This is a genomic window from Paraburkholderia sp. SEWSISQ10-3 4 (genome assembly GCF_030464785.1).
Lineage (GTDB): Bacteria > Pseudomonadota > Gammaproteobacteria > Burkholderiales > Burkholderiaceae > Paraburkholderia > Paraburkholderia aspalathi.
Map to the genome: position 1 here is coordinate 57672 of NZ_JALPRI010000016.1, position 104503 is coordinate 162174.

At 61.2% G+C, this 104503-nt stretch carries 90 protein-coding genes and 1 rRNA gene (1 of these 91 running past the window's edge); 32 read left to right on the forward strand and 59 right to left on the reverse strand.

Annotation, left to right across the window (positions count from 1 at the left end; translation table 11 throughout):
• From M0D68_RS25365 to M0D68_RS25395, 7 genes are all read right to left on the reverse strand, one after another.
• On the reverse strand, positions 1 to 830 hold the 5' portion of the coding sequence (locus M0D68_RS25365) for a TonB-dependent receptor (protein WP_266225692.1). The gene continues 1672 nt to the left of window position 1, outside the view; the window shows 830 of its 2502 coding nt (coding positions 1-830); it begins with the start codon at positions 828 to 830; its stop codon lies off the left edge, out of view.
• A 116-nt stretch (positions 831 to 946) separates the two neighbouring features.
• Positions 947 to 1951 (reverse strand): FecR domain-containing protein, encoded by a 1005-nt coding sequence (locus M0D68_RS25370; protein WP_266225695.1) that lies wholly within the window; start codon positions 1949 to 1951, stop codon positions 947 to 949.
• 11 nt (positions 1952 to 1962) lie between these two features.
• Entirely contained in the window at positions 1963 to 2475 is a 513-nt protein-coding gene (locus tag M0D68_RS25375; RefSeq protein ID WP_200620336.1) for a sigma-70 family RNA polymerase sigma factor, read from the reverse strand.
• Positions 2476 to 2581: 106 nt separating this feature from the next.
• The gene (locus M0D68_RS25380) at positions 2582 to 2752 is read right to left on the reverse strand and encodes a hypothetical protein (RefSeq protein WP_167378525.1); all 171 of its coding nucleotides are present in this window, start codon (positions 2750 to 2752) and stop codon (positions 2582 to 2584) included.
• A gap of 217 nt (positions 2753 to 2969) precedes the next feature.
• A complete protein-coding gene (gene chrA, locus M0D68_RS25385; protein WP_211703417.1) occupies positions 2970 to 4187 on the reverse strand; it encodes a chromate efflux transporter in 1218 nt (405 codons plus the stop codon).
• A gap of 19 nt (positions 4188 to 4206) precedes the next feature.
• Positions 4207 to 4665 carry a DUF2501 domain-containing protein gene (locus M0D68_RS25390; protein ID WP_200567597.1) on the reverse strand — a complete coding sequence of 153 codons (459 nt, stop codon included), beginning with the start codon at positions 4663 to 4665 and terminating at the stop codon, positions 4207 to 4209.
• A gap of 286 nt (positions 4666 to 4951) precedes the next feature.
• Positions 4952 to 5230 carry a hypothetical protein gene (locus M0D68_RS25395; RefSeq protein WP_236074789.1) on the reverse strand — a complete coding sequence of 93 codons (279 nt, stop codon included), beginning with the start codon at positions 5228 to 5230 and terminating at the stop codon, positions 4952 to 4954.
• A gap of 785 nt (positions 5231 to 6015) precedes the next feature.
• Here M0D68_RS25395 and M0D68_RS25400 point away from each other — a divergent pair.
• The 3 genes from M0D68_RS25400 to M0D68_RS25410 all read left to right on the forward strand — a co-directional run bounded on the left by M0D68_RS25400 (position 6016) and on the right by M0D68_RS25410 (position 9695).
• Entirely contained in the window at positions 6016 to 8214 is a 2199-nt protein-coding gene (locus M0D68_RS25400) for a LamG-like jellyroll fold domain-containing protein (RefSeq protein ID WP_266225765.1), read from the forward strand.
• A gap of 208 nt (positions 8215 to 8422) precedes the next feature.
• The gene (locus tag M0D68_RS25405; RefSeq protein WP_266225699.1) at positions 8423 to 8716 is read left to right on the forward strand and encodes a hypothetical protein; all 294 of its coding nucleotides are present in this window, start codon (positions 8423 to 8425) and stop codon (positions 8714 to 8716) included.
• A gap of 325 nt (positions 8717 to 9041) precedes the next feature.
• Positions 9042 to 9695 (forward strand): ureidoglycolate lyase, encoded by a 654-nt coding sequence (locus tag M0D68_RS25410; RefSeq protein ID WP_266225700.1) that lies wholly within the window; start codon positions 9042 to 9044, stop codon positions 9693 to 9695.
• Between the two features lie 85 nt (positions 9696 to 9780).
• Here the strand turns inward: M0D68_RS25410 and M0D68_RS25415 are convergent, their stop codons facing one another.
• The gene (locus M0D68_RS25415; RefSeq protein ID WP_266225701.1) at positions 9781 to 10629 is read right to left on the reverse strand and encodes a LysR substrate-binding domain-containing protein; all 849 of its coding nucleotides are present in this window, start codon (positions 10627 to 10629) and stop codon (positions 9781 to 9783) included.
• 103 nt (positions 10630 to 10732) lie between these two features.
• Between M0D68_RS25415 and M0D68_RS25420 the strand changes: the two genes are divergently transcribed.
• Positions 10733 to 11380 (forward strand): LysE family translocator, encoded by a 648-nt coding sequence (locus tag M0D68_RS25420; protein WP_200620493.1) that lies wholly within the window; start codon positions 10733 to 10735, stop codon positions 11378 to 11380.
• A 21-nt stretch (positions 11381 to 11401) separates the two neighbouring features.
• On the opposite strand, the gene M0D68_RS25425 is transcribed toward M0D68_RS25420, so the two are convergent.
• Positions 11402 to 12256: a helix-turn-helix transcriptional regulator gene (locus M0D68_RS25425; RefSeq protein ID WP_211703421.1), complete on the reverse strand. Its 855-nt coding sequence runs from the start codon at positions 12254 to 12256 to the stop codon at positions 11402 to 11404.
• A 248-nt stretch (positions 12257 to 12504) separates the two neighbouring features.
• On the opposite strand from M0D68_RS25425, the gene M0D68_RS25430 reads away from it, so the two are divergent.
• Entirely contained in the window at positions 12505 to 12885 is a 381-nt protein-coding gene (locus M0D68_RS25430) for a hypothetical protein (RefSeq protein WP_233468880.1), read from the forward strand.
• A 94-nt stretch (positions 12886 to 12979) separates the two neighbouring features.
• On the opposite strand, the gene M0D68_RS25435 is transcribed toward M0D68_RS25430, so the two are convergent.
• Positions 12980 to 14221 (reverse strand): NADH:flavin oxidoreductase/NADH oxidase family protein, encoded by a 1242-nt coding sequence (locus tag M0D68_RS25435; protein WP_266225705.1) that lies wholly within the window; start codon positions 14219 to 14221, stop codon positions 12980 to 12982.
• A 211-nt stretch (positions 14222 to 14432) separates the two neighbouring features.
• Here M0D68_RS25435 and M0D68_RS25440 point away from each other — a divergent pair, with 211 nt between their 5' ends.
• Entirely contained in the window at positions 14433 to 15038 is a 606-nt protein-coding gene (locus M0D68_RS25440) for a TetR/AcrR family transcriptional regulator (protein ID WP_266225706.1), read from the forward strand.
• Here M0D68_RS25440 and M0D68_RS25445 read toward each other — a convergent pair.
• On the reverse strand, positions 15035 to 15685 hold the full coding sequence (locus tag M0D68_RS25445) for a protein-L-isoaspartate(D-aspartate) O-methyltransferase (RefSeq protein WP_093644412.1): 651 nt from the start codon (positions 15683 to 15685) through the stop codon (positions 15035 to 15037). The two genes, M0D68_RS25440 and M0D68_RS25445, sit on opposite strands and share 4 nt — an antisense overlap.
• Positions 15686 to 15928: 243 nt before the next feature.
• Between M0D68_RS25445 and fusA the strand changes: the two genes are divergently transcribed.
• Entirely contained in the window at positions 15929 to 17980 is a 2052-nt protein-coding gene (gene fusA, locus M0D68_RS25450) for an elongation factor G (RefSeq protein ID WP_266225708.1), read from the forward strand.
• 63 nt (positions 17981 to 18043) lie between these two features.
• Here fusA and M0D68_RS25455 read toward each other — a convergent pair whose 3' ends face one another.
• The 3 genes from M0D68_RS25455 to betC form a co-directional block, all read right to left on the reverse strand.
• Positions 18044 to 19192, reverse strand: a complete 1149-nt coding sequence (locus tag M0D68_RS25455; RefSeq protein WP_093644417.1) for a porin — start codon at positions 19190 to 19192, stop codon at positions 18044 to 18046.
• A 325-nt stretch (positions 19193 to 19517) separates the two neighbouring features.
• Positions 19518 to 20471 carry a choline ABC transporter substrate-binding protein gene (locus M0D68_RS25460; RefSeq protein ID WP_266225710.1) on the reverse strand — a complete coding sequence of 318 codons (954 nt, stop codon included), beginning with the start codon at positions 20469 to 20471 and terminating at the stop codon, positions 19518 to 19520.
• Between the two features lie 40 nt (positions 20472 to 20511).
• A complete protein-coding gene (gene betC, locus M0D68_RS25465) occupies positions 20512 to 22053 on the reverse strand; it encodes a choline-sulfatase (protein WP_266225712.1) in 1542 nt (513 codons plus the stop codon).
• A 152-nt stretch (positions 22054 to 22205) separates the two neighbouring features.
• Between betC and M0D68_RS25470 the strand changes: the two genes are divergently transcribed.
• Positions 22206 to 23120 (forward strand): LysR family transcriptional regulator, encoded by a 915-nt coding sequence (locus M0D68_RS25470; protein ID WP_266225714.1) that lies wholly within the window; start codon positions 22206 to 22208, stop codon positions 23118 to 23120.
• Positions 23121 to 23286: 166 nt separating this feature from the next.
• Positions 23287 to 24162 carry a formyltetrahydrofolate deformylase gene (gene purU / locus M0D68_RS25475; protein ID WP_256458061.1) on the forward strand — a complete coding sequence of 292 codons (876 nt, stop codon included), beginning with the start codon at positions 23287 to 23289 and terminating at the stop codon, positions 24160 to 24162.
• Positions 24163 to 24247: 85 nt separating this feature from the next.
• Here purU and M0D68_RS25480 read toward each other — a convergent pair whose 3' ends face one another.
• From M0D68_RS25480 to M0D68_RS25525, 10 genes are all read right to left on the reverse strand, one after another.
• Entirely contained in the window at positions 24248 to 25105 is an 858-nt protein-coding gene (locus M0D68_RS25480) for a glycine betaine ABC transporter substrate-binding protein (RefSeq protein ID WP_093644425.1), read from the reverse strand.
• Positions 25106 to 25241: 136 nt separating this feature from the next.
• Positions 25242 to 26510: a hybrid-cluster NAD(P)-dependent oxidoreductase gene (locus M0D68_RS25485; protein ID WP_266225716.1), complete on the reverse strand. Its 1269-nt coding sequence runs from the start codon at positions 26508 to 26510 to the stop codon at positions 25242 to 25244.
• A 33-nt stretch (positions 26511 to 26543) separates the two neighbouring features.
• Positions 26544 to 27854, reverse strand: a complete 1311-nt coding sequence (locus tag M0D68_RS25490) for an SRPBCC family protein (RefSeq protein ID WP_054038716.1) — start codon at positions 27852 to 27854, stop codon at positions 26544 to 26546.
• Between the two features lie 73 nt (positions 27855 to 27927).
• Positions 27928 to 28719 carry an electron transfer flavoprotein subunit beta/FixA family protein gene (locus M0D68_RS25495; RefSeq protein ID WP_266225719.1) on the reverse strand — a complete coding sequence of 264 codons (792 nt, stop codon included), beginning with the start codon at positions 28717 to 28719 and terminating at the stop codon, positions 27928 to 27930.
• A complete protein-coding gene (locus M0D68_RS25500; protein ID WP_266225721.1) occupies positions 28716 to 29894 on the reverse strand; it encodes an electron transfer flavoprotein subunit alpha/FixB family protein in 1179 nt (392 codons plus the stop codon). The genes M0D68_RS25495 and M0D68_RS25500 overlap by 4 nt, the downstream gene beginning before the upstream one ends.
• Before the next feature lie 4 nt (positions 29895 to 29898).
• Positions 29899 to 31812 carry a (Fe-S)-binding protein gene (locus M0D68_RS25505; protein ID WP_266225723.1) on the reverse strand — a complete coding sequence of 638 codons (1914 nt, stop codon included), beginning with the start codon at positions 31810 to 31812 and terminating at the stop codon, positions 29899 to 29901.
• Positions 31813 to 31814: 2 nt separating this feature from the next.
• A complete protein-coding gene (locus M0D68_RS25510) occupies positions 31815 to 33878 on the reverse strand; it encodes an NADH:flavin oxidoreductase (protein ID WP_200652633.1) in 2064 nt (687 codons plus the stop codon).
• 37 nt (positions 33879 to 33915) lie between these two features.
• A complete protein-coding gene (locus M0D68_RS25515) occupies positions 33916 to 34452 on the reverse strand; it encodes a DUF5943 domain-containing protein (RefSeq protein ID WP_093644438.1) in 537 nt (178 codons plus the stop codon).
• Positions 34453 to 34496: 44 nt separating this feature from the next.
• Complete coding sequence (locus M0D68_RS25520) at positions 34497 to 35468, reverse strand: dipeptidase (RefSeq protein WP_007177107.1); 972 nt, start codon at positions 35466 to 35468, stop codon at positions 34497 to 34499.
• 18 nt (positions 35469 to 35486) lie between these two features.
• Positions 35487 to 36761, reverse strand: a complete 1275-nt coding sequence (locus M0D68_RS25525) for a serine hydroxymethyltransferase (RefSeq protein WP_200620507.1) — start codon at positions 36759 to 36761, stop codon at positions 35487 to 35489.
• 432 nt (positions 36762 to 37193) lie between these two features.
• Here M0D68_RS25525 and M0D68_RS25530 point away from each other — a divergent pair, with 432 nt between their 5' ends.
• Complete coding sequence (locus M0D68_RS25530) at positions 37194 to 38189, forward strand: GlxA family transcriptional regulator (RefSeq protein ID WP_093644444.1); 996 nt, start codon at positions 37194 to 37196, stop codon at positions 38187 to 38189.
• A 53-nt stretch (positions 38190 to 38242) separates the two neighbouring features.
• Here M0D68_RS25530 and fdhA read toward each other — a convergent pair whose 3' ends face one another.
• Complete coding sequence (gene fdhA, locus M0D68_RS25535; RefSeq protein WP_093644447.1) at positions 38243 to 39442, reverse strand: formaldehyde dehydrogenase, glutathione-independent; 1200 nt, start codon at positions 39440 to 39442, stop codon at positions 38243 to 38245.
• Between the two features lie 252 nt (positions 39443 to 39694).
• On the opposite strand from fdhA, the gene betI reads away from it, so the two are divergent.
• Genes betI through betA form a run of 3 tightly spaced genes read left to right on the forward strand, consistent with a single transcriptional unit; the run spans position 39695 to position 43552 of the window.
• On the forward strand, positions 39695 to 40282 hold the full coding sequence (gene betI, locus M0D68_RS25540; protein ID WP_093644449.1) for a transcriptional regulator BetI: 588 nt from the start codon (positions 39695 to 39697) through the stop codon (positions 40280 to 40282).
• Positions 40283 to 40315: 33 nt separating this feature from the next.
• Complete coding sequence (gene betB, locus M0D68_RS25545) at positions 40316 to 41785, forward strand: betaine-aldehyde dehydrogenase (protein WP_200620509.1); 1470 nt, start codon at positions 40316 to 40318, stop codon at positions 41783 to 41785.
• 12 nt (positions 41786 to 41797) lie between these two features.
• A complete protein-coding gene (betA, locus tag M0D68_RS25550) occupies positions 41798 to 43552 on the forward strand; it encodes a choline dehydrogenase (RefSeq protein WP_266225725.1) in 1755 nt (584 codons plus the stop codon).
• A 174-nt stretch (positions 43553 to 43726) separates the two neighbouring features.
• On the opposite strand, the gene M0D68_RS25555 is transcribed toward betA, so the two are convergent.
• From M0D68_RS25555 to M0D68_RS25585, 7 genes are all read right to left on the reverse strand, one after another.
• Positions 43727 to 45145, reverse strand: coding sequence for an MFS transporter (locus tag M0D68_RS25555; protein ID WP_211706348.1), 1419 nt, complete (start codon positions 45143 to 45145; stop codon positions 43727 to 43729).
• A gap of 122 nt (positions 45146 to 45267) precedes the next feature.
• Positions 45268 to 45531, reverse strand: a complete 264-nt coding sequence (locus tag M0D68_RS25560; RefSeq protein WP_093644457.1) for a hypothetical protein — start codon at positions 45529 to 45531, stop codon at positions 45268 to 45270.
• 63 nt (positions 45532 to 45594) lie between these two features.
• Positions 45595 to 46251, reverse strand: a complete 657-nt coding sequence (locus M0D68_RS25565) for a sarcosine oxidase subunit gamma (RefSeq protein ID WP_093644458.1) — start codon at positions 46249 to 46251, stop codon at positions 45595 to 45597.
• Positions 46241 to 49243, reverse strand: a complete 3003-nt coding sequence (locus M0D68_RS25570) for a sarcosine oxidase subunit alpha family protein (protein WP_266225726.1) — start codon at positions 49241 to 49243, stop codon at positions 46241 to 46243. Before M0D68_RS25570 ends, M0D68_RS25565 begins: the two co-directional genes overlap by 11 nt.
• Entirely contained in the window at positions 49240 to 49566 is a 327-nt protein-coding gene (locus tag M0D68_RS25575; RefSeq protein ID WP_054038700.1) for a sarcosine oxidase subunit delta, read from the reverse strand. Before M0D68_RS25575 ends, M0D68_RS25570 begins: the two co-directional genes overlap by 4 nt.
• Before the next feature lie 19 nt (positions 49567 to 49585).
• Entirely contained in the window at positions 49586 to 50830 is a 1245-nt protein-coding gene (locus tag M0D68_RS25580; RefSeq protein WP_054038698.1) for a sarcosine oxidase subunit beta family protein, read from the reverse strand.
• A 46-nt stretch (positions 50831 to 50876) separates the two neighbouring features.
• On the reverse strand, positions 50877 to 52271 hold the full coding sequence (locus M0D68_RS25585) for an L-serine ammonia-lyase (protein ID WP_093644463.1): 1395 nt from the start codon (positions 52269 to 52271) through the stop codon (positions 50877 to 50879).
• Positions 52272 to 52523: 252 nt separating this feature from the next.
• Between M0D68_RS25585 and M0D68_RS25590 the strand changes: the two genes are divergently transcribed.
• Positions 52524 to 53606 (forward strand): GlxA family transcriptional regulator, encoded by a 1083-nt coding sequence (locus M0D68_RS25590; protein WP_093644465.1) that lies wholly within the window; start codon positions 52524 to 52526, stop codon positions 53604 to 53606.
• A gap of 91 nt (positions 53607 to 53697) precedes the next feature.
• Here the strand turns inward: M0D68_RS25590 and M0D68_RS25595 are convergent, their stop codons facing one another.
• The 4 genes from M0D68_RS25595 to M0D68_RS25610 all read right to left on the reverse strand — a co-directional run bounded on the left by M0D68_RS25595 (position 53698) and on the right by M0D68_RS25610 (position 57824).
• Complete coding sequence (locus M0D68_RS25595) at positions 53698 to 54633, reverse strand: choline ABC transporter substrate-binding protein (RefSeq protein WP_200620515.1); 936 nt, start codon at positions 54631 to 54633, stop codon at positions 53698 to 53700.
• A 108-nt stretch (positions 54634 to 54741) separates the two neighbouring features.
• Complete coding sequence (locus tag M0D68_RS25600) at positions 54742 to 55743, reverse strand: GlxA family transcriptional regulator (protein WP_054038684.1); 1002 nt, start codon at positions 55741 to 55743, stop codon at positions 54742 to 54744.
• A gap of 7 nt (positions 55744 to 55750) precedes the next feature.
• Positions 55751 to 56653 carry a choline ABC transporter permease subunit gene (gene choW, locus M0D68_RS25605; protein ID WP_093644471.1) on the reverse strand — a complete coding sequence of 301 codons (903 nt, stop codon included), beginning with the start codon at positions 56651 to 56653 and terminating at the stop codon, positions 55751 to 55753.
• Positions 56646 to 57824, reverse strand: coding sequence for a glycine betaine/L-proline ABC transporter ATP-binding protein (locus tag M0D68_RS25610; protein WP_093644473.1), 1179 nt, complete (start codon positions 57822 to 57824; stop codon positions 56646 to 56648). The genes choW and M0D68_RS25610 overlap by 8 nt, the downstream gene beginning before the upstream one ends.
• 552 nt (positions 57825 to 58376) lie before the next feature.
• Here M0D68_RS25610 and M0D68_RS25615 point away from each other — a divergent pair.
• Together M0D68_RS25615 and M0D68_RS25620 are read left to right on the forward strand one after the other, a co-directional pair.
• Positions 58377 to 58697 carry a hypothetical protein gene (locus M0D68_RS25615; protein WP_093644475.1) on the forward strand — a complete coding sequence of 107 codons (321 nt, stop codon included), beginning with the start codon at positions 58377 to 58379 and terminating at the stop codon, positions 58695 to 58697.
• A gap of 120 nt (positions 58698 to 58817) precedes the next feature.
• Positions 58818 to 59099, forward strand: coding sequence for a hypothetical protein (locus M0D68_RS25620; protein ID WP_266225729.1), 282 nt, complete (start codon positions 58818 to 58820; stop codon positions 59097 to 59099).
• Between the two features lie 122 nt (positions 59100 to 59221).
• Here M0D68_RS25620 and M0D68_RS25625 read toward each other — a convergent pair whose 3' ends face one another.
• Together M0D68_RS25625 and M0D68_RS25630 are read right to left on the reverse strand one after the other, a co-directional pair.
• Positions 59222 to 60517 (reverse strand): MFS transporter, encoded by a 1296-nt coding sequence (locus M0D68_RS25625; protein WP_266225730.1) that lies wholly within the window; start codon positions 60515 to 60517, stop codon positions 59222 to 59224.
• 98 nt (positions 60518 to 60615) lie between these two features.
• Entirely contained in the window at positions 60616 to 61710 is a 1095-nt protein-coding gene (locus M0D68_RS25630) for a tartrate dehydrogenase (protein WP_266225732.1), read from the reverse strand.
• Between the two features lie 137 nt (positions 61711 to 61847).
• Between M0D68_RS25630 and M0D68_RS25635 the strand changes: the two genes are divergently transcribed.
• From M0D68_RS25635 to M0D68_RS25665, 7 genes are all read left to right on the forward strand, one after another.
• Positions 61848 to 62759 (forward strand): LysR family transcriptional regulator, encoded by a 912-nt coding sequence (locus M0D68_RS25635; RefSeq protein WP_093644483.1) that lies wholly within the window; start codon positions 61848 to 61850, stop codon positions 62757 to 62759.
• 475 nt (positions 62760 to 63234) lie between these two features.
• Positions 63235 to 64326, forward strand: a complete 1092-nt coding sequence (locus tag M0D68_RS25640) for a porin (protein WP_266225733.1) — start codon at positions 63235 to 63237, stop codon at positions 64324 to 64326.
• 360 nt (positions 64327 to 64686) lie between these two features.
• On the forward strand, positions 64687 to 65556 hold the full coding sequence (locus M0D68_RS25645) for a branched-chain amino acid ABC transporter permease (RefSeq protein WP_093644487.1): 870 nt from the start codon (positions 64687 to 64689) through the stop codon (positions 65554 to 65556).
• Positions 65557 to 65564: 8 nt separating this feature from the next.
• Positions 65565 to 66575: a branched-chain amino acid ABC transporter permease gene (locus tag M0D68_RS25650; protein WP_266225734.1), complete on the forward strand. Its 1011-nt coding sequence runs from the start codon at positions 65565 to 65567 to the stop codon at positions 66573 to 66575.
• Positions 66568 to 67332, forward strand: a complete 765-nt coding sequence (locus tag M0D68_RS25655; RefSeq protein ID WP_093644572.1) for an ABC transporter ATP-binding protein — start codon at positions 66568 to 66570, stop codon at positions 67330 to 67332. The genes M0D68_RS25650 and M0D68_RS25655 overlap by 8 nt, the downstream gene beginning before the upstream one ends.
• On the forward strand, positions 67319 to 68026 hold the full coding sequence (locus M0D68_RS25660) for an ABC transporter ATP-binding protein (RefSeq protein ID WP_093644489.1): 708 nt from the start codon (positions 67319 to 67321) through the stop codon (positions 68024 to 68026). The genes M0D68_RS25655 and M0D68_RS25660 overlap by 14 nt, the downstream gene beginning before the upstream one ends.
• Before the next feature lie 86 nt (positions 68027 to 68112).
• Positions 68113 to 69297 (forward strand): ABC transporter substrate-binding protein, encoded by a 1185-nt coding sequence (locus M0D68_RS25665; RefSeq protein WP_256458048.1) that lies wholly within the window; start codon positions 68113 to 68115, stop codon positions 69295 to 69297.
• 74 nt (positions 69298 to 69371) lie between these two features.
• Here the strand turns inward: M0D68_RS25665 and M0D68_RS25670 are convergent, their stop codons facing one another.
• From M0D68_RS25670 to M0D68_RS25690, 5 genes are all read right to left on the reverse strand, one after another.
• The gene (locus M0D68_RS25670) at positions 69372 to 70277 is read right to left on the reverse strand and encodes an SDR family oxidoreductase (protein WP_266225735.1); all 906 of its coding nucleotides are present in this window, start codon (positions 70275 to 70277) and stop codon (positions 69372 to 69374) included.
• A gap of 73 nt (positions 70278 to 70350) precedes the next feature.
• On the reverse strand, positions 70351 to 71907 hold the full coding sequence (locus M0D68_RS25675; protein WP_266225736.1) for a class I adenylate-forming enzyme family protein: 1557 nt from the start codon (positions 71905 to 71907) through the stop codon (positions 70351 to 70353).
• Positions 71904 to 73622: a long-chain fatty acid--CoA ligase gene (locus tag M0D68_RS25680; RefSeq protein WP_266225738.1), complete on the reverse strand. Its 1719-nt coding sequence runs from the start codon at positions 73620 to 73622 to the stop codon at positions 71904 to 71906. Before M0D68_RS25680 ends, M0D68_RS25675 begins: the two co-directional genes overlap by 4 nt.
• A gap of 113 nt (positions 73623 to 73735) precedes the next feature.
• On the reverse strand, positions 73736 to 74971 hold the full coding sequence (locus tag M0D68_RS25685; RefSeq protein ID WP_266225739.1) for an acyl-CoA dehydrogenase family protein: 1236 nt from the start codon (positions 74969 to 74971) through the stop codon (positions 73736 to 73738).
• A 120-nt stretch (positions 74972 to 75091) separates the two neighbouring features.
• Entirely contained in the window at positions 75092 to 75865 is a 774-nt protein-coding gene (locus tag M0D68_RS25690; protein ID WP_200621103.1) for an SDR family oxidoreductase, read from the reverse strand.
• A gap of 265 nt (positions 75866 to 76130) precedes the next feature.
• Here M0D68_RS25690 and M0D68_RS25695 point away from each other — a divergent pair, with 265 nt between their 5' ends.
• Positions 76131 to 77936 carry an acyl-CoA dehydrogenase gene (locus M0D68_RS25695; RefSeq protein ID WP_266225741.1) on the forward strand — a complete coding sequence of 602 codons (1806 nt, stop codon included), beginning with the start codon at positions 76131 to 76133 and terminating at the stop codon, positions 77934 to 77936.
• Between the two features lie 75 nt (positions 77937 to 78011).
• On the opposite strand, the gene M0D68_RS25700 is transcribed toward M0D68_RS25695, so the two are convergent.
• Positions 78012 to 78905, reverse strand: coding sequence for an IclR family transcriptional regulator (locus M0D68_RS25700; RefSeq protein ID WP_093644501.1), 894 nt, complete (start codon positions 78903 to 78905; stop codon positions 78012 to 78014).
• 103 nt (positions 78906 to 79008) lie between these two features.
• A complete protein-coding gene (locus M0D68_RS25705; RefSeq protein WP_211703448.1) occupies positions 79009 to 80301 on the reverse strand; it encodes an MFS transporter in 1293 nt (430 codons plus the stop codon).
• A gap of 203 nt (positions 80302 to 80504) precedes the next feature.
• Here M0D68_RS25705 and M0D68_RS25710 point away from each other — a divergent pair, with 203 nt between their 5' ends.
• Positions 80505 to 80873 carry a BON domain-containing protein gene (locus M0D68_RS25710; RefSeq protein ID WP_093644505.1) on the forward strand — a complete coding sequence of 123 codons (369 nt, stop codon included), beginning with the start codon at positions 80505 to 80507 and terminating at the stop codon, positions 80871 to 80873.
• Positions 80874 to 80975: 102 nt separating this feature from the next.
• Here the strand turns inward: M0D68_RS25710 and M0D68_RS25715 are convergent, their stop codons facing one another.
• The 6 genes from M0D68_RS25715 to M0D68_RS25740 all read right to left on the reverse strand — a co-directional run bounded on the left by M0D68_RS25715 (position 80976) and on the right by M0D68_RS25740 (position 85622).
• Positions 80976 to 82124, reverse strand: coding sequence for a DUF1501 domain-containing protein (locus M0D68_RS25715; protein WP_266225742.1), 1149 nt, complete (start codon positions 82122 to 82124; stop codon positions 80976 to 80978).
• A 5-nt stretch (positions 82125 to 82129) separates the two neighbouring features.
• The gene (locus M0D68_RS25720) at positions 82130 to 83674 is read right to left on the reverse strand and encodes a DUF1800 family protein (protein ID WP_266225744.1); all 1545 of its coding nucleotides are present in this window, start codon (positions 83672 to 83674) and stop codon (positions 82130 to 82132) included.
• Positions 83675 to 83747: 73 nt separating this feature from the next.
• Positions 83748 to 84281 carry a periplasmic heavy metal sensor gene (locus M0D68_RS25725; RefSeq protein WP_093644509.1) on the reverse strand — a complete coding sequence of 178 codons (534 nt, stop codon included), beginning with the start codon at positions 84279 to 84281 and terminating at the stop codon, positions 83748 to 83750.
• A complete protein-coding gene (locus tag M0D68_RS25730) occupies positions 84278 to 84697 on the reverse strand; it encodes a hypothetical protein (protein ID WP_266225747.1) in 420 nt (139 codons plus the stop codon). Before M0D68_RS25730 ends, M0D68_RS25725 begins: the two co-directional genes overlap by 4 nt.
• Positions 84694 to 85254, reverse strand: a complete 561-nt coding sequence (locus tag M0D68_RS25735) for an RNA polymerase sigma factor (RefSeq protein ID WP_266225748.1) — start codon at positions 85252 to 85254, stop codon at positions 84694 to 84696. The genes M0D68_RS25730 and M0D68_RS25735 overlap by 4 nt, the downstream gene beginning before the upstream one ends.
• Before the next feature lie 47 nt (positions 85255 to 85301).
• On the reverse strand, positions 85302 to 85622 hold the full coding sequence (locus M0D68_RS25740; protein ID WP_266225749.1) for a YXWGXW repeat-containing protein: 321 nt from the start codon (positions 85620 to 85622) through the stop codon (positions 85302 to 85304).
• Between the two features lie 380 nt (positions 85623 to 86002).
• On the opposite strand from M0D68_RS25740, the gene M0D68_RS25745 reads away from it, so the two are divergent.
• The 3 genes from M0D68_RS25745 (at position 86003) to M0D68_RS25755 (ending at position 90233) form a co-directional block, all read left to right on the forward strand.
• Positions 86003 to 87793 carry a phospholipase C gene (locus M0D68_RS25745; protein ID WP_266225750.1) on the forward strand — a complete coding sequence of 597 codons (1791 nt, stop codon included), beginning with the start codon at positions 86003 to 86005 and terminating at the stop codon, positions 87791 to 87793.
• A 200-nt stretch (positions 87794 to 87993) separates the two neighbouring features.
• The gene (locus tag M0D68_RS25750) at positions 87994 to 89445 is read left to right on the forward strand and encodes a cytochrome-c peroxidase (protein WP_266225752.1); all 1452 of its coding nucleotides are present in this window, start codon (positions 87994 to 87996) and stop codon (positions 89443 to 89445) included.
• A gap of 83 nt (positions 89446 to 89528) precedes the next feature.
• Positions 89529 to 90233: an HAD family phosphatase gene (locus tag M0D68_RS25755; protein ID WP_266225767.1), complete on the forward strand. Its 705-nt coding sequence runs from the start codon at positions 89529 to 89531 to the stop codon at positions 90231 to 90233.
• Positions 90234 to 90256: 23 nt separating this feature from the next.
• On the opposite strand, the gene M0D68_RS25760 is transcribed toward M0D68_RS25755, so the two are convergent.
• Positions 90257 to 90649, reverse strand: a complete 393-nt coding sequence (locus tag M0D68_RS25760; RefSeq protein ID WP_093644519.1) for a carboxymuconolactone decarboxylase family protein — start codon at positions 90647 to 90649, stop codon at positions 90257 to 90259.
• A 275-nt stretch (positions 90650 to 90924) separates the two neighbouring features.
• Here M0D68_RS25760 and M0D68_RS25765 point away from each other — a divergent pair, with 275 nt between their 5' ends.
• Positions 90925 to 91173, forward strand: coding sequence for a hypothetical protein (locus M0D68_RS25765; protein WP_200621114.1), 249 nt, complete (start codon positions 90925 to 90927; stop codon positions 91171 to 91173).
• An 85-nt stretch (positions 91174 to 91258) separates the two neighbouring features.
• Here the strand turns inward: M0D68_RS25765 and cysS are convergent, their stop codons facing one another.
• From cysS to M0D68_RS25795, 6 genes are all read right to left on the reverse strand, one after another.
• Positions 91259 to 92644 carry a cysteine--tRNA ligase gene (gene cysS, locus M0D68_RS25770; protein ID WP_266225754.1) on the reverse strand — a complete coding sequence of 462 codons (1386 nt, stop codon included), beginning with the start codon at positions 92642 to 92644 and terminating at the stop codon, positions 91259 to 91261.
• Positions 92645 to 92998: 354 nt separating this feature from the next.
• The gene (cyoD, locus tag M0D68_RS25775; RefSeq protein ID WP_093644557.1) at positions 92999 to 93355 is read right to left on the reverse strand and encodes a cytochrome o ubiquinol oxidase subunit IV; all 357 of its coding nucleotides are present in this window, start codon (positions 93353 to 93355) and stop codon (positions 92999 to 93001) included.
• Positions 93356 to 93961: a cytochrome o ubiquinol oxidase subunit III gene (gene cyoC, locus M0D68_RS25780; RefSeq protein ID WP_266225756.1), complete on the reverse strand. Its 606-nt coding sequence runs from the start codon at positions 93959 to 93961 to the stop codon at positions 93356 to 93358. It lies immediately after the preceding gene.
• Positions 93961 to 95949, reverse strand: a complete 1989-nt coding sequence (gene cyoB, locus M0D68_RS25785; RefSeq protein ID WP_266225758.1) for a cytochrome o ubiquinol oxidase subunit I — start codon at positions 95947 to 95949, stop codon at positions 93961 to 93963. Before cyoB ends, cyoC begins: the two co-directional genes overlap by 1 nt.
• 3 nt (positions 95950 to 95952) lie before the next feature.
• The gene (cyoA, locus tag M0D68_RS25790; RefSeq protein WP_266225760.1) at positions 95953 to 96852 is read right to left on the reverse strand and encodes a ubiquinol oxidase subunit II; all 900 of its coding nucleotides are present in this window, start codon (positions 96850 to 96852) and stop codon (positions 95953 to 95955) included.
• A gap of 374 nt (positions 96853 to 97226) precedes the next feature.
• Positions 97227 to 98780 (reverse strand): NADH-quinone oxidoreductase subunit M, encoded by a 1554-nt coding sequence (locus M0D68_RS25795; RefSeq protein ID WP_200622114.1) that lies wholly within the window; start codon positions 98778 to 98780, stop codon positions 97227 to 97229.
• A 686-nt stretch (positions 98781 to 99466) separates the two neighbouring features.
• Here M0D68_RS25795 and M0D68_RS25800 point away from each other — a divergent pair.
• From M0D68_RS25800 to M0D68_RS25810, 3 genes are all read left to right on the forward strand, one after another.
• Positions 99467 to 100216, forward strand: coding sequence for an ABC transporter ATP-binding protein (locus M0D68_RS25800; RefSeq protein WP_200622115.1), 750 nt, complete (start codon positions 99467 to 99469; stop codon positions 100214 to 100216).
• Positions 100206 to 102776 (forward strand): FtsX-like permease family protein, encoded by a 2571-nt coding sequence (locus tag M0D68_RS25805; protein WP_266225768.1) that lies wholly within the window; start codon positions 100206 to 100208, stop codon positions 102774 to 102776. Before M0D68_RS25800 ends, M0D68_RS25805 begins: the two co-directional genes overlap by 11 nt.
• 215 nt (positions 102777 to 102991) lie before the next feature.
• Complete coding sequence (locus M0D68_RS25810) at positions 102992 to 104077, forward strand: carotenoid 1,2-hydratase (RefSeq protein WP_266225762.1); 1086 nt, start codon at positions 102992 to 102994, stop codon at positions 104075 to 104077.
• Positions 104078 to 104159: 82 nt separating this feature from the next.
• On the opposite strand, the gene rrf is transcribed toward M0D68_RS25810, so the two are convergent.
• A 5S ribosomal RNA gene (gene rrf / locus M0D68_RS25815) occupies positions 104160 to 104272 on the reverse strand.
• Positions 104273 to 104503 lie beyond the last annotated feature (231 nt).

Here is a 104503-nt window from a genome sequence, read left to right on the forward strand (position 1 = left end):
CCGCCCGGATCCATGATTCCGTACAGCAGCGAAGTCGGACCTTTGAGCACTTCGACACTGTCAGCGGCTGCGTTCAGCGCGCGCCCCTGCACAAGCGGCATGCCATTGTGCATGATCGAACCGTCGCGATTGCCGCCAAAACCGCGCTTGAGCAAGGTGTCCTGCGTGCCGGCCAGCGTATTGCCTTGCACGATGCCGCTCACGTTCGCGAGCGCGTCGTCCAGATTGCGCGGACGTTGGTCGTGCAATACCTGAGCCGGCACGATGTTGACGGCTTGGGCCGTGTCGAGTACCGGTGTATCCGAACGCGTCACCACTGCGTCGGCAGGTGGCCGGTAGCTGCCGGCTTTCACCGTCGACGAACTGACGGTCACGGCGGGGAGGGTGGTGCCGTTCCCGTTGCCAATGTCCGCTGAAGGCTCAGTACGCTGCTCGAGCGTATAGCTGCCATTGGACTGTTGCACCGCGCCGAGCCCCGTGCCGCGCAGGATTCGACCGAAGCCTTGCTGTATGTCGTAATCGCCGCGCAGACCTTCGCTCATGCGGCCGTCCGTCAGCACCGCGGGAAACGACAGCAGCAGTCCGCTCTCACGTCCGAAGCGATTGAGCGCCGCTTCGAGCGGGCCAGCCGGAATGTCGTAGCTCTTGCGCGGCGACGCTGCCGAAGCGGATGGCGCATCGGCGGCCAGCGCGACATTGAACGGCAGGCCCGCCGAGATCAGCGCAGCCGTTGCAATATGCCGCGCGAAGTGTGCCGGCTGTCGAGCGCGCAAAGCGCCGCGGCTGCTACGGCTGCCATTGCCGGCGCCGGTCTTTCGATGCTGTGCCATGTTCAAAGCTCGCAGGAAAGTAGACGATGTGTTGCTCTCATCTCCCTTGTCACGCGAGATTCGAAAACAGCTCACAACAAACGAAAAAATTTCAGCGCCGGTAGCGCAAGCCGGTTTTAAGAGCGAGCCGCGCGCACGGTGCCCCAATAGCGCGTGATGAATACGACCTCAACCGGCAAGGTTCTCGTCAGGGTGTCGAGCACGAGGTCGGGATCGGCGAGTGGGAAGGTGCCCGAAAGCCGTAAACCGGCCACGGAGGGATCGCAGCTCAGATGCCCCGCTCGGTAGCGGTCGAGCTCGTTCACGAAGTCGCCGAGCCGCATGCCGCTCGCGACAATCAGGCCATCCGTCCATGCTGCATCGTTCTCGCTGATCGGCTCGACCGCGCTGATGTCATCACGTGTAAAGCGGGCGCGTTGGCCTGCATGGACGATCGGCGCGAGACTGGGAGCATCGCATGGATTGATCCGCACGGCGCCTTCGAACACATCGAGGCGGCAGAGCGCGCTCTGTTGTCTGACGGCGAAGCGCGTGCCCAAAGGCTGCAAACTGCCTTGCGCCGTCTCGACGATGAACGGCCGGCGCTCACTCTCGTTGTGACCGGTCGCGATCATGATTTCACCTTTGATCAGGCGCACGCGGCGCTCGGCATTGCTGAAACGGATATCGATGGCGCTGTCGGTGTTCAGGGTCAGGCGGGTGCCGTCGGCAAGCGTCATGGTGCGGCGTTCACCGAGGGCGGTGCGCGCATCCGCGCTCCATGCGCGCCACGGCACGTGTTCCCCGGCAATCCATGTCGCGCCGCCGGCGAACAGCAGGCTTGCGAGGACTTTGACACTCGCACGGCGCTTCGCCGAGCCAGGACGCGTCAGCGCAGCGCGTGCGGCCGCCGCGCTACCTGCGTCGGTGTTGCCCGCGCTCGTTTCAGCAAGGCCACGGAAGCGGCTGCTGACGCTGCAGATGTGTTGCCATGCACGCTCATGATCGGGATGCTCCGCGCGCCATCGGGTCAGCGCGAGTTGCTGCGCGCGCGTGGTGTCGCCGGATTGCAGTTCCATCCACCACTCCACGGCGCGCAGGGCGATGTGCTGTGGAATATCGGGTCGCGCGCTCGCGTTCATCCGTCGATCCGTTAGGCCGCGCTGAGCGCAAAGAAACACTGCGCGCCGGCGCGCACCAGATGGCGTTTCACGGTCGAGACGGACAGCTTCAGTTGTGCGGCGATTTCGGCATGGCTCAAGCCGTCGAGCTGGGCGAGGAGGAACGCACGCTTGACGGCGAGCGGCAGTCGCTCCAGCAGACTGTCGATTTCACACAGCGCTTCGAGAAGCAACGCACGCTCTTCAGGGGAGGGCGCAAAACTTTCGGGGACGAGCGCCAATGCTTCCAGATAAGCGCGCTCGATCTGCTCGCGACGCCAGTAGTTGGCTATCACGCGTTGCGCGACGGTCGTCAGGAACGCACGCGGTTCTTCCAGGGCGAGCGGTTCATCGCGGGCGAGCAGACGCACGAACGTGTCGTGCGCAAGGTCGGCCGCGCGATGCGCGCAGCCGAGCTTCTTACGCAGCCACGCGTGGAGCCAGCCGTGATGATTGCTGTAGAGCGCCTGCATCTCGTGATGCAGGGCCGATTCGATTGCCGCCATGGCCTACCGGACGCGCCGGATCGATGGATGCGGCGCCCTTGTAAATGAGAACGATTCGCATCATAGCATGACAAAATGTAAGGGTGGAATGAGAACGTGCCTGGCGCTATGACCGGTCGCGGTTACGGGTTCGCGTGGCGCCGGTGATCACCGCGAGGCCGAGCATAACGACCGCGACGATCGCGATCGTATGTTGTGCAACATGCAGCGCCATCAGTCCCCACGCCACGCCGCCTATCAGAATGATCCAACCTACGAGATAAATGAGCAGGGTCATCGTTGTTCTCCTTTTCGTTCGACGGACGGGACCAGCTTGCCTGCTATGGAAAACGTTACCGGTCGCCCCGATTGGGCCGTTGAAGTCGCTTGCCCGAACCGGCCTGCAGCAGGGCGAATCCGGCACATGCGATCAACGGGTCTATCGAGCAGCAGATTTCGCGCCTGACGTCGAATGCCCGCGCCGATTCACGCGGGGACCGATCGTGGAAGGGAATTCAGACGACCCACCACGCGAGCAGCGCCGTGAGCAGCACCACGGCCCATGAAGGCAGGCGCCACCAGCCGAGCAAAGCGAGCGCCACGATGACGAGGGCGAAATCACGCCCGCTGTGCACCGCGCTGGTCCAGACGGGATCGTAGAGCGCGGCGAGCAGAATGCCGACCACGGCAGCGTTGATGCCGGCCATCGCCCGGCGCATCGACGCGAATGCCCGCAGTTCGCCCCATAGCGGCAACGCGGCGCCGACCAGCAGAAAGGAAGGCAGAAAAATTGCAATGGTGGCGATCAGCGCACCGGCTATACCCGCCGGGTTACCGGTGCTGGCGGCGCCTAGAAACGCCGCGAAAGTAAATAGCGGACCCGGTATCGCCTGGGCTGCGCCGTAGCCGGCCATGAAAGAATTGGTCGAGAGCCAACCGCGCGGCACGACGACCGCTTCCAGCAAAGGCAGCACGACATGGCCGCCGCCGAACACCAGTGAGCCGACCCGGTAGAACGCCGCGAACAGGTCGAGTGGATACGCATGCAGCAAGGCGGCCGCAGCAGGCAAGCCGAACAGCAACAGCCCGAAGACAGCGAGGCAAAGAAGGGCGCCGGCCTTCGTGCCGGGCATGCCGAGCGGCGCGCGCGGCACCTCGGTCGATGATTTCAGAAGCAGGGCGCCGGCGATGCCCGCCACGACGATCGATGCGATCTGGCCATAAGTTGCGCCGAGCACGATCACCGCGATGGCCGACGCAGCCGCGATCGTGACGCGGGCGCGGTCGGGGCACAGCGTGCGTCCCATCGACCAGACTGCCTGCGCAACGACGGCGACCGCAGCGAGTTTGAGGCCGCGCAGCAGATGAAGCCCGTTTGCCTCTGCCAGATGGGTGAAACCGTAGGCAAACGCGACCATCAACAGCACCGACGGCAGCGTGAAGCCGAGCCAGGCCGCCAACGCGCCCGCGATGCCGCCACGAAAGCGGCCGATCGCGATACCGACCTGACTGCTGCCGGGGCCCGGCAGAAACTGGCACAGCGCGACCAGATCGCTAAACGTGTGTTCGTCGAGCCAACGGCGGCGTTTAACGAACTCGTCGCGGAAGTAGCCGAGATGGGCGGCAGGGCCACCGAACGAGGTCAGGCCGAGCCGCAGGAAAATGCAGAAGATGCTCCATGGCGAACTATGTGCGGGCAGCTCGAGGGGCGTATCGGATTCCGTGTTCTGCATCAACATGTTCCACACCCGCTCACAGCAAGGATTTCCCCTGGGCGAGAATCTTGTCGCAGACCTGTTTCGTGACCTGTTCTTTCAGGCCGCCACCGCTCAGGTCCAGTTGCTTGCCGTCGCCGCTGCTCAAGATGCCCTTGGCACCATTGGTATAGCCGCTGTCCGTCGAGGCCGAACTGGAGCCGCCCGGCAGTTTGCTCATCAGCGAGTCCTTGACCGAAGACGCGCTGCCGCCGCTGAGATAGTTGTTCTTGATGCAGAACTCGAGCACACCCGCGACGTTGCTGGTGCTGCCTGAAGTTAATGACTGGCCTGACAAGGCACTGCCCATGCCGCCGAGGCTCCCGAGGCCGCCGGACGATCCACCACCCGAGCCCTGATTGAGCAGGTTACCGAGCTGCGCCTGAGCGGCCGGGACAGGTAGCAATGCTGCGATCAGCATTCCCGTAGCTGCGATGCGATAGGTGCGTGATTTCATACTCGAACTCCTTCTGCTGGCTGGAAGTCCTCTCTACTATAGTGCCTTTCAGACGCACGGCAGACGGGGTTGTCACGTTAAATGTTGTCATGCGTGGTGGATTACCTGCGACAGTCTCTAGAGACTGTCATCTTGATCGTATAGACCGTACGCCGTATATCTGAGCGCTGTTAGAGGGAAGGGGCTTATCGAACACGTTGCAAGGCGGAGTGAGTTTCCGCGATATTTGGCGTGCGACTGCGTTGGCATTCACCGCTGCACAGGTCAGGTTAGTCGCTGAGCCATCCTAAGCGACCGTATGAGACAGACTCAGAATGACAGTCAATGCGCCCGATTTGTCATAGTCGAAGAGTCGTGACTTCACTTTCAGCACGCCATCGAATCCCAGGTCGTCGACCTTCATTGTTACGTTATCGCCGACAAGAGGAAGTTGATGTGCTGCCCGTGTACCGGTAGTACGGTATGTGCCAAAGCCACCCGTGTACTCGTACACATAAGTCACTTTCTCATCCATGTGCGCCCCGCCCGTGTGAATCATGTGGTCAATCTGATAGAAGTCTTGCACAACTGCGTCCGATTTCGCCTGGCCTCATTTGGACTGAACAGGATGTGAAAAAAGGGGGAGTTGAATCGTTGGTCGACGTTTGATGGGCGTTGCGTGCGCAGTGAGCGGAACGGCGTTGCTTCATGCGGAAGCTATTGACACTCCTCAGCCCGCTGCCGACGGTCAGACCTGACAACAGTCGCGGCATGCATTGCCATATATGGCAATGCGCACACTATATGAGATTTCTATTCTTTGCCGTAAGCAAATCCTGATTTATATATAGGGATTTCCTTATTTTTTATTGAATATTTTTTGAAGGTGTATCTCTCACAATAAATTACCTTAATCTATAGAAGCAATCTGCATTTCCCCCTTCAGACTGAATTAAATCGGCCGTATACCTTGATGATGCAGGGACCATCAGTAGACCTGGCGCCGTGGTCGATACCAATTTCTTTCCGCATTTTTAGTCATCATTGATCGAAATTAATCAAGCTGCGACGGCGTATGTTTTACGAGGCGAGTGGAATCTTCAATATCACTCATTGAACTGCATCATGAAAAAAAGCCGCAATGATGTTATCCGCATCTGAACGCGGACGGCACATATCGCGGCCGCAAAAGCAAACGTTTGCCAACAACGGACGGCACCCAGAATGGCTCCATAAAAAACCATCGGGACCGTCTCATTCGGAGAGAAGAAGAGCATGACGAGGTCGAAATCGAGCAAGGTCGATACACAACGAGCACACGTAAATTCAGACGCTCCTGAAGCACGGTTTGGACATGCCAACACCGTGGCGATGCAGGAGCAAATCACCGAGGGCATTTCGCGTCGCACATTTCTGTACAGCCTGGGCGCGTTGGCTCTGTCCGCCTGCGGCGGCGACGGTGGAGGAACATCGTCGGCTCAGGGGTCCCAGTCATCGCTGTCGGCGGCCGCATCACGAGCTGCGGTGCTGAGCAGTTCGTCGTCCGGCGCGTTTGTGCATCCAGGTCTGCTGCATACCCAGGCCGACTTCGATCGGATGAGCCAGAAGGTCGCGGCGCAGGCGTCTCCGTGGATCGATAGCTGGAACATCCTGATCTCGAACAGTCATGCAAGCCTGTCGTGGACAGCGCGCCCACAGGCAGTCGTCTATCGGGGTAGCGACGGGGTGCATTCGCAGAACTACTCCTTGCTGTTCAATGACGTCGCGGCGGCGTACGCATGCGCATTGCGCTGGAAAGTCTCTGGCAACACCGCTTATGCCGACAAGGCAGTGCAGATCATGAACGCCTGGTCGTCGGCGTTGACCGGGATCGGCGGCAATACCGACGCCGATCTCGCGGCCGGTATCTACGGCTATGAATTCGCCAATGCCGGTGAAATCATGCGCACCTATTCAGGTTGGGCAGCCGCGGACTTCGCGAGCTTCCAGAGCATGATGCGCAACGTCTTCTATCCGATCAACCACGATTTCATCAATCGGCACAACAACACCGAGGTGACTCACTACTGGGCCAACTGGGATCTGTGCAACGTGGCATCGATCATGGCTATTGGTGTGCTATGCGACGACCAGTCGCTATTCGATGAAGCTGTCACGTACTTCAAAAGCGGCGCGGGCAACGGCGCGATTTTGCAGGCCGTCTACTACGTCCACCCGGGCTACCTGGGTCAATGGCAAGAGTCGGGACGTGACCAGGGACACGCCACGCTCGGCATCGCGCTGGCGGGAGCGATCTGCGAAATGGCCTGGAATCAGGGCGTCGATCTCTACGGTTACGACAACAACCGCTTCCTCATGGGGGCGGAGTACGTTGCGAAAAGCAATCTGATCGAGTCGGGTACAACTTTCTACACTGTGCCTTTTGCCCGCTACACCAATGTAGACAAGGTGAACCAGACGGCGTTTTCGACTTCGGCTCAAGGGACGGTGCGGCCTTGCTGGGCACTGGTCTACAACCACTACGTCAATCGCAAGGGATTGGCCGCGCCTTACACGCAGAAGTTCGCGACACTGGTCCAGCCCGAAGGTGGCGGAGGCAACTATGGACCGAACAGCGGTGGCTACGACCAACTGGGCTACGGGACGCTGACCTGCACGCTGGATGCGATCGCAAGCGGTGTAGCGCCAAGCGCGCTCGTCGCGATTGCAAGCGGAGGGGAGGTCGTTCTGTCGTGGTGGGGCACGGCGTACGCGACGAGCTATAACGTCAAGCGCAGCACCACGTCTGGCGGACCCTACACGTCCATTGCGAGTGGCGTTACCGATCTGCTCAGCTATACGGACAGCGGTCTCTCAGCCGGCACCTATTACTACGTCGTGACCGCGGTGACACCGGCCGGCGAATCGGCCGCGTCTAACGAGGCCGTTGCGGTCACGGCGGTGCAACTGCAGACCTACCTGGCATTCGACGAAAGCAGCGGCACCAGTGCTGCGGATTCTAGCGGGAACGGACATACCGGCACGCTGGTCGGCGGTGCGAGCAGGGCGGTTGGCAAGAAGGGCAATGCCGTATCACTCGACGGCAGCACGGGTTATGTCAGCCTGCCGAACGACATCGTGGCCGACGTGTCGGACTTTACGATCGCGGCGTGGGTGTACTGGAACGCAGTAAAGAACTGGGAGCGTGTATTTGATTTCGGTTCCGGCACGGGCCGCTACATGATGCTGACTCCGCGCGCCAATAACGGACTCGCGCGCTTTGCCATCACGCTTAATGGTGGCTCGGGCGAGCAGGACATTTACGGCAATGTGGCCCTGCCTACCGGGCAGTGGGCGCACGTCGCGGTGACGTTATCGGGCAACGTCGGAACGCTGTATCTGAACGGTGCGGCGATTGGCTCCAACACGGCAATGTCGTTTGCGCCGTTCCGTGTAGAAAGCACGAGCCAGAACTGGCTTGGGCGATCGCAATTTTCAGCCGATCCGTATTTCAATGGATTGATCGACGAGTTTCGCATCTACCGCAACGCGCTTAGTGCGGAGCAGATTGCGGCGTTGATTTCGGTGTAGTGATGGGCTGGCGGATGCTGACGTGCTGTGGGCGCGCTGGCATCCGCGCGGCTGGGCTTCAGCCCCAGCGCGGTCGTGCAAGACCGCCGCAAATCCATAAAGGTTGAACATAGGTCGATGTTGGAATTTGCAAGCTGCGCGATCTAATATGATCAATACGCATCGGCTCCAGCCAATGTCCCACGCAGCCGCACCCGGAGATCCCATCATGCTGATTGCGAAGGTCGTAATCGGAGTAGTCGCCCTCGTCGGCGTGACCACAGCCTACGCGGACGGGTTCGTCGTCACGAGATCCCTTTCGAATGGACGTGAAATGCGCCTCGTCCAACACACTGATGAATGTAATGGCGGCCCCGGCGCATTCATTTACAGGAGCGGTAAGCAGATCGATCAGACCTGCAATGTCCAACTGACTGCGGCAGGAGCGACCGTGAGGCTGCCACCTTTTGAGCCACGCATGTTCTTCCCGCGCGATACGCTGTACCAGGACTCGAAACTATGAGCGCCCGCCGGTCTCTGCAATAAACCGTTGGACGGGCGTGCATCACCGGTGCAGGCGTTGATTATTCCCGCGTTCTGCCGCCAGTACGATCGCATGGTCTGGTTCCGGGCTGGCTGTGATGCCGCAGCATGCGCCACAGCCGCCAGCCCGGAGCCGGGAACCGGACATTTCTAATGAGCCAGAACCAGACATTTACATAAAGCTGCTACAGCTTAATTGTTGATAATTTATCTTATGTCAAATTACGAATATTCGACGACACCGTCAAGCAAGCCTGGTCCGAGTATCCACCATCAGCACCTTCTGACTCATGTAAACTCCCCGCATGCCCCCAGAAATCGACTACCTCAACCCAGCCCTTCCTTCCGGCCTCCGCCGCGTGCCGATGCCCGTGGTCGACGCAACTCCAGAAACCCTCACCGGATTTGGCAAGCTTGTAGCGAACCCAAGCGAGTGCTCGATCGAGATTGTGCAGTGGCCGGCGTTGGGGACAAGATCCATAGACCCCGGAACCGGTAATGAAGCCGGCACAACCGAAGGCACATTCGTGAGCGAATGGCGCGGGGACATTCTCTACGGTCGAAACGAAGCCGTAGGTGGCCACTACATCCTTGCGTACGCAAAAGAGCCGGAAGCAGCCCGCGACGACCACGCCAACGCACCAGAATGCATGTTGCTCTGGCACGCGAACTACCACCCAGACGGCGGACAGCTGTTCTTCCCACTCGACCATCGCCCCTTCTACGTTCCATTGGCATTGCCCGGTGACGACATCGCGCCGGAGAAGTTCGTATGCTTTCGCTTCACTGGACAGCAGGGTCTCTACATCCATCCAAACATCTGGCATGAAGGTGTGTTCACGCTCAGAGGGACACAGCGGTTCTTCGACAAGCAAGGCGCCGTCCACGCCCGCGTCTCTGTCGACTTTGCTCGCGAGTTTAGTTGCCTTCTCGAGGCGCCGATTGCCAGCGACGCCTAACCGTTTGGTCAAGACACCGACCTACAGCGATAACGCCTAGACAATTCGGGCTTTTATGCGGCGATTCAGCCATCGAGCGACCGCTTCAAACTCTCAAATCAGCCAGAATCTGTTCAGCGAGAAAGTCGCAGGGCGGTCGCCCGGACCGCGCACTGCGCGCCAAAACGACTTCGAGGTCATTCAGCGGCGGCAGCCCGTCGTTCTGCGATAGCTGAACGAGGTGCGCCGGTACGCTGCATCTTGCAAGAGGCGCTATCGCGAGCCCTGCTTCGACCATGCTGATAAGGCCCAATAAACTCGGGCTTTCGTAGGACATCCGGTATTTGATATTTTCCCGCTGGAGCGCGCTGATGGCATAGGCACGCGCAGTACTGCCATGTGCGAAAACGGCAATCGAAAGCGGGCGCTCTTTCCACACTTTTCTTGCGGGCGACCCGACCCACACCATTGGCTCGAATCGAATGAATTCGCCTGCGACGCCCCTTGTTTTCGTGAAGCAAGCCAGGTCAAGCGTGTTGTCTTTAAGCAATGGAACAAGCTCACTGCTTGGCAAACCGATCACCCGAATTTCTACACGCGGATGAGCAATCGCGAATTTTGCCAGAACCTGCGGCAGCAACGATGAAGCGTAGTCATCCGGAACACCGATGGTTACGCGTCCCTTCATCTCCGGGCGAACTACCGACGCCCATGCTTCCTCGCGCATCGCAAGCATTCGACGGCCATAGTCCAGGAGCGTCCGGCCCTCGGCTGTGATTGCTACGTTGCGGGTGCTTCGCACGAAGAGCGGTTTTCCCAGCGCTTCTTCAAGCGTCTTGATCTGCATGCTCACTGCCGACGGCGATCGACGCACGGACTCCGCACCTCGTACAAACGATCCTGTATCAGCGACCGCCACCAACATTTCAAGCGCATCCAGATCGAGCTTTTTCATTTTAGTCAGAAAATCTGATGAATATGTTCAGTTTAATCCGTTTTACTGGAGTATGCATCGAGGCGATACTGCGACCGATGACCACTTGGCGGAGCCCGGGAAAATGCACGGTACGGTTTCGATTTACGGATTTTTGGCGGTCGGCGGAATGCTTGCTGTGACGCCGGGGCCGAACATGATCTACGTGATGTCGCGCTCGATTGCGCAAGGACGCACGGCCGGCCTTATCTCGCTTGCGGGCGTTATGCTCGGATACCTCTTCTATATGTTTGGGGCAGCGTTCGGCATCACCGCCTTTTTCCTGAGCGTGCCTTATGCGGGCAGCGTTCTGGGCGCAGGGGGCGCTGCGTATCTGTTCTATCTGGCGTGGCAGGCTGTGAAGCCTGGTGGCCGCTCTCCCCTCGAGGTCCGTGAGTTGCCCCGCGAACACCCTCGCCGGCTTTTCGCGATGGGCGCAACAACCAGTCTGTTGAATCCCAAGCTCGCGATGATCTTTCTGTCACTGCTACCGCAATTCATCAACTACCAGGACGGCAGCGTTCTCAGGCAATCGCTCGTGCTCGGTTCGTCGTTGATTGTTGCGTTCGCGTCCGTCAACGGTTTCGTGGCGATCTGCTCCGGCAGTATGGCGAAGTTCCTCTCCAGTCGCCCGGGACTTCTGCAGGTTCAGCGCTGGACCATGGGAATTGTTCTGGTTGCCCTCGGCGCGCATATGACCATCGATGCATTGAAGCTGACAGGCATCAACTGATGCAACCGCTACGCCCTGCCGTCACCGCCCTTCCCCAGGAACATATTGAACGCTGCGTCTGTATTGGCTGGGTGTCACGCCTTGCTGACGAACAAAGAAGCGCGTGAAATTTCCCGGCGAGTCAAAGCCCAGATCGAGCGCGATATCCTGAAGCGCCATTTCCTGCTGCGAAACACTCTCGATCGACAGGTCCATCCGCAGCATGCTGCTGAAAGTCGCGGGCGTCATGCCTGTCTGCTTGTGGAATAGGTGGAAGAAATGCGGACGCGATAGCCCTACCTTTTGCGCAAGATCGTCGAAGTCGGGTGTAAGGCCCCTCGCCTGTTTCATTGCTTCGATCGCGTGACGAATCCTGATGTCATACGCGATACCGCCAACGAGTCCGGCTGCTGAAAGTACGTTCCCTTGGGGCGATCTGCCGACCAGTTCGCCTGTCATGTCGGCGATCAGCCCCTGGACCGCTTCAAGCGACCTCCCCTCACGGTCGGTCAGAATATCGAGCAGGTCAGAATGAAGGCGGCTGAGATTCCCCTGCAACAGTACGGAAGAACTCGGAAAGAACCGGGGATGAATACTGTACGCGAAACGCCGGTCGACATCCCTCAACCAATCCGGCTCCAGATAAAGTGCGAGCAGCACCGTCGACTGTGATTGTGGGCGATGCTCATAAAAATGCGGCTCCCACGCATTCACGAGCAGCACGTTCTTGTCTGACAAAACGTACTCACGATTGCGGACCCCGAACTGAATGTCGGGACCGCCTTCCTTGAAGATGACGTGGGAAACCCGATGTGCATGGAGGACCATGCTCTTGTCCAGCAGCAGCAACGCCACTCGTCCGAACGGCCCGTGGATGATTCGTAAGGGTTCCGACATGTAATTACCTCCTGCCGTCCTGATGAATTCAAAGCGTTCGCAGTGTCTCGGCCGCACCGCGAAAAAAAGTCACCATACGCAATGATAAATCGGCCTCGTCTGTGACAAGTCTGCATACGGGCGGAGCCACTACAAGTGGGACATTCGCCTACTCTGCGTACAGGCCCTCTTGCACCGCAGCCATCGAAGTACGGCCTCACGGCCGATCAACACGTTTTGAAGTCCGAACGTGAATGGCGCTTGCTGCAATGCAGGATGCCTCTCGCTACATTCGCACACTCAAGGAGACGATCATGGCTGGTGTCGGCAGTGAAAAGGTATTTGAGAATGACAAAGTTATTGTGTGGAACTTCGTTCTCGCACCGGGCGAGGAAACGCCGGTACATACCCATACGCTTTCATACATGTGGTACGCGATCGAAGGCGCACCCTTGCATATCTTTGACGAGAACGGCGGAGACCTCGGCATCTTCGAAGTCCCGACGGGCGCGATTTACTCACTCAAATGCGAGAACGGGTATCTGGAAGTGCTGTCCGAAATCGGCAAGGGCGCCAAGGTTCCCGCGACGCACAAGGCACGCAACGAGGGTAGCAATCCATACCGCGAAGTGCTGGTCGAGTACAAATAGCCGCGCGCCTGACTGAGTCAGTCCTGGCACCTTGCCAGTATCCCCGAACGCCCCGTGGTGCGAGGCGGCGTTCGGGCGACCCCGCAACGATGGCTTAAGCGCGATGCTGCAGTAATGCGGTTATGTTGCGAGTCTCGATCTCAGTGAACTGCTCCACGGCATCGGCACCGTCCAGTGACAGATCCGGGTCGAGTCCGTCCGCCAGACGCTCGAGTTGCATGTTATTCCATGGCAGAAGATGAAACGGATGGAGCGCAGCTTCGGGACTAGGCGCACGATCAACTTCACCAGCGAGAATGCGCTTCGGAATCTCAGGATCGGCAATGATCGGACGGCCGAGCCCGATGACATCCAGTTCACCGCGCTCCAGCGATTCGATCATGGCTGTCGTCGTGCGAAATCCACCGACCACCATTACGGGCATCTTCGCTGCGGCACGAACGGAGGCGGCAAAATCCACGAAAAAGGCTTCGCGCTTGACGGTACTTTCGCGCGGTGCATCTTCTCCCTCGTCCATTAGCGTGAGGCCGGCAATCTTCGGCTGCTCGAGCGAACCACCCGATAGTTCGAGCAGATCGAGCGAAGAATCGTTGAGCGTCTTCACGAGTTCAACGCACTCGGCATTGGTGAACCCGCCCTTCTGAAAATCAGAAGAATTGAGCTTCAGCGCGACCGGGAAGTCCGGACCAACGGCCGAGCGAACCGCAGCCACCACCTCGAGCACGAAACGGGAACGGTTTTCAAGCGGACCTCCCCAACGGTCCGTGCGCTTGTTGGCGAGCGGGCTAAGGAACTGCGAAATCAGGTAACCGTGCGCCCCATGCAACGAGACACCGGTGAAACCGGCCTCGCGCACTTTCCTGGCCGCGAAGGCGAATTGCCCAATGGCCTGCTGAATCTGCTCTTCCGTCATTTCGCGCGGCGTGGCGAACGAAAAGCCGGCGCCCCTCATCACGTCGATGTCCACTGAAGAAGGCGCAAGGGGTGACGTGTTGATCGCGTCTTGCACCTGCCGTCCGGTATGACTGAGTTGAGCCCAGAAATGCGCGCCTTCCGACGTTCCCGCAGCGGCGAGCCGTGCGAGTTGCTCCTGTCCACTGTCGTCGTCGATCACGATATTGCCCGGGCGCTCGAGATGCCACCGGTCCACCTGGATATTGCCGGAGAGAAGCAGCCCGGCACCAGAACGCGCCCAGCGCCGGTACAACGCTTCGAGGCGCGGCGTCGAATGATTATTAGCGTCGGCCATGCCTTCGCTCATGGCTGCCTTGACGAGGCGGTTTGCGAGAATCGCGCCGCTGGGTAGCCGCAACGATTGTGAAAGAGGATTGCTCATCTGAATGTCCACCAGGAAACGGTCACGTGTAAGCCGGCCCTTGCCCAGTAAGGCAAAGTCGACTCGGCACAGTAACGACAGCGATCGCTGTCGTTTGTTGTATAGTGATCGCTGTCGTATCATTCGTCAAGCAGATAAAAGAGGGACACTTATGGTCAAGACCTGGTCGGACGACAATCCGAAAGCCGCGTTGATGTCGCGCAAGCGAACGATGATCGTCGACGCCGCGCTGCGGGCGTTCCTTGAAAGCGGCTATGCCGAAAGCTCGGTCAATCGCATCGCGGCGGACGCCGGTGTGTCCATCAAGACGCTGTACCGTCACTTCGAGAGCAAAGACGATCTGTTCAGTGCAGTGATGCAAGCGGCCTGCTCGCCTAGCGGCACAGAGTCGGCTGACGCGTCGGAACCCGCAGAACCGGGCGAACCAGCCTGGTTTAGCGAACCGCCGGCCGTGGCATTGCCAATTGCGGGTAGCGATTATTTACGACACGCTCTTTCGAAAGAGCAGTTGGACCTTTATCGCGTCGTCACACGGGACGCACCTCGCTTCCCCGAACTGGCGCGCCGCTATCGCGACGAAGTGACGGGCACACGCGACGCACTGTTCACGAGCTACCTTGATCGCTGGCTGCCTGTCACGGGCTGGGAAGTGAGCGATAAATATGGCGCCGGTGCAACCTTCGCGGCACTTCTGAAAGCCAGGCTTTTCGACGATGCGTTGCTTGGTTTAAAGAACTCCAGCGAAGAAGATATCGCCGAATGTGCGGCTGATGCGACCGTCCAGATGATCGCGCTCATGGAAGCCGGTCGGCTCTAATCCGCCCAACCGTCCTCACCAATTAGCGGTACGAAGCTCACTTCGCCCAACCAGCACTCGTGATAATCCTGTTCGCCGTGCCGCACCAGTTTGATCAATTGCTGATGGTGACGCTCGCGCCCTACCGGCATCACGATCCGCCCACCAATCGACAGTTGCGAACGCCATGCCTGCGGGATACGCGGGCCACCAGCCCCAGCGATAATCGCGTCGTACGGCGCATAGTCGCTCAAACCGACTGTGCCGTCGCCAAGATAAACGGTCACGTTGAATATGCCCACCCGCGCCAGCGTCTCGCGTGCGATGTCGGCGAGCACCGGATCGCGTTCAACGGAATGGACGTGCGCCACGATTGCCGCCGCAATTGCAGCGGCATACCCCGATCCCGTGCCGACATCGAGAACACGGTCGCGCGGACCCAGTTCGGCCGCCTCTATCATCTGCGCGACAATGGCGGGCTGCGAAATCGCTTGCTGGTTCGCGATAGGCAACGCGCCATCGTCGTACGCGAATTCACGCAGTTGCGCAGGCACGAATTCCTCTCGCGGCACACGGCGCATCGCGGATAGCACGTTGACGTCGCGGATACCCCGCGCAACGATTTGCCGTACAACCATCCGCTCCCGGGCTTCCCTGAAATCGATCATTGTGGCCTCCGTCTGAGGATCGCGCCGGCTTTGCAGCAGGCTGCGCATAACTTCCACCGGACGATTCAATTTTGCGCCTCGTTTGACGCTGGCGAACACGCATCGGCCTTGCCGTCAACACGTCCCGGCGAATCAGGTATTCGATGGCCGGTCGCTTAAGGGTCAGCACTGATGGCGTCGTATGGCACACCGGTCCGTTTTCGCCAATAATGGCCCCACATCCACTACTGGACGAGGGCGGCCATGCATTACAGCCCCGACGCCATCCGCACCATCGCTCTGGTCGGCCATGCAGGATGTGGCAAGACATCGCTTGTCGAAGCCCTGCTCCATCAGGGTGGCGAATTACGCGCGCCCGGCAGCGTGGAACGCGGCAACACGGTCTGCGATTTCGACCCGCTAGAACGCAAATATCACCACTCCCTGAACTCCGCGGTCGCCCACCTGCACTACCGGGATACCCGCGTCTATCTGCTGGATACGCCCGGCTATCCGGACTTTTCCGGGCTGTCGATCAGCGCCCTGCCCGCTGTAGAAACCGTCGCCATTGTCATCAATGCACAGACCGGCATCGAAATGACCACTCGGCGGATGATGGCGTGGGCGGAAAAACGCAAGCTCTGCAGAATGATCATCGTGAACGGTATCGATCGCGACAAAGTCGATCTTCCGGAGCTTCTGACGCAAATCCAGGAGGCCTTCGGCAAGGAATGCCTGCCCATCAACTTACCGGCGCAGAACGGCAGCCAGGTGGTGGATTGCTTTTTCAACCCCGCGGGCGACGCCGACTTCCTGTCTGTTGCGGCGGCGCACAATGCGCTGGTCGATCAAGTGGTCGAGATCGATCCCGCTTTGATGGAACTTTACCTGGAGCAAGGCGAAGCCATCAGCCCGGAGCAGTTGCATGAGCCCTTCGAGCGTGCGTTGCGCGAAGCGCATCTGGTGCCGATCTGCTTCACGTCGGCAGCAAACGGTGCTGGCATCGCGGAATTGCTCGACGTGTTCGTCCGGCTACTGCCCAATCCCATGGAAGGCAACCCGCCCCTCTTCTACCGCGATACCCGCGGCCGCCAGGAAGTCGTGCGTGCCGAACCGGTCGCCGACAAGCATGTATTGGCCCACGCCTTCAAGATCGTCGTGGACCCTTACATCGGCAAGATGGCCGTGTTTCGCGTCCATCAGGGCACGATCAGGCGGGACAGCCAGCTCTATATCGGCGACGCACGCCAGCCGTTCAAGGTCGCCCATCTGATGATGCTGCAGGGCAAGGAACACGTGGATGTCCCACAAGCCGGCCCAGGCGATATCTGCGCCACGGCCAAGATCGACGAGATCGGTTTCGATGCCGTGCTGCACGACGCCCCCGAGGACGGCAACATCCACCTGACTCCGCTCGATTTCCCCACGCCAATCTACGGACTGGCGATCGAGCCTGCGCGCCGCGGCAACGAGCAGCGCCTCTGGGAGATTCTGCAAAAGTTGAGTGCGGAAGATCCATGTCTGCGCATCGACCACCCGGTCGGCACCAACGAGACGGTGGTGCGCGGGCTGGGCGAGTTGCACCTGCGCCTTATGCTGGAGCGGCTATCCGAGCAGTACAAGCTGGACGTCGTGACGCGCCCACCGAAGATCGCCTATCGGGAAACCATCGGCGCAAAAGCTGAGGGGCACCATCGTCACAAGAAGCAAACCGGCGGCGCCGGGCAATTCGGCGAAGTGATGCTACGCGTGGAGCCTCTGCCGCGCGGTACGGGGTTCGAGTTCGTCGACGCCGTCAAGGGTGGCGCCATCCCTGGGCAGTTCATGCCCGCCGTGGAAAAAGGCATTCTTCAGGTTATCGATAGCGGGCCGCTGGCCGGCTTCCCGATGCAGGACGTACGAGTCACCGTCTTTGACGGCAAGAGCCATTCAGTCGACTCTAAGGAAGTGGCGTTCGTTTCCGCCGGGCGCAAGGCCTTCATCGATGCGGTGCTGAAAGCTCAGCCCGTTCTGCTGGAACCTATCGTGGACATCGAGGTGATGACGCCTGAAGCCGCAATGGGCGACATCATCGGCGACCTGTCCGCCAAGCGCGGGCAAGTCCATGGCACACGCTCGGCCGCGGGCAACGCCGTGGTCGTCGCAGGCCAGGTGCCATTGTCCGAACTCAACGACTATCAGTCGCGGCTGAACGCCATCGCAGGCGGGCACGGCAACTACAGCATCCAGCTCAGCCACTACGATCCGGTACCTCCCGCCCAGCAGGAGCGGATGGCGTCGCAACACAAGAAACAGGGCGACGGCGCGGCGCAGTGAGTGTTGCACCTGTGTCCCAGGCGCGCTGGCTGGCACTCGAGTGCCAGCCCCGTCGCAGATGCCTCAGAACGAATGCCGCATCCCGATCCGTACATCAGACTGCGTATTCGACGACGACGGCGTGAAGCTGTAGCCGATCACCGCATTCACGCCATTCGACGCACGCAGATAGTCGCCGGAAACATACACATCAGTACGTTTGGACAACAGATAGTGCAGTCCGAGCGAGCCCTGGTTCCAGTGATTGCCTTCGAAGGCCGTGTGTTGATAGCCGCCGTACAGCGATAGCGCAGGCGTGAAGTTATACGACGCGCCTCCTTCGTAAACCTGCATGCGCGAGGTCTGCCCGAAGCCCTTGATCGTCGTGTACGTAAAATCGCCGGTGATCATCAGGTTGCCGATCGTATACGCGGCGCCGATCGCGAACGCACCTTGTTTATCCACCGGGAATGCCGAGGAGCTATACAGATCGGTCACCGCGCCAGTGGCCGGATCGACGGAAACGGTCGGCTGGCCGAGGAAGGTGTGCGTGCCGATCATCGCGTACGGGTCGAACGCATAAATGCCGAACGGATTGTTCAACTGCGTATAAGCAACACCCATGTTGAATGGACCGTGGTCATAATGCGCGCCCACACTCCATGCGCTCTTCTGATGGAAGTCGCCGGCGGTGTTACCGAACGAGTACATGCCGCCGAAGGTGAAGCCGGCAAAATCGTTCGACAGGAACTTCACCGAGTTCGGCAGACGGTCGCCGTTCATCCGGTCGAAGTCGCCCTGGTGAATCGCGTAGCCGCTCGCCCACGCGGAGATGTTGTACAGAAAGACAAACTCTTCGGTCATATCGAGCTGATTGCCGAACGAGAAAGTCCCCCAAGAGTTCTTGATGCCGACATACGCCTGGCGCCCGAATTCAGCACCACCGAACGCATATTGCCCATTGCCCAGGTGAAAACCCGATTCGAGCACGAAGACCGCTTGCAAGCCGCCGCCGAGATCTTCCACGCCTTTGAAGCCGATCCGGTTGCCGTACGAAATGCCGTCGTCGAATTTGAACTGGTGTGCGCCGCCGGCGTTGTTCACGTAGGTGATGCCGGCGTCCAGAATCCCGTACAAAGTGACGCTGCTTTGCGCATGGACCGCCGTCGGTGCGCATACCGCGCTTGCCGCGAGGGCGAGTCCCGAAAGACTAACGGCATTTTTCTTCTTCATCTAGTTCTCCCCTGCTCTTTGCCTGCGTATTTCGTTAGATAAAGCGATCCCTGCTGCGGGCTGTCTTCCAACGCGCGGCGCTTCTCGCATGACGGGCAGTTCGAAATCGGCTGAGACTGATTGAAACGGATTGAAGCTCACTAACACTGACCTGGCCAGCTAACCCTGAATTAGCCGGCCAGGCTGATCGAAGCTATCGGCACTGCGTACGATCACCTGTATGTCTGCATCGACGGGTCAAGAATAAGTGTCCAGATTTAAGATGATTCGACCGGATGCGACATGAATCTGTCGAGTAGCGACCTCGTAGTCAGGAATGCAGGAGTTATTTCACACCGAGTGCGGTTTGCACCGCTTGCAAACCATTGGCGCCGCTGGCGGTGTTCACGCCGTCGAGCCATGACTTCAGCAATTCGGGGTGGCGTTTGAGCGCTTCGGTGGCGGCCGTGTTGACACCGGTCTTCTTCTCGAGCACCTCGGTGATCACGCCGTTTTCCAGATCGACGTTGAACGTGAGTTGCCTGAACAGGCGGCCGACATTCGGACACTGCTCAGCGTACCCGCTACGCGCAACGGTATTCACCGTGGCGCCGCCGTAGTTCGGCCCGAAGTACTTGTCACCGCCGTCGAGGTAAGTCAGCTTGAACTTCGTGTTCATCAGATGCGGCTCCCATGCAAGGAACACGATCCATTTTTTCTCACGCACCGCGCGGTCGACCTGCGTGAGCATGCCGGTTTCGCTCGATTCGACGAGCTTCCAACTGCCGAGCCCGTATGCCTTGTCGTCGACCATCTTCTTGATGTTCTGATTGGCCGGCGCCCCCGGTTCGATGCCATAGATCTTGCTGTCGAACTTGTCGGCGTTCTTCGCAAGGTCCGCGAACGAATGCACGCCCGCGGCCGCCACGTAGTCGGGCACCGCGAGCGTGAACTTCGCATTGCTCAGATTCGGATGCACAACCTCGATCGATTTCTCGTCCTCGAACGGCTTCACGACCGGTGCTTGCGCCGGCATCCAGTTGCCGAGAAACACGTCGATCTGGCCTTTCTTCAAGCCTTGATAGGTGATCGGCACCGACAGGTTCGACACGTTCTGATGGTAGCCGAGCGCCTTCAACAGCACACCGGTCATCGCATTGGTCGCGTCGATGTCGGTCCAGCCGGGCCCCGCCATGTTGACCTGCGTACAGGACTGCGGCTCGGCAGCCACGGCAAAGGTGGCCGCCGCGCACAGCAGCGCAACGCCGGATACAGCCTGTTTGAAGAGCTTTTTCATCATGTCGGCTTCCTATAGATGGGTTGAATCGTGAGCGGAGACGTCAGCGCGTTACAGCGGGAAAACGCGCCATCGCTTCGAGCGTGTCGAGGTCGATGTGATTGCGCATGTAACGCTGGCTCGCATCGACATGCGGCTGCCAGTCCCATGACGCGACCGTGCCTTGCGTCGTCGTGGCCTCGAAATGAAAACGGCGGCGGCGCTGGCTTTTCAGTACTTCGTTGTGCAGCGCGGCGAGGTCCCAGCGTTGCGCGATCTCCTCACGAAATGCTGAGACCTGTGATGCATATTCGGCGCGCGCGGCGAGGTTCTCGCGTTCGAGCGGGTCCAATGTTACGTCGTACAGCTGATCAGGATCGGTCGGCGTGTGAATGAATTTGAAGCGTCCGCGTCGCAGCATCACAATCGGCGCTATAGCGCCTTCCGCCAGGTATTCGCCGATCGCTTCGTCGTGGCCAGCTTGTGTGCCGTGCAGATGCGGTACGAGACTTTGACCATCGAGCGAATCCGGCCAGCTTGCAGGCTGCTCGCCGCGCGCCATCTCTACTAACGTGGGCAGCAGATCGAGATGCGACACCGACTCGTGCACACGATGCGCGTCGAACTGCTGCGGCGCATGAACGATCAACGGTACGCGGCAGCCTCCTTCGAAGAACGTCATCTTGTACCAGAGCCCGCGCTCGCCGAGCATCTCGCCGTGATCGGACGTCACCACGATAACGGTGTCTTTCGCGAGCCCTGACTGTTCGAGCGCCTCGAGGATCGCACCGAACTGGTCATCGACGTAAGAGATCGCGCCGTAATAAGCGCGTCTTGCATTGCGGATCTGCTGGTCGGTCGGCGGCGTGTGGTCGGTTTCGCATACGTGGCGCAGGCGCTTCGAATGCGGATCAGTTTCATCGAGCGAATCGCGATGCGCGGGCAGATCGATGTCTTCATCCGCATACATGTCCCAGTACTTCCGCGGAATCGCGTACGGGTCGTGTGGATGCGTCAGCGAGGCGACCATGCAGAACGGCCGTGCATCTTTGCCTGCATGCCGCTCACGTGCGATATCGAAGAGCTTCTGGCGCGTGGTGAACGTGACTTCATCGTCGAAGTCCAGTTGGTTCGTGCGCACGCACGGACCCGCGTCGATCACCGAACTCATGTTGTGGTACCACGTGGGGCGCGTTTCGAAATCGTCCCAGTTCGGAGTCCAGCCAAAATCGGCTGGGTAGATGTCGGTTGTGAGCCGCTCTTCAAATCCGTGCAGTTGATCGGCGCCGCAGAAATGCATTTTGCCGGACAGGATCGTGCGATATCCTTCTGCGCGAAGATAGTGCGCGAAAGTCAGCGTTTGCGACGGAAACTCTGCTGCATTGTCATACGCACCGATCGCAGACGGCAGCTTGCCCGATAAAAAAGAAAAGCGCGACGGTGCGCACAATGGACTGGCGCAATACGCCGAGTCGAATACCACGCCCTGCTTCGCGAGGCGATCGAGATTGGGGGTTTTCGTTAGACGATGCCCGTATGCGGCAAGCGCAAACGGCGTCATCTGGTCGGCCATCAGAATAAGGATATTCTGTTTCGTGTCATGCATTGGAGCGTGCCTCGAATAGAATCGCAAATAGGGGTGCGGGTGTCGTTGCAAGCGGAATAACCGGTGTGCCGGTCCTCGCGTGAACACCACTATTGCCGTCCAATTCGCCGCTGTGAAGACGGCAAATCGTTATGTGCCTATAAGGGGGCCTTATGTCGAGGCAGGATCGCTTGCCGCCGATGCAGGCGTTGACGATGTTCGAATCCGCAGCGCGTCTCGCGAGCTTCACGGCGGCTGCACGCGAACTGGGCTCGACGCAGCCAGCGGTTAGTCAGCGTGTGGTACAACTCGAAGAAGCACTCGGTGTGCCGCTGTTCGAACGCGGCCATCGCGGCGTCACGCTGACGGAAGATGGTGTGCGCCTCTTCGAAGCGGTGCGCAACGCCCTCGACACCATCCGCCTCGCCACCACCGAGATCCGCGCGCGGCGCACGCCGCAAGCGCTCACGCTCTCCACTGACTTCGGTTTCGCGACCTACTGGTTGATGCCGCGGCTTTCGCAATTCAAGGCGCTGATGCCGGACGTCGACGTCAAGATCATCACGTCGCAGAGCGTATTCGATCCATCGCACGACCAGGCGGACATTGCGATTGCGTTCGGCGATGAGGATGCAGACCTGAGCGCGCGCGGTGCGCTCAAGCTATTTCCTGAGCGTGTCACGCCGGTGTGCAGTCCGGCTTTTCTCGCGGCGCATCCGGAATTGCACACGCCGTCGGACTTGTTGAGCTTGCCGCTGCTGCATCTCGAACCCACTCAGCCTGCACGTTGGTTGTCTTGGGTCGACTGGTTCGCCGCGCAGGGTCTGGATGCACCGGCCGCTCATCGCGGCATCACATTCAATAGCTTTACGCTCGTGGCCCACGCGGCGATCATGGGCCAGGGCATCGCGCTCGGTTGGGCGCCACTGGTCGACGAACTTCTTGCCACGGGGCAACTCGTCGAACTGTTCGACACGCCGGTGGTGACGGAACGCGGCTATCTGCTCGTCACGCAGCGCGCGGCGACACCGGCGGTCAGCGCGTTCCGCCAATGGCTGCTTGGCGAATGTGGCCTCGATGCTGAGTGAGCACGGCAAGCCGTCAATGCCATGCACCACCGCCCCACCCTCCCCTGACGCTCCCATTCCAGCGCGACGGCGGTTAGCTTCTATCCCCCTGTACCGCTGATTTGCTCTACTGCGATGATGCATGCCGCGCCCCGCGGCGTTGCCCTATTGCCTAAGTGGAGAGCGCATGTCCGCCGATTCCCGTCCCGATCAACTGGTTCTCACGGTCGCCTGTCCTAGCGCGGCGGGCCAGGTCGCCGCCGTCGTCGGCTTTCTCGACCGGCATCATTGTTATATCGACGAACTGACCGTTTTCGATGACGACCTAAGCGAGCGCTTTTTTGTACGCTGCGTGTTTCATGGCGTCGATACCAACGAGACCCTGCACATCGCGGCACTCAAGCGAGAATTCCAATCGATCGCCGAGCGCTTTCAGATGACATGGGCGATGCACGACGTCAGCACGCGGCCGAAGGTGCTGATCATGGTGTCGAAACTCGAACACTGTCTCGCCGATTTGCTGTTCCGCTGGCGCATGGGCGAGCTGAAGATGGATATTGTCGGCATCGGCTCGAACCATCACGATCTGGAGCCGCTCGCGCAGCAGCACGGCTTGCCGTTCCATCATCTGCCGATCAGCGCCGATACCAAACCCCAACAGGAGGCGCGTTTGCTCGATCTGTTCGAAACCTCAGGCGCCGAGTTGATGATTCTTGCGCGCTACATGCAGATTCTTTCCGGCGAAACGAGCCGTGCGCTCGCGGCACGTGCGATCAACATCCACCATTCGTTTCTGCCTGGCTTCAAAGGCGCCAAGCCTTACCACCAGGCACATGCGCGTGGCGTAAAGCTGATTGGCGCAACCGCGCACTTCGTCACCGACGATCTCGACGAAGGTCCGATCATCGAGCAGGTCGTGGAGCGCGTCGATCATTCATACAGCCCGGAGCGGCTGCTGGCGACGGGACGCGACGTCGAATGCATCACGCTCGCGCGGGCCGTGAAGGCGTTTATCGAGCGACGGGTGTTTATCAACGGCGATCGGACTGTCGTTCTGCAATAAAAAAAACGCCGCTGAAAAGCGGCGTTCTCTATCGTACGAGTTGCCGCTCTAAACAAGCGGCAACTCACTCACATCAAATACGACATCACTTCACCCAGCTATCCACACGATCGCCGTGCGCGCTGATCCACGCATCGGCAGCCGCCGTCGGCTTCTCGCCGTTCTGCGTCGCCAGCATCACGCTGTCGATCTCGCCCGGTTTCCATTGAAACTTCTTGAGGAACGCGACGACCGTCGGCGCCTTCGTCTCCAGTCCAGGATTGACGACGCTATCCACGTGCTCCGCTTCGCCGAACACCTTCTTCGGATCCTCGAGGAATTTGAGCTTGTACTTCGCGAACATCCAGTGCGGCTTCCAGCCAGTCACGATGATCGGCTTGCTCGCCGCTTCCGAGCGCGCCAGTTCAGCGGTCATCGCGCTGCCCGAACTCGGCATCAGCTGATAGTCGAGCCCGTATGCCTTGATCGCTTCGCTGGTTTTCTGCATCACGCCCGCGCCGGCATCGATACCGACGATACGCGAGCCGAATTCCGTTTTCTTCGCTTCCAGATCGCCAACGCTCTTCACGTCGGCGTTATCCGGCACGATCAGGCCGATCTTTGCATCATTGAAATTGGCACCCAGGTCGACGACTTTGTCCTTGAAGTTGTTCCAGTACGCGCCATGCGTGACCGGCAGCCATGCGGACAGCGTCGCGTCGAGGTCGCCGCGCGCCACGCCTTGCCACATCACACCGGCCGCGACCGGCACGAGCTGCACCTGATAGCCGAGGCGCTTTTCGATCACGCGCGCAGCGACATTTGTGGTTGCAACGCTGTCGTCCCAGCCTTCCACATAGCCGATCTTGATGGTCGGCTTGGTATCGGCCGACACACTCACGCTGCTTGCCGCCAGCGCCGCGCTCAACGCGCTCAACACGAATATCTTTTTGATCAGTCTCATCGCCGTTCTCCCGTTTGCCGTCAAACTACCCATTGAGCATTTAGAATCGCCAACCAGAATTGCCGGGTAGCGTTGTTTTCCGACATCCAGTTGTCCGCATGCGACTTCGACCGAAAGTCCAGGCGCCGCTCTTGTCTTACTTATCGACGACGAGATCGCTCAACGGCTTGCTGCAGCACAGCAGCACCATGCCCTGATCGATTTCGCGCTGACGGATCCCACCGGCGTGTTTCATGGCGACTTCACCGGACACCAGCTTCACCTTGCAGGTGCCGCACATACCCTGCGTGCATGAGGACGGGAGCCGTATGCCGGCCTTCTTCGCCGCGTCGAGTACATGCTGGCCGCTGCCGCATTCGATCTCGCGATTACTTTTGGCGAAGCTCACCTTGAACGTCGTTTCTATTTCCACCGGCGTGACCGGCACCTGCGCGGGTGCAAACCCAGCCGCGTGCTCACGCGCTTCGACAAAGCTCTCCGCGCTAGCTGTGGGCGCCTGCAACGCATCGGCGACATGCGCGGTCGTCAATTGTGCGGCCACTTCACTGATCGTCTCGAACGAGAAGCTTTCCTCGTGGTAATGGCTGCGATCGAAGCCGCCTTCATCCAGCAGATGACGGACCGCTTGCATGTACGGCGCCGGACCGCAGGTGAAAATCTCACGATCGAGAAAATCCGGCGCGATGAGTTTAAGCAGCGGCAAGGTCAGAAACCCGGTGACACCAGGCCAGTTCGTGCGCGCACCAACCCGCTCGCAGACAAACGCTGTGCGGAAATTGGCCTGATTCGATGCAATCAGATCGAGTTCACGCGCGAAGATGATGTCGTCCGGCGTGCGGGCACTGTGCACGAAGACGATGTCGCTATCTTCCCCGAGCTCGTGATGCGCGCGGCTCATCGACATCAGCGGCGTAACACCCGAACCCGCCGACAGGAACAGAAACTTACGCGCCGGATGCCGCGCACAGGTGAACTCGCCGGACGGCCCCAGCACACGAACCTGCGTACCCGCGTGCAAATTGTCGTGCAGCCAGTTCGATACCTTGCCACCCGGCACGCGCTTCACGGTGATGGAAATGGTGTGCGGACGCGTGGGCGGCGAGGAGATCGTATAGCAGCGATTCACGGCCTCGCCGTCGATCTCCAACTCCAGCGTGATGAACTGTCCCGGCTCGAACACGAACGCCCGTTCGGACGGTGCGCGAAAGAAAAAGCTCTTCACGTCGTGCGTTTCCTGACGGACCTGGCAGCACACCAGCGTCTCGTCGGTATCGCTGTTCCAACGCGCCGGCAACGTCTCCCAGAACCTCGGTTGCGTCACCCGGCTCGAAGTTTCGCGGCTTGACACCTCGCGGTTTGGAGCCGGCTCGGGGCTGAGCTGAAGCGTCGCCTGATCGCGCATCATTATTTTCTCCCGCTCCTGGTTGCGGTATCGCGCTCAGCGCATGAAAGACACGACTTTTTCGCCGTGCGAAACCGGCGTATCGCCGGCATCATGGGTTTGGGGCGCATTGCTGAATTCCGCAATACGGCCGATGTACCACTCGCAGAACTTCTCGACGAGGCCTTCGGTGAACGGCGAGTACGGACCCGGTTCGTAGGCGCTGCTGGTCGCGCCGCGTTGCGAATACTCAACAAGCGCGCGATCCTGGTCATTGGTGGCGCGCCACACGGCCGTGAGATTGTTCACGTCGTAATCGATGCCTTCGCGCGCATCCTTGTGGACGAGCCATTTGGTGCGCACCAGCGTCTTACCCGCCGACAGCGGAATCACCGAGAAGCTGACGATGTGGTCGCTCATGAAGTGATGCCACGAATTCGGTTGCGTCCAGAACGAGAGGCCACCGAGGTCGGCCTGCTCGAAGCCGCCAAGCAACTTCTTCGAGGCCACCTTCGCGTCCATGGTCTGCGATTCGCCGTCGCGATCGAGCGGCAGGCGTTGCGTGCGGAAGCCCGTCACCAGATCCGCCAGGCGGTCGATTTCCGCCGACGGCAGTTTCATCGCCTCCCATTGCGCGGTACGGCGCGCCACGGTCTCTTCGAACGCGGCCATGCCTTCTTCATTGGCGGGCGTGCGCTGATACCCAAAACCGTATTCGTAAAGCGAAATCGTCAGCTCGGGATGGTTCGCAACGCAGTGATAGCACTCGCGATTGTTCTCCATCGTGAGCTTCCAGTTGCCCTCTTCGATGATATCGATCGTCGCTGCGACCTTGCAGCCGGCGAGATCGTGCGGCAGCAGGTACGGCTCCATCGCGGCGCGCATCACCGAGAAATCAGCAGGCGGTTCATCAGCGAGACAGATGAAGATCAGACCGGCAAGATTCTGGAGGTGCACCGCTTTCAGGCTGTGCTTGCAGCGGTCGAACTGGTCGCCCATATGCTCGGCGAACATCAGATCGCCGTTCAGGTTGTAGGTCCAGCTGTGATACGGGCAAACGATATTGCCGAGCGAACCCTTGTCCGTATTGCACAAACGCGCGCCACGATGGCGGCAAACGTTGTGAAACGCCCGCACCTGCATGTCGTCGTCGCGTACGATCAGAATCGAATCGTTACCGATTTCCACCGTGATGTAGTCGCCCGGCTCCGGTACATCCGGTTCCACCGCGACCTGAATCCAGTGCTTGCGGAAAATCGCCTCCATGTCGAGCGCGAAAATTTCCTCGCCCGTATAGAACGGCGCTTCCAGCGTGTGATTCTTTTTGCGGCGTTCGATCATTGCGCGAACGTCTGCCGAAACTTTCATTGTGTGCTCCGTTGCATGTCACGTCTGGCGCTGCGCCAGGCCCTCCTGGTCGCATGCTCGCCCGAACCGGAAATCAGTAATCCACGAGTTGATGCTCGCGCAAATACGCGAGAATCACTTGTGCTTTTTCGACGGAACTCCCTTCAATTACGACGCTGCCCCCGCGGCTTTCGGTCGTCGTCGCCGAGAGCATGCGGGCGTGGCCCGAGCGCTTTTCGGCGGCGACGAGGCGCACCGGTTTGGCGGTTGCCGGACGGATCGTCCAGGCGGGTTCGTTGGGGTTGGCCGCGGCCGGGCGGCCGGACGCAGCTGTCGCGACCGGACGGATCGTGCCTTCGCGCAGCCGTGCATAGGCGTAGCTCGGCGCCGTGTTGGCCATCGGATGCACGGCGATCAAGGCCGGCAGCCGCACTTCGACGCGGCGGCGCAAGCCTTTCGGCATGAATTGCCGGACTTCTGCGCAGCCGTCGCGAATCGTCAGGTCAACCGCTGCGCCGACCAACGGCATCTCAAGCGCACTCGCTACTTGATACGGCAACATGCCGCTATCGAAGGCGCCTTCCGCGCGGGTGCCGGTCAATACAAGGTCGTAGCCTTGCAAACGCGTGGCGAGCGGTGCTATCGCATCGCCCTGGAATTCAGGCGTTGCCGGAACCTCCAGCACCTCGACGGTGCGCGCACCGAGCGCGAGATATTCTTTGAGCGCCGGATTCGACGGATCGCCCGCGTGCAATACGTCGAGCGTCACGCCGTGTGTTTTGGCGAGCGAGAGCGCGATCGTCAGCGCGGCGGCGTCGTTGCGGCTGTAGCGCGCCGTGCCGCTGACAGGGTGCCGCCCCACGGAAACCAGTACGGCGATTTTCATGCAAGCGCTCCTTCCGCAACAGCCGTTGAATTCAATAGCGCAGCCCCCGTGCCGCGTGCCGTGCGTGCAGCCTCCGCGGCTTCATTCAGCGCCGCGATGGTTTCCTGCGCGTCGGCGATGACGGTCAGATTGGCGCGTTTGGCGATTGGCGCGCTGGCGTCGAGATTCACGGCGATCACGTGCCGGCAATCCTTGATGCCCTGCAGATGCTGAACCGCGCCGGAAATGCCGAACGCGATATAGACGCTCGCCTCGACCGTCTTGCCGGTGGCGCCAATCTGCTTGTCGCGGGTGAACTTGCCGTCGTCCACGGCGACGCGGCTTGCGCCGATCGCAGCGCCTAACGTGGCCGCAAGACGCTCGAACGCGGGCACATCGCTAACGCCGTTGCCCGCCGAAACGATGAAATCCGCTTCTTCGAGCGCGAGTTGGGCGGCGTCGATGTCCTCGATGCCAAGATCGCGCACGACGCCTTTGGACGATGCCGGTTCGCCATCGAAACGCCACACCACTCGCTCGCCCGCCCCCAAAAACGGCAGTTTCGGATCGACCGCGTTCGGTGCAAGCAACACGACTTCCGGCAGTGCGCGTACGGCGAACGCCGTATTCGTCTGAATATAAGCAGCGACATGGTCCGCATCGATCTCGACGACATGCGTCGCGACACTCGCGTTCGCGGCGGCCGCGTAACGGCGACCGAGGTCGCCGTCGCCGGTCGCGTTGTCGGGCAGGAAAATATGCGCCGGTGCATAGGCCGCGACGCACGCGGCCAGTGCGTTCAATTCGTCGAGCGGCGCGAAAACGCGGCGGTCGAACATCGGCAACTCGATCAGCTTGTCGGCACCCAGCGCAGCGGCGTCGCTGCTGAACTCACCGAATACGAGCAGTACGACTTCAGTGGTCGCATCCGCGATCAACGCGGCGGCGGCCAAGGTCTGACGCGCGTGATCATCCAGCGCGCCGCGGTCCGCGTGAGCAGCCACCAGCAGCACGCGCTGCGCTGCAGCCGTCGTGCGGCGCGGTTTTGCGTGCTCGCGATGCGCCGACCCCGTCGAGCCATGCGCCGCCAGTTCCGTCGAGCCGGCAACAGCCGTCACGCCGAGCGTAATGCGCCTGAGCCCGTCGGCCGTAATCGTGAACGGCCGGCGCGGATCGATTCGTTTGAGATTGTTCATGGCGTTACTCCAGCGCCGCTGCAACCAGTTCGGCGACGTCCAGCACTTCCGGACGCGGGCCGACCACGCCTTCGAGCATCGCCGTGCAATTCGGGCAACCCACCGCGACGATTTCAGCGCCGATCGTGCGGGCGTCGTCGACACGGATGTCCGGAATGCGTTTTTTCCCGGGGATGTCAGTCAATGGCGCACCACCGCCGCCTCCGCAGCAACGTCCGCGCAAACCATTTCGTTCCATCTCGACCACCTTGATACCGATGGATTTCAGCAAGCGGCGCGGCGCTTCCGTCTCACCGTTATAGCGGCCCAGATAGCACGGATCGTGGTACGTGATCTTGCGGTCCGCGAACGCAGCGACCGCCTTCGGCGACAGCTTGCCGCTCGAAACCAGTTCTTCGATCAGTGCCGTGTGATGCTGGACCTCGTAGAAACCGCCGAGTGCGCGATATTCGTTGCGCAGGCTGTGCAGCACGTGCGGATCGGCGGTAACGATCTTGCGGAACGAGTACTGCGAGAGCGTGCCGATCAGCCGTTGAGCGAGTTGCTGGAAGGTCGCTTCGTCGCCGAGGCGCCGTGCGGTGTCGCCGGTATCGGTTTCGACACCACCGAGCACCGCGTAGTCGATCCCTGCCCGGTTCAGCACCTTGATCAGCGCACGCAGCGTGCGCTGATAGCGCATGTCGAATGCGCCTTCACCGGCGATTAACAGCACGTCCACCTGCCGGCCCGGTTGTGCAACCTGTACTTGCAGATCGACTGCCCAGTCGTAGCGCGCGCCGATGTCGTAGCCGTTCGAACTGCCGGTTTCGCGCAGATTGGCGAGCGTGATCGGACCTTTGCCCGGCACGCTGCCTTCGACCAAGGTCTGGTTGCGGCGCATATCCACGATCGCGTCGACGTGCTCGATCAGCATCGGGCACTCCTGTACACAGGCGCGGCAAGTGGTACACGACCACAGCGTGTCGGCTTCGATCAGGCTCGATACGAGCGGTTTGCCCGGCGCGCCACCGTGTTTGCCGACCGGAATGCCAGGCGTCGGGCTGCCGGCATAAGCTTCGTCCGTGCCACCGACCATGCCCGTGACAAGATCCTGAATCAGCTTCTTCGGATTGAGTGGCTGCCCGGCGGCAAACGCGGGGCACGCTGCTTCGCACTTGCCGCATTGCACGCAGGCGTCGAAGCTCAGCAACTGGTTCCAGCGGAACTCGACCGGCTTGCCTACGCCGTATTCCTTCGCGTCGAGGAGCGGCACCTTCAGCGCAGTCGGCGGCACGACATCGTTATCGTTGCGCTCGGCAAATCGCTCCTGACGTGGATGAAACGCGAGGTGCAGCAACCCGGCGAGCGCATGCTTCATCGGACCGCCGCGAGCCGCGCCGAAGGTCATCGTGAACGCGCCGACTGCGATCAGCAACGCGACGATAATCGCCAAAGCACCCGACATCGCCGCGGCCGGCAGCGCAATGAAGAGCGCCAACCCGAGCGCGAACGACCCAAGCAGCAGCGGGAGATGATCCCAAGGCCCGCGCGAGAGCCGTGCCGGCACCGCCTTCGCGCCATGCCGCCGACGCCAGACGAACACCGCGCCGACCAGCATCACCAGCGCCGCTAGAAAGATCAGCTTGTCGAGCCACGGCGAGTAGATCGCAAGACCGTAGTTGACGAACACCAGCGCCATCGCGAGGATCGCTCCGCCCGCCGTCGCGACGTGCGTCTTCGCGATGTACGGGTCGCGAGCGACCACATGGTGCAGGTCGACAAAATAGCGCTTCGGGATCGCCAGCAGATTGGTCCAGCCGTACGCGCCCGCCGCCGTGGCGCGGCCTTCACGCCAATAGGCAGCGCGTTTGGCGAGCGCGAACGCGAGACCTGCCACCGACAACCACAGCAGGACAGTGATGACAAACACGGGGCTCATCGTCAGAAATCCTTGCAAAGGCGCAGCGCGTCATAGATCGCGCCGTGAATGTTGTGCATGGAAATGCAGTCGCCGACGCGGAACAGCAGGAAGCGGCCGTTGCCGAGTTCTTCGCTGAGCGACGGTTGCGGCTCGGACGCAAACAGTTTGTGCACGTCCACCTGGCCGCGATTCACCGACTCGGGCTTGAGCGTCCAGTAGAGCTGGTCGTTTGGCGTGCTGCCGTTCTCAATCACCACCTGGTCGACCGCGCGCTCTTCCTGCTCTTCCGTGTACTCGTTGCGGATCACAGCGATCTTCTTGCCGTCTTCCTCGTACACCTTGTCGAGCCAGTAGTTAGGCGTATGAATCACACCTTGCGCGTAGAGGCGGCGATAAAAAATCGGGAACGTGGTACCGCCTACGTCATCGGCAACCTTCACGTCAGGCGTGACGATCTCGACGTTCGACCCGCGGCTCGACATGAAATCCGCGACGCCTGCGCCAGCGTGCGTGCTGACGCCGTCATAAACCAGCACGTTCTTGCCCGGCTCGACCTTGCCCGACAGCACATCCCATGAACTGACCGCGAGCCCTTCTTCGACGCCCCACGCCGCGACTTGCGACGTGAACGACGAACCGCCTGTCGCCAACACGACGATGTCCGGCTTCTCGGCCATGATGGTCTTTTCGTCAGCCGCAACGCCAAGACGCCGATCGACACCGAGGCGTTTCGTTTCCATATCGAACCAACGCACGATGCCCGCCATCTGCTCGCGCTGCGGCGCTTTCGCGGCCAGCATGATCTGACCGCCGACGTAGTCGTTCTTCTCGAACAGCACCACGTCATGACCGCGCGACTTCGCCACGCGCGCCGCTTCCAGTCCAGCCGGGCCTGCGCCGACCACCACCACCTTGCGCTTCGGCCCACGTGTCTTCGCGATCACGTGCGGCATGGTTTCTTCGCGGGATGTCGCGGCGTTCTGCACGCACAGCACGTCCAACCCGTTGTATTGGCGGTCGATGCAATAGTTCGCGCCGACGCATTGCTTGATCTCGTCCTCGCGACCGTCGCGGATCTTGATGACCATATGCGGATCGGCGATCTGTGCGCGTGTCATCCCGACCAGATCGACCATGCCGCTCGCGAGCAAACGTTCTGCCTGGCCCGCATCGCGGATGCTTTGCGCATGCATCACCGGCAGCTTCACCACCGACTTGATCCCGGCCGCGAGATGCACGAACGGCTCGGGTGGCAGCGCCATCGGCGGCATGCAGTTCGCCAGCGTGTTGTGCGTATCCGCACCGGAACCGATCACGCCGAGGTAATCGATCAGGCCGCTTTCGCTCATCGCCTGGGCGATCTCTTTCAGCTGTTCGTGATCGAGACCGTCTTCATGGAATTCATCGCCACACATGCGAAGACCAACACAGAAATCCGCGCCTACCGCTTCGCGCACCGCCTTCAACACTTCCGTGCCGAAGCGCAGGCGGTTCTCGAGCGAACCGCCCCATTCGTCGGTGCGGAAATTCGTGCGCGGGCTCCAGAACTGATCGATCAGATGCTGGTGAGCCGCCGAGATTTCGATGCCGTCCATGCCGGCATCCTTCACGCGCTTGGCAGCCGCGGCAAAGTCCGTGATGATGCGGCGAATCTCTTCCACTTCGATGATCTTCGCATTGCCGCGGTGCACCGGCTCACGCACGCCCGACGGCGACATCAGATGCGGCCAGTGTTCGCCATGAAACGCCGAGCGGCGCCCCATATGCGTGGCCTGAATCATGATCTTCGCGCCGTGCTGATGCATCGCTTCGGCGAGCCGCGCGAGCGGATCGATGATCTTGTCGGTCGAGAGATTCACCGACTTCCACCAGCCTTGCGGGCTGTCGATCGACACCGGGCTCGAGCCACCGCACACGGCGAGGCCGACGCCGCCCTTGGCCTTCTCTTCGTAGTAACGGATATAGCGGTCGCCGGGCAGACCACCCGGTTCCGCATACACCTCAGCGTGCGCGGTGCTGACGATGCGGTTACGCAAAGTCAGTTTGTTCAGCGTGAGAGGCTTGAAAAGGTTCGGGTAACGCATCGCGATCGACCTCGGAATAGATAGGCTTTGTGCGTTTTTACGACGCGAGCGGCGACACTTCGAACACGCAGTGATCGTGGCCTTCGGCCGCGCAGCGCGCTTCCTTCGAATGGGACGGCGGACCCTTGCGCTGTCCATCCGGCGCGGTGTCGTTGACCCAGTCCATCGCGCCCGCGAACCAGCCGGCGAACATGTAGCAAAGCTTGCCTTCCTTGCCCGGCTGCGCGAGCACGAACGACGAGTGGTGCAATTCAATGCGGGCATGCGAGCTCGACGGATCGGCTTCCGTGATCGTGAACAGGCCCCAGCCACGCTGCGACAGACGGTTCAGGTAGTGCTCGAACACCGCCATGCCGGCAATACCGTGCTGTTTCGCTTCCTTGTCGCACCAGAAATACGCGGACTTGTAGCCGGCTTTGTAGAGAATCTCGGCATACGTGTCGATACCAAGTGCTTCCTCGACAGCCGTGTGGTTGTTCGTGAAGAAATGACGCGGCACGTAGAGCATCGGCAGCGCGTCGGTGGTCCAGACGCCGGTGTTCGGATCGACGTCGATAGGCAGTTGGGGTTGCATGTGGGGGCTCCGCTTTTATAGGTTCAGGTTCAGTGAATGACGAATCAGACTTTCCAGACTTCGCCGAACACGCGTACCCAGTTTTCGCCCATGATCTTCTTGATGCGCGTCTCGCTCCAACCGGCGCGTTCCATCGCGGCCGTCAGGTTCGGAAACTCGCCGATCGTGCGAATGCCTTCCGGATTCACCACCTTGCCAAAGTTCGTCAACTGGCGATAACGGCCCTTGTCGTGTGTAATCCAGTCGAAGAACTCAGTGCTATAGCCTTGCGTGAAGTCCGTGCCAATGCCAACCTGGTCTTCACCGATCAGATTCACCACGTATTCGATCGCTTCGATATAGTCTTCGACGGTCGCGTCCGGGCCGCGCTTCAAGAACGGCGCGAACATCGTCACGCCCACGAAACCGCCCGCGTCAGCGATCTCTTTCAGTTGCTCATCGCTCTTGTTGCGCGGATGCTCTTTCAGCCCCGACGGGCAGCAATGCGAGTAGCACACCGGCTTGTTCGAGGCCGCGATCGCTTCGGACGACGTCTTGCCGCCCACATGCGAAAGATCGACCATGATGCCAACGCGATTCATCTCCTGAATCACTTCACGGCCATAGCCCGACAGTCCACCGTCGCGTTCATAGCAGCCCGTGCCGACCAGATTCTGCGTGTTGTAGCAAAGCTGGACCACGTTCACGCCGAGGTCCTTGAAGGCCTCGATATAGCCGAGGTTGTCTTCGAACGCATGCGCGTTCTGGAAGCCGAAAATGATGCCGGTCTTGTTCTCTTTCTTCGCGCGCAGGATGTCGTCGGTGGTGCGCACAAGCGTCAGGATCTCGCCGTATTCGCGGATCTGTTGCTTCATCTCGGCGATGTTGTCGACGGTCTTCTGGAAGCTTTCCCAGACCGACACCGTGCAGTTCACCGCGGTTACGCCGCCCTTGCGCATGTCCTCGAACACCGAGCGCTCGAACTTCGAAATGTTCAGACCGTCGATGATGATGCTGTTGTCGTGCAGAGTGCTCATCGTTTGCTCCAGGCGTGCTTAGTAGATGGGAAAGCGTTCGCACAGCGCGAAAATTTCGCGGCGCACGCGTTGTTCGGTTGCGGCATGGCCTTCCGGATGATCGCGCAGCGCATCGAGCACCTCGACGATCAGCCGCCCGACTTCGCGGAACTCACTCACGCCGAAGCCGCGCGTGGTGCCGGCCGGCGTGCCGAGGCGAACGCCGGAGGTGACCGTCGGCTTCTCGGTGTCGAAAGGAATGCCGTTCTTATTGCAGGTGATGCCCGCGCGTTCCAGCGCCTGTTCGACCTGGTTGCCTTTGAGGCCCTTTGGACGCAGATCGACCAGCAGCAAATGGTTGTCCGTACCGCCTGTGACCAGATCGACGCCACCCGCTTTCAGCACTTCGCCGAGTGCCTGCGCATTCGCGAGCACGTTATCGATGTAGGTTTTGAAACCCGGTTGCAGCGCCTCGCCGAAGGCAACGGCCTTGCCGGCGATCACATGCATCAGCGGGCCGCCCTGCAAGCCCGGGAACACGGCGGAGTTGATCTTCTTGGCGATGTCTTCGTCATTCGTCAGAACAAAGCCGCCGCGCGGCCCGCGCAACGTCTTGTGCGTGGTGGACGTGACGACATGCGCGTGCTCGACCGGATTCTGATGACGCCCGGCTGCGATAATCCCGGCGATGTGCGCCATATCCACCATCAGCTTCGCGCCCACGCCATCGGCGATTGCGCGCAGCCGTGCGAAGTCCAACGCACGCGGATAAGCCGAGAAGCCGGCGATCAGCAACGCCGGTTTGTGCTGCTGCGCGAGTTCTTCGATCTGCTCGTAATCGATCAGCATCGTGTCGCGATTCACGCCGTATTGGACCGCGTTGAACCACTTACCCGACATCGCCGGCTTGGCGCCGTGAGTCAGGTGGCCGCCCGCGTCGAGCGACATGCCGAGCACCGTGTCGCCCGGCTTCACCAGGGCGAGCATCACCGCGCCGTTGGCCTGCGCGCCGGAATGCGGCTGCACGTTGGCGAACTTCGCGTTGAAAATCTGCTTGATGCGATCGAGCGCCAACGTTTCGATCACGTCGGCGTATTCACACCCGCCGTAATAGCGCTTGCCCGGATACCCTTCCGCGTACTTGTTCGTCAGCACCGAGCCTTGCGCTTCGAGCACCGCGCGCGACACGATGTTTTCCGACGCGATCAATTCGACTTGCGACTGCTGGCGCTCCAGCTCTTTCAAAATGGCGCCGCGCACCGCCGCGTCACGCGTGGCCAGCGATTCTTCGAAGAAAGGATTCGGGTTCGACATGGAAGGTCCGTGGGGTGGTTGGCGAAGGACCGGAAGCGGGCTGCTGATCGGGCTGTGAAGCCCTGCTGCCACCGGTCTGCATTGGGTCTATTCTTGACTCTCGCCTCGCGCGCCAATTTACGAATTCAGACGCGTTCTTTGCCTTTTCCGCCATGAGCGACCTTTTTCGACAAGTCGCGCTGGCAGGTTTCGAACGATCGTTAGCGGTTGGCGCTTTTGCTGCACTGCAGCTGATCGTTGTGCGCAGTTCGGGTGCGCGTGTGGGCTCGGGTAGCTCCGTTCTGGTGCTGTTCGTTGAGCGATCCGACTGTATTGATGCGCAACCGAGGGTTTAGCCTGATGGCACGTTAGTTGCGCTAGTACTCAAAATTGCAGGAGTCGCTGCTCCCCACGGCGACGCGACATTACAGATTCGAAGGAATCATTTCCCCCATGTCCACCGATCGCACGGCGTCGTTGTCGCACTTTGCATTCATGCCGGTGCCGAACTTCACGATGATCGCGTTCACCAACGCGATCGAAGTTCTCCGCATGGCGAACTACCTGACTGGACAAACGCTTTACCGCTGGTCGATCGTGAGCCCCGAAGGCGGCCCGGTGACGGCGAGCAACGGCCTCTCGGTCGATACGGGTCCGGTCGAGTCTGTCGGTCAGCCGGACATCGTGTTCGTGGTCGGCGGCATCGACGTGCAGCGCGCCACCACCCCTGCCCATCTCGTCGCGCTGCGCCGCTTCGCCCGCATGGGCAGCGTGCTCGGCAGCCTGTGCACCGGCACCTATGCGCTGGCGCGTGCCGGCTTGCTGGCCGGTTACGCGTGTGCGATTCATTGGGAGAACATGTCGGCGCTCAAGGAAGAGTTTCCCGACACGCGCTTTCTGAAAGAACTGTTCGTGATCGACCGTGATCGCGTCACCTGCACGGGTGGCGTGGCGCCGCTCGACATGATGCTCAACCTGATCACACCGCGAGTCGGCACGGCACGCGTCACGCAGATCGCGGAGCAGTTCATCGTCGAACACGTGCGCGATAACAGCGCACAACAGAAAATGCCGCTGGTGGCGCGGCTCGGTTCGGCCAACAAGTCTCTCTTCGAAGTGATCTCGCTGATGGAGAACAACATCGAAGAGCCGCTTTCGCGCGAAGAACTCGCACGGCTCGCCGGCATGTCACAGCGGCAATTGCAGCGGCTGTTCCGCGAACATCTCGGGATGACGCCGACGCATTACTATCTGACGCTGCGCTTGCGGCGCGCCCGCGAGTTGCTGCTGCAGACCGACATGTCGATCATGCACATCACGATGGCTTGCGGTTTCCAGTCGGCTTGCCACTTCTCGAAGAGCTACCGCGATGCGTTCGGCACCGCGCCGACGCGCGAACGGCGCAAGCAGGCGCCGTCGCTGGCCGCAGTGCCGGTGCTCGCGGCTTGAGTCGAATACCTCGCTGATTGAAGGGACCGCGAACGCGGTCCCTTTCCGCGCCATCAAGCCGCTTTCAGCAACCCGTGCGGGTCGATCACAAACTTCTTCGGCGCGCCGCCATCGAACTGCCGGTAACCGTCCGGGGCCTGATCGAGCGAGACGACCGTCACGTTCACGATATCCGCAATCGGCAGCCGGTCCCACAGGATCGCCTGCATCAGATTGTGGTTGTACTTCATCACCGGCGTCTGCCCCGTGTGGAACGAGTGCGACTTGGCCCAGCCGAGGCCGAAGCGGATGCTCAGGCTGCCTTTGCGGGCAGCGGCATCGGTGGCGCCCGGATCGTCCGTTACATACAGGCCCGGAATGCCGATCGCGCCCGCGGCACGCGTGATTTCCATCAGCGAATTAAGCACCGTGGCTGGTGCTTCCTCGTGCGAGCCGCTGCTGCCGTGACCGTGCGCCTCGAAACCGACGCAGTCCACCGCGCAATCCACTTCGGGCTTGCCGAGAATCTGTTCGATCTGCTCGCCGAGCGTCGCGTCCTTCGAAAGGTCGATGGTCTGGAAACCCATCTTGCGAGCATGCGCGAGACGCGCCTCATTCATATCGCCAACGATCGTGCAGGCTGCGCCCAGCAAGCGTGCGGATGCAGCCGCCGCCATCCCCACCGGCCCCGCGCCCGCGATATAAACGGTAGCGCCAGGCTTCACGCCTGCCATCACCGCGCCGTGATAGCCGGTCGGCAGAATGTCGGACAGACACGTCAGGTCGCGGATTTTAGACATCGCCTGCGCGTAGTCGGGGAATTTCAGCAGATTGAAGTCAGCGTACGGCACCAGTACGTACTCGGCCTGGCCGCCGATCCAGCCACCCATGTCGACGTAGCCATAAGCGCCGCCCGCCCGCGACGGATTCACATTCAAACACACGCCGGTGTGCTGCGCCTTGCAGGTCGGACAGCGTCCGCAAGCGACGTTGAACGGTACCGACACCAGGTCGCCAACCTTCAACGTTTCAACATCACGGCCCACCTCGATCACCTCGCCGGTAATCTCGTGGCCGAGTACCAGGCCGACCTCGGCGGTCGTGCGGCCACGCACCATGTGCTGATCGGAGCCGCAAATATTCGTGCTTACCACCTTCAGGATTACGCCGTGACCGATTGACCGGCCACGCGGATCGACCATCTTCGGAAAGTCGATCGACTGCACTTCCACCTTGCCCTGCCCTAGATACACGACACCGCGATTGCTGCTCATTTGTCTGTCTCCATATCTCGTGAGCGGCGCGTCTGACTCTACGTGACGCGCCGTTCAACGAGCGTAGCGCCCGCTGAAACAAAGGACATGTACCGAACACGACACCGGTTTGGCAGGAACCGACACGCCGGGCGCAACCCATGCCCACGTTGATGCAACCCGGTTTTTATTGATTGACCGTTCAATATAAAAAAACTAGTATTCCCCATCGAACACTTGGGCGGCTGGCCTGCGCCCGCCGCCTCCAGCCCCATGCCCAAACTTGGAATGCGCGAAATCCGCCGCGCCCAGCTGATCGACGCAACGCTGCTGACCATCGACCAGACTGGTCTCGCCGGTGCGACGCTCGCTTCGGTCGCGCAGCGCGCGAGCATTTCCACCGGCATCGTCAGCCACTATTTTGGCGACAAGGACGGCTTGCTCGAAGCCACCATGCGCCACGTGCTGCGCGATCTGTGGCAAGCCACGTCGAGACGGCGACGCGCGGCGAAGGCCGATCCACGTTCGAAATTGCGCGCGGTCGTCGCGGCGAATTTCGACGCCGAGCAGACCAGCGGCCCCGTCATGAAAACGTGGCTCGCGTTCTGGTCCGAGAGCATGCACAAGCCGCAATTGCGCCGGCTGCAATACGTAAACACGCGGCGCTTGAACTCGAACCTGTGCGCGGATTTTTCCAAAGCGCTGCCACGTCCGGCGGCGCGCCGTGCGGCGAGCGGCCTCGCGGCACTGATCGACGGGCTATGGCTGCGTGGCGCTTTGTCCGGTGAGCCGTTTGATACCAAGGCTGCACTGCGCATGGCAAACGAATACATCGATCTGGTGCTGGAAGCACGTAACTAGACCAGCGAACATTTCCGAAAAAAGGAGCAACTCATGGCGGTATTCGAAACGCAACGTCTCTATATAGGCGGCGCCTACGTCGACGCGACGAGCGGTGAGACCTTCGACACGCTCGACCCCGCCACGGGCGAAACGCTCGCCGCCGTGCAACAAGCCTCAGCGGCGGACGTGGATCGCGCGGTGCAATCGGCACGTGATGGCCAACGCGAGTGGGCCGCGCTCACGGCGATGCAGCGCTCGCGCATCCTGCGCCGCGCGGTCGAGATCCTGCGTGAACGCAATGACGAACTCGCCGCACTCGAAACACGCGACACCGGCAAGGCGATTGCGGAGACTCGGGCGGTCGATATCGTCACCGGCGCGGACGTGATCGAGTACTACGCAGGGTTGGCGACCGCGATTGAAGGTCAGCAGATTCCGTTGCGGCCCTCTTCGTTTGTTTATACGCGGCGTGAACCGCTGGGCGTATGCGCAGGTATCGGCGCATGGAATTACCCAATCCAGATCGCATGCTGGAAATCGGCGCCCGCGTTGGCAGCCGGGAATGCGATGATCTTCAAGCCGAGCGAAATCACGCCGCTGTCCGCATTGAAACTCGCCGAGATTTATACCGAAGCCGGTGTACCAGCCGGTGTGTTCAACGTCGTGCAAGGCGACGGCCGCGTGGGGGCGATGCTCGCCGCACATCCCGACATCGAGAAGATCTCGTTCACCGGCGGCGTTGAAACGGGCAAGAAGGTGATGTCGCTGGCAGGCGCCTCGTCGCTGAAAGAAGTGACGATGGAACTGGGCGGCAAGTCCCCCCTGCTCGTATTCGACGACGCCAACCTCGAACGTGCCGCCGACATCGCGATGAGCGCCAACTTCTTCAGCTCCGGCCAGGTCTGCACGAACGGCACACGCGTCTTTGTGCAGCGTAGCGTGCTGGAACGATTCGAAGCGCTGGTGCTGGAACGTGTGAGGCGGATTCGCGTCGGCGCACCCACGGACGCCGACACCAACTTCGGCCCGCTGGTCAGCGCCGCGCAATTGCAGAAAGTGCTCGGCTACATCGAAAGCGGCGTGCAGGACGGCGCGCGGCTCCTCGCAGGCGGCAAGCGGCTGACGGAAGGCCACTTCGGCAACGGCCAGTACGTCGAGCCGACGGTTTTCACCGGCTGCCATGACGACATGCGTATCGTGCGCGAAGAAATCTTCGGCCCGGTGATGAGCATCCTCGTTTTCGATGACGAAGACGAAGCAATCTCGCGCGCCAATAACACCGCTTACGGTCTTGCTGCGGGCGTTGTCACCGAGAACCTGGCGCGTGCGCATCGCGTGATTCATCGGCTCGAAGCGGGTATCTGCTGGATCAACACCTGGGGCGAGTCGCCCGCGGAAATGCCGGTGGGCGGCTACAAGCAATCGGGCGTCGGCCGTGAGAACGGCATTACTACGCTCGAACACTACACGCGCATCAAGTCCGTGCAGGTCGAACTCGGCCCGTATCAACCGGTGTTTTAAGGAGGGTTGGCGATGGCTTCGAACGAATACGACTACATCATCGTCGGCGCGGGTTCAGCGGGCAACGTGCTCGCTTCGCGCCTGACCGAAGACGCGGACGTGACCGTGCTGCTCCTCGAAGCAGGCGGCCCTGACTACCGCTTCGATTTCCGCACGCAGATGCCCGCGGCCCTCGCCTATCCGTTGCAGGGTCGGCGTTACAACTGGGCGTACGAAACGGACCCCGAGCCGCATATGAACAACCGACGCATGGAGTGCGGGCGCGGCAAGGGGCTCGGTGGTTCGTCGCTGATCAACGGCATGTGCTATATCCGCGGCAATGCGCTCGACTACGACGGTTGGGCAACGCGTTCTGGGCTGGAAAACTGGACCTATCTGGATTGCCTGCCGTACTTCCGCAAAGCCGAAACACGCGATGTCGGCGCAAACGCGTATCACGGCGGCGACGGCCCGGTCCATGTGACGACGAGCAAGCCGGGCAACAATCCCTTGTTCGCGGCGATGGTCGAGGCCGGCGTGCAGGCGGGTTTCCCGCGTACCGACGACCTGAACGGCTACCAGCAGGAAGGCTTCGGCCCAATGGATCGCACGGTCACGGCGAACGGCCGACGCGCCAGCACCGCACGCGGCTATCTGGATCGCGCGAAGAAACGCCCGAATCTGACCATCGTGACGCATGCCATGACCGATCGCGTGCTGTTCCTCGGCAAGCGTGCGATAGGCGTCACGTATCTGCATCACGGTAGTGCTGAAACTGCGCATGCGCGCCGCGAAGTGTTGGTGTGCAGTGGCGCGATTGCCTCGCCGCAGTTGCTGCAACGCTCAGGCGTGGGCCGTTCGACGTGGCTGCGCGAACTCGACGTGCCACTCGTGCACGATCTGCCTGGTGTCGGTGAAAACTTGCAGGACCATCTGGAGATGTACATCCAGTACGAATGCAAGGAGCCGGTTTCGCTGTATCCCGCGTTGCAATGGTGGAATCAGCCTGCCATCGGGCTTGAATGGATGTTTAACGGCACGGGTATTGGCGCGAGCAATCAGTTTGAAGCGGGCGGCTTCATCCGTACCCGCGATGAGGACTTGTGGCCGAACATCCAGTATCACTTCCTGCCCGTCGCGATTAACTACAACGGTTCCAACGCGATCAAGATGCACGGTTTCCAGGCGCATGTCGGCTCGATGCGTTCGCCAAGCCGTGGACGCGTGAAGCTCACGTCACGCGATCCCGCCGCGCATCCGAGCATCCTGTTCAATTACATGGCCGATCCGCTCGACTGGCGCGAATTCCGTGACGGGATTCGTATTACGCGCGAGATCATGCGTCAGCCTGCGCTTGATCGTTATCGCGGGCGTGAGTTGAATCCGGGCGCGGAGTTGACCACCGATGAGCAACTCGACGCGTTTGTGCGCATGCGTGCGGAGACCGCGTTTCATCCGTCGTGCTCGTGCAAGATGGGTTATGACGATATGGCCGTGGTGGATAGCGAGGGACGCGTGCATGGGCTCGAGGCGCTGCGCGTGGTCGATGCGTCAATCATGCCGCAGATCACAACCGGCAATCTGAACGCGCCGACGATCATGCTCGCGGAGAAGATCGCCGATCGGATTCGCGGGCGGGAGGCGCTGGCGCGGGTGGAGACGCCGTACTTCGTCGCGAATGGAATGGTTTCGCGGAAGCGGGAACTCAAGACAGACGTTTTCGGAGTGTGGACGAGCAAGGAATCGGATAGCCTCGAATACCAGAAGGAGTTGCGCTCGGAATGGTAAGCGTGCGCGCCGACATATGAATTCATTCACTATCTGAACGCAGCAAAAGACTGACACGCCGAGCAAACCGCTCGATCAACCGATCATCCAGCGTAGGTCTTCTCTGGCGTAGCAGTAGAAGGACGCTTAAGGCCGCGAACTAGTCGCGGCCTTTTTCCTCTTGCCCAGCAAGCGTCACTCCCGCGCAGGACTCAACACTCCCTGCGCGTCCGACTCAACCGCTTCAGACACCAAGGTCTCCAACGCCAACCCACGCGTCTCGATCCCCATGATCCATACTGCCGCGGCAGCGATCACAAAACACATCGCGCCAAGCGAAAACACGCCGCCTTGCCCGAACGTCGGCAGAACCACGCCGACTACATAAGGCCCGATCAACGAGCCCACACGTCCAATCGCTGACGCAAACCCAGACCCCGTAGCCCGCGCTCCCGTGCCATAAAGCTCAGGCGTATAGGTGTAAAGCACCGCCCACATCGCAAACATAAAAAACTGCATCGCAAGTCCGGCGCAAATCAGCAGCGTCGGCGTTTGCGCGTGCAGCGCGGTTTGTCCATAGACATAAGCCATCACCGCGCTGCCGGTCAGCGACGCGATACAGGTCGGCTTACGTCCCCAGCGCTCCACGAGCCACGCAGCGCAGATAAAACCCGGAATCCCGCCGAGCGAAATCAGTACCGTATACAGCACCGACTTCGTCACAGCGAAACCCGCTTGTTGCATCAACGCACCGAGCCACGACGTGAGCCCATAAAAACCGAGCAACGCAAAGAACCACAGCGTCCACACCATGATCGTGCGACGCCGGTAGGCCACGCTCCAGATCTCGCGGAATGCACTCGTACCCTTCGCAGCCGGCGGTTCCTGCAACATCACCGGTGCGCGCAACTGGCTCAGTCCAGCCGCTTTCATCACCTTCACTTCGACTTCGGCGAGGATCTTGTCCGCCTCGGCGAGGCGTCCGCGATGCTCCAGCCAGCGCGGCGATTCCGGCACGACGCGGCGCACAATTAACACGAACACGGCGGGAATCGCCAACAGTGCGAACTCCGTGCGCCACCCAAACGCCGGCAACACGAAGTACGAAACCACGCCCGCCGTGATAAACCCGAGCGGCCAGAAGCCATCCATCAACGCGATCAGTCGTCCGCGTGACTTGGCAGGCACAAATTCGGAAAGGAGCGTCTGCGCAATGGGAAACTCCATGCCCATGCCAATACCAAGCAGCACACGATAAAAAATCAGCGCTTCGACACTCTGCGCGGTCGAGCACAGATACGACGCGAGCCCCCACAGCACCATGCTCCACTGAAATACGGGGCGCCGTCCGAAGCGATCGGCCAGCAATCCGGCAACCGCCGCGCCGATCACCATACCGAAGAAGCTCGCACTCGCAACCAACCCTGCCGTCGCGCTCGACAGATGAAATTCGCTCTTGATCGAACCGAGCACGAAGGTCATCGTGCCGAGATCGACCGAGTCGAAAAAGAACGCGATCGCGATGATGATGAAAATGGTCCGGTGATATCCGGAGAACGGCAGACGTTCGAGTCTGGCGGCTGCGCTCGCGCGAGGCTGAAAAACGGTAGACATGTCATGCCCTCGTTGATGCGGCGGCTGCCGCGTGGACGTTCCGATCAGTGCGTATTCAGTAGACGCCGACATAAATCGGCCACATAGAAGGAATACGTCATCGGGATGGAACGAGGGCGTCGTTAGGGCCGCAACCGCGCCCGCGCAGCGCCGGCAATCCGCGCGAGCGCATCCGCACTCAAACGAGCGGCGATCTTCTCAACGTATTCGTGATGCCGCGACTGCAGCGGCGCGCCCAACTGCTGTGCAAGGAGATAGCGAATCAACGCGATGCGCCGATGCCGCAATACGATGCTCTGATCGAGCAGCGCAAGCGCGGCATGGGCATCGCCCTGTTGGCACACGCGTTCGGTGAGACGCGCGGTGGCTAGACGTGTCGACGTCATGTCAGTCGGCGGTCGGGAAAGCCGCGAGCGGTGCCTCACTAGCAGGACGCCACCCGCCGCGCTTCACGACATCAACGGCTCGGCCGCATCGAGCATGATCTTGACGAAGTAGTCCGCAAAACTGCGGCGCACGATGATATCGAAGCTGTCTGCGCCGGTGGGCAACAACGTCATCGACGCCTTGAAGAAGTGACTCTGTGCGCACTGCCCCTCGCTGAACAGTTTCGGATGCAGATCGAGCGGACAACCGCGCGCCAGCACTTCACGCGTTCGAGTGCCACTGATCTCGAGCACCGTATAGCCGCTGCCGATATCCACCGCCGACGCGAACACGCCCACAAATGCCGCGCCGAGTTTCGCCTGCAACGGCGCGGTACGCGTCGCGTCGTGCGCCATGGCCGAGCGCACCAGCCACTCGTCAGGGCCAAGCCACAGCATGTCGTAGCCATTGCCGCGTGCAATCGTGTTCGCCTTCTCGGGCGGCCGGCAGCCGATCACGCTTTCCACCGCGCTCACGAACGCCGCGTCACGCGTGTCGCCGCGCACGTTCACCAGTTCCAGAAACGGCCGCTCGCTCAAACGGAACGCCGCCGACACCGTCGCCTGATGCTTCTTCAGCAGCGCATCCGCGCCCACCAGCGGCGACTCCTGCCACACACCCGTTTGCTGGCCGACAGCACGATCCACCGCCGACACTGTCCCTCTTGTTTCATTCCACATGTTGACGTGCTCCTTCGCTGTCGTAGAACACCGAGCTGGTGACCTTGGCCGCAATCTGTCTACCGCTCGCGAGCGGAATCGTGACCGTTTCGCCGATCTTGTCGAGACCGCCCTTCACTACCGCCATTGCAATCGAGCGCTTCAGGATCGGGCTGTAATAGCTCGACGTGACGTGGCCGAGCATCGGTGCGGTATCGCCCTGGAACGGACCGGCGACGATCTGCGAGCCTTCGGGGATCACGAACGACGGATCGTCCGCGAGCAGCCCGACCAGTTGCTTACGGCCGGCCTTCGCCGTATCCGAACGCGTCAATGAGCGCTTGCCGAGAAAGTCTTTCGACTTCGCGACCAGCCCACCCATGCCGAGGTCGTACGGCGTCATCGACCCATCCGTGTCCTGGCCGACGATGATGTAGCCCTTCTCGGCACGCAGCACGTGCATGGTTTCCGTGCCATACGGCGTGATGTCGAATTCCGCGCCCGCGGCCATCAGCGCCTCCCACACCGCGCGGCCGACGTTCGCGGGCACGTTCACTTCATAAGCCAGTTCGCCCGAGAAGCTGATCCGCATCACGCGCGATGCCGCACCCGCCACGGTGCCTTCGCGATAGCTCATGAACGGGAACGCCGCGTTCGCAAAGTCGATGTCGTGGCAAACTTTCTGCAGGACCTTGCGGCTGTTCGGACCGACCACCGCAAACGTCGCCCAATGATCCGTCACGGAAGCGAGACGCACGCGCATATCCGGCCACTCGGTTTGCAGCCAGCGTTCGAGCCACGTCAGCACGCGCGCTGCGCCACCCGTGGTGGTCGTCATCATGTAGTGTTGGTCGGCAAGACGCACGGTCACGCCGTCGTCGAAGATCATGCCGTTTTCGTCGAGCATCAGGCCGTAGCGGCACTTGCCGACTTCCAGCTTGCTCCACGGATTCGTATAGACCCAGTTCAGCAGCTTCGCCGCATCGGGGCCCTGGATGTCGATCTTGCCGAGCGTCGAAGCGTCGAGAATGCCGACGCTCGTGCGCACCGCGAGCGACTCGCGTGCCACCGCGGCATGCATGTCCTCGCCGGCCTTCGCGAAGTACCAGGGGCGCTTCCAGTTGCCGACGTCCTCGAACGCCGCACCGTTTTCCACGTGCCATTCGTGCACCGCGGTCTTACGCACCGGATCGAGAAACTCACCCAGCTCCCGACCCGCAAACGTGCCGAACGTAACCGGCGTGTAGTTCGGACGGAACGTCGTCGTGCCGGTTTCGGGAATCGTCTTGCCGAGCGCCTGCGCGAGAATCGCCATACCATTGATGTTGCCGAGCTTGCCCTGATCGGTGCCGAAACCCATCGCCGTATAGCGCTTCACGTGTTCGACCGATTCGAAACCTTCGCGCGCCGCGAGAAAAATATCGGCTGCCGACACGTCGTTCTGGAAGTCGACGAACTGCTTCGGCCCGCGCGTCGCCAGTTCGCGGCCGCCGACGAGCCACAGCGGCTGCATCTTCGTTTCGCTAACCTCGGCCACGTGCACCGGATTCGGCCGCGCAACGATGTGCCCCGCTGCACGCGCCGCCTCGACACCGGCATCGACCGCGAAGCGAATCCCCTGTCCTAGCGTGAAATCGCCGGCACACGCACCAACGCTCGTCTCGGCTTGCATCGCCTTGCCCGGCACGAAGCAGGCCTTGTCGTCATGCCAGTGCGCTTTGCCGCCCGATTGCGCGAACAGATGCAGCACCGGGCTCCAGCCACTGGACATCGCGAGCAGATCGCAGGGTAGATCGCCCTGCTTCGCACCGACCTGTCCGTTCGAATACGACGCCACTTCGACCGAGGCAACCCGCAGCTTGCCGTGCGCGGCTGTCACAGCCACACCGTTCATCACCTTGACGCCATAGCGCCGTGCGAGCGCGGGCAGCGTGCCCTTCGACTCGGCCGCGCGCGGATCGACGACCGTCACCTGAGCACCGGCCGCTTTCAGATCGAGCGCGCATTGATAGCCGTCATCGTTGTTCGTGAACACGACGGCATTGCGGCCCGGTAGCACCGCATAGCGATGCAGATAGGTCGACACGGCCGAGGCCAACATCACGCCCGGTAGATCGTTGTTGCCGAATACGATCGGCCGCTCATGCGCGCCTGTTGCGAGAATCACGCGTTTCGCGCGGATCTTCCACATCAGTTCGCGCGTACCCTTTCTCTGCGACACCGGCAGATGCTCGGTGAGCCGTTGCGTGACAGTGATGAGGTTATGGTCCTGGTAACCGAATGCGGTGCTGCGACACAGGATCTTCACGTCCGGCATCTGCCGCAGTTCGTCTTCGATCTTGTGGACCCATTGCAGCGCCGGTTTGCCGTCGATCTCCGCGCGGCACGACAGCAGCGAGCCGCCGAGTTCCGGCTGATCGTCGATCAGCGTCACGCGTGCGCCGGACAATGCCGCCGCATGCGCGGCCGCCAGCCCCGTCGGGCCACCGCCGACCACCAGCACGTCGCAGTGCGCAAAGCACTTGTCGTAGCGGTCCGCGTCGGTTTGCTCGGGCGCCTTGCCGAGACCGGCCGCATCGCGAATCACTTCCTCATATTTCGGCCAGAATTTGCGCGGCCACATGAAGGTCTTGTAGTAGAAGCCCGCCGGAATGAAGCGTGCGAACTTCTGGTTGATCGCCATGCGGTCTTTTTCGATGCTCGGCTGCGCGTTCACGCTGGTCGCGACGAGTCCCTGATACAACTCCACTTCAGTCGCACGCGCGTTCGGCACCGTGTATGCGCCGGTTTCGAGCTGCACAACCGCATTCGGCTCTTCCACACCCGCCGTCACGATGCCGCGCGGCCGGTGGTACTTCCAGCTGCGCGCCACGAAGTGTTCGCCGTTCGCGAGCAACGCGGACGCGAGCGTGTCGCCCTGATAACCCTGAAGCTTGCGCCCGTTGAACGTGAAGTTCAGTACGATCGCACGGTTGATGCGTCCGCCGCTGGGGAGTCGGTCTTTCTGGCTCATGGTGCCTTGCCCTCGTGTGCCTTGTCTTGTGCGTTAGCCTCGTTGCTGTCCATCGCGAGCAGAGGACGTTCGAACGTCTCGTAGCCCTGAATCTCGTAGCTCACGGTGTCGCGCTGGGCCTTGAACCAGCGGCGGCATCCTTGCGCGTGCATCCATTGCTCGCGATGCACGCCGCGCGAATTCTTGCGCATGAACAGGTAGTCACCCCATTCCTTGTCGGTGAGCTTGTCGGTGTCGAGCGGGCGCGCAATATCCGCTTCGCCGCCGCAGGAAAATTCGGTTTCGGCGCGTGGCCCGCACCAAGGGCATTCGATCAGAAGCATCTGGTTTTCCTAATGTGCGTTAGTGGGCAACAGCGGCAGCGCCGTGCTCGTCGATCAGGTGGCCGGTGTAAAAACGATCCAGCGAGAACGGCGCGTTCAGCGGATGCGGCTCGTCCTTCGCGATCGTGTGTGCATAAGCCCACCCCGACCCAGGCGTCGCCTTGAAGCCACCCGTACCCCAGCCGCAATTGAAATAAAGCCCCTTCACGTCGGTCTTGCTGATAATCGGGCACGCATCCGGCGATACATCCACGATGCCGCCCCACTGGCGGTTCATCCGCACGCGCGAAAACACCGGGAACATTTCGACGATCGCTTCGAGCGTGCCTTCGATGATCTGGAAGCTGCCGCGCTGACCGAAGCCCGTGTACTGATCGACGCCCGCGCCAATCACCAGGTCGCCCTTGTCGGACTGGCTGATGTACGCGTGCACCGCGTTCGACATCACCACCGTATTGACGACCGGTTTGATCGGCTCGGAGACCAAAGCCTGCAACGGATGGCTCTCCAGAGGCAAACGGATACCCGCCATATCAGCGAGCGACGACGTATTGCCCGCCGCGACCACCGCGACCTTCTTCGCCTTGATGAAACCCTTGGTGGTATCCACGCCAACCACCTGGCTACCGTCGCGGCGAATCCCCGTGACCTGGCAGTTCTGCACGATATCGACACCATGCTGATCCGCGCCGCGTGCGAAGCCCCACGCTACTGCATCGTGTCGCGCCACACCGCCGCGACGTTGAATCGACGCCCCGAGCACCGGATAGCGGCTGTTCAGATTGATGGTCGGCTCGATTTCCTTGATCTGCTCCGGCGTGAGGAACTCGGCATCCACGCCATTCAGCCGGTTTGCATTCACGCGGCGCTCAGTATCGCGCACGTCCTGCAGCGTGTGCGCGAGGTTCATCACGCCGCGCTGGCTGAACATCACGTTGTAGTTCAGGTCTTGCGAGAGACCTTCCCACAGCTTCATCGCCTTCTCGTAGAGAGCGGCCGATTCGTCCCACAGGTAATTCGAGCGCACGATGGTCGTATTGCGCGCGGTATTGCCGCCGCCGATCCAGCCCTTCTCCAGCACGGCGATATTGCGCACACCATGCTCCTTCGCGAGGTAATAGGCAGTGGCGAGGCCATGCCCGCCGCCGCCGACGATCACGACGTCGTATTCACGCTTAGGCTCGGGGCTCTTCCACTGACGCTCCCAGTTCTCGTGATACGACATCCCGTTGCGCAACAGGCTGAATATCGAATAGCGGCTCATTGTTGGTCCTTTGGGTCCTGTTGTTACTCTTTGATTCTCAACTTGTTCAACACTCGATGACGTTCACGGCGAGTCCACCGCGCGACGTCTCCTTGTATTTGGTCTTCATATCCGCGCCGGTTTCACGCATCGTCTTGATCACGTTGTCCAGCGACACGTAGTGCTGGCCGTCGCCCTTCATCGCCATGCGCGCCGCGTTGAGCGCCTTGATCGCGCCCATCGCATTGCGTTCGATGCAGGGAATCTGCACGAGGCCGCCGACCGGGTCGCAGGTCATGCCGAGGTTGTGTTCCATGCCGATCTCGGCGGCGTTTTCGACTTGCGTCGGCGTGCCGCCCATCACGGCAGCGAGCGCCGCGGCGGCCATCGAGCACGCAACGCCGACCTCGCCCTGGCAGCCCACTTCGGCGCCGGAGATCGAAGCGGTTTCCTTGTAGATAATGCCGATCGCCGCAGCCGTCAGCAGGAAGGTGACGATGCCCTCGTCGTTCGACGCATGCATGAACTTCACGTAGTAATGCAGCACCGCGGGAATCACGCCGGCCGCGCCGTTGGTCGGCGCCGTGACGACACGCCCACCCGCTGCGTTCTCTTCGTTCACAGCCATCGCGTAGAGGTTGACCCAGTCGAGCATCGACAGTGGGTCGCGCAGCGATTCTTCCGAACGCGATCGTAATTGCGCGCACAGGTCGGCGGCGCGGCGCTTCACGTGCATCGGGCCTGGCAACTCGCCACGCACCTTGCAGCCACGTTCTACGCAGGCGGACATGACGCGCCAGATCGTCAGCAGCCCTTCGCGCACTTCCTGTTCGGTACGCGACGCGCATTCGTTGCGCAGCGTCACCTGCGCGATCGACAAACCGGTTTCACGGCAGACACGCATCAGATCGTCGCCGGTGCGAAACGGAAACGGCACCTCCGCGCCGGCGCGCAATCCATTGACGCGATCGCCTTCGCGATTGATCACAAAGCCGCCGCCGATCGAGTAATACTCCTTCTCCACCAGCAACTGGCCGTTCTCGTCGAAGGCCTGAAAACGCATGCCGTTCGGATGCACGATGCTCGAGCCCGGCGCGCCCGGCATCAACTTGCGAAAGAAGCCGAGTTGTTCGCGCTCGTCGAATTTGACCGGATGCTTGCCGAGCAGCACCAGTTGCTTCGTTTCGCGAATCGCCTGCAGGCGCGGTTCGATCACGTCCGGGTCGATCAGATCGGGTAGATTACCTTCGAGGCCGAGCAGTACCGCCTTGTCCGTGCCATGCCCTTTCCCGGTCGCGCCAAGCGAGCCGAACAGCTCGACCTTGACGCGCCGCACGAAGCTCAGCAGATTGGCGTCTTCGATATGCGAGGCAAAACGGCAAGCAGCAATCATCGGCCCGACGGTGTGCGAGCTTGAGGGACCGATGCCGATCTTGAACAGATCGAAGACGCTGACGTTCATGACGTGCCTTATACGTTGCGATACCTTGGGTGCCGGGTTTGGCTTGAACTAGCCCCTATTGCACCGCACGTCAAATTGGACCGATAGAATAAAAACGGCATGACAGTGGGATAGTGGCGTCAAGCGGGCCGCCGGCCAAGCGCTGCGGCGGATTTGCGATGACTTCTGACGCATTTGCGACATGAGCCGCTTAAGCGTCCCTGTCCCCGGTGCTATGCTTGTTTCAACCCCTTTCCCTTGCTGGCTGCATGCATGAATTCCGCTGAACCGCTTCCCCTTCAATCGATCGACGGCACCTCGAAGCAACGCATCCGCTTCGGTATCATCCTGCTGCCGAACTTCACGCTGACGGCGTTCTCGGGTTTCGTCGACCTGTTGCGCCTGTCCGCGGACGAAGGCGACTTCAGCAAGCCCGTGCGCTGCTCGTGGAGCGTGATAGGGGAAACCCTCGCTCCGGTGCGTGCCAGTTGCGGGATCCAGATCACGCCGTGGGAAACGTTCGACAACGCCGAGCCCTTCGATTACGTCGTTGTGGTGGGCGGCCTGCTGCATTCAGGGCCGGCCGCGAACGATGCGACGCTAGCCTTCATCCGCCGCGCCGCCGCCACCGACGCCACCCTCGTCGGCATGTGCACCGGCGTGTTCTCCCTGATGCGCGCGGGCGTTCTGGAAGGCCACCGCATCTGCGTGAGCTGGTTTCACTACTGGGATTTCATCGAGCGCTTTCCGGCGGTCAACGAGGAGGCGTTGGTGGCGGATCGGCTATTTGTGATCGACCGTCGGCGCATTACGTGTTCGGGTGGGCGGGCGTCGATCGACGTGGCCGCCGCGATTCTGCTGCGTCACTTTGAAACGGCCACGGTGCAGAAGGCGTTGCGGATTCTGCTGGTGGACGATATGCAGAAGGGCAACGCACCGCAGCCGCATCCACCTGGGTTGGCACCTGCCGCGCATCCGAAGGTGAAGCGCGCGATTCTGCTGATGGAACAGCATGTGGGGCGATCGCTATCGCTCGATGAACTGGCGCGCAAACTCGATCTGTCGCCGCGGCAGCTCGAAAGGCTCTTCAAGGCGCAAACCGGTAAGGCGCCTCAGGCCTACGCGAAGCAGGTGCGTTTGCGCACTGCCGCCTGGCTGTTGACGAGTTCGGATAAAACGGTAGCGGATATCGCGTCGAGTTGCGGCTTTTCCGATGCCTCGCATCTGGGCCGCGAATTCCGCAAGCAGTTCGGTTTGCCGCCGATGATGTACCGCGAGCAACGCGGTACGGCGGCTGAAGTCGATGACGGTTCAGGCTATGACGAAACCTTTCCGGGGCGGGCTCAGGCGATCTGAGCGCGCTGTTTGCCGTTAGGGTTTAGCGCTCCCGCTTTCGCGCCGCCGGAGCGGCGCGAAAGCTAAACCCAAACTCTCAACCCTTCAACCTTCATTTCCCAGCAACATAAGCTTTCACCGCCGGCAACCCATCCTTCCCATCAAACGTCTTCACACCGGCAAGCCACTTGTCGAGCACAGCCGGATTCGCCTTCAGCCAGTCCTTCGCCGCTTTGTTCGGATCCGTCTTGTTCATGATCGGCAGCATCACGTGGTTTTCGATATCCGTCGTGAACTGCAGGTTCGACACGAGCTTCGCGACGTTCGGGCAACGCGTCGAGTAATCGCTCGGCGTGACCGTCAGCACTCTGGCTTCGCCGTAGTTCGGGCCGAACACGTCGTCACCGCCGGACAGATAATCGATCTTCATCTGCACGTTCATCGGATGCGGTTCCCAACCGAGAAACACGATCGGCTTCTTGGCGCGAACTGCGCGATTCACTTCGACCAGCATGCCTGCCTCGCTCGACTCCACCAGCTTGAACTTGCCAAGACCGTACTGGTTGCTGTCGATCATCTTCTTGATCAGCGCATTGCCGTCGTTACCCGGCTCGATGCCATAGATTTTGCCGTCGAGCTTGTCGTAGTTCTTGGCAATGTCGGTGAAGGTTTTGATGCCCGCCTGATATGCGTAATCCGGCACGGCCAGCGTGTATTTCGCTCCGGTCAGGTTCGGCGTAGGCAGCACGGTAAGCTGGCCGGCCTTCTTGAACGGATCGATCATCGGGTCCATGGTCGGCGACCAGTAGCCGAGGAACACATCGATCTGCTTGCTCTTCACACCCGCAAAGGTGATCGGCACCGAAGCGATCGTTTTGGTCGGCTTGTAGCCGAGCCCTTCAAGCACGGTCGAAGCGAGACCGGTCGTCGCCGCGATATCGGTCCAGCCGACGTCGGCGAACCGGACGTCCCGGCAGGTGGCAGGTTCCGCGGCAAGGACAGATGACACCGACAGCGCGCACAACGACGCAGCCCACAAACGTTTCATGGCGTTCCCTTTGGGTGATTGATGCTTTACTGGTTTTAATAATCGGATTTTCAAAGTGCGACTTCTTGCGTCGACTTCATTGACGTCAACTTACTTATGCAGACTCGTCTACGCCGACAAGCGTCGCTCCACACTCGGCGCGTGACCGAACTGCGCGCGATAGGCCTTGCTGAAATGACACGGCGAATGAAAGCCGCATACTGCCGTTACCCGCGCAATCGATGCATCAGTATTGCGCAGCAGTTCACGCGCACGACGCAAACGCAAGGTCAGGTAATAATGCGTCGGCGATACGCTCAGAAACATCTTGAACATGCGCTGCAAATGACGTTGCGACAGATGCACGAGCCGCGCGAGCTCGTCGAGCGACAACGGCTCTTCGATATTCGCTTCCATCAGGCGCACGACTTCGATTAATTCAGCTCGCGAGAAACCGACCCGTGCATCGACGGGAATATGCTGATAATCCGTCGAACCACGAATCCGCTCGACAATGAACTGTTCGGACACTTGCGCCGCGACTGCATGGCCGAGACGCATGCCGACCAGGTTCAGCATCAGATCGAGTGGCGCGGTGCCACCGGTGCAGGTCATCCGGTCACGGTCGATCACGAACAGTTCATCTGCAAAACGCACGTGCGGGTAACTCTTGTGCAGCGGCGACATGTCTTCCCAATGCACGGTACAGCGATAACCGTCGAGCAGATTCGCGGCCAGCAGCGCATACGGTCCCGTACAAATGCCGCCAAGCGGAATACCCTTCGACGCAACATCTTGCAGCAACGCGATGATCGTCTCGTCCACGTAGTCGCGCACATGCCAGCCGGCGCAGACGATCAGCACATCGGGCATGCCCGCTTCGGCCAGCGTCGTGGTCGGCTTCACGGTGATGCCGTTACTCGCTCGCGCCGGCTCGCCGTCCGGTGTGATCACCGACCATGTGTAATGCTGCGCGCGGCCCACGTAGTTGGCCATGCGCAGAACCTCGACCGCGCTCGTGAACGCGATCATCGAAAAGTTCGGCAGCGTCAGAAAGCCGAAGTGCGCGAGCCCGGACAGCGGCGAATCGGATGGAGCCTCAACAACTGGAGAGATCGCGTCGCGCTTCATAGGCGGCTCAGCCGTGCTGGGCCGCCGGCGCCCGGCGCACCTTCATGACGCTGCGCAAGCCCGACAACAGAGGCGCCCGCGCCGTACCCGGCGAGCGGCCGAAGCTTTCCGTGATGCGGTCGAGAATGATCGCCAGCATCACCACCGAGAGGCCGCTTTCAAAACCGAGGCCGATATCGAGCCGTTGAATACTCGCCAGCACGTCGTTGCCGAGACCGCCCGCGCCGACCATCGAGGCGATGATCACCATCGAGAGCGCCATCATGATGGTCTGGTTCACGCCGGTCATGATCGACGGCAGCGCATTCGGAAACTGCACCTTGTAGAGCAATTGCAAGGGCGTGCAGCCGAACGCCTGCCCAGCTTCGACGATTTCGCGATTCACATGCTTGATGCCGAGCGACGTGAGACGCACAGCAGGCGGCATCGCGAAGATCACCGTGGAAAGAATCCCCGGCACGCGGCCGAGACCGAACAGCATCGCCGCCGGAATCAGGTAGACGAACGCGGGCATGGTCTGCATCAGATCGAGCACGGGACGCACCATCATTTCGACGGTGCGGCTCTTCGCGGTCCAGATGCCGAGCGGCACGCCGAGCAGCAGACTGATCAAGGTCGACGACAGCGTGAGACCGAGCGTGATCACCATCTGATCCCAGAAGCCGGTGCCGTAGATCAGCAGCATCGCCAGCAAGGTGAACAGCGCGAAACGCCAGCCCACCCGCCACAAACCGACACCGACGAAAAACGCCATCAGCGCCCACATCGGTACCGCTTGCAGGCCGTGCTCGATCAGCGCGGCAAAACTCTCGATGACCTTGCCGATCGAGTCGAAGGTTTTAGCGTCGTGGTCGAGCAGGTAGTGAACGCCGTGATCGACCCAGGCGCCAAGTGGAATGACTTCAGACATGGGAACCTCGATGGCGCGTGAGAACGTTCAGCACGTTCGTCTTGTTGACCGAACCGCAGTAGGAGCCGTCCGCTTCGACGACCGGCAGCGGCGCACGGCTCGCCACCACGCGCTCGACGACGTCGTCCAGCGGCGTAGTGCGGCGGATGCACTCGATGTGATTGAGCTGCGGCGATGCGCTGCCCATCGCATCGCGGCAGACGAAGCCGCGGAACTTGCGCTCGCTGTCGAGTACGAACGCGTATTCGGCGCTGCCGTTGAGCGTCGCGGCCACGCTCGAGGCGTCGATCTGCGGCGAATGCTGCATGAGCGGCACGGCGTCCGTCTGCATCAGGTCGCCGGCCGTCAGATAGCGGCTGGTGTCGATGCCTTCGAAGAACGCGCGCACGTAGTCGTCGGCGGGATTGGTGATGATTTGCTGGGGCGTGCCGACCTGGACGACCTTGCCGCCTTCCATGATCGCGATCCGGGTGCCGATGCGCATCGCCTCTTCCAGATCGTGCGAGACGAACAGGATGGTGCGCTGCTGCTCGCGTTGCAGATCGAGCAGCACGTTCTGCATTTCCTTGCGTTTGAGCGGATCGAGCGCGGAGAACGCCTCGTCCATGATCATCAGCGACGGGTTGACCGCCAGCGCCCGCGCGAGACCCACACGTTGCTGCATGCCGCCGGACAGTTGCGCCGGCAGCTTTTGCGCGAACGGCGCGAGGCCGACCTGCTCGAGCACGGTCATGGCGCGCTTCTCGCGCTCCTTCTTGCCGATGCCCGCCACTTCCAGCCCGAACGCGGCGTTGGACAGCACCGTGCGTTGCGGCATCAGCGCGAAGGACTGGAACACCATGCTCATGTCCTTGCGGCGCAGCGCCGTCAATTCCGCGCGCGGCACGCTGGCCACATCGCGGCCGTCGATCAGCACCTTGCCGGCCGTCGGCTCGACGAGACGGTTGATCAGGCGAATCAGCGTCGACTTGCCGGAGCCCGAGAGGCCCATCAGCACGAAGATCTCGCCTTCCTTGACTTCGAACGACACGTTATGGACACCGACTATCTGACCGGTGCGCGCAAACACTTCCTCTTTGGTTGCGCCGCCTGCCAGCATGCCGATCGCCTGTTTCGGGTTGGTGCCGAACACCTTGCACAACCCTTCGACCACGACCTTGGGGGAATTCATTGAATGCTCTCCTCGCGTGGCGGACGTCCGTCCGCGCTGTGCATACATAGTTGCCAGAAAAAAGTACGCCTAGCCGACTATTTGCGACAAGCACATGTGGAAATGCGACACCGCCAGTGCGCGGACGCTGGCTGGCGGCGGGCGAAGCCCTTCTGGTAAAGGGTTTGCGGGGTGTTGGAGTGGTTGACCGTCCGTGTCGCGCCAGAGCAAGTGAGGGCCGCCTGGAGGGAAAAAAGTCTGTGCGGAGGATGTGGCAGGCGCATTTTGCCGCAACGCAGCAAGCTCACCGCTCCTCAGCGGGCGTCGTTGCGCGTCCGCGAGCTGGACGCCATGATCAATGATCGAGGCTCCATGACGGGCGCGAACCACCTGCAGCAGACGGTCTGTCCGCGAAAAATACCAGATCGCAAGATTAGGGCAACCTTAAGGCTGCGCGCCGTTACTCCGTGTTACCAATCTCGCATCCCTCTTGCACCTGCAAACCGCGGCCCTGCCTAAACTGCGCACCATCTTCACTGTCATCGCCCGCCATCATCGGGCGAAAAGAAAAACATGCGCAAGAACCTATTATCAGTGATTCTCGGCGGCGCGATATTAATGGCTTCCACAGCCGCTTCCGCGCACGTCGATGTGGGCATCGGCATCGGCATTCCCGGGCCGGTTTTCGTGCCTGCCCAGCCGGCCTACATTGCGCCTCCGCCGGTCGTTTATGCCCCCCCGCCCGTGGTGGAATATGGCTACGGCTACGGCGACGACTGGCGTGCCCGTGAATGGCATGAGCGGCAGGAGTGGCGCGAACGGCGGTGGCGCCACCATGAGCATGAGGAGCACGAACGTGAATGGCGTGAACGCCATGGTTGGGATGGGGATTGAAAATGCGGAAGAAAGTTGTTTGAGCGCCCCTAAGGAGAAATTAAGGAAAGCTTCTTATTCTGTGGGTACGCGTCGACCGGAATGGTCGACGTGGCACCATCACACTATTGGAGAGCCTTCATGAAAGCACTCAAACACGTCATGCTCATTGCTTCGATCGTCGCCATCCCTACCCTGTCGTTTGCGCAGCAGATGAACGCACCGATGAACGATACGACACCCGCGCCGACCGTCTCGATGCACGACACACAGAACAATCAGGCGGGTACGCAATATCAGCAGCCCTCGCACAAGACGTCGGGCTACGGTGACAGCTCAGGTTACGGCGCACCCCCGACAAGCTTTTCGCAATCTTCGACGATGCATTTCGCGGGTAAGGACTCGCGACTGTTCAAGCATTGAATACGCGCGATGATGCCTTGCCCTTCCGCGCTAATCATTATTCGCACCAGGTCATTGGACAACAACTGGCGCGGGAGCAAGGCACATCGTCAATCGGGAAGCCGATCAGAAACCTGGCGAGATCATTGCGGCGCAGGCGCCGCCCGATATCCTCGCCGGCCGACAGCCAACGCGAGCATGGCTGATACCGCAAGACTTGCCGCTACGACATAAAGTCCGGCGGCATATCCCCCCGTCACACTCTTCAGCCAGCCGATCGCAAACGGACCGACGAAGCCGCCGAGGTTGCCGATCGAGTTGATCATGGCGATACCGGCCGCCGCACCGGCGCCAGAGAGAAAGGTACTCGGCATGGCCCACAGCGGCGCCTTGGCCGCGCTGATGCCCACGTTCACGAGGATCAGTGCGAGCACCACCCCAAGGACGGTATCCGCAAAGCCTGCCCATGCGAACCCGATGCCGGCAGCGACGCACGGAATCACCACATGCCACGTGCGCTCGCCAGTGCGATCCGAATGGCGCGCCCACATCACCATGCCGATCACAGCCAGCACGCTGGGAATCGCGTTCAACGCACCGGTACCTAGTGCGCTAAAGCCGAATTGACGAATGATCAACGGCGCCCACAGCCCGAGCGTATAAAGTCCCGCGGAGGTGCCGAAGTAGATCATCGACATGATCCACACCCGCGGGTCGCGCAGCGCGGCGAGTGCACCCGCAGCGTGGCCTGCCTGCGACTCTCGTCCCGCGCGTTCTTCGCGCAGCGTTGCGACGAGCCACGCTTTCTCATCGGCGGCAAGCCACTTCGCCTTTTCCGGCGAATCGGTGAGCGCTTTCAGAACCACGAACCCGAGTACGACGGCTGGAATTGCTTCGATGAGGAAGAGCCATTGCCAGTCTTTCAAGCCGAACAGGGCCGGCATCTGCATGATGGCGCCTGAAATGGGCGATCCGATTGCGGTCGACAAAGGCGCGGCCGCCATGAACGCGGCCGCCGCGACTGCGCGCTGCCGTGCAGGAAACCACTGGCTGAGATAAAGAATGATGCCGGGGAAGAAACCGGCTTCGGCCACACCGAGCAAAAAGCGCAGCGTATAGAACGAATTCGGCCCGACGACAAACGCGGAAGCCGCCGACACCAGCCCCCACGTCACCATCACGCGTGCAATCCAGATGCGTGCACCGACCTTGTTCAGAATGAGGTTCGAGGGCACTTCGAACAGAAAATACCCCAGAAAGAAGATGCCGCCGCCGAGCCCGAACATGGTCGGCGAGAGGCCGAGGTCCTTGTTCATCGTGAGCGCGGCAAAGCCGACGTTCACGCGATCGAGAAAGCTCACAAAATAAAGCAGCATGACGAAGGGCAAAATGCGCCACGTCAGCTTGCGAACCACACGGGCTTGCAATTCATTGGCCATGCCAGTCTCCAGTCTTTGAATCGCCCGTGACGTATTCGTCCGGGCGTTTTGTTTTTGTCTAATGCGGCGTTGTGTATCGCGTACTACGTCTTGCGTGCTCAGGCGGCCTTGAACTCCGCCGCTGGTTTCGCGGCGAGGATGGCGCAGACGGCATCGGTCACCTGCACGGTCGTGGCCGTTCCACCGAGGTCGCCCGTGTGCAACGACGGGTCGGCCGTGATGCGTTCGATCGCGCTCATCAATTGCTGGGCAGCGGCCATCTCGCCGAGATGCTCGAGCATCATCACAACCGACCAGAACGTGCCGACCGGATTGGCGAGACCCTTACCCATGATGTCGAAAGCGGAACCGTGAATCGGCTCGAACATGGAGGGATAGCGGCGCTCGGGGTCGAGATTCGCGGTCGGTGCGATGCCGAGGCTGCCGGCCAGTGCCGCTGCGAGATCGCTGAGAATGTCGGCGTGAAGATTCGTGGCGACGATCGTGTCGAGCGTGGCGGGACGGTTGACCATGCGCGCGGTGGCAGCGTCGACGAGTTCCTTGTCCCATTTGACGTCAGGAAATTCCTTTGAGACTTCCAGGGCAATCTCGTCCCACATGACCATCGCGTGACGTTGCGCATTGCTCTTGGTGATCACCGTCAGCAGCTTGCGCGGCCGCGACTGGGCGAGGCGGAACGCGAATCGAAGAATGCGCTCGACGCCTGCACGGGTCATCATCGAAACATCGGTGGCGACTTCGATCGGATGCCCCTGATGTGCGCGTCCGCCTACGCCGGAGTACTCGCCCTCCGAGTTCTCGCGAACGATGACCCAGTCGAGATCCTTCGGCCCACAACGTTTCAACGGCGCGTCGATACCGGGCAGGATGCGGGTGGGACGCACGTTCGCATACTGATCGAAGCCCTGACAGATCTTCAGGCGCAAACCCCAAAGCGTCACGTGATCGGGAATATGCGGGTCCCCGGCCGAGCCGAACAGAATCGCATCCTTGTTGCGGATGGCATCCAGCCCATCGGCCGGCATCATCACGCCGTGCTGGCGATAGAAATCGCCGCCCCAGTCGAAATTCTCGAACTCGAACTGGAAGGCGTCGCTTCGCGCAGCGATGGCTTCGAGAACCTGTTGGCCCGCGGGCACGACTTCCTTGCCGATGCCGTCGCCGGGAATGGTTGCGATGCGATAGGTTTTCACGGGCGTCTCCCTGGTGTTGAACGTATGGCTGCATCCTAGAACGACAACCGCACGCGAAAACGCTGCTAGACTCAAAGCATCCTTAACCTGAAGTTAATAATGGGCTGCTCGACGGCCCGCTCGTTGGCCCACTCAACATGACTTCGTCGATACAACCGGAAGATCTCGCCTTCTTCTCCACGCTCGCTGCAAGCGGCAGCCTGACCGCGACTGCACGCGAACTCGGCTTGAGCACGGCGGCCGTGAGTAAGCATCTGGCGCAGATGGAATCGCGCGCGGGTGTGTCGCTCGTGAATCGCACAACCCGACGTATGAGCCTTACGCCGGAGGGCGAGCTCTATCTCACCCGGGCACGACGCATCCTGAGCGAAATGGACGACCTGGCCCAGTTGCTCGGCGGCTCGCAAGCAGCCCCGAAAGGCCTGTTGCGCGTGAACGCAACGCTCGGTTTCGGCCGCAGTCACGTGGCGCCGCTCATTTCCCGATTTGTGCGGCGCTTTCCCGAGGTGGACGTGCAACTGCAACTCTCCGTTGACCCGCCACCGATTAGCGACGACGCCTTCGACGTGTGCGTGCGTTTCGGCGAACCACCGGATGCGCGCGTGATTGCGCGCAGGGTCGCGTCCAACCGTCGGCTGCTGTGCGCATCGCCAACGTATTTCACCAAACGACGCGCACCACGCAGTCCGGCGGAGTTATCGCAACACAACTGCATCGGCATTCGTCAAGGCGACGATGGCTACGGGTTATGGCGTTTGACCAGCGGACGCGGCGCGGCCGAAAAGACCGAGACCGTGCGAGTGCGCGGCAACCTCACCACCAATGACGGCGAGATCGCGGTGAAGTGGGCGCTCGACGGTCACGGCATTCTGATGCGGGCGGAATGGGACATCGCGGAGTACCTCGCCGATGGCCGTCTGATCCATGTATTGCCGGAATACCGCACGCCGGATGCCGACATCTATGCGGTGTACCCGCAACAGTTGCAGATGACGGCACGGGTGAAGGCATTCGTCGACATGCTGATAGAAACGTTCGGCGCGCGCTGAGTCTGTTCTTTGGTAGTTCTGCAATGCAGAACTACCGTATCAACAGTCTCTATCGCAATTCAAACCGGATAAATCCGGCAATTTCCTTGTATTACATAGCCTTACGGCACACTTAAAGCACACCTCCTGTGCCAGGTGTTTTCCCTATTTTGGCCTGCATTGCAGTCCAAACGAGCGATTCCCCCCGTTGACACAGAACGAACGGTCGTGCCAAATTGCGCCTGCATCCTGTGCGCAAGCATGCGATCAATGAGCTCTTAGCAGCGCCGAGCCGCCCCGCACTCAGGAGACAAGCCAGCCGGCAATCGGACTCGAGACGCCTACCAGCAAATTCAAAATTTCGCATCCCTTATCAGATCGCGAGGGCTCTTTATCGCCTGTAGAAATCGTATCGCGCACCAGATCGCCAGAATCTTGCAGCACAAGCATTACTTCGCCAGTTCAATTGATTCCAATAAACAAGGAGACACGAAGCATGCCGGCAAGTCATCGCAATCGAATTGGAGCCATTCTTGGATTAGTGGGCGCATGCACCCTGGGCACGGCCCAGAGCGCCCATGCGCAAAGCAGTGTCACGCTGTACGGTATCGTCGACGGCTCGATCCTCTACACCAACAAAACGCTTAACGCGACCACCGGTCAGAACGCCGGCCGTCAATACTCGTTCACCGACAGCGGCCTCTCCGGTTCGCGCTTCGGCTTGCGTGGCGCGGAAGATCTCGGAGGCAGCATGCGTGCGATCTTCGAACTCGAAAGCGGTATCAGCATCGCCAACGGCGCGTTCAGCAATTCGAACGGCAACGCGTTCGGGCGGCAGGCGTGGGTCGGCGTGGACAGCCGCTACGGCACGGTCAAGGCCGGTTTGCAGTTCTCGCCCTTCTTCCTAGCGGTGTACGACTTCGATCCGCGTGAGATGTCGTACTTCGGCAGCGGTCTCATCACCTATCTCAACAACGTCTATGTGACCGGCCTGTTCAATCCGAACGGCATTTCGTACACGTCGCCGGAAATCGCCGGCTTGCAAGGCAGCGCGATGATGGCGCTAGGCGGCACAGCCGGAGACTTTCAGGCGGGACGGCAGTACTCGGCAAGCCTGCGCTACCACCTGGGCACGCTGACCGTCGATGCCGCGCTTTACAGTGGCAACGCCGGCGGCAGCGCTGCATCGATCGCGATTCCGAGCGTGGTCGAATTCAACGGCCGTGCGCTCGGTGCCAGCTACGTGTTCAATAACCTGACCGTGAAGGCTTCCTACGTGCAGTACAAGGTCGCAGGCTCGTTCAACGATCGCGTCTATTCAGGCGGCGCCAGCTATCGCATCACACCGGCGCTGAATGTCGACGCGGGCGTGTGGGTCACGCGCGACGGGAACAACTCGTCGAACAACTCGATACTGGCGTCCACCGGGATCGACTATTCCCTCTCGAAGGCTACTGTGGTGTATGGACAGGCCGGCTTCGTGACTAACCACGGCGCCATGCACACCGGACTGTCCGTCAACAATGCACTGAACGAAGTAACCGGCACAACGGCCGGCGTGAACATCGGCATGCGGCACATGTTCTAGCCGCCTCAGAACGCGAGATACCGGCGTACCGTGCAAGCGGCGCGCCGGATCATGCGAATGGGCGACTTGATGCGCGCTATCTAAGTGACTTCCCTAATAATCTGCAATGCAGAACAATCAAATGGAAAAACTTATTGACGCAAAGCGAACGCCCGTGCCAAATTTCTCTAACGCCGCCACACATCACCATTTCCAGTTTGCGCCGATGCGTGCGTGTTTTAAGCGTCGACAACCGTCGATAACGGTCGCCGGATTCGAGAAAGCGGCTGTTGTCCCGTCCGTAGTCAGGCGTGCGGCGATGCGTTCCCTGCAGCAAGGGTAACGATTGCACAGCGCGCCTCCGTTGGAGGGTGTCAAAGCGTGGACATGTTTTTGCAGCAGCTTCTCAACGGCTTGACGCTGGGCGGCATCTACAGCCTCGTCGCACTCGGACTCACGCTGGTCTACGGCATTCTCGCCGTGCCGAATTTCGCTCACGGCGCGTTCTACATGGTCGGCGCGTTCGTCTCGTTCTACCTGATGAGCCGGCTCGGCTGGAACTACTGGCTCGCAATGATCGGCTCCGGCCTCGCGGTCGCCCTACTCGCGATCCTCGCCGAGCGGCTGGTGTTCCATCCGCTGCGCAAATCTTCCGAATTGCATCCCATGATCGCCGCGATCGGCCTCCTACTGTTTCTCGAAGCCGGTGCGCAGGCGATCTGGGGCGCGGACTTTCATCGTATGGCCACGCCCTACGCGGGGATCGTCGATCTGGGCGGTGTGACCGCGCCCGTGCAGCGCCTGCTGATCATCGGCGCCGCGTTCGCATTGGTGGTGCTGCTGCAACTCTTCCTCAAATACACGGTAATCGGCTCGAGCATCATCGCGATGGCGCAGGACCGCGAAGGCGCCTCGCTGATGGGCATCGACGCCAACAAGGTGACGATGCTGACTTTCGGCATCTCCGGCCTCCTCGCTGCCGTGGCGGCCACGCTGTACGCGCCGATCAACCTCGTCTATCCGGCCATGGGCCAACTGGTGATCCTGAAGGCCTTCGTGATCATCATTCTCGGCGGCATGGGCAGCGTGCCGGGTGCGATCGTCGGCGGATTGATCATCGGCATGGCGGAGAGCTTCGGCGCCTTCTACATTTCGACCGACTACAAGGACATCATCGCCTTCGTGCTTCTGGTGGTGATTCTGTCGGTTCGTCCTCAAGGACTGTTCACCAGGGAACTGCGCGCATCGTGAAACCGGTCATGAAATTATTCGAGGGCAAGCTGGGCTGGACACTGCTGTTCGTGCTCGGTCTCGTGTTTCCGTTTCTGGCCACCAACGACTACATGCTTACCGTGATGTCCACCGCGTACGTCTTCGCGCTGGCCACCGTCGGGTTGAATCTGATCACCGGCTATACGGGGCAGTTCAATCTCGCGCACGGCAGCTTCATGGCGGTGGGCGCGTACACAGTGGGCATTCTCACGGTCGATCATCAGGTGCCGTTCTGGATCGCGTTCATTGCGTCGGGCGTCGTCGTCGCGATACTGGGTGCGCTGGTCGGACTTGTTTCGCTGCGTCTGCGCGGCCACTACTTTTCTATTTTTACTTTGTGCGTGGGCTACATCATGTTTCTCGTCATCGAGAAATGGGACAGCCTTACGCATGGTGTCTCGGATATTGTCGGTATCCCGGCGCCTTCGGGCTTCGGCATCATCTCGTTTGAAAATCCACGGCCGCTCTATTACCTGGTGTTCGCCTTTCTGGTGCTCGGCGTGTGGCTGATGCATCGCATCGTCGACTCGCTGCTCGGCCGGACCTTCATGGCGATCCGCAATAGCGACGGTCTCGCGCAGTCGCTCGGTATCAACCTGATGCGTAACAAGGTGCTGGCCTTCGTGCTGTCCGTCGTCTATGCCGGGCTTGCGGGTGGACTCTATGCGGGTTCCGTACGCTTTCTCGGACCTGATCTGGCCGGCGTCGAACATACCTTCGACATGACCATGTACATGCTGGTGGGCGGCATCGGCACCCTCGCCGGCCCGCTGCTCGGCGCGCTCGCCATACCCTGGCTCACGCAGTATCTGCAGTTTTTGCAGGCGTACCGCTTCGTCGTGTTCGGCCCGATCCTCATTTTGCTGGTGATCTTTTTGCCGAACGGGATCGCCGGTTTGTATAGGGCGAGAAAGAGCCAGCGCGCGAAACTGGCAACGCCGAAGAGCGGCGGTGTTGCGCGTCAATCGCAACCCACACGCGGAGATCGTCATGCTTGAAATCGACTCGCTCAGCAAACGCTTCGGCGGTCTCGTCGCGGTCGACGACGTCAGCACGCATATCGAAGCCGGCAAGATCAATGCAATCATCGGGCCGAACGGCGCGGGTAAGACCACCTTCTTCAATCTGATCAGCGGCACCCATCTGCCGAGTTCGGGACGCATCCGCTTCAAAGGCCAGGACGTGACAAAGCTGGCCGCCGATCAGATGGCGCGCCTCGGCATTGCGCGCACATTTCAATCCACTGCGTTGTTCGACCGGGCCAGCGTGCTCGACAACCTGATCGTTGGCCACCGGCTGCGCACGCGCTCGGGGCTGTGGGACGTGCTGACGCATTCAGCGCGGCTCAAGCAGGAAGAACGCATCTGCCGCGAGAAGGCGCGCGAGGCTCTGGATTTCGTCGGACTGTCGGCGATTGCGGAACGGATGGCCGGCGACATCTCGCAGGAAGAGCGCAAGCGTGCCGCTGTGGCGCTCGCACTGGCCACCGAACCGAGCCTGATGCTGCTCGACGAACCCGCCGGCGGCGTCAATCCCGAAGAGACCGAAGGCCTCTCTGAACTGATCCGCAAGCTGGTGAAACACGGCGTGACGGTGTGCCTGGTGGAACACAAGATGAACATGATCATGAAGCTCGCCGATCGCATCATGGTGCTGAACTACGGCAAGAAAATCGCCGAGGGCACGCCTGCCGAGATTCGCGCCAACCCGGCCGTGATCGATGCCTATCTGGGGAGCGAACATGCTGAAGTTTGAGAACGTCGCGCTCGATTACGGCAGTTTCCGCGCGCTGGACGGCATCACGCTGCACGCGGACGACGGCGAACTGGTCGTGCTGCTCGGCGCCAACGGCGCGGGCAAGAGCTCGATCTTTCTCGCGACGAGCGGCCTGCGCCGCGCCACGAGCGGCAGCCTGCGCCTCGGAACGCGCGAGCTGCTCGGCATGACGCCCGCACAGATCGTGCGCAACGGCGTGATTCAGTGCCCTGAGGGCCGCAAGCTGTTCCCGGGCATGTCGGTGCTGAAGAACCTCACGCTCGGCGCCTATGTGCATCGCGGCGACAAGGCCGGCAATCAACGCAATCTCGATCAGGTGTTCGCGCTCTTTCCGCTTCTCGCCGAGCGCAAGGATCATGCGGCCGGCTCGTTGTCCGGCGGGCAGCAGCAGATGGTGGCGATCGGCCGCGCGATGATGGCCCGCCCCAAGGTGTTGCTGCTCGACGAACCGTCGCTCGGTCTCGCGCCGCTGGTGGTCAAGCAGGTGTTCGAGGTGATCCAGCAGATCAATCGCGCGGGCACGACAGTATTGCTCGCCGAACAGAACGCGTTTGCGGCGTTGAAGATCGCACACCGTGCCTACGTGATCGAGAACGGCCGCATCGTGCTCGAAGGCGATCACGCGAGTCTGATGAACAACGAAGCGATCCGGCGCGCTTACGTCGGCGGCTGAACGGATTTGATGCACCGCCTGACGCATGGCCATAAATGTGACCATGAGCGTCGGGCCATATTCGAACAATCCCAAAGGAGACACGTATGACGATCAAACGCTTGTGCGGACGCGCTGGAGTAGTTGCGGCGGTCGCCACGACTGCGCTGCTGGGCACGGGCGCCGCGATGGCGCAGCAGGTGGTGCATATCGGCTACTCCGGTCCGTTGAGCGGGGGCGCGGCGAAGTACGGCCAGGAAGTGCTCGAAGGCATGCAGATGGCCGCGGCCGACGTCAATCAGGCCGGCATCGAAGTAGCCGGCAAGAAGATCAAGCTCGAAATCGTGCCGCTCGACGACAAGTACAACCCCGCCGAAACCGCGATCAACGCCCGGCGTCTTGCGCAGGAACAGCAGGCGGCTGTGGTGCTCGTGCCGCATTCGGGCGGTGGCTTCGCCGTGCAAACCAGCAATGAGCAACAGAAACTACTGCTGCTCTCGTACACCAGCGTGCCGCAGATCAGCGAGCGCGGCAACAAGCTCACGGTGCGCATTCCGCCCGCGTTCACGTCGTATCTGAACGCGTTCATCAAGTACGAAATGGCGACGTACGGCAAGAAGGTCGCACTCGCCGCCACCGATACCGACTACGGCAAGGTTTGGGTCGCCGCATTCAAGCCCGCATGGGAAGCAGCCGGCGGCACGATCGTCGCGGACAATTCGATGTCATATAACCGCGCCACCGATTTCTACAGCGGTGTGAGCCGTGTGCTGGCCGCCAAGCCGGATGTGATGTTTATCGGCGGCCCGTCCGAGCCGACCGGCTTGATTGCGCAGCAGGCACGCGAACTGGGTTTCAAGGGCGGCTTCATTGTGATGGATCAGGCCAAGCTCGACGAAGTGGCCAAGGTGACTGGCGGCTATGCACCGTTGAACGGCGCGATCGGGGTATTGCCGCTGGCCAACGATGAAACGCCGAATGCTAAAGCGTTCGTGGAGCGCTTCCGCAAGGGCCACGACGGCCGTGATCCGAGCCAGGAAGTATCGCTGAACTACACTGCGGTCTACGCAACGGCACTCGCAATGAAGCTCGCCGGCAGCGTCAGCGACGCGACCGCGATCCGCAATCAGTTCGATAAAGCCGTGAAGGCGTTGCCGCCACAGGCCAATCCGCAGAGTGTGACGGGTGTCGACGACCACGGTGGCTTTGTGATCGGTAATCCGGTTGCGGCAGTGGTTCAGGGTGGACAGTTGAAGTCGGCGGTGTTGAGTTCGCTGACAGCGGCGAAGTGACGACGTGACGGCCTGATATGGGTGTAAAAAAAGCGCCGTGGTTTCCACGGCGCTTTGCGCATTTCCAGTTCGGATTACCCCTTCAACGCCTCGATAATCTGAACACGCACATCGGGCCGCTCGGCAAACGGATCGGTCGGATTGCGCGGCGTCACGATATCCTCGGCGCGCGTTTTCACTGCGGCTAGCGCATGCGGATGCGAGAAGATATAGAACTGCTCCTCACGGATCGCATCGAACACCATGCCCGCGACGGTTTCGGCACTCACTTTCCCTGAACTCACCGCCTTCTCGCTCATCGCACGCGATACGCGTTGTGACAAGGTCGGCGGCGTGTCGTTGTCCAGTTCGGACGGACGATTGCGATGCGCCTTCGCGATACCCGTCGGCACGAAGTAAGGGCACAGCACCGAGCACGCCACCTGCTGCGTGACCAGCGAAAGATCCTGATACAGCGACTCGGTCAACGACACCACCGCATGTTTCGACACGTTGTATGGACCCATCATGGGCGGATTAAGCATGCCCGCCATCGACGCCGTGTTGACGATATGCCCGCGATAGCCCGGATCGCGTTTGGCGGCCTCGAGCATCAGCGGTGTGAACGCCCGCACGCCGTGAATGACGCCCCACAGGTTGACACCGAGCAGCCATTGCCAGTCGCGTTCGGTGTTCTCCCATACGAGACCGCCGCTGCCGCCTACGCCCGCATTGTTGAACACCAGATGCACGCCACCGAAGGCGTCGAGCGTGGCGCGGGCCAGCGCGTCGATTTCCTCGCCCTTCGCGACATCGACGCGACGCGCGATGGCTTGCGCGCCGGCCGCGCTCACCTCGGCGAAGGTTTCGTCGAGTGCGTCCTGTTGTACGTCGGCGAGTACGAGACGCATGCCCAGCTTCGTGCCGAGCCGTGCGAACTCACGGCCGAATCCGGAGCCCGCGCCGGTGATTACCGCTACCTTGCCTTCAAAATTGTTCATGCCTTGTCCCATTGCCAGTTGGTGAGAGTTGGTCTATCCAGCCAGGTGTATTCAGATGTCTCTATACGCCGTGCTAACGCGCGGCGGGATAGTACTGCTCGCGCAATTCCCGTTTCAGCACCTTGCCGATCGGACTGCGCGGCAACGCGTCGACAAAGGTCAGCGCGGAGAGCCGCTGCATCTTGCCGAGCCGCGCGTTGACCCAGGCCAGCAGTGTGTCGGCGTCGATCGGTGCAGCCGGGCGAAGCACCACGAACGCAACCGGCGTCTCGCCCCATTGCTCCGACTGCGCACCCACCACGGCCACATCCGCGACATCCGGGTGCGAGCACAGTTCAGCCTCGAGGTCACTCGGATAAACGTTGAAGCCGCCCGAAATGATCATGTCCTTCTTGCGATCGAGCAGCGTCAAGAATCCGTCTGCGTCGAAGCGGCCCATGTCGCCTGTGCGGATGAAGCGCTTGCCACTCGGGTCGTACCACTCCGCCTCGGCAGTCTTCTCCGGTTGACGGTAGTAGCCGGTCATCATCGCGGGCGAATGGCCGACGATCTCGCCCACCTCGCCCGCTGCGACCTCGTTGCCGAGCTCGTCGATCAGACGGATGTCGTGACCTTCGATCGGTTTGCCGACCGTATGCAGCTTGGTGGGACATTCGTTGGCCTCCAACTGACACGAGCCACCGCCTTCGGTCATGCCGTAGTACTCAGTGAGCTTGCCCGGCCAGCGGCGCACCACGTCCGCCTTCACGCTCGCCGCGAACGGCGCGCTGGTGCAGAACTTGGCCTGGAAGCTGGATAGGTCGTAACGGTCGAAGTCCGGATGTGCCATCAAACGTTGATACTGGACCGGCACCAGCATGGTGTGTGTGACGCGGTACTGTTGCGCCAACTCAAGATAGCGTGTGGCGCCGAATTTCGGCATCAACACGACTGTGCCGCCGAATGTCAGCGTCGGCATGAAACTTACGAGCGTCGTGTTCGAATACAACGGCGTGGAGATGAGCGTCGTGGCATCTGGGCCATAGCCGCGTTCGATGCTGCGCACGGCATAGACCCAGCGCATGCCGTGCGACTGCACGATGCCTTTCGGCGTACCCGTGGTGCCAGACGAATAGATGATGTTGAATGGCCACGCCGGATTGATCGTGACCGCTTCAGGCGTTGCGCCCTTGGGCGCGAGCCACGCTTCAAGCGGGGTGCTGCCTGCGTGCGCATCTAGCGCGATGGGGATTGCGCTGATCTCTGCGGCCACCGGTTCGAGCAAACGCTTGACGTCGGCATCGAGAAACAACAGCCGCGCACCCGAGTTGCCGATCATGCTGACGAGACTCGCCGCGCTCGACGACGGCGCGAGCGGCGCGACCGCCGCCCCTGCCCGCAGGCCGCCGAGAAACACCACAGCGTATTCCACCGAGGCGGCCGCGCATAACGCAATCGCGTCGCAAGGCTTGATACCGTCGCGCTGCAATGCGGCGGCAAAACGATCGACTCGTGCGTCAAGCGCGGCATAAGTCACGACCTCGCCGTCGCAGATCAATGCCGCGTGCTCACCGCGTTCTTTGGCGAAGCGGCGCAGCATGTCGGTGATGCAGACGAACGGTTCGTCCACTAACGCTTCGAGCCATGTCATGACGAGGCGCCTCCTTTGCCACCGTTGTTTTCACTCGCCGCGGCCGTGCGTGCCGCGTCCTCTTCCTGCAACTTGCGCCACAGAATTTTGCCGCTGCCCGACTTGGGCAGCGACGTCACGAACTCGACAATGCGCGGCGCCTTGTAAGAGGCCATCTGATCGTGCGCCCAGTCGATAATCGCCTGCTCGGTGATCGTGCCGGCTTCCGCCGCGGCGGGCACCACCAGCGCCTTGACCGTTTCGCCGCGCTTCGCGTCCTTCACGCCGATCACGCACACCTCCTGGATCGCGGGATGCCGGTACATAAGCGCCTCGACTTCCGCTGGCCACACCTTATAGCCCGAAGCATTGATCATGCGCTTGAGGCGATCGGTCATAAAGAAATAGCCGTCCTCGTCGATATGACCGAGGTCGCCAGTACGCAGAAAGCGCTTGCCGTCGAGTTCGATAAACGCTTCTTCAGTCGCCTTGGGATTGCGCCAGTAGCCTTGCATCACCTGCGGCGCGTTCACGATGATCTCGCCGGTTTCGCCTTGCGGTAGTTCCTGCAGCGTGACCGGATCAATCACGCGCGAGTCCACGTCGAATACGGGAATGCCCAGGCACTGCGGCTTCGGCCGATGCGGGGGGTTGATGTGCGTGCCGGCAATCGTCTCCGACATGCCATAGCCTTCGACATAATCGAGCCCTGTCAGCGACTTGAGCTTTCTGGCAATCGCGTCCGGCATTGCCGCGCCGCCGCCGCGTGCGCCCGTCAGGCTCGACAGATCGTATTCGCCAAGCTTCGGGTTCGACAGAAAATCGACCATCATCGCCGTGATCGACTGCCATGCGGTCACGCGATATTTCTGCATGCATAGCGCCGCAGCTTCGCGATCCCAGCGCGGCAACACGATAATTGTTGCCCCGGAGAAGACCGCGCTGTTCATGCCGCCTTGCATGCCGGTCACGTGAAAGAACGGCAATATCGATAGATACACACCGTCCGGCGGCGCAGAGAACCAGACGCAGCCGCCGAGCAGCGTGCTCATCACGCTGCGGTGCGTATGCATGCAGCCCTTCGGCTTGCCGGTGGTGCCGGATGTGTACGGCATCACGCACAGATCGTCCGGACCGGTGGTAAGCGGACCCGGCGCGATATGCCGTTCGAGCACCTCGCGCCAGGACGTGACGCCGGGAATATTGAAGGTCTTGCGCGGCGCGGCCACGAACTCCGGCACGGGAATCGGCGATGGCCGCTTCAGATAATCGCTATACGTCGCGACGATCACGTGCTCGATGCCCTTCCCCGGCCCCTTGCCGATCAGCGGCTCGACGTTCGCGAACAGGCATTGCGGCGCAATGATCGTGGTCGCCTCGCTGTCCTCGACGTAATGCGCCAGCTCACCGCTCATGTTCATTGGATTGACCGGCACCACGACGGCGTTCGCACGCAGGATCCCGTAGTAAGCGATGATCCATTGCGGGCTGTTCTGCATGTAAAGCAGCACGCGGTCGCCCGCCTTGACGTGGCATTCCTGCTGAAGGAATCCCGCGATACGCTCGGTTTCGTCCTTGAACTCGCCGAACGTAACCGCCGTGTCGTAGAAGACGATGAACGGTTTGTTGGGAAAACGCGCCGCCGACACCTCGGCGTTATAGAAAATATTGGTCTCGGGCAGTGTCAGATGCAATGGCACTTGCGGCGGCCAATTCGGGTGATGGCGTTCGTTCATAGGCGTCTCCTGCCTTTACTGTCTGTGCGCGTTTCACACGGATGGTGCGCGCTTCGTTCACATCCGCCGCGTGAAGGACGCGGCGGGTTAATGCGTCATGGCAAGCAAGGGAATCAGTTGCTTGATGAACGCCCGAGATGACGTCCAAGCTCCATCTTCGCAATGGCGTTACGGTGCACTTCGTCGGGGCCGTCCGCGAAACGCAGCGTGCGCGAACTCGCATACGCGCGAGCGAGGCCGAAGTCGTCGCTGACCGCGCCGCCGCCATGCACCTGCATCGCCCAGTCGATCACCTGGCACGCCATGCTGGGCGCCGCCACCTTGATCATGGCGATCTCCTGACGCGCGTCCTTGTTGCCGACCGTGTCCATCTTGTGCGCGGCGTTCAGCACCAGAAACCGCGTCTGGTCGATCATGATGCGTGCGTTCGCGATCCGCTCGCGGGTGACGCCCTGGTCCGCGATCGGTTTGCCAAACGCTACGCGTTCCAGCGAGCGGCGGCACATCGCTTCGAGCGCGCGCTCGGCGCGTCCGATCAAACGCATGCAGTGGTGAATACGGCCGGGTCCGAGCCGCCCTTGCGCGATCTCGAAGCCGCGGCCCTCGCCGAGCAGCATGTTGCTGGCCGGCACACGTACATTTTCAAAGGAGATTTCGGCGTGGCCATGCGGGGCGTCGTCATAGCCGAATACCGGCAGATGACGCAGTACTTTCACGCCCGGCGTGTCGATCGGCACCAGAATCATCGACTGCTGCTGATGCCGGTTGGTGTGGTCCGGACTGGACTTGCCCATGAAGATAAGGACCTTGCAACGCGGATCGTTTGCGCCCGAGGTCCACCATTTGCGGCCATTCAGAATGTAGTCGTTGCCGTCGCGTTCAATTCGGGCTTCGATATTGGTTGCGTCTGACGACGCCACTTCCGGCTCCGTCATCGCAAAGGCCGAGCGGATCGAGCCGTCGAGCAGTGGCAGCAGCCATTGTTGTTGCTGCTCCGGTGTTGCGTAACGCACCAGCGTTTCCATGTTGCCAGTGTCCGGCGCCGAGCAGTTGAACGGCTCCGCGCCGATATGCGAGCGCCCCATGATTTCGCACAGCGGTGCGTATTCGAGGTTGGTGAGCCCCGCGCCGTATTTCGACTCGGGCAGGAACAGGTTCCACAAACCCACGGCTTTCGCTTTCTGTTTCAATTCCTCGATGACCGGTGCGGGCTTCCACCGGTTGCCGGATTCACGCGCGGCGTCCATCTGCGCTTCGAAGACCGCCTCCGCTGGATAGACGTGCTCGTCCATGAAAGCGTTCAGGCGCTGCTGCAAACTCTTGACCTTGTCCGAGTGCTGAAAATTCATGCGGCGTCTCCTGTCGACCGGAGTTGGCGCTTTAGCGCTTACTCCGGTCCCATGCAAAGCTGTTTCTATACGTAGACGCAGCGCGCCGTTGCCTGCGCGCTGCGTCTGAAGGCCACTCAATCAGACAATGATCGAGCCGCCATCCACCGCAAAATACTGGCCCGTGATATGACGCGACGCTTCACTCGCGAGGAACACGACCGGGCCTTTGAGATCCTCATCACCGCCGAGGCGCTGCAACGGCGTGCGCGAAATGACGGTGTCTTCGAGTTTGTCGAGCAAGCCCGCCGACATCTTCGACGGGAAAAATCCCGGGCAGATTGCGTTGACGTTGATGTTGTACTTGCCCCATTCCGCCGCAAGCGCCCGCGTGAAATTGATTGCCGCAGCCTTGGAGGTGTTGTACGCAATCGTGTTCATGCCCGGCGGCGAACCCTTCAACCCCGCCACCGACGCGATGTTGATAATCTTGCCCGCACGCCGCGGAATCATGCTCCGCTTGCCGACTTCACGAGCGACGAAAAACGGCGCATGAACATTCAGGTTCATCACCTTGTGCCACGCTTCATCGGGGTAATCTTCGGCCGGTGCGCCCCACGTCGCGCCTGCGTTGTTCACTAGAATGTCGATGCTGCCATGCAAGCCGAGCACTTCATCCACGAGACCGGGGATACCCTCGAAGCGCTGCAGATCGTTGACGATGGTCTGCACCTCGATACCCCGGCTTTGCAGATGCGTTTTCGCTTCGGCGAGCTCATTGGCCTTACGCGCGGTGATCGCCACGCGGCAGCCCATTTCTCCTAATGCCTCGGCCATTTGCAAGCCCAGCCCGCGCGAGCCCCCGGTGATCAGTGCAACCTTGCCGTCCAGTTGAAACAGGTCTTTCACAGACATTACGACGCTCCTCCAAGTTGTTCTGCAATGCAGACTTCTATTCCAGATTTGCTGACCATCATACGTGCCGAAATTCAGCCTGTAAATAAAAGCACGCTCATTCACTTTTGATTTAAACTGACACGCATCGTCGATGGGCGGGTCATCGGGACTTACCCGAATACCGCACTTTTCAATCGAGCCGCGTCTATGCGATTTCGTGGGTTTTCGCGCTTGTCGCGTAGTTGTTCTGCATAGCGGCTCACCTTTGGACGGGTCTTCTCCCATGCAAGATGCGCTGATCATCAACTCGCGTGATCTGGAATTCCAGTTGTTCGAAGTGCTCGAGGCCGAGACGCTCACGCAGCGCGCACGCCACGCCGACCACACTCGCGAGACCTTCAACGCGGCGCTCGAAACCGCTCATGCGGTCGCCGCCGAAAAGTTCGCGCCGCACAACCGTCTTTCGGACGAGCAAGAACCGCAATTCGACGGTCAACGCGTCACGATCCTCACCGAGGTCAAAGACGCACTCGACGCGTTCCGCTCCGCCGGTTTCCTTGCCGCAGGCAAAGATTACGAATGGGGCGGCATGCAATTGCCCTCGGTGATTTCCTTTGCGTGCCTGTCGCTCTTCAAGAGCGCCAACATCGCCACCTCGTCTTACGCGATGCTGACCACGGCGAATGCGAACGTGATCGAGCGCTTCGGCAGCGCGGCGCAAAAGCGCAAGTATCTGCAGGCCCTATTCGAAGGCCGCGCGTTCGGCACCATGGCGCTGACCGAGCCGCAAGCGGGCTCGAGCCTCTCGGATCTCGTCACCAGTGCAACGCCTAACGAAGACGGCACCTATTCGATCCGCGGCAACAAGATTTTCATTTCGGGCGGCGATCACGAGTTGAGCGAGAACATCGTGCACCTGGTGCTGGCGCGCATTCCCGGCGGGCCCCCAGGCGTCAAAGGCATCTCGCTCTTCACGGTGCCGAAATTCCATGTGAATGACGACGGCAGCCGCGGTGCGCGCAACGACGTCGCGCTCGCGGGCCTGATTCACAAGATGGGCTGGCGTGGCACCACGTCGACGATGCTGTCGTTCGGCGAACGCGGCGAATGCATTGGTGAACTGGTGGGCGAACCGCATCACGGTCTCGCGTATATGTTCCACATGATGAACGAGGCACGCATCGGCGTCGGTCTCGGCGCGGTCATGCTCGGCTATCGCGGCTATCTGGCGTCGCTCGATTACGCACGCGAACGGCCGCAAGGACGTCGCCCGGAGAACAAGAATCCGCTCGATCCGCAATTGCCGTTGATCGAACACGCCGACGTGCGGCGCATGCTGCTCGCCCAAAAAGCCTATGTGGAAGGCGCGTACGCACTGTGCCTGTATGCGGCGCGCCTCGTCGACGAACAGAACACCGGTGAGAACGACACTGCACGTGCCGAAGCGGGCCTGCTGCTCGATCTGCTGACACCGATAGTGAAGTCGTGGCCCTCGCAGTGGTGCCTCGAAGCGAATAGTCTGGCGATCCAGATTCACGGCGGTTACGGCTATACGCGCGAATATCCGGTCGAGCAGTTCTATCGCGACAATCGCCTGAACATGATTCACGAAGGCACGCACGGTATCCAGGCGATCGATCTACTCGGCCGCAAAGTCGTGATGAAACAGGGTGCGGCGCTTAAGCTGTTAGGGCGTGAAATACAGCGCAGCGTCGAATCGGCTCGCGCTCATCCGGCACTGCAAGCGTATGCCGATTCACTCAGCCAGGCATGGAACGAATTGACCGGCACGGTCGAAGCGTTATTGCCCACGCTCGTCAGCGAAAGCGAACGTGCGCTCGCCAACGCGAATGCTTTTCTCGAAGCGTTCGGGCATATCGTGATTGCGTGGACGTGGTTGCGGCAGGCGATCGTTGCGAGCGCCGCGTTACCTGAAGCGAAGAGTGAAGCCGACCGTGACTTCTATCGCGGCAAGCTGCATGCGTGCCAGTGGTTCTTCCATTGGGAATTGCCGCGCGTCTCGCTGATGCTTGCCACGCTGCGCAGTCTCGACGATACGACGCTCAGCATGGCGCCTCAGTGGTTCTAAACGCTGCCGCTCAGTGCGGCTTCAACGCGGCGTTCGATGCGGCTATCGACGCCGCTTGATACCGCCTGACTCCGCTCAATGCGACAACGCGACTTCCAGCTGCGTCACCACGTCGATCAGACGCGGCCGCACTTCTTCGAGCAGGAACTCTTTGGAGAGTTTGAACGAAGGTCCGCCGACATTGATCGCCATGATCGGCAGCTCGCCACCTGGCTGGAAAGCACGCGCGATGCCGTTCACCTCTTTCTGCCAGTCCCCGAACGAAGTCGTCACGCCGAGCGTGCGGTAATCTTCGAGCGCATTCTCGATGCCGCGGCGTGTTTTCGGCCACTGGACGTGATCGAGCTCACGCACCTGCTCCATAAAGCTGAGACGGTCGTGTTCAGGGATCGCCGCGAGCCACGCGCGGCCAATCGCCGACGTGGCGACCGGAATACGCGAACCGACTTCCAGCGTCAGCGTGAGCGCCACCGAGGCCCGGCAATTTTCCACGTAGATCATCGAGAGCCGGTCGCGCGTACCCAACGACACAGTTGCGCCGACGATATCGGCCAATTCCTGCATCACCGGCCGGGCAATCTTGCGGACATCGAGCCGCGCCAGCATCGCGCTGCCCAGCGCGAGCGAAGCCGTGCCGAGCCGGTACTTGCCGCTCTCTTTCAAATGAATCAGATAGCCGAGCAGCGTCAGCGTGTGAGTCAGACGCGATACGGTCGATTTCGGCAGCTTGCAGCGCAATGCGAGTTCCTGATTGCTCAGCGATTTGTCGCCTGAGCGAAAACACGCCAGCACCTCGAGCCCGCGCGCGAGTGCCGTGACAAAATGCCGGTCGTCCTTGTGCGCCTCGTGCGCCGTCCGGCTCGCGAGAACCGAATTCGCGCCGGCGGATGTAGCGGGTGTCTGCTCACCGTCTCCCGCGCTCGGGTCCTCGACCGGATGATCGACCGGGCTGTGATTGGTTTTGCTCAAAATGAAACGCGCTCCCGCGAAACGGCACCATCTGAAGGACAAACCATAGTCCGGAACGGGGGTGATCCGGGCTGCGGAATTATAGACAAATGCCAAAAATCGCTCAGACTTCTTCTTTCGGCGCAGCAACCACCGGGCTGAAGAAATAAATGACGGCGCCGATCGCAAGCGGCACGACGGTCACGGAGAACAGCGCCGAATAGATCCCCGCGTTCGATAGATGTGCCTGTTTTGCGACACCCGCGATCCAGCCGAAACAACTGCTGGTCAGCGCCACGCCGAGAAAAACGAGGCTATTGAGCAGGCCCAGACCGAGGCCGAGCCGGCGCGGTGCAATGATGGCGCGCGCTTGCGACATCACGAGCGGATGGATCGAGCCGACCGAGAACAACACGCAGATCAACGCGACACTGACGCCCCAGTTGCCGTCCGGGCTGACCGCGAGCACCAGTGCCGCCAGCACGCCGGCTATCAGCCACAGCAACGAGATAAGCTTGGGCGCGCAGAACCGCACGACCACCGGAATACAGAAAGATGCGGCGATCCCGATCACGCTGGTGACGGTCATCGCATTGCCGCGCGCGATGACGTCGAAGCCGTAGACGTCGGCGAGATACGGCCCACCCCATGACGTACGGAACGTGCTGCCGACCGAAAGCGCGAGGCAAGCCGGCATCAAGGTCCAGAAACCGGTGCGCCGTTTCACTCCGCCTGCCGCGTGTTGCGATGCAGCGAGGCTTTGCTCATGCGCGGCCGCATCGCGCCGGCGCACGAAACATACGACGCCAAGCGTCGCGCATAGCATAGCCAGCGCAGCGGTAACCATGACCGGCCGCCAGCCGAAGCTGGCCGTCGCTCGGCTCAGCGGAAACGCGGCCAGCAATGCGCCCGCCATGCCGATCGCACTCGCCGTCGTGACAGCACGCACATTGCGCGTGCCGTGGCCGGAATGCAGCACGTAGTTGAGCAACCCCATAAAGATCGGCGCGCAACCCAGTCCGATGCCGGCTTGCGCGACGAGCGCCACGGTCGCGTTCGTCGTCATCGAAAGAATGCCGGCGCATGCAGCGCCGATGCCCATCAACAACGCGGTCGGGCCGCGCACGCCGTAGCGGTCGAACATGACACCGACCGGCAGTTGCGCGATGGCGAACACGAGGAAAAACGAGCCCGCGAACCAGCCGAACATTTGCGGCGAGAAATGAAAATCGCCGATCAGCTGGGTGGAAATCACAGCGATATAACTACGGAAAAACTGACTCAGTACGTAGCTGAAGGTCAGTGCCCACAGGCCATAATCGATCGACGATGCAGCGGCTTCCGTGCGTGTTTCGTGTAGTTGTTCCTGTACGCCATCAGACATCTGCGGTACGCCCTGGATGATCGAAGCCGTCATGATAGGCGAATCGGGCGACAGGCGGCCAGGTCAGTTTTTTCAACGCTCGCGCGTTTGCTGGAGTATTGTTTAAGCGCGCCGGGAGCTTCACGACGTCACTCTTCTACAAGACCGGAGGCCCCACGCGGGCGGAAAAGTGCTTGCAGGCGCATGTTTTTTGCATGCAACGATGCGAAATCAACTTTTCGAGGAATGGAGAAAACGTGAAAACAGTCAATCTATTGAAGGCGCTCGGCATCGCATTGTGTGTGGCGACTGCGTCCAGCGCCTATGCCCAATCGAGCGACGCGATGGCGTCTGGCACCATGGCGGCGCCGGCTCCGAATTCGAAAGCGATGAAGAGCACGGACCGCAAGTTGGGTCTGGCCGTGCGCAAAGCTTTGGGAAAAGCACAGGGTTTTGATGTGTCGAACGTGTTTGTCCGGGCGCGCGGCGGTGCGGTGACGTTGACTGGAACGGTGCCCGATGGCGCGCAAATCCCACAAGCTGAGGAAATAGCCAAGGGTGTTTCAGGCGTGACCTCGGTGAACAACAAGCTGACGCTCGGCACGCAGGGCGGCGGCGGGGGTTGATCGCGTCTGACGATCGACGATTAACGAAAGCCGGGTAGTGACGATGGGTAGCGCCGCAAGAGCCAATTTGCGGCGCTGTCTGTCGTTCTGGCGGTTTTCGGCTTATGCGCGCACGAGCCCTGTCATTGGGTGCATGCCTGCGGTCTGGCCAAACAATCTAGCGGCGGTACGCTGCGGATCGAGTCCGAGGCTTTCGCTTGCGGCGCCGGCGAGCAACGCATCCAGCGACATCGTCGGCTTGAGGTCGCGCGCTTCGTAAAGGTCGCCCGGTTTCAGGCCAGGCCAGTCGGCGAGCACACGTCCGCCCGCCACCGCGCCACCCAGCATCATCGCCACCGAGCCGGTGCCATGATCGGTGCCCCCCGTGCCATTGGCGGCGGCGGTTCTGCCGAACTCGGTTGCCACCACCACGGTGGTCTTGCTCCACAGCGGTCCCATGCCGTCCCGCAACGCCGCGAGCATCGTGTCGAGCGCTTTCAGCTGATTGGCGAGGCGTGCGTTCTGCGCCGTGTGGGTGTCCCAGCCACCGGTTTCGATCATCGCAATTCGCGGACCATCGTCGCGTGACAAAAAACCGGCGGCGAGCTTGCCGAGGCTCGCCGGGTCCTGACGCGCTCCGGCGTCGCCCGCGAGTCCGCGGGCGGCCATGGCCGACTCCCATAGCGGGCGCAATTGCGCATCCTGGTCGTACAGCTGCGAAACCCGCATGAGCAGATCGTCGGGCGCCTGCGGCAACCCCGAGGGCGCGTACGAGGTCACCGCCGCGCTGCCGCGCAGCGCCATCGGCACGGTCGGCGCGAAGGCGATCGCGTTCTCGCGCGTGGCGGGCATCGATGCGACCAGCCGGTTCAGCCAGCCGTCCTTCATCTGATACGGCGAGGTGCCACCGGTCTCCAGCACGTTCTGCCCGTCGAAGTGCGAGCGGTCGCGATACGGTGAGGCTACTGCGTGCACGAACAGCGCCTGGTGATCCGCATACATCGCGGCGGTCTGCACCATTGAAGGATGCAGCGCGAACGTGCCGTCGAGACGGGTCGCCTTGGACGCATCGATCGCAAGCGCACCGCGCAATGTCGCGTAGGCGGGTTCGGCGTACGGCACGACGATGTTCAGGCCATCGGCCGCGCCGCGCTGGATCACGAACACGAAGCGGCGATCCGTTGCGACGCTGGCAAACGCAATTCGCGGCGATACGAGAATCGCGCCCGCGCCGGCAGCGGCAACGCTCAAAAATTTGCGGCGTGAAAACATGGCGTTCATCTCCGTTGAAAATCCGGCGAGACCAGTAGCAGCGCAATTGCGGTCGATGCGCTTTCGGCACGCGATACGGCGGTGGCAGTCGGCGCACTGAGCGAGCCGGCCAGCAAGGTCTGGCCGAGCGAGCGCGCATCGAGCCGGTCGCCGACGCGCGCCGCGAAGCGCTGCGCCACTTCGACCCGGCGCACGAGCGCATCGGGCGCCGCCCAGCTCGCGGCAATATCGTCGTAGCCGGCGGGCGAACCCGGGCGCCATACAGGCTGACCGAGTTGCGTCAGGATGGGTGCGGTCTGCATGGTGCCGATGTCCTGCCAGCCGAGCCCGCGCATCGAAGAAATGGTCCATTCCCACGGCGTTTTGAACTTCACCGCAGCCGGGGACCATGCCTGCGGCATGTCGAGCAGCGTCCGGTACACGGTCGGCAGATCGCCGCCGCTGCGCGCGAATGCATTCGCCAATCGCTCGCTCACATCCGCCGGCGGATTGTCCGCGACGAAGTGACGGGCGAGCTTGCCGCCAATGTGCTGCGCCGTCGCGGGCGAGCTTGCGAGGTCGTGCAGTATCGCCAGCGCCTGCTCTTCTCCCGGCTGGTCGTAGCGGCGGCCCATGATGGTGCGCGAACCCGGCTCGTGCAGCGCGACGCGAAACACGAAAGTGCCTGGCGCGGCGTTCGTCTGCAGACCCTGCCCGCGCGGGTTGCCCGCATTGCCGGGATTGCCGGCGAGGCTCCAGCCGGTCAGCGCACGGGCGAATTCGGTGACGTCGTCCTGGCTATAGCCGCTGCGCACGCCGAGCGTGTGCAACTCCATGATTTCGCGCGCCAGGTTCTCATTCAGGCCGCGTTTGACATTCGGATTGCGCTCTGCGGCGCGCATCGCCGCCATGCTGTCCGGTCCAACCGAGCGCGTCTGATCGAGAAACAACTGCATGGCCGGATGACGTTCGACGGCGACCAGCATGTCTTCGAAACGGCCAAGCACGTGCGGGCGGATCGCTTCCGCTTCGAATGAACCGGCCAGCGCCGCGACGCCGGGTTTTTCCGTCGACACCGCGAAGTGGTTCGCCCAGAAATGAACCAGCCGCTCGACGAAAGGCGTCTGCGTAGTCAGCGCGCTTGCGACCCGCGCGTTCACCGCGGAACGGTACATGTCGAGAATTTCGCCTCGCAGCGCTTTTCGTTCGGCTTGCTTAGCAGTTTGTGCAGCGGGTTCAGATGCGCCCTGCCCGATGGTTTGCGGGTTGGCCGGCCCATTGGTTTGCATGCTGACCTGCGCGTTCGTCTGACTGGCGGCTGCGCCTTCATTGACGTTCTGCTGGGTCTGCCGATTCAGTTGATTCAGCTGCATGCGCTGTTGTACGAGCTCGCCCGACAGCGCCACCGAATCAGGCTGGTTCGCCCACGCGGCAGGCCGCGGCTGATATTGCTCGAACTGCGCGAGCAGCCATCCCTTCGGGTCGGCGGGCGGCGTATCGTCGGCCCGCGCGCCGAGGCCGAAGCGATTCAGCGCAATCGCCGCGGCATTCAGGTTCGGTGATGTGGCCATACCATCCTCTTCGGCGTTGGATATTCTTTAAACGGCCGTCACGCTCCAATCCGTCGCGGCCGTTCAGAATTTTTTATTCGCCCGACGCTTCACTCGAAGGTTCACTTGCGGCCGGCTTCGGTGGCTTGTTCGCATTGGCGGCCGGCTGCGGTTCACGCCATTGTCCGCGCAGCTTCAGGCTGTCGGCGAATGCGACGCGCTCCTCAGGCGACAGCGTCGCCGCAAAGTCCGCCACACTGCCCTCCACTTGCGCGCGCAAGCTGCTGTCGGCCTCACGCGTGCGGGCCAGCGCTGCGTCCAGTGCCGCGCGATCGAACTGTGGCGCGGCGAGCAGGCGCAATACTTCATGACGCCCTTCGCGGCCATCGCGGGCATATTGCCGGCCCTCGCGGCGCGCATTCTTCAGGCCGTCGATGAAAGCCTTCTGACGCTCGGCCGGCAGCGTTTCGGCGGCAAAGCGCAGCGCCGTGCGCTGCTGCGCCAGCACCGTGGTGGTCGCCCCATGCGCCGCAAACCATTGATAAGCACCTCCGACAATCGCGCCCAGCAGAAACACGTTGAGCACCAGCGAAGCCACCAGCACGATTTTCCATGACCGGCCGTTCATTCGCCGCTCCAATCGGCGGATGAACCACCGAAGCTCGAAGTTAAATAAGAAGACTCATGCACTTGCGGAACCGTCCCCGTCAAAACAAAGAACGAGACCGCAAAGGCGCCGGCCAGGCCGCCCAGCACGCCGACGCCTGCCACGGCCGCACCCGACCACCACAATTTCCGGCGTGGTGCGCTCGGCCGCCGTCCCGGCGCGCTGCCGATGACGCGCCGCTGCAAGGCCGCGCGAGGCGGATCGACCTTGTCGGCGGCCAGCAAGGCATCGATGCCGGCCGCGTCGGCCAGCAACACGTCGGCCTCGGCACGATGCGTAGCGGCCCAGACCTCTGCCGCTGCGCGTTCCTGTTGCGGCCAGCGGCGCGGATCGGCGCCGTAGGCTTCGACGATCTGATGGAATCTTTCGGGCGTCATGACTTGTCCTTGCTAAGGCCGCTGCCGGCCAGTTGGGCGCGCAGATTGCGGCGCGCACGTGCCAGCAGACTTTCCAGCGCATCGACCGTGATGCCCATCAGGGCGGCAGCGTCGATGTTCGACATCTCCTGGTAGTAATTCAGCACCAGCGCCTCGCGCTGTCGTGCCGGCAATGCGGCGAGCGCCTCGCGAACGCGCTCGTCCTGGGCGCGCGCTTCAAGCGCGGCGTCGGGCAACGCAGCGGAGTCGATCTCATCGGGCATGTCGTCTTGCGGGACTTCGCGGCGGCCGCGCAGACGGTCATAGCAAAGATTGAGCGCGACACGATGGACCCAGGTATCGACCTTCGCCTCGCCTTCGCGCCAGCGCGAAGCCTGTTTCCAGATCCGCACGAAGACCTCCTGCGCCACGTCTTCCGCTTCCATGCGGTCTCCCAACATGCGCGTGGCGAGCGCGAGCAGACGCGGCAGCTTGCGCGCGACGAGCGAGCGGACGGCGGCCGGGTCTTGCCGGGCCACCCCCTCGAGCAATTCCGCATCGGGATCGCGTTCGCTCAAGGCATGCGGCTCCAAAGCGAGCCAAAGAGCACCATGGCGCTCAACGTTCAGGCCCAATGCCCTTCGACCCAACGCCAGTTAGGTCCGCGCTGCACCCAATGCCCCGGCACCCAGCGATAGCCGACACGCACCGGCTGCCAGTGGCCGGGCACCCACACATAACGGCCGTGCTCCCAACGCCAGCGGCCCTGATCCCAGACGTAACCCGAACGCGGCGCCGGCATCACTTCGACGCGCGGCGGTGGCGGCGCCATCGGCGCGACGATCACCGCCTGCGCGAAGGCAGGCGCCGCCGTCAAAGCGGCAGCGCACGTAATCGCTGCAGCGAGCACGGAAGTCAGAAGGCGGACCGGTTTGGTCGATGTCATGTTGGATTTCTCCCATAAGAGCCGAAGCCAGAAGCGGCTGCGTTTCTTCTTGAACGCCGCAGCCGGAAAAATCCGTCGTTCCCCGTCGCTCTGAATGGCGCTGAAAGAAACGCGCCGTTGCACGCGAATCATGGAGACCGCAACAGCCTTTCCATCCAGGGCCAGCGCAAGCGGAACGACAGCAAAAGTTATCGAAATGAATGGCAACCGATAGGTGACGTAATGTTCGCGCCCTCAAATCTTAATCAGCGGGTGTTTCAATGCGGCCAGTTTCTAGCGGTAAGACCCTCAGCTGTATTTCTAACAATATCCCCAGCGAACATCCACACGTGCATTACCTGGAAACGCTGAACGGCGAAGTCGAATCTGGAGCCAGTCACATGTTCCGTAGAACCCTCTTACCCATCCCGTTGGCCGCGATGCTTACGCTCGCTGCTTGCGGCAACAATAGCGTGAGTTCGACGGCGTCCGCGCCGCCGGCTGCATCGACACCGACAGTCACGGTGTCCGCGCAGGATGCCGTCACGACAGCCACGCCGATCAAACACGTGGTGGTGATCTTCGGCGAGAACGTCTCGTTCGACCACTACTTCGCAACCTACCCGCAGGCCAACAACCCGGTCGGCGAGCCGCAATTCACCGCAGCCGCAGGCACGCCGTCGGTCAACAACCTCAGCACCAACAACCTGATCACCGCGAACCCGAACGCGCTGTCGACCTCGCCGAACACGGCGGGCCGCACGGTGGGTTCCGTGACGATCGCGGGTCTCGGCCTGCCGGCCGCCGACCTGCTGCCGTTCCGTCTCGATCGTTCGCAAGCCAATACGTCGAGCCAGAACCACGCGTATGCCGCGGAACAGCTCGCGTATAACAACGGTGCGATGGACTCGTTCCCGCTGTTCACGGCGGCAGGTTCGACGATCGCCGGCAGCACCGGCGCGTTCGCCACGAAGGGCCAGGTGCTCGGTTACTTCGACGGCAACACGGTCACGGCGATGTGGAACTACGCTCAGAACTTTGCGATGAACCAGAATGCGTACACGGACACGTACGGTCCGTCGACGCCTGGCGCACTTGAAGTCGTCTCCGGCCAGAACAACGGTGTCGTGGTGACGGGCGGAACCTCGGCCAATGCGATTCCTGACTCGGCTGGCGGCTTCACGATGATCGGCGACCTGGATCCGACCGGCGACGTCTGCACGATCGCGGCAGGCAGCGCGGTGACGGGTGCGATGACGTCCAGGAACATCGGCGACCTGCTCAACGCGAAGGGCCTGACGTGGGGCGGCTTCATGGGCGGCTTCAACCTGACGACCACCAATGCCAACGGCACGACCGGTTGCGCACGCTCGACGTTCTCGCAAGTCCTGAACGCGACCAAGACCGACTACGTGCAGCATCACGCGTGGTTCCAGTACTACGCCAGCACGGCCAACCTGAAGCACACGCGTCCGACGTCGACGGCGCTGATCGGCGCGACCGACCCGCTCGACAACACGGCAACGCCGGTTCACCACCAGTACGACACCGACGACTTCTTCACTGCGGTGAAGGCGGGCAACTATCCGTCGGTGAGCTTCCTGAAGGCGCCGGCAGTCGGCGACGGCCACCCGGGCAACTCGGATCCGATCGACGAGCAGGCTTTCGTCACGAAGGTGATCAACTTCCTGCAGCAACAGCCTGACTGGAAGAACACCGCCGTGATCATCGCCTACGACGATTCGGACGGTTGGTACGACCACCGCTACAAGGCGCCGACGAGCGCGTCGTTCGACTCGACCACGGCGCAATCCGCTGGCGGTGCAACGATCGCCGGCAGCGACAACCTGAGCGGCACGGGTCAGTGCACGGCAACGGGCGCGGTGCAACCGCAGGGCGTGAATGGCGGCGCAGTGAACGGCCGTTGCGGCCCGGGTACGCGTACGCCGTTTATCGTGGTGTCGCCGTGGGCGAAGGTCAACTTCGTCGACGATACGCCGATCACCCAGGCGTCTGTGGTCAGGTTCATCGAAGACAACTGGCTCGGCGGTCAACGCATTGGCAGTGGTTCGTTTGATGCAACGGCAGGCAGCATCATGAACATGTTCAACTTCTCGGGCTCGGGCAACAATCCGACAGTGTTCCTGGACGAGAACCTGGGCACGAAGCTGTCGGCGGCGCCGGCTAGCTGACCCGCAAACGTGCGGACTGCCCTTCCGGTGCGACTGCCGTCACGTCATGTACGAGCGCGGCTCGTGCATGACGACGCGACACGCAGCACGAGGAAGAGCACGAAACACATCAAGCTGTAGTTGGGCGTCGAGCCAGTGCAAACGTGCTGGCTCGATTTGCTTTTTGGTCGCACCTGATCGAATCACTTGTCACTACCGCCATGAATCATCCTTCAGACGCCGTGCTGCCCCCGCATCTGCCTGCCGGCGGTGAGCCGGGTCCCGTCATTACCCGTCGCGCCTGGCTCAGGCTGCTCGTGTGGAGCGCCGTCGGCATCGTGCTCGCGCTCGCTGTGGTTTGCGCGTACGCGCTCATCTACCCGGAACGGATGCCGCCCGCAGTGGGTTCGATCGTCGAGGAAATCACCGGCGCGAATCCCAATCCGGTTCATTTGATGCGTCCGCAAGACGCGCCGCTAAGCGCGGTTGCGCTGCTCGGCAAACAGATTTTCTACGACCAGACGTTGTCGGCCTCGGGTACGCAGTCGTGTGCGTCGTGCCACTCGGCACAGCATTCGTACGCGCCGGATAACGCGTTTCCGGTTCAACTCGGCGGCGCGCACATGAATCAGGCCGGCTATCGGCCGCCGCCGTCGCTGACGTATCTGTACCGTCAGGCGCCATTCAGCATCGGGCCGGATCAGGGCGATACGGACGTGCCCGTCGATATGACACAACTGGCGACGCAGGCCGCCGGCGTACAGCGCGCACAGAAGACGGCGCTTGCCGCACCCGCCGCGCCGGCGATGGTGCCGCAGGGCGGCCTGTTCTGGGACGGCCGCGCCGATACGCTGCAAATCCAGGCAATCGGTCCGCTGATGAATCCAGTGGAGATGGCCAACGCGACGCAAGAGGATGTCGCGCGCAAGCTGCTGCAAACCAAATATCTGGACCAGTTCAAACAGATCTTCGGAGCGGGCATCGTCAACAATCCGAGCCTGCTGATCTCGGAAGCCATGTTCGCAGTGGGACGGTATCAAACCGAAGATCAGTCGTTTCATGCGTTTACCAGCAAGTACGATTACTGGCTCGAAGGTAAAGCGCGGCTGACCCACGCCGAATTGCACGGCTTGCAGTTGTTCAACGATAAGGACAAGGCTAATTGCGCGGGTTGCCACTTGAGCCAGCCCAGCAAGGATGGCTTGCCGCCGGTGTTCACCGACACGCAGTACGAGGCGCTTGGCGTGCCGCGGAATCCGGCCATTCCGGCCAACAAGGATCCGAAGTTCTTCGATATGGGCGTGTGCGGGCCGTTCCGTGACGACATGAAGAAGGAGACGCAGTACTGCGGGATGTTCCTGACGCCAACCCTGCGCAATGTTGCCGAGCGCAAGGTGTACTTCCACAACGGCGTGTATCACGACCTCAAGCAGGTCATGGACTTCTACAACCTGCGCAACACGGCGCCCGAGAAAATCTATCCGCGCGATGCTTCGGGCAAGGTACAGAAGTACAACGATCTGCCGGCGCAGTATCACGCCAATGTCGACGTTGCCGATGCGCCGTTCGATCGCAAGTTCGGGGATCAGCCGGCCATGACGGATCAGGACATTCAGGACATCATCGCGTTCATGAAAACGCTGAGTGACGGGTATAAGGCTGCAGGGTCCTGATTCCATTGGGGCCGTTGCGCAGCGTCGCGCGAGCCGGTGAGGTATCCTTGCCGGTTCCGCGACCACTTTCCGTACCCTGCCCGATGGCCGATTTCCCTTTCGACGCCGTACTTTTCGACTGCGACGGCGTGCTCGTCGACTCCGAACCCATCACTAGCCGCGTGCTCACCGAAATGCTCGGCGAGTTAGGCTGGCACTTGAGCGTTGAAGAGGCGATGCAAATTTTTGTCGGCAAGGCCGTCAGGGATGAAGCCGCACTCATCGAAGCGCGCACCGGCTTCGCGATTACAACGGAATGGCTCATGCAATTTCGTGCGCGCCGCAATGAGGCCCTAGACCGCGAGCTGGTGGCGATTGACGGCGCGGCGGCGGCAGTGCGCGCGCTTTATGCGTCGCTCAACGGACGCATTGCTGTCGCGTCCGGCGCCGATCGCATCAAAGTGGAATTGCAACTGGTGAAGGCCGGTATTCTCGACTGCTTCGAAGGGCGCATCTCCAGCGGTCACGAAACACCGCGCAACAAGCCGTATCCCGATGTCTATCTCGCCGCGGCCGCAAGCCTCGGCGTAGAACCGCAACGTTGCGCCGTGGTTGACGATACCGTCACGGGCGTCACGGCAGGCGTAGCCGCCGGCGCCACGGTGTTCGGCTATTGTCCGAAGGAACTGAGCCACAGCAGCGCCACCGCCTTGCATGGCGCGGGCGCGGTTCACGTCTTCCGCGACATGGCCGACCTGCCCGCGCTGCTCGCCGGATGGCGTCGCGTCCAGGGTCAAGCGCGGGATTAAGCGCACGCCGTTATTCGACGACCTTACTCGAAGGCGGGGTCGATCGGCACGCGATACCCCACCGCGAGGCGGTTGGTCTCGTTCGCCATACCGACCACCGCCAGCAGTTCGCCAAACATCTCATCGGTCATACCCGCGCGGCGGGCCGCAGCCGTATGGCTCGCGACGCAGTACCCGCAGTTGTTCGTCACGCTCACCGCGACGTAAAGCAATTCCTTGATCAGCGGATCGAGCGCCCCCGGCGCCATCACGTCCTTCAGACTGTCCCAGGTGCGCGCGAGCGTAGGCGGATGCTGGGCGATGTATTTCCAGAAGTTGTTGACGTCGTCGACCTGGCGGGTCTGCTTGATGTCGTCATAGACGGCTTTGACTTCAGGCGAAGCTGCGGAATATTCGATGGCTTTCTGCTGGCTCATACATCCTCCTTTGCTTGCTAATGGAAATCGGCGATTCGTGCGCGAGTGGCGCGAGGTTACTTATTGTGCCCGCAATTCCGGCGGGCGTAGCTGTTGGTAGTGCACCAACACCATAGCGTCACGAGTCGGTGTATCTCAACCATCTTGCGCGCGCGAGATCGGTTGATGTGGACGCCATGCCGCTTTGCGGCGGATGGCATGGTGTGTGCAAAGGGAATCAATGAGCGCGGCGATACCCGGGCTCACTGTTAATCCAACCCTACCGGAGATCCACCATGAAAACGCTAGTTCTCAAAGATTTGCCCCGCGTCGATGAACTCGACCGCTCGGCTTCGCAATCCGTCCGCGGCGGCATCGCCTACCTCACGCGGGAAGCACCGTCTGCTTGCCCCGGCGGGATGATGCCGCCCATTGTCGTTCGGCGCGGCTGGGAGTGTCCGCCGATTCATTGGGGCTGTGGGCCTGTCCATGTCCCATACGGCAAGCCGCCTTGCCACTCCGAGCCTGTCGTGGTGCCGCTTTAGGCATCGCGAGAAACCGCGTGAAGCGTGAGGATAGACGGGCCAGCATGGCGGCCCGTCTACTTCTCATTGCCACGCCAGGATATCGTTACTTCCCTGTATCGCGCGGACGCAGCACCTGCCCACCCGGACCGTCGTCCACGAGCCAGCCCTCGGCTCTTAATTGCTCACGCAGACGATCAGCCTCGCTCCAGTCCTTGGCCGCGCGGGCCTTGTCACGCGCATCGAAGAGAAGCGCGATATCGGCGGGAACATCAGGCACGTCTTCCTTCCAGTCGGCGAGCCGGAGTCCTAGCACGGTGTCGAATCGATCGACCGTCGCCCGTCGCGTTGCCGTCGGGAGATCGCTTCTCACCACATCCCACAGCACAGCGAGCGCGCGCGGCAGATTCAGATCCTGATCGATCTCAGCCTTGAAACGCTCGACGCTGTTCGCATCGGGCATGCCCCCTTCGGGCCATTGCACATAAGCTCGACGCAAACGGTCCAACGCAGATTGCGCGGCATCGAGCGCTTCGAGATTGAAGCGCAGCGTGCTGCGGTAATGCGCGCTGAGGCACAAGTAGCGATACGCGAGCGGATCGACGCATCGATCGATCAACGTCTGCAACCGCACGAAATCGCCGCCCGACTTCGACATCTTGCCGGCGTCCAGCGTGAGGAAATGGCCGTGCATCCAGAAGTTCGCGAGGCGGGTTCCATGGCGTGCCTGAGTCTGCGCGATTTCATTGCTGTGATGCACGGCGATGTGATCCTCTCCGCCGCAATGAATGTCGAACCACGGCCCGAGGTATTTCGCCGACATCGCCGAGCACTCGATATGCCAACCGGGAAAACCCCGGCCCCACGGGCTATCCCACTCCATTTGCCGCATGGTGTCCGGCGGACTGAATTTCCATAGCGCGAAATCCGTTGCGTGCTGTTTCTCTCCTAACGCCACACGCTTGCCGGCCTGCAGGCCGGCGACATCGAGACGTGCGAGAAAGCCGTAATCGTCCTGTTTGCTCGTGTCGAAGTAGACGCCGTCGGCCGTGCGGTACGTATAGCCGTTGCGTTCGAGGTCGGCAATGAAATCGATCTGCTCGACGATGTGATCGGTCGCGCGGCACCACAGGGCGGGCTCGAGCAGGTTCAACGCGTGCCAATCGCTCATGAAGGCTTTGGTATATCGCTCGGCGATCGTCCACGCCGATTCGCCGGTGCGCCTGCTGCCCTTCTCCATTTTGTCTTCGCCTTCGTCGGCATCGGAAACCAGATGACCGACGTCGGTGATATTGACGACGTGCCGCACGGTGTAGCCGTTCAATGTCAGCACGCGTCGCAGCACGTCTTCGAACACGTAGGTTCGAAGGTTGCCGATATGCGCGTGGTCGTACACGGTCGGACCGCAGCAATACAGCCCCACGTGGTCCGCTTGAATCGGCGTGAAAGCGCGTAAGGTGCGCGACCATGTGTCGTACAGGACGAGTGGCATGTGAATTCCTGTGGTGTTGAGCGCGTTAGTGAACGTAAGTGCGTGAGAGCGAAAACGGAAAGATCAAAACAAAAAGCCACCGGTCTTGTGACGGGTGGCCTCAGGGATACGGACGTGTACAGATCGACTCGCTAGACGCAAGCTCCCCTTGGCAGGCTGCAACAGCATGCGTGCAAAGAATGCGAACGGGAATGGATAGATGCGATCATGGAAACGATGCTAACGTGTGTTTCGAGGCCGGTCAATCTCGAATCGTGGCGCGGTGTCCGAATCGTGCGCCTTCGGAACTCATGAAGAAAGCCCCGCAAAGTTTTCACCTTGCGGGGCTTTTTCTCAAATGGCTACGTTTTCCGCCTAGCGGGACATCATATGCATGCTGACGTTATGCATGATCCACAATGACCCGACGATCAGAATCACAGCCGTAAGCACCGTGAAGCCGAACGCCATGACGTTCCAGCGCTGTGCCGACGACGCGTTCATGTGCAGGAAGAAAATCAGGTGCACGACGATCTGCACAAACGCGAGGCCTGCGATTGCGAGCAGAGCGTTCTCGCCGGTCAACGTCCCGTTGAGGACGAGACCGAAGGCCGCGGCAGTCAGAATGACGGAGAGAATGAAACCCACCGTATAGCTGCCGAAGCTGCCGTGACTTTCACCGCCGTGCCCTTCGTCCGGGTGCGCCAGGTGTGAGTGATGGCTATGGTCCATTTAGATCACGCTCGCAAGATAGACAAAGGTGAAGACGCCAATCCACACGACGTCCAGAAAGTGCCAGAACAGGCTCAGGCACGTTAGGCGAATCATGTCGCGTTCGGTCAGATCGCGATGACGCATCACCTGCACGGCGAGCACCACCATCCAGATCAGGCCGCAAGTAACGTGCAAACCGTGCGTGCCGACCAGCGTAAAGAACGACGACAGGAACGCGCTGCGGCTCGGGCCCGCACCCTGTGCGATCAGGTGCGAAAACTCGCGCATTTCCAGCACGAGGAACGCGAGACCCAGCAGGAAGGTCACGCCGAGCCAGAAGAGCAGCACGCCCTTCCGGTTCTTGTGCGCGCCCAGCATTGCGAAGCCGTACGTGATACTGCTCAGCAGCAGCATCGACGTTTCAAGCGCGACGCCCGGGATCTCGAACAGATCCTTAGCCGTAGGGCCACCCGCGAACTGGTGGCCCATCACCGCGAACACGGCGAAGAGCGCGGCAAAGATGATGCAGTCGGTCATCAGGTACAGCCAGAAACCGAATACCGATTGCGACGGCACATGGTCCGGCGCGAGATGCGGCTGAACCGCAATAGTCTTCTGTAGCATCAGTCCACCTCTACCGCAATGTGGGCACCAGCGCCGGAGCGTTTTTCTTCAATCAACGCGACCGTGTCGGCCGGGATGTAATAGCCGTCGTTGTCCTGGAAGCTATAGATGATCACCGTGCCGATTGCGCCGACCAGGCCGACGATCGCAAGCCACCAGATGTGCCACACACCGGCAAAACCGAGCGCCAGCGAGAACAGGCCAACCAGCAGACCCGCTGACGTATTCGACGGCATATGAATGTCGCGATACACCGGCTCTGCTTGCGGCGCTTTACGCGACTTCATGTCGGTGAACGCGTCCAGCTTGCGCACCGTCGGGATGATCGCGAAGTTGTACACCGGCGGCGGCGAGCTCATCGCCCATTCCAGCGTATGACCGTTCCACGGATCGCCCGAGACGTCGCGATTTTCCGGCAGATTACGGTCGCGGATACTGACGTAGAGCTGCGCCAGCTGGCAGGCAATGCCGATAGCGATCAGCCCTGCGCCGAACGCGGCGAGGATCAGCCACGGGTGCCATGCCGGATTGTCGTAATGGTTCAGACGACGCGTCATGCCCATGAAGCCGAGCACGTACAGCGGCATGAACGCGACATAGAAACCGACCAGCCAGAACCAGAACGCAGCCTTGCCGAGTTTCTCGTTCAGCTTGAAACCGAACGCTTTCGGGAACCAGTAGTTGAAACCGGCCAGATAACCGAACAGCACGCCACCGATGATCACATTGTGGAAGTGAGCGATCAGGAACAGACTGTTGTGCAGAACGAAGTCCGCGCCCGGGATCGCCATCATCACGCCGGTCATCCCGCCGATCGTGAACGTGATCATGAAGCCGATCGTCCACAGCACGGGCGTGGTGAATTCCAGACGGCCCTTGTAGATCGTGAACAACCAGTTGAACACCTTCACGCCGGTCGGAATCGCAATCACCATCGTCGCAATGCCGAAGAACGCATTGACGTCGGCGCCCGAACCCATCGTGAAGAAGTGGTGCAGCCACACGAGGAACGACAGCACCATGATCGCGCAGGTTGCCCACACCATCGTCTTGTAGCCGAACAGCGGCTTCTTGGCGAAGGTGGCCACAACTTCCGAGAAGATACCGAACGCCGGCAGGATCAGGATGTACACCTCCGGGTGACCCCATGCCCAGATCAGGTTCAGGTACAGCATGGCGTTGCCGCCGCCGTCGTTCGTGAAGAAGTGCATGCCGAGGTAGCGGTCCAGACCGAGCAACGCGAGCGTCACGGTCAGGATCGGGAACGAGGCCATGATCAGCACGTTGGTGCAGAGCGCGGTCCACGTGAACACCGGCATCTTCATCCAGGTCATGCCCGGGGCCCGCATCTTCACGATGGTCGCGAAGAAGTTCACGCCGGTGAGCAAGGTGCCGATACCGGAGAGCTGCAAACTCCACAGGTAATAGTCGACCCCGACACCCGGACTGAACTGCAACTCCGACAGCGGCGGATAAGCCAACCAACCTGTTTGCGCGAACTCACCGATCACCAGCGACACGTTGATCAGAATCGCGCTGACAGCGGTCATCCAGAAGCTCAACGAGTTGATGAAGGGGAACGCAACGTCGCGCGCGCCGATCTGCAGCGGCACGATCAGGTTCATCAGGCCGATCATGAATGCCATCGCCATGAAGAAAATCATGATGACGCCGTGGGCCGTGAACACCTGGTCATAGTGGTGCGGCGGCAGATAGCCTGGGCTCATGTAGCCGAGCGCCTGCTGCAGACGCATCATGATCGCGTCCGAGAAGCCGCGCAGCAGCATGATCATCGCCACGATGATGTACATGATGCCGAGCTTCTTATGGTCGACGGAGGTCAGCCATTCCGTCCACAGGTAGCGCCATTTGCCGAGATAGGTGACCGTGCCGAGCACGGCCAACCCGACGAGCGCCATGAAGATGCCCGCGCCCACGATGATTGGCTCGTGGTACGGAATCGCATCGAGCGTAAGTTTTCCGAACATGCGTTACCCCTTACCCTTTGGCGCGCAGTTAGCGTCGTTCATGTTGTCGAGGACGTTACCGTTGTTGTATCGGGCAATGATGTTGTGAAAGAGCTTCGGATCGACCGACGAAAAGTAGCGCACCGGCTCCTTCTCGGTAGGCGCCGACATCGCGTGATAGCGGTCCATGTCGAGACGGTCGGACGAGGCGCGTACCTTGGTGACCCACGCGTTGAACTCGTCGGGCGACGTGGCGAGCGCGCGGAACTTCATGTCCGAGAAGCCCTTGCCGCTGAAGTTCGCCGCGGTGCCTGCGTAGTTGCCGGCCTCGTCGGCAATCAGATGCAGACGCGTTTGCATACCCGCCATCGCGTAGATCTGGCCGCCGAGTTGCGGAATGAAGAAGGAGTTCATCACCGTGTCGGACGTGATGAGGAAGTTCACCGGCGTGCCGACCGGGAACGCCAGCTGGTTCACCGATGCAATGCCGAGGTCGGGATAGATGAAGAGCCACTTCCAGTCGAGTGCGACGACTTCGACGTTGATCGGCTTGACCTGAGACTCGAGCGGTTTATACGGATCGAGCTCGTGTGTGCTCTTCCACGTCAGCACGGCGAGGAACAGGATGATCAGCGTCGGAATCGTCCAGATGGCGATTTCGATGCCGGTGGAATGCACCCAGCCCGGCTTGTATTCGGCATTCCTGTTCGACGCGCGATAGCGCCATGCGAACAGCAGCGTGAGCGCGATAACCGGAACGACCACGATCAGCATGGCCCAGACCGACGTGGCAATCAGCTCACGTTCAGCCAGCCCCACACTCCCCTTCGGATTCAAAACATCGAGGTTGCTGCAACCCGAGAGCAACAACACAAGGCCGGCGGAAAGGAAACCTGCCGACCCTCGCAGCGTTTTTCCTTTCATATCCATTGCCTTTCTTCTACGACTTCAATGAACGTCATTCGACCGCTCTCCATTAGTAAGCGATCGCATAATAGGGGGTCGTCAAGGGGATATAAACACTCGTTTTCGCAACGATCTATTGCGCCGCAACACCGTGTGACATGTTGCCGCACTGCTGTGCACACGTGAGGGTTTGCAATGCGCTATTGCGAAGTGCCGGCGGGATCGCCGGATCACAAAAGTCCCTTCAAACAAGCATTAAAACGCAGCGTGACCTGAAGGTTACGCTGCGCCGGATGCTCGAAAAGGACGTGTGTATGGGTGCGAAAAAGCGCGCTCGCGCTGGCAGCATCCTGGCGACGGATGTTGCACCTGCGACACGCGCCTTGTTTCGATCAGCCCGGTGTGCGTGCCGCGACAGTAGCGGGCGCCGCAGCCTGCAGGTGCTCGCCACCGTCAGCCGGTACGGAGTCTGACGGATGCAGGCTACGTTCCGATTGCGCCAGCAGCGTGCCGACCGACGGGTCGATCGCATCGGTGAACGGCTTCGGATTGATGCCGATGGCCAGCACCAGCAAAGCCATCGCGCCGAGCAGCACGAACTCGCGCTTGCCGAGGTCCTGAAGCTTCGCGACGCGTGCATTGGCAATCGCGCCGAAAATCACGCGCTTGTACATCCACAGCGTGTAGGCCGCGCTCAGGACCAGCGTCGAGGCCGCGATGGCGCCGATCCAGAAATTGAAGCGGATCGCGCCCATCAACACCATGAACTCGCCGACAAAACCCGACGTGCCCGGCAGGCCGATATTGGCCATCGAGAACAGCATCACGAACGCAGCGAAGCGCGGCATGGTGTTGGCGACGCCGCCGTATTCAGCGATCGAAGCCGTCTTCGTGCGGTCGAAGAGCATGCCCGTGCACAGCAGCATCGCGCCGGACACCACGCCATACGACAGCATCTGCACGATCGCGCCGGCCTGGCCGATGCGGTTGAAGACGAACAGGCCGAGCGTCACGAGGCCCATGTGCGCGATCGTCGAATACGCGAGCAGGCGGCGCATGTCGGTCTGCACGAGTGCCAGCAGGCTCGAATAGATCACCGCGACCAGCGACAGCGTGATCATCATCGGCGCGAAGAAATGACTGGCTTGCGGGGCGATCGGCAACGCGAAACGCAGCAGACCGTAGCCGCCCAGCTTGAGCATGCCGATCATTACCGCGGCGCCGGTCGGGCCGTCGAGGTGGACGTCAGGCAGCCACGTGTGCAGCGGCCACATCGGCACCTTCACACCGAACGCAGCAAGGAAGCCGAGGAAGATCAGGACCTGCGGCCAGGTGCCGAGGCGAGTTTCACGCCACAGCGCGAGGTCGAAGCTGTGCGTCTGCGCATACAGGTACAGCATCGACATCAGCATCATCAGCGAGCCGAGGAACGAGACGAAGAAGAACTTCACCGCGGCATACGAGCGGTTCGAATTGCCCCATGTCCCGATCAGCAGGTACAGCGGAATCAGCGTCGCTTCGAACGAGATGAAGAACAGCATGCCGTCCATCGACGTGAACACGCCCTGCATGAAACCCGACAGCATCAGGAAGGCGCCGAAGTACTGCGCGGTGCGCTCGGTGATCGACTCCCACGAGGCGACCACGATGATGATCGTGGTCAGCGCGGTCAACGCGACGAGCCACAGCGAAATGCCATCCACCCCCACGTGCCACGCGATATCGAACGTGGGCGACCAGCGGACGTTCTCGACGAACTGCATCGACGTCACGTCGTTGCGGAAATTCGATACGAGCGGAATCACCGGCAGGAAACCCGCTATCGCGCCGATCAACGCGAGCCATCGCGTGCGGCCACGTGCCGCGTCCGATCCGGCACGCAAAACCACCAGGCCGGCGACAATAGGGATCCAGATGAGTAGGCTAAGAAGCGGAGGCAATGGCATGTGTTCTGTTGAAAACTTGAAATACAAAACGCCGCATCAATGCCTTCAAAAACGAAAGCATTGAAATGGATATGTAGGCTGGATTTCGCTGAAATCGACGTCGAAGCAGTGCTGCCTGCCTCACGTTTACCCGCAGTCGAATGACCAAGGGTGGGAGATTACCAAGATAAGAATACTTTTGCAGCGCAACAACGCTGCAACGCCGTTGGTAATGCTTTGTTGCCACGTCTGCCCTTGCGAAACGCCGAAAAATGTGCAGACGCACAAAGCAATTTCCCCAGGGTATACACCATGCTTTTTACATGAAGAAGAAAGCAATTGGCGGGCGATTAGCCGCTCTTGCATAGGCGCTTAGACGAGACGATCGCGCCGAAATAAATCATTCTGGTGCACGACACGCCATCAAAGCCGATTTCGAGCCGCCGGCGAAAATTTAGCGCGTCCGCGAGCAGAAAATTTTTTTGATCCGGCACTCTAAAGAAGCGTCGGCGCGAGCCCGAAAAGACCCTATCGATCGGGGTGGCGGTTCATTATCGGACAGGTATCGGGCTATGGCGGCGCTCGCCTGCGAGCCTTACAGAACCCGAATATACTTCGGCGGTTCAGGGGCCGACGCTCGTGCGTAGTACGGTAGTTCTTCGCACGCCTGGACGCCGCCCTCACCGGCCAGACTTATCGGATACCGCATGCTGCTTCGTGATGAAGGTGTCGTTCCCGCGCTCGAATGCCGCGGGCTTGGCAAGACGTATGGCGCCGGCCGCATCGTGCTGGCGCACCTCGATTTCACGCTCGCGCCGGGTGAATTCGTCGCGATCATGGGTGACTCCGGCGTCGGCAAATCGACGTTGCTCAATCTCATTGCCGGGCTCGACAGCGCGGATAGCGGCGACGTGATCATCGACGGCAGCGCCGTCTCGCGTCTGGATGACAACGCGGCGACGCGCTTGCGCCGGCAAAAACTGGGCTTCGTGTTTCAGGCGTTTCACGTGCTGCCTCATCTGACGCTTGCGCAGAATGTCGCGCTGCCTCTTCTGTTAAACGAGCTGCCCATGGCCGGCGCGCTCGATATGCTCGCGGCCGTGGGTTTGAGCGGCCGTGGCGATGATTTTCCGCGGCAGTTGTCGGGCGGCGAGTTGCAACGCGTCGCCATTGCGCGGGCACTCGTGCATCGTCCGAAACTGATTCTCGCCGACGAACCCACCGGCAACCTCGATCCCGATACCGCACACGAAGTACTCGGCCTGTTCCGCACGCAAAGCAAGGCAACCGGTGCGGCCACCATCATGGTCACGCACTCGGAGGCGGCCGCGGCAGTGGCGGACCGCATTCTGATTTTGAGCGACGGCGGTTTGCATGCTTCATTGGGGCGCAACGCCTTTTCCGGTTCGGCCCCCGACGCTCGATCCGCTGCGCGTTCAGCTGATGATGCACGCTGACCCGCGCCCACTGGAACGAATGCGAGGTCATCGCAGGCTCGCGCGTTGGCTGTTGGGCGCAGAGTGGCACAGTCATCGCGGACGCGCACTGGTTGCAATCGCAACGATCGCGCTCGGCGTCGCGCTTGGCTACGCCGTTCAACTGATCAATAGCGCAGCCTTCAATGAATTCTCGGCGGCGGCGCGCAGCCTGTCGGGCGAGGCCGATCTGCAGGTGCGCGGTGCGCAACCTTTATTCGACGAATCCATCTACCCGCGTTTGTCGGCTGAGCCTGGCGTGGCGCTGGCGAGTCCGGTACTCGCTCTCGATGTGACCGTACCGGATCAGAGCGCCGCATTGCCCGTACTCGGTATCGATGTCTTCAAGGCGAGCCGCATTGCCCCTGATCTGATCGGCGTGCCGTCGCCGGATCGGCCGTTCGATACCGTTGCGGCCGATACGATGTTTCTTTCGGCGGCGGCTCAACAATGGTTGAACGTGAAGATCGGCGATGACGTGGCACTGCAAAGCGGCACGTCGATCGTGCACTTTCGTGTGGCCGGCGGTCTCGTGAGAACAAGGCCGGGACAGCGGCTTGCGGTAATGGATATTGCCACCGCTCAGTGGAAGTTCGGCAAGGTGGGCAAGCTGTCGCGCATCGACGTGCAACTCGAACGCGGCTTCGATCGCGAACGCTTCAAACGTGATCTGCAAGCGCAACTCGGCAGCCGGTGGGTGATCTCCGAGACGCGCGACGCCGAAAGCCGCACCGATCGTTTGTCGCGCGCCTATCGAATCAATATGAACGTGCTCGCGCTGGTGGCGCTTTTCACTGGCGCGTTCCTCGTGTTTTCGACGCAGGCACTGGGCGTCGTGCGACGCCGTGCCCAGTTCGCAATGCTGCGCGTGCTTGGACTGACGCGCGGCCAGTTGCTGCGCCAGATTCTGATGGAAGGCGCACTGCTCGGCCTGCTCGGTTCGCTGTCCGGACTCGCGCTCGGCTATGCGATGGCGAGCGGCGCGTTGCGTTTTTTCGGCAGCGACCTGGGCGGCGGCTACTTTCCTGGCGTGCAACCGCGCGTCGGTTTCGAACCGCTCGCGACCGCACTATTTCTGGTGCTAGGCATCGCCGTGTCGGTATTAGGCAGTCTTGCCCCCGCCTTGGAGGCGGCACGTGCGCAGCCCGCGGCGGCGCTCAAAGCCGGCGCCGAAGAAGGCGCGTTGGCGCGGCTCGCTACGCCTTGGCCCGCGTTGACATGTCTGCTGGTTGCCGCCCTGCTCACTCAAGTTCCGCCGCTGTTCGATGCGCCTATTGGCGGCTATCTGGCTGTTGCGCTGTTGCTGGTCGGCGGGATCGCGCTGATGCCACGCGTGACGGCTTTGATCTTTGGCGCTGCAAGCCGTGCTATTGGCGCGCGGCGTCGGGCTGGCGCGGCGAGCACGTTGGCATTGGCGCGTCTCGCGAATGCGCCAGGCCATGCATCGATCGCAATGGGCGGCGTGCTGTCAAGCTTCGCGCTGATCGTCGCGATGGCGATCATGGTGGCGAGCTTCCGTGTTTCTGTCGAAGACTGGTTGGGCCACCTGCTCTCGGCCGATCTGTACGTTCGCGTGGCACCGAACGGCGACACCGGTGGCTTGCGCCCCGACGAACAGACTCTGCTGCGTACCGTGCCCGGCATCAAGACGGCAGCGTTCGCTCGCACCTCGCATCTCACGCTCGATCCTGCACGGCCGGACATCGCCGTGCTCGCCCGTGAAATCGACGCCGCTGATCCGGGCGCAAATCTGCAGATGACCGGGGCGGTGCTGCCTCCTTCCGAGTTGCATGAGGGCGAGACACCTGTTTGGGTATCCGAAGCAATGGTCGATCTGTATGGGTACAAGCTTGGTCAGCGCGTGCAGTTACCGCTTGGTGAGCGCGGCCACGTGTTCGTTGTAGCCGGTGTATGGCGTGATTACGTGCGGCAGACCGGTGCGATTCAGATACGGCTTGCGGATTATCGACGCCTAACCGCCGACACTGGCGCGACGGATGTGGCTGTCACCGTTCAACCGGGAACGAGCGTCGAACGCGTGATGGCCGGCCTGCGTGCGCTGCCCTTCGGCGCATCGCTGACCCTGTCGCAACCGGGCGAAATCCGCGCGCGTACGCTGGTTATTTTCGATCGAAGTTTTGCCGTCACTTATCTTCTCGAGGGAGTCGCGATCGTGATCGGCCTGTTCGGCGTCGCGGCGACGTTTTCCGCGCAGACACTCGCACGGGCCCGTGAGTTCGGCATGCTGCGGCATGTGGGCGTGACCCGCTCGCAGGTTCTCGCGATTCTTGCGCTCGAAGGCGGGATGCTCACCGCTTGCGGCATCGCGATGGGCTTCGTTCTTGGATTCGCGATCAGCCTGATCCTGGTGTTCGTCGTCAATCCGCAGTCGTTTCACTGGAGCATGTCGCTGCACGTTCCATGGACAGTGCTCGGCACGGTGGCGTTGGTGATGCTGGCTTCGTCGTGTTCGACTGCGGTGATTGCGGGACGAGGCGCGGTGTCGGTGGATGCGGTGCGCGCGGTGAAGGAGGATTGGTGATGGGTGGGTCGTCGCGGGAGGTGGTGCGGGAATCGATGTATGACGCGGCGTACGGATCGGCGTATCGAGCGATGTATCAAGTGGCGTGTCGAGTGACTACATGTTCCTGTCGAACTGGTCGCGTCCGCCTGGCGCACAGCGTTTCAGGCAGGTCATCGGCTGCGCCGCGGCGCCTGGCAAGTGCACGAAGGCTGAACGCTGCGATTCATGCGGCGTTGCTTTGCTTGGGTTTGGTGGCTACAGCATCTGCGGTGGCCGCGACACCGGAGTTCACAGCGGTCACGCCGGACCATTCGATCGTGCTGCCGCAAGATAGCGGCGCACACCCGGCTTTTCGCACCGAGTGGTGGTACGCAACAGGCTGGCTCACGACACCGGACAATCAGCCGCTCGGCTTCCAGATCACCTTCTTTCGCTCGGCAACTGGTCACGATCCAGCGGACCCGAGTGCGTTCGCACCATCGCAATTGATCATTGCCCACGCCGCGTTAAGCGATCCTGCGCTTGGTCATCTGACGCACGATCAGCGCATTGCCCGCCAAGGCTTCGGGTTGGCGTATGCGAAGTCGGACAATACCGACGTCAAACTCGATGCATGGAAAATCGTCCGTGCCGACGACGGTCACTACGACGTTACAGTGGACGCGAACGGATTCGCGCTGCGCCTCGCACTGACGCCGACGCAGGCTCCTTTGGTCCAGGGCGAACACGGCTACTCGCGCAAGGGTCCGCGGCCGGAACAGGCAAGCTATTACTACAGCGAGCCACAATTGCGCGTGACTGGCAGCGTAGTTCGACCGGTCTCGGCAGGCAGCAAATCGACGGGCGAAACGGCCGTTACCGGCGCGGCGTGGCTCGATCACGAATGGTCCAGCACGCTCCTCGATGCCGACGCGGTCGGATGGGATTGGCTCGGCGCCAATCTGACGGACGGTTCAGCCTTGATAGCTTTCAAGGTTCGCAGTCGCGATGGACACGCAATATGGGCACATGCCGCACTCAGAAATCGCGATGGTCAGGTGACGGCGTTCGGCCGCGATCAGGTCGATTTCACTCCAGTTCGCACATGGCGCTCGCCACGCACGAACACGTCGTATCCCGTGTCGATGACGGTCAAAACCGGCGCGCTTACGTGGCGCCTCGATCCGTTGATGGACGACCAGGAACTCGATTCCCGTCAGTCGACGGGTGCAGTGTATTGGGAGGGTGCAGTGCGGGTGAGCCGTGACGGCGCGGAAGTTGGACGTGCCTATCTGGAGCTGACGGGGTACGCGAACGCGCTGCGGATCGGGAAGGAGTGAGTGGCGTTGCTGACGGAATTTTCAGGGCCGTAAACGCAGAAACCCCACCTTTGCGGGGTGGGGTTTCTGGTCATGCTGGGGAGCCTGACGATTACCTACTTTCACACGGGAATCCGCACTATCATCGGCGTGGAGTCGTTTCACGGTCCTGTTCGGGATGGGAAGGGGTGGGACCGACTCGCTATGGTCATCAGGCATGACTTGTTGTCGTAGTGCTCGTGGAGCAGTACAACCAATCTGGAAGAAGTAGCTGAGAGGATGCCTCTCGGTATTACATTAGGCTGTGTTGTTTCAGGCACAACACTGATCTCAACCTGTGTGTCGCCCCCTGCGGGGGTTGTTTCGGCTAGGCGCTAAAGCGCAACCCGAAACGAAACACACCTGTTATAGGATCAAGCCTTACGGGCAATTAGTATCAGTTAGCTT

Bases quoted from the DNA above. Each gene is read 5' to 3' on its own strand.
- fusA (WP_266225708.1), top strand. From the start codon at position 15,929: ATGCATTACAGCCCCGACGCCATCCGCACCATCGCTCTGGTCGGCCAT.
- choW (WP_093644471.1), bottom strand. From the start codon at position 56,653: ATGTCTGAAGTCATTCCACTTGGCGCCTGGGTCGATCACGGCGTTCAC.
- M0D68_RS25675 (WP_266225736.1), bottom strand. From the start codon at position 71,907: ATGACATGGCTCGAAGCGTTAGTGGACGAACCGTTCGTCTGCATCACC.
- M0D68_RS25695 (WP_266225741.1), top strand. From the start codon at position 76,131: ATGCAAGATGCGCTGATCATCAACTCGCGTGATCTGGAATTCCAGTTG.
- M0D68_RS25740 (WP_266225749.1), bottom strand. From the start codon at position 85,622: ATGACATCGACCAAACCGGTCCGCCTTCTGACTTCCGTGCTCGCTGCA.
- M0D68_RS25685 (WP_266225739.1), bottom strand. From the start codon at position 74,971: ATGAATTTTCAGCACTCGGACAAGGTCAAGAGTTTGCAGCAGCGCCTG.
- M0D68_RS25485 (WP_266225716.1), bottom strand. From the start codon at position 26,510: ATGATGCGCGATCAGGCGACGCTTCAGCTCAGCCCCGAGCCGGCTCCA.
- M0D68_RS25490 (WP_054038716.1), bottom strand. From the start codon at position 27,854: ATGAAAGTTTCGGCAGACGTTCGCGCAATGATCGAACGCCGCAAAAAG.
- M0D68_RS25520 (WP_007177107.1), bottom strand. From the start codon at position 35,468: ATGAGCACTCTGCACGACAACAGCATCATCATCGACGGTCTGAACATT.
- M0D68_RS25585 (WP_093644463.1), bottom strand. From the start codon at position 52,271: ATGAACGTCAGCGTCTTCGATCTGTTCAAGATCGGCATCGGTCCCTCA.
- M0D68_RS25765 (WP_200621114.1), top strand. From the start codon at position 90,925: ATGAAAACGCTAGTTCTCAAAGATTTGCCCCGCGTCGATGAACTCGAC.
- M0D68_RS25670 (WP_266225735.1), bottom strand. From the start codon at position 70,277: ATGAACAATTTTGAAGGCAAGGTAGCGGTAATCACCGGCGCGGGCTCC.
- M0D68_RS25555 (WP_211706348.1), bottom strand. From the start codon at position 45,145: ATGTCTACCGTTTTTCAGCCTCGCGCGAGCGCAGCCGCCAGACTCGAA.
- M0D68_RS25760 (WP_093644519.1), bottom strand. From the start codon at position 90,649: ATGAGCCAGCAGAAAGCCATCGAATATTCCGCAGCTTCGCCTGAAGTC.
- M0D68_RS25795 (WP_200622114.1), bottom strand. From the start codon at position 98,780: ATGCCATTGCCTCCGCTTCTTAGCCTACTCATCTGGATCCCTATTGTC.
- purU (WP_256458061.1), top strand. From the start codon at position 23,287: ATGTCCGCCGATTCCCGTCCCGATCAACTGGTTCTCACGGTCGCCTGT.
- betA (WP_266225725.1), top strand. From the start codon at position 41,798: ATGGCTTCGAACGAATACGACTACATCATCGTCGGCGCGGGTTCAGCG.
- M0D68_RS25380 (WP_167378525.1), bottom strand. From the start codon at position 2,752: ATGACCCTGCTCATTTATCTCGTAGGTTGGATCATTCTGATAGGCGGC.
- M0D68_RS25805 (WP_266225768.1), top strand. From the start codon at position 100,206: ATGCACGCTGACCCGCGCCCACTGGAACGAATGCGAGGTCATCGCAGG.
- M0D68_RS25510 (WP_200652633.1), bottom strand. From the start codon at position 33,878: ATGCGTTACCCGAACCTTTTCAAGCCTCTCACGCTGAACAAACTGACT.
- betB (WP_200620509.1), top strand. From the start codon at position 40,316: ATGGCGGTATTCGAAACGCAACGTCTCTATATAGGCGGCGCCTACGTC.
- M0D68_RS25665 (WP_256458048.1), top strand. From the start codon at position 68,113: ATGACGATCAAACGCTTGTGCGGACGCGCTGGAGTAGTTGCGGCGGTC.
- cyoA (WP_266225760.1), bottom strand. From the start codon at position 96,852: ATGAAAGGAAAAACGCTGCGAGGGTCGGCAGGTTTCCTTTCCGCCGGC.
- M0D68_RS25660 (WP_093644489.1), top strand. From the start codon at position 67,319: ATGCTGAAGTTTGAGAACGTCGCGCTCGATTACGGCAGTTTCCGCGCG.
- M0D68_RS25615 (WP_093644475.1), top strand. From the start codon at position 58,377: ATGCGCAAGAACCTATTATCAGTGATTCTCGGCGGCGCGATATTAATG.
- M0D68_RS25430 (WP_233468880.1), top strand. From the start codon at position 12,505: ATGCAGGATGCCTCTCGCTACATTCGCACACTCAAGGAGACGATCATG.
- M0D68_RS25590 (WP_093644465.1), top strand. From the start codon at position 52,524: ATGAATTCCGCTGAACCGCTTCCCCTTCAATCGATCGACGGCACCTCG.
- M0D68_RS25730 (WP_266225747.1), bottom strand. From the start codon at position 84,697: ATGACGCCCGAAAGATTCCATCAGATCGTCGAAGCCTACGGCGCCGAT.
- M0D68_RS25565 (WP_093644458.1), bottom strand. From the start codon at position 46,251: ATGTGGAATGAAACAAGAGGGACAGTGTCGGCGGTGGATCGTGCTGTC.
- M0D68_RS25680 (WP_266225738.1), bottom strand. From the start codon at position 73,622: ATGAACGAACGCCATCACCCGAATTGGCCGCCGCAAGTGCCATTGCAT.
- M0D68_RS25400 (WP_266225765.1), top strand. From the start codon at position 6,016: ATGCAGGAGCAAATCACCGAGGGCATTTCGCGTCGCACATTTCTGTAC.
- M0D68_RS25690 (WP_200621103.1), bottom strand. From the start codon at position 75,865: ATGTCTGTGAAAGACCTGTTTCAACTGGACGGCAAGGTTGCACTGATC.
- M0D68_RS25755 (WP_266225767.1), top strand. From the start codon at position 89,529: ATGGCCGATTTCCCTTTCGACGCCGTACTTTTCGACTGCGACGGCGTG.
- cyoC (WP_266225756.1), bottom strand. From the start codon at position 93,961: ATGCTACAGAAGACTATTGCGGTTCAGCCGCATCTCGCGCCGGACCAT.
- M0D68_RS25390 (WP_200567597.1), bottom strand. From the start codon at position 4,665: ATGAAATCACGCACCTATCGCATCGCAGCTACGGGAATGCTGATCGCA.
- M0D68_RS25725 (WP_093644509.1), bottom strand. From the start codon at position 84,281: ATGAACGGCCGGTCATGGAAAATCGTGCTGGTGGCTTCGCTGGTGCTC.
- M0D68_RS25575 (WP_054038700.1), bottom strand. From the start codon at position 49,566: ATGCTTCTGATCGAATGCCCTTGGTGCGGGCCACGCGCCGAAACCGAA.
- M0D68_RS25455 (WP_093644417.1), bottom strand. From the start codon at position 19,192: ATGAAGAAGAAAAATGCCGTTAGTCTTTCGGGACTCGCCCTCGCGGCA.
- M0D68_RS25745 (WP_266225750.1), top strand. From the start codon at position 86,003: ATGTTCCGTAGAACCCTCTTACCCATCCCGTTGGCCGCGATGCTTACG.
- M0D68_RS25595 (WP_200620515.1), bottom strand. From the start codon at position 54,633: ATGAAACGTTTGTGGGCTGCGTCGTTGTGCGCGCTGTCGGTGTCATCT.
- M0D68_RS25560 (WP_093644457.1), bottom strand. From the start codon at position 45,531: ATGACGTCGACACGTCTAGCCACCGCGCGTCTCACCGAACGCGTGTGC.
- M0D68_RS25370 (WP_266225695.1), bottom strand. From the start codon at position 1,951: ATGAACGCGAGCGCGCGACCCGATATTCCACAGCACATCGCCCTGCGC.
- M0D68_RS25500 (WP_266225721.1), bottom strand. From the start codon at position 29,894: ATGAACAATCTCAAACGAATCGATCCGCGCCGGCCGTTCACGATTACG.
- M0D68_RS25580 (WP_054038698.1), bottom strand. From the start codon at position 50,830: ATGAGCCGCTATTCGATATTCAGCCTGTTGCGCAACGGGATGTCGTAT.
- M0D68_RS25750 (WP_266225752.1), top strand. From the start codon at position 87,994: ATGAATCATCCTTCAGACGCCGTGCTGCCCCCGCATCTGCCTGCCGGC.
- M0D68_RS25405 (WP_266225699.1), top strand. From the start codon at position 8,423: ATGCTGATTGCGAAGGTCGTAATCGGAGTAGTCGCCCTCGTCGGCGTG.
- chrA (WP_211703417.1), bottom strand. From the start codon at position 4,187: ATGCAGAACACGGAATCCGATACGCCCCTCGAGCTGCCCGCACATAGT.
- M0D68_RS25440 (WP_266225706.1), top strand. From the start codon at position 14,433: ATGATCGTCGACGCCGCGCTGCGGGCGTTCCTTGAAAGCGGCTATGCC.
- cyoB (WP_266225758.1), bottom strand. From the start codon at position 95,949: ATGTTCGGAAAACTTACGCTCGATGCGATTCCGTACCACGAGCCAATC.
- M0D68_RS25530 (WP_093644444.1), top strand. From the start codon at position 37,194: ATGTCCACCGATCGCACGGCGTCGTTGTCGCACTTTGCATTCATGCCG.
- M0D68_RS25720 (WP_266225744.1), bottom strand. From the start codon at position 83,674: ATGGCCACATCACCGAACCTGAATGCCGCGGCGATTGCGCTGAATCGC.
- M0D68_RS25650 (WP_266225734.1), top strand. From the start codon at position 65,565: ATGAAATTATTCGAGGGCAAGCTGGGCTGGACACTGCTGTTCGTGCTC.
- M0D68_RS25410 (WP_266225700.1), top strand. From the start codon at position 9,042: ATGCCCCCAGAAATCGACTACCTCAACCCAGCCCTTCCTTCCGGCCTC.
- M0D68_RS25445 (WP_093644412.1), bottom strand. From the start codon at position 15,685: ATGATCGATTTCAGGGAAGCCCGGGAGCGGATGGTTGTACGGCAAATC.
- M0D68_RS25640 (WP_266225733.1), top strand. From the start codon at position 63,235: ATGCCGGCAAGTCATCGCAATCGAATTGGAGCCATTCTTGGATTAGTG.
- M0D68_RS25505 (WP_266225723.1), bottom strand. From the start codon at position 31,812: ATGAGCCCCGTGTTTGTCATCACTGTCCTGCTGTGGTTGTCGGTGGCA.
- M0D68_RS25655 (WP_093644572.1), top strand. From the start codon at position 66,568: ATGCTTGAAATCGACTCGCTCAGCAAACGCTTCGGCGGTCTCGTCGCG.
- M0D68_RS25620 (WP_266225729.1), top strand. From the start codon at position 58,818: ATGAAAGCACTCAAACACGTCATGCTCATTGCTTCGATCGTCGCCATC.
- cyoD (WP_093644557.1), bottom strand. From the start codon at position 93,355: ATGGACCATAGCCATCACTCACACCTGGCGCACCCGGACGAAGGGCAC.
- M0D68_RS25420 (WP_200620493.1), top strand. From the start codon at position 10,733: ATGCACGGTACGGTTTCGATTTACGGATTTTTGGCGGTCGGCGGAATG.
- M0D68_RS25470 (WP_266225714.1), top strand. From the start codon at position 22,206: ATGTCGAGGCAGGATCGCTTGCCGCCGATGCAGGCGTTGACGATGTTC.
- M0D68_RS25610 (WP_093644473.1), bottom strand. From the start codon at position 57,824: ATGAATTCCCCCAAGGTCGTGGTCGAAGGGTTGTGCAAGGTGTTCGGC.
- M0D68_RS25480 (WP_093644425.1), bottom strand. From the start codon at position 25,105: ATGAGACTGATCAAAAAGATATTCGTGTTGAGCGCGTTGAGCGCGGCG.
- M0D68_RS25600 (WP_054038684.1), bottom strand. From the start codon at position 55,743: ATGAAGCGCGACGCGATCTCTCCAGTTGTTGAGGCTCCATCCGATTCG.
- M0D68_RS25435 (WP_266225705.1), bottom strand. From the start codon at position 14,221: ATGAGCAATCCTCTTTCACAATCGTTGCGGCTACCCAGCGGCGCGATT.
- M0D68_RS25625 (WP_266225730.1), bottom strand. From the start codon at position 60,517: ATGGCCAATGAATTGCAAGCCCGTGTGGTTCGCAAGCTGACGTGGCGC.
- M0D68_RS25375 (WP_200620336.1), bottom strand. From the start codon at position 2,475: ATGGCGGCAATCGAATCGGCCCTGCATCACGAGATGCAGGCGCTCTAC.
- betI (WP_093644449.1), top strand. From the start codon at position 39,695: ATGCCCAAACTTGGAATGCGCGAAATCCGCCGCGCCCAGCTGATCGAC.
- M0D68_RS25525 (WP_200620507.1), bottom strand. From the start codon at position 36,761: ATGTCGAACCCGAATCCTTTCTTCGAAGAATCGCTGGCCACGCGTGAC.
- M0D68_RS25715 (WP_266225742.1), bottom strand. From the start codon at position 82,124: ATGTTTTCACGCCGCAAATTTTTGAGCGTTGCCGCTGCCGGCGCGGGC.
- fdhA (WP_093644447.1), bottom strand. From the start codon at position 39,442: ATGAGCAGCAATCGCGGTGTCGTGTATCTAGGGCAGGGCAAGGTGGAA.
- betC (WP_266225712.1), bottom strand. From the start codon at position 22,053: ATGCATGACACGAAACAGAATATCCTTATTCTGATGGCCGACCAGATG.
- M0D68_RS25415 (WP_266225701.1), bottom strand. From the start codon at position 10,629: ATGAAAAAGCTCGATCTGGATGCGCTTGAAATGTTGGTGGCGGTCGCT.
- M0D68_RS25570 (WP_266225726.1), bottom strand. From the start codon at position 49,243: ATGAGCCAGAAAGACCGACTCCCCAGCGGCGGACGCATCAACCGTGCG.
- M0D68_RS25800 (WP_200622115.1), top strand. From the start codon at position 99,467: ATGCTGCTTCGTGATGAAGGTGTCGTTCCCGCGCTCGAATGCCGCGGG.
- M0D68_RS25460 (WP_266225710.1), bottom strand. From the start codon at position 20,471: ATGATGAAAAAGCTCTTCAAACAGGCTGTATCCGGCGTTGCGCTGCTG.
- M0D68_RS25495 (WP_266225719.1), bottom strand. From the start codon at position 28,719: ATGAAAATCGCCGTACTGGTTTCCGTGGGGCGGCACCCTGTCAGCGGC.
- M0D68_RS25705 (WP_211703448.1), bottom strand. From the start codon at position 80,301: ATGACGGCTTCGATCATCCAGGGCGTACCGCAGATGTCTGATGGCGTA.
- M0D68_RS25635 (WP_093644483.1), top strand. From the start codon at position 61,848: ATGACTTCGTCGATACAACCGGAAGATCTCGCCTTCTTCTCCACGCTC.
- M0D68_RS25515 (WP_093644438.1), bottom strand. From the start codon at position 34,452: ATGCAACCCCAACTGCCTATCGACGTCGATCCGAACACCGGCGTCTGG.
- cysS (WP_266225754.1), bottom strand. From the start codon at position 92,644: ATGCCACTCGTCCTGTACGACACATGGTCGCGCACCTTACGCGCTTTC.
- M0D68_RS25425 (WP_211703421.1), bottom strand. From the start codon at position 12,256: ATGTCGGAACCCTTACGAATCATCCACGGGCCGTTCGGACGAGTGGCG.